General features: G+C 64.1%; 119 protein-coding genes and 1 pseudogene (2 of these 120 running past the window's edge). 50 read left to right on the plus strand and 70 right to left on the minus strand.

Annotated elements, in window-relative coordinates:
* The 4 genes in view from EP379_RS10560 to EP379_RS10575 are tightly spaced (at most 38 nt apart) and all read left to right on the plus strand, a layout consistent with a single transcriptional unit that may run on beyond the window.
* On the plus strand, positions 1–372 hold the 3' portion of the coding sequence (locus EP379_RS10560; protein ID WP_197722773.1) for an HD-GYP domain-containing protein. It extends 768 nt beyond the left edge of the window; the window shows 372 of its 1,140 coding nt (coding positions 769–1,140); its start codon lies beyond the left edge, outside the window; its stop codon occupies positions 370–372.
* A gap of 25 nt (positions 373–397) precedes the next feature.
* Entirely contained in the window at positions 398–1,255 is an 858-nt protein-coding gene (locus EP379_RS10565) for an SDR family oxidoreductase (RefSeq protein WP_127477774.1), read from the plus strand.
* Between the two features lie 6 nt (positions 1,256–1,261).
* Complete coding sequence (locus EP379_RS10570) at positions 1,262–2,026, plus strand: hypothetical protein (RefSeq protein ID WP_127477775.1); 765 nt, start codon at positions 1,262–1,264, stop codon at positions 2,024–2,026.
* Positions 2,027–2,064: 38 nt separating this feature from the next.
* The gene (locus EP379_RS10575) at positions 2,065–3,618 is read left to right on the plus strand and encodes a methyltransferase regulatory domain-containing protein (protein WP_127477776.1); all 1,554 of its coding nucleotides are present in this window, start codon (positions 2,065–2,067) and stop codon (positions 3,616–3,618) included.
* A gap of 177 nt (positions 3,619–3,795) precedes the next feature.
* Here EP379_RS10575 and EP379_RS10580 read toward each other — a convergent pair whose 3' ends face one another.
* The 7 genes from EP379_RS10580 to EP379_RS10605 all read right to left on the minus strand — a co-directional run bounded on the left by EP379_RS10580 (position 3,796) and on the right by EP379_RS10605 (position 7,480).
* Complete coding sequence (locus EP379_RS10580) at positions 3,796–4,569, minus strand: transporter (protein WP_127477777.1); 774 nt, start codon at positions 4,567–4,569, stop codon at positions 3,796–3,798.
* A gap of 39 nt (positions 4,570–4,608) precedes the next feature.
* Positions 4,609–5,139 carry a DUF3106 domain-containing protein gene (locus EP379_RS10585; RefSeq protein ID WP_127477778.1) on the minus strand — a complete coding sequence of 177 codons (531 nt, stop codon included), beginning with the start codon at positions 5,137–5,139 and terminating at the stop codon, positions 4,609–4,611.
* Positions 5,136–5,333 (minus strand): hypothetical protein, encoded by a 198-nt coding sequence (locus tag EP379_RS10590; RefSeq protein WP_127477779.1) that lies wholly within the window; start codon positions 5,331–5,333, stop codon positions 5,136–5,138. Before EP379_RS10590 ends, EP379_RS10585 begins: the two co-directional genes overlap by 4 nt.
* Positions 5,323–5,664 carry a hypothetical protein gene (locus tag EP379_RS10595; RefSeq protein WP_127477780.1) on the minus strand — a complete coding sequence of 114 codons (342 nt, stop codon included), beginning with the start codon at positions 5,662–5,664 and terminating at the stop codon, positions 5,323–5,325. The genes EP379_RS10590 and EP379_RS10595 overlap by 11 nt, the downstream gene beginning before the upstream one ends.
* Positions 5,654–6,178 (minus strand): RNA polymerase sigma factor, encoded by a 525-nt coding sequence (locus EP379_RS10600; RefSeq protein ID WP_127477781.1) that lies wholly within the window; start codon positions 6,176–6,178, stop codon positions 5,654–5,656. Before EP379_RS10600 ends, EP379_RS10595 begins: the two co-directional genes overlap by 11 nt.
* Positions 6,179–6,258: 80 nt before the next feature.
* Positions 6,259–6,621, minus strand: a complete 363-nt coding sequence (locus EP379_RS16395) for a DUF2756 domain-containing protein (protein WP_172600448.1) — start codon at positions 6,619–6,621, stop codon at positions 6,259–6,261.
* Between the two features lie 94 nt (positions 6,622–6,715).
* The gene (locus EP379_RS10605; RefSeq protein ID WP_127477782.1) at positions 6,716–7,480 is read right to left on the minus strand and encodes a TatD family hydrolase; all 765 of its coding nucleotides are present in this window, start codon (positions 7,478–7,480) and stop codon (positions 6,716–6,718) included.
* 127 nt (positions 7,481–7,607) lie between these two features.
* On the opposite strand from EP379_RS10605, the gene EP379_RS10610 reads away from it, so the two are divergent.
* From EP379_RS10610 to EP379_RS10635, 6 genes are all read left to right on the plus strand, one after another.
* Positions 7,608–10,526, plus strand: a complete 2,919-nt coding sequence (locus tag EP379_RS10610) for an insulinase family protein (protein ID WP_127477783.1) — start codon at positions 7,608–7,610, stop codon at positions 10,524–10,526.
* 190 nt (positions 10,527–10,716) lie between these two features.
* Complete coding sequence (locus tag EP379_RS10615; RefSeq protein ID WP_127477784.1) at positions 10,717–11,643, plus strand: ABC transporter ATP-binding protein; 927 nt, start codon at positions 10,717–10,719, stop codon at positions 11,641–11,643.
* The gene (locus EP379_RS10620; RefSeq protein WP_127477785.1) at positions 11,640–12,404 is read left to right on the plus strand and encodes an ABC transporter permease; all 765 of its coding nucleotides are present in this window, start codon (positions 11,640–11,642) and stop codon (positions 12,402–12,404) included. Before EP379_RS10615 ends, EP379_RS10620 begins: the two co-directional genes overlap by 4 nt.
* A 48-nt stretch (positions 12,405–12,452) precedes the next feature.
* Positions 12,453–12,872: a bacteriohemerythrin gene (locus tag EP379_RS10625; RefSeq protein WP_127477786.1), complete on the plus strand. Its 420-nt coding sequence runs from the start codon at positions 12,453–12,455 to the stop codon at positions 12,870–12,872.
* A gap of 22 nt (positions 12,873–12,894) precedes the next feature.
* Complete coding sequence (locus EP379_RS10630) at positions 12,895–13,599, plus strand: DUF4412 domain-containing protein (RefSeq protein WP_127477787.1); 705 nt, start codon at positions 12,895–12,897, stop codon at positions 13,597–13,599.
* A gap of 210 nt (positions 13,600–13,809) precedes the next feature.
* Entirely contained in the window at positions 13,810–15,690 is a 1,881-nt protein-coding gene (locus tag EP379_RS10635; RefSeq protein ID WP_127477788.1) for a putative bifunctional diguanylate cyclase/phosphodiesterase, read from the plus strand.
* 32 nt (positions 15,691–15,722) lie between these two features.
* On the opposite strand, the gene murI is transcribed toward EP379_RS10635, so the two are convergent.
* The 10 genes from murI to EP379_RS10685 form a co-directional block, all read right to left on the minus strand.
* The gene (gene murI / locus EP379_RS10640; protein WP_232023893.1) at positions 15,723–16,511 is read right to left on the minus strand and encodes a glutamate racemase; all 789 of its coding nucleotides are present in this window, start codon (positions 16,509–16,511) and stop codon (positions 15,723–15,725) included.
* Positions 16,512–16,721: 210 nt separating this feature from the next.
* On the minus strand, positions 16,722–18,302 hold the full coding sequence (locus EP379_RS10645) for a peptide chain release factor 3 (RefSeq protein ID WP_127477790.1): 1,581 nt from the start codon (positions 18,300–18,302) through the stop codon (positions 16,722–16,724).
* Positions 18,303–18,523: 221 nt separating this feature from the next.
* A complete protein-coding gene (locus EP379_RS10650; RefSeq protein ID WP_127478893.1) occupies positions 18,524–19,873 on the minus strand; it encodes a M48 family metalloprotease in 1,350 nt (449 codons plus the stop codon).
* Positions 19,874–19,892: 19 nt separating this feature from the next.
* On the minus strand, positions 19,893–20,357 hold the full coding sequence (rimI, locus tag EP379_RS10655) for a ribosomal protein S18-alanine N-acetyltransferase (protein ID WP_127477791.1): 465 nt from the start codon (positions 20,355–20,357) through the stop codon (positions 19,893–19,895).
* A complete protein-coding gene (locus tag EP379_RS10660; protein ID WP_127477792.1) occupies positions 20,354–21,091 on the minus strand; it encodes a uracil-DNA glycosylase in 738 nt (245 codons plus the stop codon). Before EP379_RS10660 ends, rimI begins: the two co-directional genes overlap by 4 nt.
* 5 nt (positions 21,092–21,096) lie before the next feature.
* The gene (locus tag EP379_RS10665) at positions 21,097–22,647 is read right to left on the minus strand and encodes a 2-isopropylmalate synthase (RefSeq protein ID WP_127477793.1); all 1,551 of its coding nucleotides are present in this window, start codon (positions 22,645–22,647) and stop codon (positions 21,097–21,099) included.
* 136 nt (positions 22,648–22,783) lie between these two features.
* The gene (pssA, locus tag EP379_RS10670) at positions 22,784–23,560 is read right to left on the minus strand and encodes a CDP-diacylglycerol--serine O-phosphatidyltransferase (RefSeq protein WP_127477794.1); all 777 of its coding nucleotides are present in this window, start codon (positions 23,558–23,560) and stop codon (positions 22,784–22,786) included.
* A gap of 153 nt (positions 23,561–23,713) precedes the next feature.
* Complete coding sequence (gene ilvC, locus EP379_RS10675) at positions 23,714–24,730, minus strand: ketol-acid reductoisomerase (protein ID WP_127477795.1); 1,017 nt, start codon at positions 24,728–24,730, stop codon at positions 23,714–23,716.
* A gap of 99 nt (positions 24,731–24,829) precedes the next feature.
* Entirely contained in the window at positions 24,830–25,324 is a 495-nt protein-coding gene (ilvN, locus tag EP379_RS10680) for an acetolactate synthase small subunit (protein ID WP_127477796.1), read from the minus strand.
* Between the two features lie 3 nt (positions 25,325–25,327).
* On the minus strand, positions 25,328–27,025 hold the full coding sequence (locus tag EP379_RS10685) for an acetolactate synthase 3 catalytic subunit (protein WP_127477797.1): 1,698 nt from the start codon (positions 27,023–27,025) through the stop codon (positions 25,328–25,330).
* Positions 27,026–27,230: 205 nt separating this feature from the next.
* Between EP379_RS10685 and EP379_RS10690 the strand changes: the two genes are divergently transcribed.
* From EP379_RS10690 to EP379_RS10705, 4 genes are all read left to right on the plus strand, one after another.
* Positions 27,231–27,671 carry a DUF4124 domain-containing protein gene (locus tag EP379_RS10690; RefSeq protein WP_127477798.1) on the plus strand — a complete coding sequence of 147 codons (441 nt, stop codon included), beginning with the start codon at positions 27,231–27,233 and terminating at the stop codon, positions 27,669–27,671.
* Positions 27,671–28,015: a phenylpyruvate tautomerase MIF-related protein gene (locus tag EP379_RS10695; RefSeq protein ID WP_127477799.1), complete on the plus strand. Its 345-nt coding sequence runs from the start codon at positions 27,671–27,673 to the stop codon at positions 28,013–28,015. Before EP379_RS10690 ends, EP379_RS10695 begins: the two co-directional genes overlap by 1 nt.
* A gap of 87 nt (positions 28,016–28,102) precedes the next feature.
* Positions 28,103–29,812: a proline--tRNA ligase gene (locus tag EP379_RS10700; protein WP_127477800.1), complete on the plus strand. Its 1,710-nt coding sequence runs from the start codon at positions 28,103–28,105 to the stop codon at positions 29,810–29,812.
* Entirely contained in the window at positions 29,812–30,375 is a 564-nt protein-coding gene (locus tag EP379_RS10705; protein WP_127477801.1) for a lytic transglycosylase domain-containing protein, read from the plus strand. The genes EP379_RS10700 and EP379_RS10705 overlap by 1 nt, the downstream gene beginning before the upstream one ends.
* 39 nt (positions 30,376–30,414) lie before the next feature.
* Here EP379_RS10705 and EP379_RS10710 read toward each other — a convergent pair whose 3' ends face one another.
* The 6 genes from EP379_RS10710 to EP379_RS16700 all read right to left on the minus strand — a co-directional run bounded on the left by EP379_RS10710 (position 30,415) and on the right by EP379_RS16700 (position 34,636).
* Entirely contained in the window at positions 30,415–30,681 is a 267-nt protein-coding gene (locus EP379_RS10710; RefSeq protein WP_127477802.1) for an acylphosphatase, read from the minus strand.
* Positions 30,681–31,451, minus strand: coding sequence for an efflux RND transporter periplasmic adaptor subunit (locus EP379_RS10715; RefSeq protein WP_127477803.1), 771 nt, complete (start codon positions 31,449–31,451; stop codon positions 30,681–30,683). The genes EP379_RS10710 and EP379_RS10715 overlap by 1 nt, the downstream gene beginning before the upstream one ends.
* A gap of 13 nt (positions 31,452–31,464) precedes the next feature.
* Positions 31,465–32,778, minus strand: a complete 1,314-nt coding sequence (locus EP379_RS10720; protein WP_127477804.1) for a TolC family protein — start codon at positions 32,776–32,778, stop codon at positions 31,465–31,467.
* Between the two features lie 14 nt (positions 32,779–32,792).
* Positions 32,793–33,320: a thioredoxin family protein gene (locus EP379_RS10725; RefSeq protein ID WP_172600449.1), complete on the minus strand. Its 528-nt coding sequence runs from the start codon at positions 33,318–33,320 to the stop codon at positions 32,793–32,795.
* A 41-nt stretch (positions 33,321–33,361) separates the two neighbouring features.
* Complete coding sequence (locus EP379_RS10730) at positions 33,362–33,814, minus strand: TlpA family protein disulfide reductase (RefSeq protein ID WP_127477805.1); 453 nt, start codon at positions 33,812–33,814, stop codon at positions 33,362–33,364.
* Positions 33,815–34,000: 186 nt separating this feature from the next.
* Positions 34,001–34,636: a LysM peptidoglycan-binding domain-containing protein gene (locus tag EP379_RS16700; RefSeq protein WP_232023895.1), complete on the minus strand. Its 636-nt coding sequence runs from the start codon at positions 34,634–34,636 to the stop codon at positions 34,001–34,003.
* Between the two features lie 234 nt (positions 34,637–34,870).
* On the opposite strand from EP379_RS16700, the gene arsC reads away from it, so the two are divergent.
* From arsC to EP379_RS10750, 3 genes are read left to right on the plus strand one after another with little or no spacing between them, the layout of a single operon-like run.
* The gene (gene arsC, locus EP379_RS10740) at positions 34,871–35,218 is read left to right on the plus strand and encodes an arsenate reductase (glutaredoxin) (RefSeq protein WP_127477806.1); all 348 of its coding nucleotides are present in this window, start codon (positions 34,871–34,873) and stop codon (positions 35,216–35,218) included.
* A 3-nt stretch (positions 35,219–35,221) separates the two neighbouring features.
* On the plus strand, positions 35,222–35,842 hold the full coding sequence (gene wrbA, locus EP379_RS10745) for an NAD(P)H:quinone oxidoreductase (protein WP_127477807.1): 621 nt from the start codon (positions 35,222–35,224) through the stop codon (positions 35,840–35,842).
* Entirely contained in the window at positions 35,839–36,213 is a 375-nt protein-coding gene (locus EP379_RS10750) for a DUF2069 domain-containing protein (RefSeq protein WP_127477808.1), read from the plus strand. The genes wrbA and EP379_RS10750 overlap by 4 nt, the downstream gene beginning before the upstream one ends.
* A 28-nt stretch (positions 36,214–36,241) precedes the next feature.
* On the opposite strand, the gene hda is transcribed toward EP379_RS10750, so the two are convergent.
* The 4 genes from hda to EP379_RS10770 are packed head-to-tail and all read right to left on the minus strand — an operon-like array spanning position 36,242 to position 39,601.
* Positions 36,242–36,943 carry a DnaA regulatory inactivator Hda gene (gene hda, locus EP379_RS10755; protein ID WP_420824459.1) on the minus strand — a complete coding sequence of 234 codons (702 nt, stop codon included), beginning with the start codon at positions 36,941–36,943 and terminating at the stop codon, positions 36,242–36,244.
* Positions 36,921–37,982 carry an AI-2E family transporter gene (locus tag EP379_RS10760; protein WP_127477810.1) on the minus strand — a complete coding sequence of 354 codons (1,062 nt, stop codon included), beginning with the start codon at positions 37,980–37,982 and terminating at the stop codon, positions 36,921–36,923. Before EP379_RS10760 ends, hda begins: the two co-directional genes overlap by 23 nt.
* The gene (locus tag EP379_RS10765) at positions 37,979–38,530 is read right to left on the minus strand and encodes a CDP-alcohol phosphatidyltransferase family protein (RefSeq protein ID WP_127477811.1); all 552 of its coding nucleotides are present in this window, start codon (positions 38,528–38,530) and stop codon (positions 37,979–37,981) included. Before EP379_RS10765 ends, EP379_RS10760 begins: the two co-directional genes overlap by 4 nt.
* A 9-nt stretch (positions 38,531–38,539) precedes the next feature.
* The gene (locus EP379_RS10770) at positions 38,540–39,601 is read right to left on the minus strand and encodes a DUF2066 domain-containing protein (RefSeq protein WP_127477812.1); all 1,062 of its coding nucleotides are present in this window, start codon (positions 39,599–39,601) and stop codon (positions 38,540–38,542) included.
* A 133-nt stretch (positions 39,602–39,734) separates the two neighbouring features.
* Here EP379_RS10770 and purM point away from each other — a divergent pair, with 133 nt between their 5' ends.
* From purM to EP379_RS10785, 3 genes are read left to right on the plus strand one after another with little or no spacing between them, the layout of a single operon-like run.
* Positions 39,735–40,790 carry a phosphoribosylformylglycinamidine cyclo-ligase gene (gene purM, locus EP379_RS10775; RefSeq protein ID WP_232023896.1) on the plus strand — a complete coding sequence of 352 codons (1,056 nt, stop codon included), beginning with the start codon at positions 39,735–39,737 and terminating at the stop codon, positions 40,788–40,790.
* A complete protein-coding gene (gene purN / locus EP379_RS10780) occupies positions 40,790–41,428 on the plus strand; it encodes a phosphoribosylglycinamide formyltransferase (RefSeq protein ID WP_127477813.1) in 639 nt (212 codons plus the stop codon). The genes purM and purN overlap by 1 nt, the downstream gene beginning before the upstream one ends.
* A 26-nt stretch (positions 41,429–41,454) precedes the next feature.
* Positions 41,455–41,829: an SEL1-like repeat protein gene (locus EP379_RS10785; protein WP_127477814.1), complete on the plus strand. Its 375-nt coding sequence runs from the start codon at positions 41,455–41,457 to the stop codon at positions 41,827–41,829.
* A 94-nt stretch (positions 41,830–41,923) separates the two neighbouring features.
* Here the strand turns inward: EP379_RS10785 and EP379_RS10790 are convergent, their stop codons facing one another.
* The 9 genes from EP379_RS10790 to EP379_RS10830 form a co-directional block, all read right to left on the minus strand.
* Positions 41,924–42,127, minus strand: coding sequence for a cold-shock protein (locus EP379_RS10790; RefSeq protein ID WP_127478897.1), 204 nt, complete (start codon positions 42,125–42,127; stop codon positions 41,924–41,926).
* Between the two features lie 170 nt (positions 42,128–42,297).
* The gene (locus EP379_RS10795) at positions 42,298–42,552 is read right to left on the minus strand and encodes a hypothetical protein (protein WP_127477815.1); all 255 of its coding nucleotides are present in this window, start codon (positions 42,550–42,552) and stop codon (positions 42,298–42,300) included.
* A 197-nt stretch (positions 42,553–42,749) separates the two neighbouring features.
* Positions 42,750–43,334 (minus strand): HupE/UreJ family protein, encoded by a 585-nt coding sequence (locus EP379_RS10800; protein WP_127477816.1) that lies wholly within the window; start codon positions 43,332–43,334, stop codon positions 42,750–42,752.
* A gap of 228 nt (positions 43,335–43,562) precedes the next feature.
* Entirely contained in the window at positions 43,563–45,329 is a 1,767-nt protein-coding gene (locus EP379_RS10805; protein ID WP_127477817.1) for a nickel-dependent hydrogenase large subunit, read from the minus strand.
* Positions 45,330–45,506: 177 nt separating this feature from the next.
* The gene (locus tag EP379_RS10810; protein ID WP_127477818.1) at positions 45,507–46,778 is read right to left on the minus strand and encodes a (Fe-S)-binding protein; all 1,272 of its coding nucleotides are present in this window, start codon (positions 46,776–46,778) and stop codon (positions 45,507–45,509) included.
* Positions 46,779–47,148: 370 nt separating this feature from the next.
* Complete coding sequence (locus EP379_RS10815; RefSeq protein ID WP_127477819.1) at positions 47,149–47,808, minus strand: hypothetical protein; 660 nt, start codon at positions 47,806–47,808, stop codon at positions 47,149–47,151.
* A gap of 1 nt (position 47,809) precedes the next feature.
* Positions 47,810–48,895, minus strand: coding sequence for a hydrogenase small subunit (locus EP379_RS10820; RefSeq protein ID WP_127477820.1), 1,086 nt, complete (start codon positions 48,893–48,895; stop codon positions 47,810–47,812).
* Entirely contained in the window at positions 48,885–49,313 is a 429-nt protein-coding gene (locus tag EP379_RS10825) for a hydrogenase expression/formation C-terminal domain-containing protein (protein ID WP_172600450.1), read from the minus strand. Before EP379_RS10825 ends, EP379_RS10820 begins: the two co-directional genes overlap by 11 nt.
* On the minus strand, positions 49,310–49,777 hold the full coding sequence (locus EP379_RS10830) for a HyaD/HybD family hydrogenase maturation endopeptidase (RefSeq protein WP_127477822.1): 468 nt from the start codon (positions 49,775–49,777) through the stop codon (positions 49,310–49,312). The genes EP379_RS10825 and EP379_RS10830 overlap by 4 nt, the downstream gene beginning before the upstream one ends.
* A gap of 135 nt (positions 49,778–49,912) precedes the next feature.
* Between EP379_RS10830 and EP379_RS10835 the strand changes: the two genes are divergently transcribed.
* From EP379_RS10835 to EP379_RS10855, 5 genes are all read left to right on the plus strand, one after another.
* Complete coding sequence (locus EP379_RS10835) at positions 49,913–50,143, plus strand: HypC/HybG/HupF family hydrogenase formation chaperone (protein ID WP_127478898.1); 231 nt, start codon at positions 49,913–49,915, stop codon at positions 50,141–50,143.
* A complete protein-coding gene (gene hypA, locus EP379_RS10840) occupies positions 50,136–50,483 on the plus strand; it encodes a hydrogenase maturation nickel metallochaperone HypA (protein ID WP_127477823.1) in 348 nt (115 codons plus the stop codon). Before EP379_RS10835 ends, hypA begins: the two co-directional genes overlap by 8 nt.
* A 46-nt stretch (positions 50,484–50,529) precedes the next feature.
* On the plus strand, positions 50,530–51,330 hold the full coding sequence (gene hypB / locus EP379_RS10845; RefSeq protein ID WP_127477824.1) for a hydrogenase nickel incorporation protein HypB: 801 nt from the start codon (positions 50,530–50,532) through the stop codon (positions 51,328–51,330).
* A 211-nt stretch (positions 51,331–51,541) separates the two neighbouring features.
* Positions 51,542–52,636: a hydrogenase formation protein HypD gene (gene hypD / locus EP379_RS10850; RefSeq protein WP_127477825.1), complete on the plus strand. Its 1,095-nt coding sequence runs from the start codon at positions 51,542–51,544 to the stop codon at positions 52,634–52,636.
* A gap of 74 nt (positions 52,637–52,710) precedes the next feature.
* Positions 52,711–53,226: a hemerythrin domain-containing protein gene (locus tag EP379_RS10855; RefSeq protein ID WP_127477826.1), complete on the plus strand. Its 516-nt coding sequence runs from the start codon at positions 52,711–52,713 to the stop codon at positions 53,224–53,226.
* Between the two features lie 116 nt (positions 53,227–53,342).
* Here EP379_RS10855 and EP379_RS10860 read toward each other — a convergent pair whose 3' ends face one another.
* From EP379_RS10860 to nfi, 3 genes are read right to left on the minus strand one after another with little or no spacing between them, the layout of a single operon-like run.
* Complete coding sequence (locus EP379_RS10860; RefSeq protein WP_127477827.1) at positions 53,343–55,031, minus strand: NAD-binding protein; 1,689 nt, start codon at positions 55,029–55,031, stop codon at positions 53,343–53,345.
* On the minus strand, positions 55,031–55,414 hold the full coding sequence (locus tag EP379_RS10865; protein WP_127477828.1) for a DUF6394 family protein: 384 nt from the start codon (positions 55,412–55,414) through the stop codon (positions 55,031–55,033). The genes EP379_RS10860 and EP379_RS10865 overlap by 1 nt, the downstream gene beginning before the upstream one ends.
* Complete coding sequence (gene nfi, locus EP379_RS10870; RefSeq protein ID WP_127477829.1) at positions 55,411–56,145, minus strand: deoxyribonuclease V; 735 nt, start codon at positions 56,143–56,145, stop codon at positions 55,411–55,413. Before nfi ends, EP379_RS10865 begins: the two co-directional genes overlap by 4 nt.
* 80 nt (positions 56,146–56,225) lie before the next feature.
* Here nfi and EP379_RS10875 point away from each other — a divergent pair, with 80 nt between their 5' ends.
* From EP379_RS10875 to EP379_RS10905, 7 genes are all read left to right on the plus strand, one after another.
* Positions 56,226–56,576 (plus strand): thioredoxin family protein, encoded by a 351-nt coding sequence (locus tag EP379_RS10875; protein WP_127477830.1) that lies wholly within the window; start codon positions 56,226–56,228, stop codon positions 56,574–56,576.
* A gap of 221 nt (positions 56,577–56,797) precedes the next feature.
* Positions 56,798–59,053 (plus strand): carbamoyltransferase HypF, encoded by a 2,256-nt coding sequence (hypF, locus tag EP379_RS10880; RefSeq protein ID WP_127477831.1) that lies wholly within the window; start codon positions 56,798–56,800, stop codon positions 59,051–59,053.
* Positions 59,050–59,520 (plus strand): nucleoside deaminase, encoded by a 471-nt coding sequence (locus EP379_RS10885; protein WP_127477832.1) that lies wholly within the window; start codon positions 59,050–59,052, stop codon positions 59,518–59,520. Before hypF ends, EP379_RS10885 begins: the two co-directional genes overlap by 4 nt.
* Before the next feature lie 95 nt (positions 59,521–59,615).
* A complete protein-coding gene (locus EP379_RS10890) occupies positions 59,616–60,218 on the plus strand; it encodes a TetR/AcrR family transcriptional regulator (RefSeq protein WP_127477833.1) in 603 nt (200 codons plus the stop codon).
* A gap of 3 nt (positions 60,219–60,221) precedes the next feature.
* The gene (locus EP379_RS10895; RefSeq protein WP_197722775.1) at positions 60,222–61,418 is read left to right on the plus strand and encodes an efflux RND transporter periplasmic adaptor subunit; all 1,197 of its coding nucleotides are present in this window, start codon (positions 60,222–60,224) and stop codon (positions 61,416–61,418) included.
* Positions 61,415–62,605, plus strand: coding sequence for an ABC transporter permease (locus EP379_RS10900; RefSeq protein ID WP_127477834.1), 1,191 nt, complete (start codon positions 61,415–61,417; stop codon positions 62,603–62,605). Before EP379_RS10895 ends, EP379_RS10900 begins: the two co-directional genes overlap by 4 nt.
* Position 62,606: 1 nt before the next feature.
* A complete protein-coding gene (locus EP379_RS10905) occupies positions 62,607–63,317 on the plus strand; it encodes an ABC transporter ATP-binding protein (RefSeq protein ID WP_127477835.1) in 711 nt (236 codons plus the stop codon).
* Here the strand turns inward: EP379_RS10905 and EP379_RS10910 are convergent, their stop codons facing one another.
* The 3 genes and pseudogenes from EP379_RS10910 to EP379_RS10920 all read right to left on the minus strand — a co-directional run.
* Positions 63,318–63,854: a CDP-alcohol phosphatidyltransferase family protein gene (locus tag EP379_RS10910; RefSeq protein WP_172600451.1), complete on the minus strand. Its 537-nt coding sequence runs from the start codon at positions 63,852–63,854 to the stop codon at positions 63,318–63,320. It abuts the gene before it with no gap.
* Positions 63,855–64,199: 345 nt separating this feature from the next.
* Positions 64,200–65,225: an IS110 family RNA-guided transposase gene (locus tag EP379_RS10915; protein ID WP_127476133.1), complete on the minus strand. Its 1,026-nt coding sequence runs from the start codon at positions 65,223–65,225 to the stop codon at positions 64,200–64,202.
* Positions 65,226–65,435: 210 nt separating this feature from the next.
* Positions 65,436–65,723: pseudogene (locus EP379_RS10920) on the minus strand (DUF2784 domain-containing protein); the annotation flags it as partial.
* Positions 65,724–65,790: 67 nt separating this feature from the next.
* On the opposite strand from EP379_RS10920, the gene hypE reads away from it, so the two are divergent.
* Positions 65,791–66,792 (plus strand): hydrogenase expression/formation protein HypE, encoded by a 1,002-nt coding sequence (gene hypE / locus EP379_RS10925; RefSeq protein WP_127477838.1) that lies wholly within the window; start codon positions 65,791–65,793, stop codon positions 66,790–66,792.
* A gap of 23 nt (positions 66,793–66,815) precedes the next feature.
* Positions 66,816–68,054 carry an HDOD domain-containing protein gene (locus tag EP379_RS10930; protein ID WP_127477839.1) on the plus strand — a complete coding sequence of 413 codons (1,239 nt, stop codon included), beginning with the start codon at positions 66,816–66,818 and terminating at the stop codon, positions 68,052–68,054.
* Positions 68,055–68,162: 108 nt separating this feature from the next.
* Here EP379_RS10930 and EP379_RS10935 read toward each other — a convergent pair whose 3' ends face one another.
* From EP379_RS10935 to rluD, 9 genes are all read right to left on the minus strand, one after another.
* Positions 68,163–68,966, minus strand: coding sequence for a mechanosensitive ion channel family protein (locus EP379_RS10935; protein WP_127477840.1), 804 nt, complete (start codon positions 68,964–68,966; stop codon positions 68,163–68,165).
* On the minus strand, positions 68,953–69,762 hold the full coding sequence (locus EP379_RS10940) for a hypothetical protein (protein WP_127477841.1): 810 nt from the start codon (positions 69,760–69,762) through the stop codon (positions 68,953–68,955). Before EP379_RS10940 ends, EP379_RS10935 begins: the two co-directional genes overlap by 14 nt.
* Positions 69,763–69,849: 87 nt before the next feature.
* Complete coding sequence (gene clpB, locus EP379_RS10945) at positions 69,850–72,426, minus strand: ATP-dependent chaperone ClpB (protein WP_127477842.1); 2,577 nt, start codon at positions 72,424–72,426, stop codon at positions 69,850–69,852.
* A gap of 67 nt (positions 72,427–72,493) precedes the next feature.
* On the minus strand, positions 72,494–73,198 hold the full coding sequence (locus EP379_RS10950) for a lysophospholipid acyltransferase family protein (protein WP_127477843.1): 705 nt from the start codon (positions 73,196–73,198) through the stop codon (positions 72,494–72,496).
* A 115-nt stretch (positions 73,199–73,313) separates the two neighbouring features.
* Positions 73,314–73,817 carry a peptide deformylase gene (def, locus tag EP379_RS10955; protein ID WP_127477844.1) on the minus strand — a complete coding sequence of 168 codons (504 nt, stop codon included), beginning with the start codon at positions 73,815–73,817 and terminating at the stop codon, positions 73,314–73,316.
* Positions 73,818–73,827: 10 nt separating this feature from the next.
* Positions 73,828–74,349, minus strand: a complete 522-nt coding sequence (locus EP379_RS10960; RefSeq protein ID WP_127477845.1) for a glycine cleavage system transcriptional repressor — start codon at positions 74,347–74,349, stop codon at positions 73,828–73,830.
* A gap of 16 nt (positions 74,350–74,365) precedes the next feature.
* On the minus strand, positions 74,366–75,148 hold the full coding sequence (locus EP379_RS10965; RefSeq protein ID WP_127477846.1) for a ZIP family metal transporter: 783 nt from the start codon (positions 75,146–75,148) through the stop codon (positions 74,366–74,368).
* A 32-nt stretch (positions 75,149–75,180) separates the two neighbouring features.
* The gene (pgeF, locus tag EP379_RS10970) at positions 75,181–75,900 is read right to left on the minus strand and encodes a peptidoglycan editing factor PgeF (protein WP_127477847.1); all 720 of its coding nucleotides are present in this window, start codon (positions 75,898–75,900) and stop codon (positions 75,181–75,183) included.
* A 20-nt stretch (positions 75,901–75,920) separates the two neighbouring features.
* Positions 75,921–76,874, minus strand: a complete 954-nt coding sequence (gene rluD, locus EP379_RS10975) for a 23S rRNA pseudouridine(1911/1915/1917) synthase RluD (protein ID WP_127477848.1) — start codon at positions 76,872–76,874, stop codon at positions 75,921–75,923.
* A 70-nt stretch (positions 76,875–76,944) separates the two neighbouring features.
* Here rluD and EP379_RS10980 point away from each other — a divergent pair, with 70 nt between their 5' ends.
* On the plus strand, positions 76,945–77,706 hold the full coding sequence (locus EP379_RS10980; protein ID WP_127477849.1) for an outer membrane protein assembly factor BamD: 762 nt from the start codon (positions 76,945–76,947) through the stop codon (positions 77,704–77,706).
* A gap of 80 nt (positions 77,707–77,786) precedes the next feature.
* Positions 77,787–78,308: a nitroreductase family protein gene (locus EP379_RS10985; RefSeq protein ID WP_127477850.1), complete on the plus strand. Its 522-nt coding sequence runs from the start codon at positions 77,787–77,789 to the stop codon at positions 78,306–78,308.
* A gap of 103 nt (positions 78,309–78,411) precedes the next feature.
* Here EP379_RS10985 and EP379_RS10990 read toward each other — a convergent pair whose 3' ends face one another.
* The 4 genes from EP379_RS10990 to sucC form a co-directional block, all read right to left on the minus strand.
* Complete coding sequence (locus tag EP379_RS10990) at positions 78,412–78,750, minus strand: P-II family nitrogen regulator (protein WP_127477851.1); 339 nt, start codon at positions 78,748–78,750, stop codon at positions 78,412–78,414.
* A 100-nt stretch (positions 78,751–78,850) separates the two neighbouring features.
* Complete coding sequence (locus EP379_RS10995) at positions 78,851–80,473, minus strand: NAD+ synthase (RefSeq protein ID WP_127477852.1); 1,623 nt, start codon at positions 80,471–80,473, stop codon at positions 78,851–78,853.
* Positions 80,474–80,479: 6 nt separating this feature from the next.
* Positions 80,480–81,349, minus strand: a complete 870-nt coding sequence (gene sucD, locus EP379_RS11000; RefSeq protein ID WP_127477853.1) for a succinate--CoA ligase subunit alpha — start codon at positions 81,347–81,349, stop codon at positions 80,480–80,482.
* A complete protein-coding gene (sucC, locus tag EP379_RS11005) occupies positions 81,349–82,515 on the minus strand; it encodes an ADP-forming succinate--CoA ligase subunit beta (RefSeq protein ID WP_127477854.1) in 1,167 nt (388 codons plus the stop codon). Before sucC ends, sucD begins: the two co-directional genes overlap by 1 nt.
* A 180-nt stretch (positions 82,516–82,695) precedes the next feature.
* Between sucC and EP379_RS11010 the strand changes: the two genes are divergently transcribed.
* The 13 genes from EP379_RS11010 (at position 82,696) to yacG (ending at position 93,612) form a co-directional block, all read left to right on the plus strand.
* Positions 82,696–82,926 (plus strand): PP0621 family protein, encoded by a 231-nt coding sequence (locus EP379_RS11010; RefSeq protein ID WP_127477855.1) that lies wholly within the window; start codon positions 82,696–82,698, stop codon positions 82,924–82,926.
* Between the two features lie 3 nt (positions 82,927–82,929).
* Positions 82,930–84,552 carry a sensor histidine kinase gene (locus tag EP379_RS11015; RefSeq protein ID WP_127477856.1) on the plus strand — a complete coding sequence of 541 codons (1,623 nt, stop codon included), beginning with the start codon at positions 82,930–82,932 and terminating at the stop codon, positions 84,550–84,552.
* Complete coding sequence (locus EP379_RS11020; protein ID WP_127477857.1) at positions 84,549–85,904, plus strand: sigma-54-dependent transcriptional regulator; 1,356 nt, start codon at positions 84,549–84,551, stop codon at positions 85,902–85,904. Before EP379_RS11015 ends, EP379_RS11020 begins: the two co-directional genes overlap by 4 nt.
* Before the next feature lie 79 nt (positions 85,905–85,983).
* Positions 85,984–86,211, plus strand: a complete 228-nt coding sequence (locus tag EP379_RS11025) for a type II toxin-antitoxin system Phd/YefM family antitoxin (RefSeq protein ID WP_127477858.1) — start codon at positions 85,984–85,986, stop codon at positions 86,209–86,211.
* Positions 86,201–86,641, plus strand: a complete 441-nt coding sequence (locus EP379_RS11030) for a type II toxin-antitoxin system VapC family toxin (protein ID WP_127477859.1) — start codon at positions 86,201–86,203, stop codon at positions 86,639–86,641. The genes EP379_RS11025 and EP379_RS11030 overlap by 11 nt, the downstream gene beginning before the upstream one ends.
* A 381-nt stretch (positions 86,642–87,022) precedes the next feature.
* Positions 87,023–87,451: a pilin gene (locus EP379_RS11035; RefSeq protein ID WP_127477860.1), complete on the plus strand. Its 429-nt coding sequence runs from the start codon at positions 87,023–87,025 to the stop codon at positions 87,449–87,451.
* A 129-nt stretch (positions 87,452–87,580) separates the two neighbouring features.
* A complete protein-coding gene (locus EP379_RS11040; RefSeq protein WP_127477861.1) occupies positions 87,581–88,012 on the plus strand; it encodes a pilin in 432 nt (143 codons plus the stop codon).
* Between the two features lie 177 nt (positions 88,013–88,189).
* The gene (pilB, locus tag EP379_RS11045; protein ID WP_172600452.1) at positions 88,190–89,905 is read left to right on the plus strand and encodes a type IV-A pilus assembly ATPase PilB; all 1,716 of its coding nucleotides are present in this window, start codon (positions 88,190–88,192) and stop codon (positions 89,903–89,905) included.
* Positions 89,906–89,907: 2 nt separating this feature from the next.
* A complete protein-coding gene (locus tag EP379_RS11050) occupies positions 89,908–91,128 on the plus strand; it encodes a type II secretion system F family protein (RefSeq protein ID WP_127477862.1) in 1,221 nt (406 codons plus the stop codon).
* 13 nt (positions 91,129–91,141) lie between these two features.
* On the plus strand, positions 91,142–92,014 hold the full coding sequence (locus tag EP379_RS11055; protein ID WP_197722776.1) for a prepilin peptidase: 873 nt from the start codon (positions 91,142–91,144) through the stop codon (positions 92,012–92,014).
* Between the two features lie 3 nt (positions 92,015–92,017).
* On the plus strand, positions 92,018–92,617 hold the full coding sequence (coaE, locus tag EP379_RS11060) for a dephospho-CoA kinase (protein WP_127477863.1): 600 nt from the start codon (positions 92,018–92,020) through the stop codon (positions 92,615–92,617).
* A 30-nt stretch (positions 92,618–92,647) separates the two neighbouring features.
* A complete protein-coding gene (gene zapD / locus EP379_RS11065) occupies positions 92,648–93,415 on the plus strand; it encodes a cell division protein ZapD (RefSeq protein ID WP_127477864.1) in 768 nt (255 codons plus the stop codon).
* On the plus strand, positions 93,412–93,612 hold the full coding sequence (gene yacG, locus EP379_RS11070; RefSeq protein ID WP_127477865.1) for a DNA gyrase inhibitor YacG: 201 nt from the start codon (positions 93,412–93,414) through the stop codon (positions 93,610–93,612). Before zapD ends, yacG begins: the two co-directional genes overlap by 4 nt.
* Positions 93,613–93,623: 11 nt before the next feature.
* Here the strand turns inward: yacG and EP379_RS11075 are convergent, their stop codons facing one another.
* The 4 genes from EP379_RS11075 to EP379_RS11090 form a co-directional block, all read right to left on the minus strand.
* Positions 93,624–94,571, minus strand: coding sequence for a Nudix family hydrolase (locus EP379_RS11075; protein ID WP_127477866.1), 948 nt, complete (start codon positions 94,569–94,571; stop codon positions 93,624–93,626).
* The gene (gene argJ / locus EP379_RS11080) at positions 94,568–95,782 is read right to left on the minus strand and encodes a bifunctional glutamate N-acetyltransferase/amino-acid acetyltransferase ArgJ (protein WP_127477867.1); all 1,215 of its coding nucleotides are present in this window, start codon (positions 95,780–95,782) and stop codon (positions 94,568–94,570) included. Before argJ ends, EP379_RS11075 begins: the two co-directional genes overlap by 4 nt.
* A 15-nt stretch (positions 95,783–95,797) precedes the next feature.
* Positions 95,798–98,494 (minus strand): preprotein translocase subunit SecA, encoded by a 2,697-nt coding sequence (secA, locus tag EP379_RS11085; protein WP_127477868.1) that lies wholly within the window; start codon positions 98,492–98,494, stop codon positions 95,798–95,800.
* Between the two features lie 160 nt (positions 98,495–98,654).
* Entirely contained in the window at positions 98,655–99,632 is a 978-nt protein-coding gene (locus EP379_RS11090) for a M23 family metallopeptidase (protein ID WP_127477869.1), read from the minus strand.
* Positions 99,633–99,650: 18 nt separating this feature from the next.
* Here EP379_RS11090 and EP379_RS17025 point away from each other — a divergent pair, with 18 nt between their 5' ends.
* Complete coding sequence (locus EP379_RS17025; protein ID WP_172600453.1) at positions 99,651–100,019, plus strand: DciA family protein; 369 nt, start codon at positions 99,651–99,653, stop codon at positions 100,017–100,019.
* Between the two features lie 72 nt (positions 100,020–100,091).
* Here the strand turns inward: EP379_RS17025 and lpxC are convergent, their stop codons facing one another.
* From lpxC to mraY, 11 genes are all read right to left on the minus strand, one after another.
* Positions 100,092–101,003, minus strand: a complete 912-nt coding sequence (gene lpxC / locus EP379_RS11100) for a UDP-3-O-acyl-N-acetylglucosamine deacetylase (protein ID WP_127477871.1) — start codon at positions 101,001–101,003, stop codon at positions 100,092–100,094.
* 135 nt (positions 101,004–101,138) lie between these two features.
* Complete coding sequence (ftsZ, locus tag EP379_RS11105) at positions 101,139–102,290, minus strand: cell division protein FtsZ (RefSeq protein WP_127477872.1); 1,152 nt, start codon at positions 102,288–102,290, stop codon at positions 101,139–101,141.
* Positions 102,291–102,335: 45 nt separating this feature from the next.
* Entirely contained in the window at positions 102,336–103,574 is a 1,239-nt protein-coding gene (gene ftsA / locus EP379_RS11110) for a cell division protein FtsA (RefSeq protein ID WP_127477873.1), read from the minus strand.
* Positions 103,575–103,592: 18 nt separating this feature from the next.
* On the minus strand, positions 103,593–104,333 hold the full coding sequence (locus EP379_RS11115) for a cell division protein FtsQ/DivIB (RefSeq protein ID WP_172600454.1): 741 nt from the start codon (positions 104,331–104,333) through the stop codon (positions 103,593–103,595).
* Positions 104,330–105,247 (minus strand): D-alanine--D-alanine ligase, encoded by a 918-nt coding sequence (locus EP379_RS11120; RefSeq protein ID WP_127478902.1) that lies wholly within the window; start codon positions 105,245–105,247, stop codon positions 104,330–104,332. Before EP379_RS11120 ends, EP379_RS11115 begins: the two co-directional genes overlap by 4 nt.
* A gap of 1 nt (position 105,248) precedes the next feature.
* Positions 105,249–106,154 carry a UDP-N-acetylmuramate dehydrogenase gene (gene murB, locus EP379_RS11125; RefSeq protein WP_127477875.1) on the minus strand — a complete coding sequence of 302 codons (906 nt, stop codon included), beginning with the start codon at positions 106,152–106,154 and terminating at the stop codon, positions 105,249–105,251.
* Entirely contained in the window at positions 106,151–107,590 is a 1,440-nt protein-coding gene (gene murC / locus EP379_RS11130) for a UDP-N-acetylmuramate--L-alanine ligase (RefSeq protein WP_172600455.1), read from the minus strand. The genes murB and murC overlap by 4 nt, the downstream gene beginning before the upstream one ends.
* Positions 107,587–108,693, minus strand: a complete 1,107-nt coding sequence (murG, locus tag EP379_RS11135) for an undecaprenyldiphospho-muramoylpentapeptide beta-N-acetylglucosaminyltransferase (RefSeq protein ID WP_127477876.1) — start codon at positions 108,691–108,693, stop codon at positions 107,587–107,589. The genes murC and murG overlap by 4 nt, the downstream gene beginning before the upstream one ends.
* A complete protein-coding gene (gene ftsW / locus EP379_RS11140) occupies positions 108,690–109,802 on the minus strand; it encodes a putative lipid II flippase FtsW (RefSeq protein WP_127478904.1) in 1,113 nt (370 codons plus the stop codon). Before ftsW ends, murG begins: the two co-directional genes overlap by 4 nt.
* Positions 109,803–109,870: 68 nt before the next feature.
* On the minus strand, positions 109,871–111,208 hold the full coding sequence (murD, locus tag EP379_RS11145) for a UDP-N-acetylmuramoyl-L-alanine--D-glutamate ligase (protein ID WP_127477877.1): 1,338 nt from the start codon (positions 111,206–111,208) through the stop codon (positions 109,871–109,873).
* 1 nt (position 111,209) lies between these two features.
* On the minus strand, positions 111,210–111,863 hold the 3' portion of the coding sequence (gene mraY, locus EP379_RS11150) for a phospho-N-acetylmuramoyl-pentapeptide-transferase (protein ID WP_127477878.1). Its footprint extends 429 nt past the window's final position; only the last 654 of its 1,083 coding nucleotides appear in the window; the start codon falls outside the window, past its right edge — the gene reads right to left on this strand; the stop codon is at positions 111,210–111,212.

Here is a 111,863-nt window from a genome sequence, read left to right on the forward strand (position 1 = left end):
CACACCCGCAAGGGACGCGAGGTCATCGACACCATGCTGGGACACTTCCGCCTGCACGACCTGGAACACGGACACATGCTGCGCAACATCGCCGAACTGCACCATGAGGCGCTGGACGGCAGCGGCTATCCCTACGGTCTGAAGAATGAAGACATACCCATCGAGGCCCGCATCGTCGCCGTGGCCGACATCTTCGACGCCCTCACCAGCCGCCGTCCCTACAAGGAGGCCTGGAGCAATGCCGAGGCGCTGGAGGCACTGCGCTGCATGAGCGGCCACATCCTCGACGCCGACTGCGTAGCCGCCCTGACCGACAACATCGAGCAGGTGGAACGCATCCAGGCCGAGTTCAAGGAAGACACCTTCGGCTAGCCGACTGGAGTAGAATGCGGACATCATGTCCACTTCGGCCCCTGCCCGCACCATCCTCATCACCGGCTGCTCCAGCGGCATCGGCCTGTGCGTAGCCCATGGCCTGAAGGCCCGCGGCTGGCGCGTCTTTGCCAGCGCCCGCAAGACCGCGGATGTCACCCGCTTGCAGCAGGACGGACTGGAAGCGCTGCAGCTCGACCTCGCCAATTCGCTGTCCATTCACGCCGCCATGGACGAAGTGCTGCACCGCAGCGGTGGCACGCTGGACGCCCTGTTCAACAACGGTGCCTACGGCCAGCCCGGCGCGGTGGAAGACCTCAGTCGCGCCACCCTGCGCGAGCAGTTCGAAACCAATCTATTCGGCACCCACGAACTCACCTGCCGCGCCATCGCGGTGATGCGTCGTCAGGGTCACGGCCGCATCATCCACAACAGCTCGGTCCTCGGCCTGGTGGCGCTGCCCTTCCGCGGGGCCTACAACGCCAGCAAGTTCGCCCTGGAGGGACTGACCGACACCCTGCGCCTGGAACTGCACGGCAGCAACATTCACGTCAGTCTGGTCGAGCCCGGCCCGATCCTCAGCCGCTTTCGCGCCAACGCCATGATCAAATACCGGCAGAACATCGACGCCGAAGCCAGCCACTTCCGCGCCACCTACAAGCGCATGGAGAACCGCCTCACCAAGGAAGGCCCGGCCGCGCCGTTCACCCTGCCGCCGGAGGCGGTGCTGGCCAGGGTGATCCACGCCCTGGAGTCGCCACGACCGCGGGCACGCTACTACGTCACCTTCCCCACCTATCTTTTCGGCGCGTTGAAGCGCCTGCTACCCACGCGTGGTCTGGACTGGGTACTGCGCCGCGTATCGCGCGGCGAAAACAAATAATCGACCATGTTCCGCAAGATCCGCATCGCCATCCTGCTGTTCATCCTGTTCATGGTAGCCGCCACCACCTGGCTGACACAGTGGCGCAGCACCGATTGGAGCCGCAGCCAGTGGCTGGTCGTCTACCCCATCAACGGCGACGGCCGCGCCAGTACCGCCGCCTACATCGATACACTCGGCGAGGACAGCTACGCTGCCATCGTCGAATTTCTCGCCCGCGAGGCCGAGCACTACGGACTCCCCGTGGCGCACATCGAGGTGCGTCTTGCACCGCAAGTACACAACCTGCCGCCCGCGCCGCCGCCGTCACGGCAACCGCTGGAGGTGGCGCTGTGGAGCCTGCAACTGCGCTGGTGGGCCTGGCGCAACGACAGCTACGACGGTCCCGGCAACCAGCGGATGTTCGTGGTCTACCACGACCCGGCCCATACCGAACGTGTCGAGCATTCCCTCGGCCTGCAGAAAGGCCTGATTGGCGTGGTACATGCCTACGCCAGTACGCAGCAAAGTGAGCAGAACAACCTCATCATCGCCCATGAACTGCTGCACCTGTTTGGTGCCACGGACAAATACGACTACGCCAACAACCAGCCGCTCTACCCCGTTGGCTACGCCGAGCCGGACAGGGAGCCGTTGCACCCGCAGCGGTTTGCCGAGATCATGGGCGGCCGCATCCCCCTGTCGGAACGCGAGGCCGAGATCCCGCGCCACCTGCGCGGCGTGGTAGTGGGTAAGCAGACCGCACGCGAGATCCGCTGGATTAAGGATTGATCGGTCAAAAACCTGCAACGCCTTTTTGAGATATCGAAATGACCGCCGACAGCTACGACGCCATCCCCTACGACAGCACGCCCTTTGCCGAGACCCACCCCGATCACCTGTGCGTGCTGGGCCGTCTGTTCGGCCTCGACGCACCGGCACCGGAAACCGCGCGTATCCTGGAGCTGGGCTGTGCCACCGGCGGCAACATCATCCCGCTGGCCTTCCACCTGCCACAGGCGCAGGTGCTCGGCATCGAACTTTCCGCCGGCCAGGTGGCGGTGGCGCAGGAGCTGATCGGCAAGCTGGGCCTGACCAATATCGAAGTGCGCCAGGGCGACATCATGGAGCTGGGCGCCGAACTGGGGCAGTTCGATTACATCATCGCCCACGGTGTGTACTCCTGGGTGCCGGACTTCGTGCGCGAGAAGATGCTGACGCTGTGCCGCGAACTGCTCAGCGACAACGGCATCGCCTACATCAGCTACAACACCCTGCCCGGCTGGCGCATGCGCGGCATGCTGCGCGACATGCTGCTCTATCACGCCCGCGACGCGAAAACACCACGCGAGCGCCTGGCCAAGGCCTACGAACTGTTCGACCTGATGGACAGCGCCACCCGCGGCCTCGATGCCCTCAGCGCCAAATACCTGCGCAGCGAGATCGCCGCCGTGCGCAAGGCACACCCCAGCTACATCTACCACGAGTACATGGAAGAGATTAACCAGCCCTTCCTGTTCAGCCAGTTCGCCGCCGACGCCGAACGCCACGGCCTGCAATACCTGTGCGACGTGGAACTGGGCACCGCCTTCCCCTCCACCCTGGGCGAGGCGGCCGAGGAGGCACTGGGGTTCGCCGGCGATGTGCTGGAACTGGAGCAGTACATGGACTTCGTGCGCAACCGCAACTTCCGCCGCTCCCTGCTCTGCCGCCAGGAACGTCCCATCACCCGCGACCTGGCCCTGGAGCAGTTCGAAAACTTCGCCTTCAGCGCCCAGCTCACCCCGCCGAAGAAAGTGGAACTGAGCCGGCCGCGCGAACAGAAGTTCACCTCCGCCGACAACCACGACTACACCGTCAGCCATCCGCTCACCAAGGCCGCGCTGCTGCACCTCGCCGCCGTCCACCCCGACGCCGTGCCCTTTGCCGAACTGGTTGCCACCGCGCAGCAGATCACCACCGGCAACGGCGGCCGCCAGCATGCCGATCAGGTCGACCACCTGTTCGGCGAACTCTTCAGCCTCTATGCCCACCAGGCCATCCGCATCAGCCCGCGCCCGCAGCATTTCGAGAAAGTAATCAGCGAACGCCCGCGCCTGCACGCCCTGGCCCAGGCCCAGGCGGCGATGAATCTCGGCCACCTCGCCACCGTGCGCCACACCACGGTGCAGCTGGATGCATTTTCATCCCACCTAGCCCGCCTGCTCGACGGTACGCGCACGGTGGATGAAGTGGTGCAGGAGATGACAGGTGCAATGGAGCGCGCCGAGATACTGGTGGCAGACGACGGCAAGAAGGCCGATGCAAAGAAGCTGGCGGCGACGGTGGCCGCCAATGTGCAGCGCTTACTGGAGGTATTTGCGCGGCAGGGGTTGCTGGTGTGAATTGCACTCCCGTCCCATAGGGACAGCGACAGGGATGGGGTCGGTCACGCCGGGAGCATGTGGCCCACGGATAGGGAGGGGCGGCCGCAGTCAGGACTCGTCCAGGTACCCAGGTAACAGTTGCGGCTTGTGCGCTGCACGCACCTCTTATCCCTCAGCATGTCCATTGGGGCAACACTACAAATCGAACCGCAGCGTCACGCCAGCCCCCCAGTCCGGGCTGGCATCGCTCAACCCCATCATCAGATGACCGGTGATGCGGGTTGCACGCTCCATCTGCTGCCCCAGATAAAAGGTCAGCTCACGCTTGCCATCGATGCCGGACAGTGCCTCCTGTTCGGCATACAACTCGACACCGCCATCGACCTCGCGGCCGACGGGAAAATCGACCCCGACGCCGCCATACCAGATGTTGTCATACTCGATGCCGGCCGGATCGCCCAACACCTTGTAGCCGACGTGGCCGTATACGGCCTGGCGCGCCAGCTCCAGTTGCAGCGCGTAGTCATTCTCGCCGGTGCCGAGACGACTGGCCTCGTCTGCCGTCCCGAACTTGACCTTGGCGGTCAGTGCCGCCCAGGGCCGGCGCGGCCCCTCCTCCCACAGGCGCAGGGTGGCCGAGGCGGTAATGTCGCCGACGCCGCTGTCGGTGCGTGAGGTGGTACGGGTATTGGTCGGGCTGAGCCGCCCCATGCCGCTGCCGCTCACCACCACATCGCCCGGACCGGAAACCCACAGATAGGGCACACCGATCGACCAGGCATAGCGCTCGTCGACATACTCCAGCTTCACCGGCAGCGACAACAGGCTGACGTTGCTGCCGGTACCATAATCGCCGCGCGTATATTCACCACCCACGCTGACACTGTAGCCGGAGTCGGCCTGCGCCAGCGGCGCCATGGCCAGCGCCAACAGCGCCACCAGCGTCTTTTTCCTGTTCAGTCCCGTCATCACTGATCCCTAATCCACGCAAAGATACGGGGCGCCCTGTCAGCGCCGCCCCCCCATACCACCACCAAAATCGCGCCGCTGCTCCATGCGGCTGCGCAGCGGGCGCTGCCGCTCCTGCAGCGTCTCCTCGCGGCGTTGCTGCAGTTCCTGCCGCTGCTCCGGCGTCATCGCCTCCCAACGCTGGCGCAACTCCTGCTGCCGCTCCGGCGGCAGTTCGCGGAACCACTGCTGCCGCTGACGGATGCGCTCCTGCTGCTGCGCCGGCAACTGGCGGAACTGTTCGTAACGTTCGCGCACCTGGGCCTGCTGCTGCGGTGTCAGACGCCGCCACTGCTCAAACCGCTGCTGCACCTGCGCGCGCTGCGTCGGCGTCATCGCCTGCCAGCGTTGCGCCCCTTTCTGCAGGCGGCTGCGCTGCTCGGCATCCAGGCCATCCCAACGGGAGGCGTAGGGTGCCAGCACCTTCTGTTCATCGGCGCTCAATTCATTCCAGGCCGGCGCGGCCTGCGCTGCCGTGACGGCAAGCAGCAGGGCGGCAGCCAGCGCATTGAACCATCGCTTGCTCATCATGTCTCGTCTCCTTCACGTGCGGCGGCATCCTGGTCCGGCACGGGCACATCCAACTGGGTCGGGTCCAGCCATTGCCCGTCGGCACTCTCGAAACTGCCAAGAAACTCCAGCAACTCCGGGCTCGGTGCCTCTTCCTCGGCCGCCAGCGGCGCGGCCAGCAGCAGCGCCAGCAATGCCAGTGGCTCAACCCGCATGGGGTTCCTCCTCTGCCAGCCAGTGATAAAAATCCAGTTCCTGGTACAGCTCCAGATCCTCGCTTGCCGTCAGCAACTCGAAATCCGTTGCACTGTCCACGGCAGTCCCCGGCAACAGCGCCGGCTGTCCCAGCCACAGCATGGCGGCGAACAGCGAGGCCAGCACGGCACCGCCCAGCGGCAGCCACCAGTACCGGCGCTGCCGCTGCGGCCTCTGGGCTCGGGCCCGCGCCTGCGCCAGGCGGGAGCGTGTAACCGCATCGAGATTGGCGACACTCTCGTCCAGGGCGGCACGGACCTGCGCGATCAACCTCCGCTCGTCATCTTGCATGGCCTTGCTCCTCCAGTTCGCCGCGCAACGCCAGCAATGCGCGTGAATAATGCGTCTTCACACTGCCTTCCGCGATGCCCATGGCGGCTGCCGTTTGTGCCGTATCCAGCCCCTCCCAGGCGCGCAGCAGGAAGACCTGCTGCTGACGCAGGGGCAGACGACGCACGGCACGTTCGATGGCATTCAGGGTCTGCTGGCCGACGAGCCGCTGCTCGGGTTCGTCGCGCGCCGCCGCGGGCACAGCCTCCAGCCTCTCTCCCTCCTCATCCCGACTGCCGCCAAACCAGGCAAACAGCCGCGAACGCACCCTGCTACGCCGGTACCAGTCACGGATCCGGCTTTGCAGAATGGTATGGAACAGCGGCGGCCATTCCACCGCCGGGCGCTCCGCGTAGCGCTGCACCAGGGCCAGCATCGCCTCCTGCACCAGCTCCAGCGCATCGTCGCGGCTGCCGGTGGCAAACCAGGCGATACGGAAGGCGCGCCCCTCGATCCCGGCGAGGAACCGGTTCAACTCCGCATTGAATTCCAGGACGCCCTCCTTCCCCGGCAATCCCGGCAACGCAAGTCGCGCTGCCGGTCCAACCGCACAACTCAGTAACGGCCCTTGCCACCACCGGCACCACCACCGCCCATGCGGCTGCCGCCCATGCCGCCACCACCCATCTGGCCACCGCCCTTGCCCATGCCGCCCTGGGCGCCGGCACCATCATCATTCAACTGCTTTTCCAGGCGCTTCTGGTTTTCCGCCCGCTTGGCCTCCTCCACATCCGCCTGATGAACGCGTTCCTGGGCACGGGTACGGGTCTGCTCCTGCACCTGGGTCTGCGTCTGGGTGCGGGTCTGGGATTGAGTCTGGGTTTGCGTCTGGGTGGCGGCCTCCTCGGCCCATGCCGGGGCGCCCAGCAGTGAGACCACCAGGCCGGCGGACAGCAGTGAGTAACGAATGGTATTCATGATGTTCATCTCCTTCGAGGCGTGGAAAACGTTGTCACTACACCAGCCAACAACGCGGCAGCGCGCCCGCGGTTGACACGCAGGAGAAACGGTTTCACAACCGCAGCACGCTACGGGCATTGGCGGTGGTGGCCGCGGCAAGCACAGCGGCCTCCTCGCCACGCACCGCGGCCAGCGCCGCCAGCACCTCCGGCAGGTATTCCGGGCTGTTGCGCTCGCCGCGGTGGGCCGCAGTGACGATATCCGGGGCGTCGGTCTCCAGCACGATGGCTTCCAGCGGCAGATCGGCGGCCAGGGCGCGGATGCGACTGGAACGCTCGTAGGTGAGGGTACCGCCAAAGCCCAGCTTGAAGCCCAGGTCCAGATACTGTTCCGCCTGCTGGGCGCTGCCGGAAAAGGCGTGGGCGATGCCGCCCTGGCTGAACTTCAGCCGGCGCAGGGTGGCGAGCACCTGGTCGTGGGCCTTGCGTACATGCAGCAATACCGGCAGGGCGAACTCCTCGGCGAGGCGCAGCTGCGCCTCGAACAGGGCCTGCTGCGCCGCGCGATCCAGCCCCTCGATGAAATAGTCCAGCCCGATCTCGCCCACGGCCAGCGGCCGTTCCTCGGCCAGCAGCGCGCGCAATTCCACCAGATGCTCCGGCCGGTGAACATCGAGATAGATGGGATGCATCCCGAAGGCCGGCAGCAGGTCCGCCTCCCAGCGGCACAGGGCGCGCAGGAACTCCCAGCCCGGCTGGTGGATGGCCGGCACCACCTGCCGCACCACCCCGGCGGCGCGGGCGCGCGCCAGTACCTGCGCGCGATCGGCGGCAAAGTCCTCAACGTCTATATGGCAATGGGTATCGATGAGTTCCATGGTGTCATTAAAGCAGGATCGCGCGGCGGCGTGTGTGGCGGCCGCCAGGCCGCCCACAGGCTTTCCTTGTATACTGGCGCCCCTGGCCCTACCTAATTAATTCCATTGCTCAGCGTGCAGGAACCCGATGAATCAGCCGACCACCCATTCCGCCTTCGCGTGGCTGCGCAGCAGCCGCATTCCTTCGCTCAATGTGGAGGTGCAGGAGTTCCGCCACAAGGTGACCGGCGCGCCGCACATCCATATCGCCGCCGACGATGACCAGAACGCCTTCCTGGTGGGCTTCCGCACCGTGCCGCAGGACTCCACCGGCGTGGCCCATATCCTGGAGCACACCACCCTGTGCGGCAGCCGCCGCTACCCGGTGCGCGACCCGTTTTTCATGATGACGCGGCGCTCGCTCAACACCTTCATGAACGCCTTCACCGCCAGCGACTGGACCGCCTATCCCTTCGCCAGCTGCAACCGCAAGGATTTCTACAATCTGCTGCAGGTGTACCTGGATGCGGTGTTCTTCCCCACCCTGGACCCGCTGGACTTCGCCCAGGAAGGCCACCGCGTCGAGTTCGCCGAACCGACCAACCCGGACAGCCCGCTGGTATTCAAGGGCGTGGTGTTCAACGAGATGAAGGGCGCCATGAGCGCCCCCACCTCGGCGCTGTACCAATACCTCACCAAACACCTGTTCCCCACCATCACCTATCACCACAACCCGGGGGGTGACCCGGAGCATATCCCGGATCTCACCTACGACCAGCTGAAGAACTTTCACGCGCGCCACTACCACCCGTCCAACGCGCTGTTCATGACCTACGGCGACATACCGGCGCACGAACACCAACTGTACTTCGAGGAATATGCCCTCAAGGAATTCAATCGCCTGGACGTGAATATCCAGGTCCCCGACGAGCGGCGCTACGACGCACCGCGCACGGCCACGGAGCGCTATGCGCTGGATGGCGAGGAAGACACCGCCGACAAGACCCACATCGTGCTCGGCTGGCTGCTCGGCAACGGCACCGACCCGGAAACCCTGCTCACCGCCCACCTGCTGTCCGACGTGCTGCTGGACAACAGCGCCTCGCCGCTGCGCCAGGTGCTGGAGACATCGGACCTCGGCAGCGCGCCGTCGCCGCTGTGCGGCCTGTCCGACTCCACCCGCGAGATGTTCTTCGCCGCCGGCCTGGAGGGCAGCAATCCGGAACACGCCGCCGCCGTGGAGCAATTGATCCTCGACACCCTGCGCCGCGTCGCCGACGAAGGCGTGCCGCAGGAGCAGGTGGAGGCCATGCTGCACCAACTGGAGCTGTCGCAGCGCGAGGTGAGCGGCGACGGTTTCCCCTACGGCCTGCAACTGATGGTGCATGCCCTGGCGCCGGCACTGCACGGCGCCGATCCGGTGGCGGTACTCGACATCGACCCGATCCTCAACCGCCTGCGCGAGCGCATCGCCGACCCGGATTTCATCAAGGCCGAGGTGCGCAAGCTGCTGACCAATCCGCACCGCGTCTGCCTGATCATGCGCCCGGACACCAACCTCTCCGCCGAACGCGCCGCCCGGGAGACGGCCCGCCTCGCCGCCCTGAAGGAAAAGCTCGGCAGCGCGGAGAAACAGCGCATCGTCGAACAGGCAGCGGCCCTGGCCGCACGCCAGGCCCAGCAAGACGATCCGGAAGTGCTGCCCAAGGTCAGCCTGGACGATGTGCCCACCGATCTGCACGTGCCACAGGGCGAGACCGCCCCCGTCGCCGCCATGCCCGCCACCTGGTACACCCGCGGCACCAACGGCCTCGTCTACCAGGAACTGGTGGTGGATCTGCCGGAACTGGAGCCGGACCTGGCCAACCTGCTGCCGATGTTCTGCAACATCGTCACCGAGGTGGGCAGCGGCGGCCGCGACTATCTCGCCACCCAGGAACTGCAGGCGGCGGTCACCGGCGGCCTGTCCGCGCGCGCCACGGTGCGCGGTTCCATCGACGACGCCAACCAGGGCCGCGGCGTGTTCGTGTTGTCCGGCAAGGCGCTGGCGCGCAACCACGCGGCCCTCAGCGATCTGCTGCGCGAGACCTTCGACAGTGCCCGCTTCGATGAACTGGAGCGGCTGCGCGAACTGGTGGCGCAGGAGCGCCTGCAACAGGAGCAGAGCGTCACCGGCAGCGGCCACGGCCTCGCCATGATGGCCGCCGCCGCCGGCCTCTCCCCCAGCGCCGCCCTGAGCCACCGCTGGTATGGCCTCGCCGGCATCAAGGCGCTGAAGCATCTCGACGACGCCCTGGACGACCCCGTCGCCCTGCAGGCCTTCGCCGATCGCCTGCAACGGCTGCGTAATGCCCTCCTCGCCGCACCGCGCCAGTTCCTGCTCATCGGCGAGGAGGAACAGCGCAGCGGCTACACCGCGGCCCTGGCCGCACGCTGGGCCGATGCCGCAGCGGTACAAGACACCACTCGTTTCGCCCTGCCGGCGAGCAACGAAGCGCGCAACCAGGGCTGGACCACCTCCACCCAGGTGAATTTCTGCGCCAAGGCCTACGCGGCGGTGCCGATGGAACACGACGACGGCGCCGCGCTGATGGTGCTGGGCGGCTTCCTGCGCAACAACTACCTGCACCGCGCCATCCGCGAACAGGGCGGCGCCTACGGCGGCGGCGCCGGCTACGACCCGGACAGCGCCGCCTTCCGCTTCTACTCCTACCGCGATCCGCGCCTGGCCGAAACCCTGGCCGACTTCGATGCCTCGATCAGGTGGCTGCTGGACAACGACCATGCATGGCGTCTGGTGGAAGAGGCGATCCTCGGCGTCATCGCCTCCATCGACAAACCGGGTTCACCGGCCGGTGAGGTGAAAAAGACCTTCCACGCCGCCCTGCACGGCCGCACGCCGGAACAGCGCCGCCGTTTCCGCGCCCGTGTGCTGGGCGTGACCCAGGACGACCTCAAGCGCGTCGCCGCCACCTATCTGAAACCGGAGACCGCCAGCACCGCCGTGATCAGCAACCCGGCCACCCTGAAACAGGCCGGCCTGGGACTGGAAGTGATCGCGCTTTGAACTACGGAATGAAAACGGCGTTAAACGCAAAGACGCAAAGGGGATTGACGCGCATGCTGTTTTCTCTGTGGTGGCGGACGCCGGCGTCTTGTCAGGCGCCGCAATCGCCCAATCAATCGGGCTCCCACAAAGGAATACTTTGCGGCCGTGGCATCCTTTGTGTCTTTGTATTTAAGCCTGTGACTTTTGCATGACCCACGCACTGGACATCAGCGGCCTGCGCAAGACCTACCGCGGCGGCCACGAGGCCTTGCAAGGCATCGACCTGCACGTGGCGCAGGGCGATTTCTTCGCCCTGCTCGGCCCCAACGGCGCCGGCAAATCTACCACCATCGGCATCGTCACCGCACTGGTGAAAAAGTCCGCAGGCTCGGTGCAGGTCTTCGGCCACGACATCGACCGTGAGCCGATGATGGCGCGGCGCTGCATCGGCCTGGTGCCGCAGGAATTCAACTTCAACCAGTTCGAGCCGGTGATCGAGATCGTGGTCAACCAGGCGGGCTATTACGGCGTGCCCAAGGCGCAGGCGCTGCAACGGGCGGAAACCTATCTGAAACAGCTCGGCCTGTGGAACAAGCGGCGTGAACTGGCGCGCAATCTGTCCGGCGGCATGAAGCGGCGCCTGATGATCGCCCGCGCCCTGGCCCATGAACCGAAGCTGCTGATCCTCGACGAACCCACCGCCGGTGTCGACATCGAACTGCGCCGCTCGATGTGGAAGTTCCTGCGCGAGGTGAATGCGCGCGGCACCACCATCATCCTCACCACCCACTATCTGGAGGAGGCGGAGAATCTCTGCCGCAATGTAGCCATCATCGATGCCGGTCGCATTGTCGCCAACACCAGTATCAGAACCCTGCTCCACCAACTCAACAGCGAAACCGTGGTGCTGGATCTCAAAGAACCGTTGGCCCACACGCCGCATCTGGACGGCTATGGCAGTTGCCTCGCCGACGCCTGCACCCTGGAAGTGGATATCCCGCGCGCCGAGGGCATCAACCGCCTGTTCCAATTGCTCTCGGCCCAGGGCATCGAGGTGGTGAGCCTGCGCAACAAGACCAACCGCCTGGAAGAACTGTTCCTGCGGCTGGTGGAAAACGGCGGGAGTCAACCATGACCGGTAGCATCGCCTTCCGCACTATTCTGATGAAGGAGATCCGCCGCTTCCTGCGCATCTGGATCCAGACCATCCTGCCGCCGATGATCACCACGGCGCTGTACTTCATCATCTTCGGCCAGCTCATCGGCAGCCAGATCGGTGCCATCGCCGGCCACAGCTACATGGACTACATCGTACCCGGACTGATCCTGATGGCGGTGATCACCAACGCCTACGGCAACGTGGTGTCATCGTTCTACGGCGCCAAGTTCTCCCACTATGTAGAGGAACTGCTCATCGCCCCCGTTCCCAACAGCCTGATCCTGGCCGGTTATGTCGCCGGCGGACTGGCGCGTGGCCTGACGGTGGGCGCGGTGGTGACGCTGGTGGCGCTGCTCTTCACCGACCTGCAGGTGCACAATCTGGCGGTTGCGCTGAGCGTGGTGGTGCTGACTGCAGTGCTGTTCTCTCTCGGCGGTTTCATCAACGCCATCTATGCCAAGAGCTTCGACGACATCTCGCTCATTCCCACCTTCGTGCTCACCCCGCTCACCTATCTGGGCGGTATCTTCTATTCCATCGACATGTTGCCGCCCTTCTGGCGCGAGGTATCGCTGCTCAACCCCATCCTGTACATGATCAACGCCTTCCGCTACGGCCTCCTCGGCGTCACGGACATCCCCCTCGGCACCGCCTTCGGCGTCACACTGCTGTTCATCCTGGCGCTGGCCGCCTATGCCCTGTTCCTGCTGCACCGCGGTGTCGGGCTGAAAAACTAACGTCATACGCGCTATCCTTATCCTTGTATCCTTTTTCAGGCTGCCGCCATGCCCCCCGAACCCGTGCAATGGAATCCCAGCTTTGAAACCGGCCTGCAGTTCATCGACCAGGAACATGCCGCCCTGCTGGAACAATTGAATGTCCTCATCGATCTCCTGGTGCGCGAGGAGCCGACCAGCCAATGGCTGCCAGAACTGGACCGGCTCATTGCGGCGGTCGGCGAACATTTCGCCCACGAAGAGCGCATCATGGACAACATCGGCTATCCCGGCTATCACACCCACCACCAGCAACACCTGCATCTGTTGCAGGAGATAGCCGAGTTCCGTGCCAGCCTTGCCGATGCCGCCCCGGAAGAAACTCTCGCCACGGTGCGCTTTGTCAAGTTCTGGGTGCTCAAGCACATGGTGCAGGAAGACAGCAAGATCGGGCAGCACATCCACCGCGGCCTGAAGGAATTCCCCTAAACCCGACACACGGAGGTCAGCAATGAAAAACCGTCCCCTATCCTGGTTTGCCCTGCTCAGCGTCCTGCTTCTCGCCGGCACGGCGTTCGCCGCAGGCACACAGTTCTCCGCCGACATGGTGCAAAAGGCGGGCGGCCAGACCCAGACCATGCGCTACTACCAGGGCGATCGAAAAGTGCGTACCGAGATGAAAACCCCGGATGGCCAGCAGGCGATCAGCATCCTGGACCTGCAAGCACGCAAGATGTTCACCCTGATGCCGGCGGAAAAGATGTACATGGAGATTCCGCTCGGCGCCGATACCGCCGCCTGGGCCGCCGATGACAAGACGCGCGAGGAGTATTACGAGGTAAAGAAGGTGGGCACGGAAAAGGTAAACGGCTACCTCTGCGACAGGTACGAACTGATCCCGAAGAAACAGGGACTGGAAAAGAGCACCACCTGGATCGCGCAGAAGCTCGGCTATCCGATCAGGACGGTGGGTAGAAACTTCGCCATGGAACTGACCAACATCGAGGAAGGCACCCAACCGGCCTCCCTGTTTGCCGTGCCCAAGGGGTACCAGAAGATGCCCGGCATGGACGCGTATTACCGCGGCATGATGCAGCAGAACGGCGACGCGACTCCACGTTCCGACCAGCGTGCGGCGGAGGAAGAGGATGCCGGCAGCGATGCCATGCCGGAAGCGCTGCGCAAGGGACTGCGTGGCCTGTTCGGCAAGGATTGAGTCAAGACCCCTGCCAGTTGCAGGATTGCCATCGCACCATGCGCCCTTGCATGGTGCGGTGTTGGCAAACGGTTTCCCCGCTGCAACGCCTCTGATGCGCCGTAATGGTGCATGCGGTGCGCATCACCTCCGGGCTCTCCCACCGCCCTGACAGCAAGGACGTAACCCTGTATGCTGATATGCCATGTAAAAAATCAGTTATAACGACTCGTGAAGCTGCTCGACATCATCCATAACATCGCGCTTCTGGTTGCCCTCGCCGCACTGTATCAGGTGGTCATTTCGCGTCTGCTGTTCCGCAGTGTCGGCGGCCAGATCGTCTTTGGTCTGCTGTTCGGTACGGTGGCGATCCTCGGCATGCTGGCGCCGGTCAGCTTCACGCCGGGCATCATCTTCGATGGCCGCTCCATCATCCTCGCCGTCGCCGGCCTCATCGGCGGTCCGTTGGTCGCCCTGGTCAGCGCAGTGGTTGCTGGAAGCTTCCGCCTGTGGCTGGGAGGCGGTGGCGCCGCCGTCGGTGCGAGCGTCATCGCCATGGCCGCCGGCATCGGAACGGCGTTCCACTACTACCGCCGCCGCCTCGGTGGTCATCTTTCTCCCCTGCAGCTGCTCGGCTTCGGTCTGCTGGTGCACGTCATCATGCTGGCGCTGTTCCTGTTGTTGCCGCATGGTCATGGCCTGCGCATCATCGAGGAACTGGGAGCGGTGATTCTGGTTGTTTATCCCTTGGCCACCATGCTGATCAGTATGTTGTTCCAGGACTATGAGGAGCAGGAGACCACCAGGGCCCACCTGCACCAGCTCGCCTATTACGACAGCCTCACCGGCCTGCCCAACCGCGCCCTGCTTATCCAGCGTCTGGAGCGGCTGCTCGCCGACAGGCCGGAGAAGCCGGGCGACGGTGTGCTGATGTTTTTCAACCTCGACCGCTTCAAGACGCTCAACGATGCCCGCGGCCATGCCACCGGCGACAGCCTGCTGCGTGAAGTCGCTGCCCGCACCAAGCCGTTGCTGCACTCCGGCGATACCCTGGCGCGGGTCGGCGCAGACGAATTTGCCCTGCTGCTACACCGTCCCGGCGAACACGCCACCACCTTCCGCCTGACCATTACCGAGCTGGCCGGGCGGCTGCACGAAACGCTGCGCCAACCGTTGCACATAGGCTCCGATGAAATCTCCATCACCTTCAGCCTGGGTATCGTCATCTTCACCCCCGGCAGCGGTGAAAGCGCCAGCGATACCATGCGCTGTGCCGACACCGCCTTGCATCAGGCAAAACAGCGCGGCGGCAACCAGACCGTGTTCTTCGAGCAGACCATGTCCAAGACGGTGGAACACCGTTTCCGCATCGAACGCGAACTGCGTCGCGCCATCCAGAATGGCGAACTGCGGCTGTTCTTGCAGTCACAGGTCGACGCGGCGGGCGAGATCGTCGGCGCCGAATCCCTGATTCGCTGGCAACATCCGGAACGCGGCCTGATCACCCCGGCCGCCTTCATCCCCATCGCCGAGGAAACCGATCTCATCATCGATGTCGATACCTGGGTGTTCACCGAGGCCTGCACCCTGCTGACCCGCGTCGAGCTGGCCGATCGGCCGCTGCGTCTGTCGGTCAACATCAGTCCGCGCCATTTCCGCCAGCCCAGTTTCGTCGCCTGGGTCAAGGAAACCCTGCGTGCGACCGGTGCCAACCCGCGCCAGCTCACCCTGGAGATCACCGAAGGCCTGCTCATCGACAATCTCAACGACATCATCGCCAAGATGAATGAGCTGACCGCCCTTGGCATCCGCTTCTCGGTGGATGACTTTGGTACCGGCTATTCCTCGCTCACCTACCTCAAGCGCCTGCCGATCCACGAGATCAAGATCGACAAGTCCTTCGTGCAGGATGCCCCCAGTGATCCCAACGATGCCACCCTGGTGGATACCATCCTCGCCGTCGCCGAACGCATGGAACTCGATGTCGTTGCCGAGGGTGTGGAAACCAGCGAGCAGGCCGCCTTCCTCAACGCCCGCGGCAGGATCCTGCATCAGGGCTATCTGTACAGCCGGCCGGAACCGGCGGAAATCTGGCTGGAACGCCTGCGCTGAGGTTCCAGGACACGTCAGCCATTAGCGCGGCCTCATTCCTGCCAAGCCTCCAAGGCGACCTCCTCCGGCCACAACCGCAGCAATACCGCTGCCATCCGTTGCGGATCACCACTGGTAAGAAAACGCACCTCGCCCCGTCCGCACTCCTGCAACGTTCCGGCAGCAAGCAGACGACGGCGCAGTTCGGCCGCCACGGCGGGGCCGGTTTCCAGCACCTCCACCGCCGCACCGGCGATCTCTTCGATAAGGCCGCGCAGAAAGGGGTAGTGGGTACAGCCGAGCACAATCTGATCGGCCCCGGCCGCTAGCAGCGGCGCGAGATATCCCTGCAACAGGCGGCGGGTCTCGGCCCCCTCCCAGTCCCCCTGCTCGACCCGCTCCACCAGGCCCGGGCAGGCCTGCGCCACTACCCGGGCGCGATCACCGTAGCGGGCCAACAGCGCGGCATAACGCGGGCTGGCGAGGGTGGCACTGGTGGCGAGTACGCCGACGGTACCGCTGCTGGTGCGATGCACGGCCGGCTTCACCGCCGGTTCGATGGCGACGATGGGCAGGGAATAGAGCGTGCGCAAGTGCTCCACCGCAACGGCGGTGGCGGTGTTGCAGGCCACCACCACCGCCTTGGCGCCGTGCTCCACCAGATACCGGGTGATGCGCTCGGAACGTTCGCGGATACGCTCGGGGGTCAGGTCGCCGTAGGGGGCGTGGGCCGAGTCGGCGATATACAGCAGGTTTTCCGCCGGCAGCAATTCGCGGATGGCGCGCAACACGGATAGGCCGCCCACACCGGAATCGAACACGCCGATGAATCCCGCCTGCACAGTTCCCTCCATTCAGCGAAAACAAACCCGTTAAACGCAAAGACGCCAAGGCCGCCACGCACGCAAGGAGTGGTGATGTCCATTGTGGAAGCCCGATTTATCAGGCACCCGCCCAGCAGAGCTGGGCACCCACAAAAACCGGGCAAGTACCTTAGGCGCTGGAAAACTTTGCGCTCTTGGCGGCCTTGGCGTCTTTGCGTTGAAAGCCTCTTACTTCTCCCGCGTATCGAAGAAGCGCACCTCCGGCCAACGCTCCTGGGTCAGATTCAGATTGACGCGGGTGGGCGCCAGGTAGGTGAGCAGGCCGGAGCCGTCGATGGCGAGGTTGTCGTGGGCCTTCACCTTGAACTCCTCCAGCTTCTTGGCGTCGTCACATTCCACCCAACGTGCCGTATTGATGGTCACCGGCTCGAAGATGCAGTCGACGTTGTACTCGTCCTTCAAACGATAGGCCACCACATCGAACTGCAGCACGCCGACCGCGCCGAGGATCAGGTCGTTGTTCTTGAGCGGACGGAACAACTGGGTGGCGCCCTCCTCCGACAGCTGTTCCAGTCCCTTCTGCAACGCCTTCATGCGCAGCGGATCCTTCAGCACGGCGCGGCGGAACAGCTCCGGTGCGAAATGCGGGATACCGGTGAACTTGAGGTCCTCGCCCTCGGTGAAGGTGTCGCCGATCTGGATGGTGCCGTGGTTGTGCAGGCCAATGATGTCGCCGGGCCAGGCATCCGCCACCTGCTCGCGCTCCTGCGCCATGAAGGTGATGGCCTGCGCGATCTTCACGTCGCGGCCGATGCGCACGTGTTTTACCTTCATGCCCTGACTGTAGCGGCCGGAGCAGACACGCAGGAAAGCGACGCGGTCGCGGTGCGCCGGGTCCATATTGGCCTGAATCTTGAACACAAAGCCGCTGAACTTCTCCTCGGTGGGCTGCACGGTGCGCGTCGTGGTGGCGCGCGGCAGCGGCATCGGCGCATAGTCCACCAAGGCGTCGAGCACCTCGCGCACACCGAAGTTATTGATGCCGGAACCGAAGAACACCGGAGTCATTTCACCCTGGCGGAACGCCGCCAGATCGAACTCGTGGCTGGCGCCGCGCACCAGTTCGATCTCGTCGCGCAGTTCCTGCGCCAGGCTGCCGAACAGTTCGTCCAGGCGCGGATTGTCCAGGCCCTGCACGATCTCCGCCTCGGCGATCCTGCCGCCGTGCTGGGCCGAGAACAGATAGATGGCGTCGTTGTAGAGGTGGAACACACCCTTGAAACCCTTACCCATGCCGATGGGCCAGGTGATGGGGGCGCACTTGATCTTCAGCACCTGCTCCACTTCATCCAGCAGGTCGATGGGCGGCCGGCTCTCGCGGTCCATCTTGTTGACGAAGGTGATGATCGGCGTATCGCGCAGGCGGCAGACGTCCATCAGCTTGATGGTGCGCTCCTCGACGCCCTTGGCACCGTCGATGACCATCAGTGCCGAGTCCACCGCCGTGAGCACGCGGTAGGTGTCCTCGGAGAAGTCCTCGTGGCCCGGGGTATCGAGCAGGTTGATGACATGATCGCGGTAGGGAAACTGCATCACCGAGGAGGTGACCGAGATGCCGCGCTGCTTTTCCAGCTCCATCCAGTCGGAGGTGGCGTGGCGCGCGGCCTTGCGCCCCTTCACCGTGCCGGCCAGCTGGATCGCCCCACCGAACAGCAGCAGTTTTTCCGTCAGCGTGGTCTTGCCGGCGTCCGGGTGGGAGATGATGGCGAAGGTGCGGCGGCGCGCCGCCTCTTTCTCGAAGATGCTCATGGGTATCGTGATAGCCGCAAAAGGTCGTCATTTTACCTGATCCCGGGCCCGCCGTGGGCTAGCAGCCTGTCGGACTTGGGACTGCTCTACTGCACTGGCGGGAGAACGGTCCAAATTTCCCCGCTTTTTCCCTACATGGAACCACCATGCGCGTCAGAATCGTGAAAATTAACCTCGTTCTCCCACCATGCGCGCTACGATCGCCCAACTCCGACAGGCTGCTAGCGCAGATAACCCCAGCTCTTCAGGCGCTGGGCGGAATACTTGGCGGCATCCCCCTGTTGCGTGATCCCCAGGTAGGCGCGGTAGTGCTGTGCCGCCCCCTTCTTGTCGCCCGCACCCTCCAGCGCCACGCCCATAAGGAAGGTGACGCCCGGATCCCCGGGCAACAACTGATCGAAACGCTGCAGGGATTCGTAGGCGGCATCGGGCTGGCGCATGCTCAGCGACAATACGCCGAGCAGTTTGTGCGCCTGCGCCTCCTGCGGGTACACATCCTTGGCCTTACTGGCGTATTCGCGCGCCTCCTTGTTCTTCTTCTGCGCCTGCAGGCATTGCGCCATACGCAGGTTGGCGGCGTAATCGTCCGGTGTCAGCTTGAGTGCGGCCTGGAAATGTTCCTCCGCCTTTTTATATTCCTTGGCGGCCAGTGCGGTCTCGCCGCGTTTGCATTCGTCGATGGTGGACTTGAGCTTGCGCAGGCTGGCGGTGCTGTCCATGAAGCGTTCGCGCTGCGGATCGGCCTTCTTGCTCGCCGCATAGCGCGTATCGGCCAGTTCGCGTGCCGTATTGCGCCGCTCGGTGCTCATCGGGTGGGACGAAAACATGGTTTCCAACAGGCTGGGCTCGTGCTTTTCCTGGTCTACCAGGAGCTGATGCAGACGCACCATGCCGGTAGCGGGATAGCCGCCACGCACCATGTACTCCTGCCCCAGCGCATCGGCCTCGCGCTCGTTGTCACGCGAGTAGCTGGCCAGCAGCGCACTGGCGCCGATGGTGCTGCCGATGCCCGCCACCGTACCCCATTCCGAATCAGCAGTCGCCACGGCGACACTGGCTATCGCCACCTGGGCCAGCAGCGCCTTGCCCTGGCGTTGTGCCGCATGGCGTGCATTGACATGGCCGATCTCGTGCCCCAGCAGTGCCGCCAGTTCCGCCTCGTCATCCAATTCGGTGAGGATGCCGCGCGTCACGCCCATGGCGCCGCCGGGGAAGGTATAGGCGTTGATATAGTTGGCGTTCAGCACGCGAAAGGAATACGGCATCTGCGGACGGTGGCTGCGCTGGGCCAGGCTGCGGCCGACACCGCTGACGTAGTCGTTCACCGCGCCATCCTGAATGGCGCCCAGATCGGCGGAAAACTGGTGCGGCGACACTTGTGCATCGACCGCACGTTCCTGTGCCTCGCTCATGCCGACCAGGATGCTCTTGCCGGTCACCGGCGAGGTGGCGCATCCCTGTAGCGAGATACCGGCCGCACCCAGCGTACCGGCCCCGAGCAGCCATAGCGCCTGGCGCCGGGTAATGCGGTTGAGTTGCAGACTCCTGGCCAGTTCATCACCGAAACTCATCATGCTTCCTCCCTGCAGTTCAAAGTGCCAGCGCCATGATCAGCGCGTCCTCACGGCCACGTGCCGCCGGATAATAATCGCGCCGCAGGCCGGCCTGGTTAAAACCGATGGATTCATAAAGATGCACCGCTACCCGATTGGACGGGCGGACCTCGAGAAACGCGGTGTCGGCACCGTGACCGCGCGCCAGATCGAGCAGATGGTTCAGCAACTTGCGTCCCAGGCCGCGGCCCTGATGATCGGGATGTACCGAGATGTTGAGGATATGCGCCTCGCCGGCGCCGACCGACAGGATGCCATAGCCGATGATACTGTCAGCCGCCTCGTATACCCAGCAACTGTAATTGGCGCGCAGGCAATCGCGCATGATGCCTTCGGTCCAGGGATAAGGGTAATTGAGCAGTTCGATCACCATTACACCGGGCACATCCTCCTCATGCATCGGACGCAGACGCGGCGCTGCATTGTGCAGTGACGCACTCATGACGCACGCTGCTGTTGCATGACAGTCAGCGCCAGACGCAGGTCAGCCCAGGCCTTGCGCTTCTCCCCCGGCGAACGCAGCAGATAGGCCGGATGATAGGTGACCACCAGGGGGATGTCGCCATAGCGGTGAACCTGGCCGCGCAACTTACCGATGGGCGTATCGGTCTTGAGCAGGTGCTGCGCCGCGATGCGCCCGACCACCAGGATCAGGCGCGGTTCGATTAGCGCGATCTGCCGTTGCAGATAAGGTTCACAGTTGGCCGCCTCGTCGGGACGGGGATCACGATTGCCGGGCGGACGGCACTTGAGCACGTTGGCAATGTACACCTGCCCGCGCTGAAGGCCGATGGCATGCAGCATGGCGTTGAGCAGCTGGCCGGCACGGCCGACGAAGGGTTCACCCTGGGCATCTTCCTCGGCCCCCGGTGCCTCGCCGATCACCAGCCACTGGGCCTGGCGATCGCCGACGCCGAACACGGTCTGGGTGCGCGACGCGGTAAGCTCGGCGCACAGGGTGCAGTTCTTCACCCGCTGTTGCAGTGCCTCCCAGTCCAGCGACGCGATGTCATCCTTAGCATCGCCCTGGGACGAGGAACGAGGTACGAGGGGCGAGGGAATGTTTTCCTCGGGACTCGTATCGCTTACCTCATCCCTCCCGGGTGCGCTGCTGTCGCGTCGTACCCAGGTCTGGATGTCCATGGCATCGAGATACTGCAGGCGCCGCGTGTCCATCGCACTCAGACGGTCGGTACCTGCGGATGGGCCCGCTCCGACGGCGCCATGATCTTGTTGAGCGCGTTGAGGTAGGCCTTGGCCGAGGCGATGACGATGTCGGTATCGGCGCCCTGGCCGTTGACGATGCGACCGCCCTTCTCCAGGCGCACGGTGACCTCGCCCTGGGCGTCGGTGCCGCTGGTGATGTTGTTGACCGAATACAGTTGCAGGGTGGTGCCGCTGTCGATCACGCTCTCGATGGCCTTGAAGGTGGCATCCACCGGACCGCCGCCCTGGGCACACAGCTTCTGCTCCTCACCATCCACCGCCAGCGTGACGCAGGCCTCCGGCGTCTCGCCGGTTTCGCAGCAGACATGCAGATACACCAGCTTGATGCGCTCGTTGACGTCGCTCTCGATAGCGGTCTCGGTCACCAGGGCCTGCAGATCCTCGTCGAAGATTTCATGCTTCTTGTCGGCCAGGTCCTTGAAGCGGGCAAAGGCGGCATTGAGGGCCTCGTCCGATTCGAACTCGATACCCAACTCGCTGAGGCGGCTCTTGAAGGCATTGCGGCCGGAGTGCTTGCCCAGCACCATGCGATTGGCGCTCCAGCCCACGTCTTCGGCGCGCATGATTTCGTAGGTCTCACGGTGTTTGAGCACGCCGTCCTGGTGGATGCCCGACTCGTGGGCGAAGGCATTGGCGCCGACGATGGCCTTGTTGGGCTGCACGGCGAAGCCGGTGATGCTGGCGACGAGGCGCGAGGTGGGCACGATCTGGGTGGTGTCGATGTGTTCCACCTGACAGGGGAACACGTCCTGACGCGTGCGCACCGCCATCACGATCTCCTCCAGCGCGGCGTTGCCGGCGCGCTCGCCCAAGCCGTTGATGGTGCACTCCACCTGGCGCGCGCCGCTCATCACCGCGGCCAGCGAATTGGCCACGGCGAGACCGAGGTCGTTGTGACAGTGTACCGAGAACACCGCCTGGTCGGCGTTGGGCGTGCCCTCGATGGCCTTGCGCACCAGTTCGCCGAACTGGTGCGGCACGTTGTAGCCGACGGTGTCCGGGATGTTGATGGTGCGCGCGCCGGCCTTGATCACTGCCTCGAAGATACGGTTCAGAAAGGCGATGTCGGAACGGCCGGCATCTTCGGCGGAAAACTCCACGTCATCGGTGTAGTGGCGCGCACGCTTCACCGCCTGCACCGCCTGCTCCACCACCTGGTCCGGCGTCATGCGCAGCTTGCGCTCCATGTGGATCGGTGAGGTGGCGATGAAGGTGTGGATGCGGCCGGAGGCCGCCTCCTTCAGCGCCTCGCCGGCGCGGTCGATGTCCTTGTCCAGGGCACGCGCCAGGGAACACACCGTGCTGTCCTTCACCGCACGCGCCACCGCCTGCACCGACTCGAAATCGCCCTGGCTGGCGATGGCGAAACCGGCCTCGATGACGTTGACGCCCATGCGCTCCAGCGCCTTGGCGATGCGCACCTTCTCATCGCGCGTCATGGAGGCGCCGGGACTCTGTTCGCCGTCACGCAGGGTGGTGTCGAAAATAATCAGGGAGTCTTTCATCTAAAACCTCAATCGGTCCGCGAATGAACGCCAATGTACGCAAATAAACACCCGCCGGAAACTACCGCCTCATATCCGGTTCACTGGCGCTGTTTGCGTCCATTCGCGTTCATTTGCGGACCCCATTGTTGAAGGGTTAAATGTCGGCGGGCGGCGTACCAGTATCGTCGGAGTCGTGATGACGCTCGCGGCGCTTGCGCTGGCGCAGGTACACGGTCATCACCGGACCGGACAGGGCATAGAGCAGAAACACACCGAACAGCACCTTGGGCGGATCGATGGTGATGGTGACATAGACCAGCACCACGATGAGGATGGCGACGAAAGGCACCTTGCCGCGCAGGTCCAGCCCCTTGAAGCTGTGGTAGCGGATGTTGCTCACCATCAACAGCCCGGCGGCCAGGGTCAGTACGAAGGCCACCCAGCGCATGGTCTCGCCTTCCAGACCAAGGTCATGGCTGACCCATACCAGACCGGCGACGATGGCGGCGGCGGACGGACTGGCCAGCCCCTGGAAGAAACGCTTGTCGGCGACATGCACCTGGGTATTGAAACGGGCCAGGCGCAGGGCAGCGGCGGCGGCATAGATGAAGGCGGCGAGCCAGCCCACCTTGCCCAGGCTCTCCAGTGCCCAGGAATAGACCACCAGGGCCGGCGCCAGGCCGAAGGAGACCATGTCGGACAGGCTGTCGTATTCGGCGCCGAAGGCGCTCTGGGTATTGGTCAGGCGGGCGACGCGGCCATCGATGCCGTCCAGCACCATGGCGATGTAGATGGCCACCGGTGCCGCGACATATTGCCCGTTCATCGCCGCCACGATGGCGTAGAAACCGGCAAACAGGGCAGCGGTGGTAAACAGGTTGGGCAGCAGGTAGATGCCGCGCGGGCGCTTGGGGGTAATGTCGTCGGTCATGATGGTCCTCGCAGGACTGACAGTTTAACCCGAACACCCGGCAAATGCGCGCCGGGTCCCGTCACGAAATCGTCACGCCGGCCATGCCCAGAAATCAAAACGGCCGGCCCCCCTGGGGGAGCCGGCCGTCCGTGCAACGGAAGGTCCGGAACCTTAGTTCTTGGACTTGTCCACCAGCTTGTTGGCGGCGATCCACGGCATCATGGAACGCAGCTTCTCGCCCACCACCTCGATCTGGTGCGCGGCGTTGTTGCGGCGCCAGGCGGTCATCTCGGGATAGTTGCTCATACCTTCCAGGATGAAGCGCTTGGCGTAAGTGCCGTTCTGGATGTTCTCCAGCGCCTCGCGCATGGCCCGGCGCGACTCCTCGTTGATCACCTTGGGACCGGTGACATACTCGCCGTACTCCGCGTTGTTGGAGATGGAGTAGTTCATGTTGGCGATGCCGCCTTCGTACATCAGGTCGACGATCAGCTTGAGCTCGTGCAGACACTCGAAGTAGGCCATCTCCGGCGCGTAGCCGGCCTCGACCAGGGTCTCGAAACCGGCCTTGACCAGCTCGACGGCGCCGCCGCACAGCACGGCCTGCTCGCCGAACAGGTCGGTCTCGGTCTCGTCCTTGAAGGTGGTCTCGATGATGCCGGTGCGGCCGCCGCCGATGGCGGAGGCGTAGGACAGCGCGGTGGCCTTGGCCTTGCCGGAGGCGTCCTGGAACACGGCGATCAGGTCGGGGATGCCGCCGCCCTTGACGAACTCGGAGCGCACGGTGTGGCCCGGTGCCTTGGGGGCGATCATGATCACGTCCAGATCCTTGCGCGGCACGATCTGGTTGTAGTGGATGGAGAAACCGTGGGCGAAGGCCAGGGTGGCGCCCTGCTTCAGGTTCGGCTCCAGGTCTTCGCGGTACAGCTTGGACTGGAACTCGTCCGGGGTCAGGATCATCACCAGGTCGGCTTCCTTCACCGCCTCGGGAACGGACTTCACCTTGAGGCCCGCATTCTCCGCCTTCTTGGCGGAGGAGGAACCGGGGCGCAGGGCGACGGTGACGTCGACGCCGGAGTCCTTCAGGTTGTTGGCGTGGGCGTGGCCCTGGGAGCCGTAGCCGACGATGACCACCTTCTTGCCCTTGATGATGGAGATATCACAGTCTTTGTCGTAGAAAATGTTCACAGCTCTGTTCCTTTCAGATAGTTGCAAGTTACAAGTTTCAAGTTGCAAGTAAAAAGCGGTTCCTCTTGTTACCTGTCACTTGCCACTTGGGACTGGTTGTCAAATCCTCAGCGCCTTTTCGCCACGCGAAATACCCATCACGCCGGAGCGCACGGTTTCCAGGATCAGGCCCTTGTCCAGCGCCTGGATGAAGCCGTCCAGCTTGGCACTGTCGCCGGTCACCTCGATGGTGTAGGTGCTGTCGGTGACGTCGATGATGCGGCCGCGGAAGATGTCGGCCATGCGCTTCACCTCGTCGCGCTGGTCACCGCCCACGGCGCGCACCTTGATCAGCATCATCTCGCGCTCGATGTGCGGCCCCTCGGTGAGGTCCATCAGCTTGACCACGTCGATGAGCTTGTTCAGCTGCTTGGTGATCTGCTCGATGATGTCGTCGGAACCGCGCGTCACCAGGGTCATGCGCGACAGCGAAGGATCCTCGGTGGGTGCCACGGTGAGCGATTCGATATTGTAGCCGCGCGCGGAGAACAGCCCGGCCACGCGCGACAGCGCGCCGGCCTCGTTTTCAATCAGGATGGAGATGATGTGCCGCATCGCTTACACCAGAATCATTTCGTCCAGGCCGGCACCGGCCGGAACCATGGGATAGACATTCTCCGTCTGGTCGGTGAGGAAGTTCATGAACACCAGACGGTTCTTGTACTTGGTGAAGGCCTCCTTCAGCGCCGCCTCCACGTCCGCCGGCTTGTCGATCTGCATGCCGACATGGCCGTAGGCCTCGGCCAGCTTCACGAAGTCGGGCAGCGACTCCATATAGGAATGCGAATAGCGCCGGTCGTAGAAGAACTCCTGCCACTGCCGCACCATGCCGAGGAAGCGATTGTTGAGGCAGATGATCTTGATGGGCAGACCGTACTGCAGGCAGGTGGACAGCTCCTGGATGTTCATCTGAATGGAGCCTTCGCCGGTGACGCACACCACAGTGGCCTTGGGGTGGGCGAACTGCACGCCCATCGCCGCCGGCAGGCCGAAGCCCATGGTGCCGAGGCCGCCGGAGTTGATCCAGCGGCGCGGCTTGTCGAAGCGGTAGAACTGCGCGGTCCACATCTGGTGCTGCCCCACGTCGGAGCAGACGAAGGCATCGCCCTTGGTGATCTTGTGCAGGGTCTCCAGCACGTACTGCGGCTTGATCAGCTCGGAACTCTTGTCGTACTTGAGACAATCCTTGGCGCGCCACTCGTCGATCTGCTTCCACCACTTGGCCAGCGCGTCGCCGTCGGGCGTCTCGCCGGACTCCTTGATCAGCTTGAGCATGTCCTTCAGCACCTGCTCGACGCTGCCGACGATGGGGACGTCCACCTTCACGTTCTTGGAGATGGAAGACGGATCGATGTCGATGTGGATGATCTTGGCGTGCGGGCAGAACTTCTGCACGTTGCCGGTGACGCGGTCGTCGAAACGGGCGCCGATGGCCACCAGCACATCGCAGTGCGACATCGCCATGTTGGCCTCGTAGGTGCCGTGCATGCCCAGCATGCCGACGAACTGCTTGTCGCTGGCCGGATAGCCGCCCAGGCCCATGGAGGTGTTGGTCACCGGATAGCCGAGCAGGCGCGCGAATTCGATCAGCTGTTTGGAGGCATCATTCAGCACCACGCCACCGCCGGTGTACAGCATCGGCCGCTTGGCACCGAGGATCATGCCCACCGCACGCTTGATCTGGCCGGTGTGGCCCTTCACCACCGGATTGTAGGAACGCATGCTCACCGTCTTGGGGAACACGTACTTGGTGCGGTTGGCGGTGACGTCCTTGGGGATGTCCACCACCACCGGACCGGGGCGGCCGGTCTGGGCGATGTAGAAGGCCTTCTTGAGGGTGATGGCCAGATCCTTGACGTCCTTCACCAGGAAGTTGTGCTTGACGCAGGGGCGGGTAATGCCCACGGAGTCCACCTCCTGGAAGGCGTCGTTACCGATCAGGCTGGTAGGCACCTGGCCGGTCAGCACCACCATGGGGATGGAATCCATATAGGCGGTGGCGATGCCGGTGACGGCATTGGTGGCGCCGGGGCCGGAGGTTACCAGGACGACACCGGACTTGCCGGTGGAGCGGGCATAACCGTCGGCGGCGTGGGTCGCGGCCTGCTCGTGCCGCACCAGGATGTGCTTGACGGCATCCTGCTTGTACAGGGCGTCGTAGATATGCAGCACGGCACCACCCGGGTAACCGAACAGATATTCGACGCCCTCGTCTTGCAGAAAACGGACGACGATTTCGGCACCGGTCAGCTCCACCTCAGGAATCCCCCAGAAAAAAAGCCCGCAGAAACGGGCAGGTTACGAAAAGATTGCGGTCAGAAGGTGGGAAGCTACTGAGATTCGCCGCCGAGGTCAAGTGCGTGCGGGCTTTTGCGACGCTTTCCCCTTGTCCGTCGCCGGGAAAAAACCATAATAAGTGCCATGGTGCCGATCCAGGCACCCCCAACAGGACAAGATAGCCATGAACAAGGGAAACTCATTCCGGGGACTCATGCTCGCTGCCGCTCTGCTGGCCGCCTCAGCGGGCAGCCTCGCCACCACCATGTACAAGTGGACCGACAGTGAGGGCAATGTTCAGTACACGCAAACCCCGCCGCCCAAGGGCAGTTTCCAGAAGATGACCCCGCCGCCGGCCCCCGCCTCGGAACCCACGCCGACACAAGCAACAGAACCCGCCGCGGAACAACCCGCCGCAGAGACCGGGCAGGAAGAGGCGGAACGTAAGCGGCTGGAGGCTGCCGTGGCCAAGCACAACTGCGAAACCGCGCGCAAGAACCTGGATATCTACACCGCCTTCCGCCGCGTCATGAACGACAAGGGCGAGATCGTCACCCTGGACGACGATGAACGGGCAGCCAAGATCAAGGAAGCCAACGAGATGATTCAGAAGTACTGCCGCTGATGCCTTACCTGCTTATCAAGACCAATCTGACACCTGCGGCCGACGCCGTCCCGGCGCTGCTGCGCAACGTATCGCAGCAGATGGCCCAGGCCCTCGGAAAACCCGAGGACTATGTCATGGTGGCGCTGGAACACTCCTGCCCCATGCTGTTCGCGGGCAGTGACGCCCCCCTCGCCTACCTGGAATTGAAGAGCATCGGCCTGCCCCAGGCGCGCACGGCCGAACTTTCCGCCCTGCTCGCCGACCTGCTCCACCGGGAACTGGGCATCAGTCCCGCCCGCATCTACATCGAGTTCGCCGATGCCGCCGCCCCGCTGTGGGGCTGGAACGGCGCGACGTTTTAATCTTTTACCCCCGCTCGATTATCATAGGCACCCGGCGCCGCGTTCGCGGCGCATACCGCATTGTCATCCACGGAGAAACAGCTTCCCATGCGCGCATCCCGCACCCTGATCGCCACCGTCAAGGAAACCCCGGCGGACGCCGAAGTCATCAGCCACCAGCTCATGCTGCGCGCCGGCCTGATCCGCAAACTGGCCGCCGGCCTCTACACCTGGCTGCCGCTCGGCCTGCGCGTGCTGCGCAACGTCGAGGCCATCGTGCGCGAGGAGATGAACCGCGCCGGCGCCCAGGAGGTGCTGATGCCGGCAGTGCAGCCGGCCGAGCTGTGGCAGGAGTCCGGGCGCTGGGACCAGATGGGCGAGGAGATGCTGCGCCTGAAGGACCGCCACCAGCGCGACTTCTGTTTCGGCCCGACCCATGAGGAGATCATCACCGACCTGTGCCGCAACGAGCTGCGCTCCTACAAGCAGCTGCCGGCCAACTTCTACCAGATCCAGACCAAGTTCCGCGACGAGCGCCGGCCGCGCTTCGGCGTGATGCGGGCGCGGGAATTCCTGATGAAGGATGCCTACTCCTTCCACATCAATGAGGAGTCGCTGAAGGAAACCTATCAGGTGATGCACGACACCTACTGCCGCATCTTCGACCGCCTCGGCCTGCAATACCGCCCGGTGCTGGCCGACACCGGCGCCATCGGCGGCACCGGCTCGCACGAGTTCCACGTCCTGGCCGACTCCGGCGAGGATGCCATCGCCTTCTCCGACCAGAGCGATTACGCCGCCAACGTGGAGATGGCCGAGGCCCTGGCACCGGCCGGCCCCCGCCCGGCACCGGGCGAGGACCTGCGCCTGGTCGACACCCCCACGGCGAAGACCATCGCCGAGCTGGTGGAACAGTTCCAGCAACCCATCGAACGCACGGTGAAAACCTTGGTGGTGCGCGGCCGTGAGGGCGGACTGGTGGCCCTGCTGGTGCGCGGCGACCACGAGCTGAACGCCATCAAGGCGGCCAAGCTGCCGCAGGTGGCGAGCCCGCTGCAGATGGCCACCGAAGCGGAGATCCGCGCCGTCGTGAATGCCGGTCCCGGCTCACTCGGCCCCATCAAACTGCCGCTCCCCCTCATCGCCGATCGCACGGTGGCGCAGATGGCCGACTTCGCAGCCGGCGCCAACGTCGACGGCAAGCACTACTTCGGCATCAACTGGGAGCGAGACCTGCCGCTGCCCGAAGTCGCCGACATCCGCAACGTGGTGGAAGGCGACCCCAGCCCGGACGGCCAGGGTACGCTGCACATCAAGCGCGGCATCGAGGTCGGCCACATCTTCCAGCTGGGCAAGAAATATTCCGAGGCGATGAAGGCGGCGGTGCTGGACGAGAGCGGCAAGGCGGTCACCCTGACCATGGGCTGCTACGGCATCGGCGTGTCACGCGTGGTGGCCGCCGCCATCGAGCAGAACCACGACGAGCGCGGCATCATCTGGCCGGACGCCATCGCCCCCTTCCACCTGGCCCTGGTGCCCATCGGCATGCACAAGTCCGAGCGCCTGGCGGCGGCGGCCGAACAGCTGTACGCGGAACTGCAGGCCGCCGGCTACAGCGTACTGTTCGACGACCGCAAGGAGCGCCCCGGCGTGATCTTCGCCGACCTCGACCTGCTCGGCATCCCGCACCGTCTGGTGCTTTCCGAGCGTGGTCTCGACGCCGGTAGCATCGAATACAAGGGACGCCGCGACGCCGAGGCTCAGGACGTTGCCCTGGCCGGGCTGACCGGATTCCTCGCCGGCAAGGTCAAACGCTGATGGGAAACCGGCGCACCCTCGCTCTGGGCCTGCTGCTGGCAGCGGCGACAGTCCACGGTGCGCCGCAGCAGCTGGATGAGGATCTGCGTCAGCGGCTGGCGCTGGCCCTGGCGGAAGATGGCAGCGCGCAGGATCGCTTCGAGGCCGAGGTCTGGCTCACCGACATGGCAACCCGGCTTACGCCGCGCCTGCCTGACCCGCAGGAGCGGCTGAACCTGTTGCGCCAGGTCTATCGGGAGGCAAAACGTGCCGACCTGCCGCCGGAACTGGTGCTTGCCGTGATCCAGGTGGAAAGTAATTTCGATCGCTTCGCCATCTCGGTGGCCGGCGCGCAGGGACTGATGCAAATCATGCCGTTCTGGCTCGATGAAATCGGCCACCCCGACGACAACCTGTTCCACATCCACACCAATCTGCGCATGGGCTGCACCATTCTGCGCTACTACCTGGACAAGGAAGGCGGCGATCTCACCCGCGCCCTGGCCCGCTACAACGGCAGTCCCGGCAGCGCCAGATACCCGCAGCGCATCTACACCGCGCTGCGCACACACTGGTACAAATAGAGGGATTGAACTCTGAGGAAGCTCTGCATAAGTTCAGAGCTAGAAAGTAGCAAAACCGTCGGCGGCGGCCTCCGCCGCCGACTCGCACTGCACATCGCTTACCACGGCGGCGGGCGGTCCCTGCCAGAGCCAGTCCTGCAGTTGCCGCAATGCCGCCTCATCGCCACAGGCCAATACCTCGACGCGGCCATCGGGCAGGTTGCGGGCATAACCGGTGAGCCCCAGTGCCAGCGCCTGGCGCTGGGTGGCGGCCCGATACCAGACCCCCTGCACCTTGCCGGCGACCAGGCAACGGCAACAGCTCATCAGGGCAACACGACAACTGCGCTCTGCCCGGCGCGCAGACGCTCGGTGCGGGGATATTCAAACAGGACATCGACTTCGTAGCGGGCCACGCCGCCGGCGGCAATCACCGGCTCCATACCCACCCGCTGCACCTTGCCCTGAAAGACCTTGTTGCCGGCACGCACCTGCACATCCAAGCCTGTGCGCAACGCCGCCAGTTCCTGCTCGCTCACCTCGACCCGTGCCAGCATGCGGCCAGTCTCGGCTAACACCAGCAACGGCACACTCTGCATACGTGTCACCACCGTCTGACCCACCTCGGCACGGCGCTCCAGGATCACACCGTCGAAGGGTGCCGTTACCCGGCTGTACTCCAGTTCCAGTCGCGCCAACGTGCGTTCAGCCTCGGCTGCTTGCAACTCCGCCTCGGCATTGCTCAGCGCTATCTTGGCCAACTGCAATTCGTGATCCGACAGCAAAGTGCGGTCATACATCTCGCTCGTCCGCTCCAGTTCACGCTTGGCTTCGTCCCGCGCCTCCCGCGCACTCAGCACCCGGGACTCCGCCTTCCTCACCAGGGCATTGAAACCGCGCGGATCAAGATTGAGCAGCAGCTGTCCCTGCTGCACCTCGTCGCCATTATTGACCGCTACCTGGCTGATCACCCCGGAGGCTGGCGTGCTCAGCTCCACGCGACGCAGCCATTGCAGGCTCCCGGTCACCTCTCCCGCCGGCAGCGCTGTGGAGGCCAGCAGACCGCACAACACCAATATCCCACGCGTCATCTTCATCGTAGCTTCTACCTTATTGTCGTACTGCGGCTGCCTCCGGCGGCAAGGCACCGCCAGTCAGGGCATCCATACGCTCCCAGGCCAGTGCCATGGCAAAACGCACATTAAGCTCATCCAGCTGGGCCTCGGTGAGGCGTACCATGGCATCCCCCAGATCAGCCTGTACCTCCATTTCGTAGAGTGCACGGCTGCGGTCCAGATACAGATCGCGGAAATTGCGCTGCGCAATGACACGCTCATGCTCAACACGCAGATTTTTCAATTCAGTCCACAGTTCCAGGACAGCTTGGCGCAAGGAACGCTCGCCTTCTGTCAGCTCGGCCTGGACCCGGTACAACTCCGCCTGCTGACGCGCTACCGCTGACTGGGTGGAACCGCCATCATACAGTGGTACTTCCACATAGATGCTGGCGCGCATCTTGTCGTTGGAGCCCATGGAGCGGGAATACTCGGAGGCTTCCAGTTCACCGCTGATACGCGGGCGGCGGCCGGCGTAAGCCCCCTCCAGCCGCTGCCGTGCCGCCTCCACACGTTTGCGCAATGCCTGCAGGCGCGGGTTTTCCGCCATAGCCTTGCCCAGCAACTGTTCATATTCCGGCAAGCTGCGCTGCAGCTGCGGCAGCTCCGGACGTACCAGAGTGGAAGGCAACATGCCGGGGCGATTGAGCACAATGGCCAACTGCGCACGCGCCACACGCATGCGATTCTCGCTGGCGGTACGATTGCGCCGCGTCTGTTCGTACTCGTTTTCCATAGTGAGTATTTCGAGATCGGAAACCTCCCCCAACTCATGGCGGTTGCGCAAGCGATCCAGCGTGACGTAAGCCACCGCCATGGCCTCATCGTCACGGGCAAATTCCATATCGGCGCGCAGCACATCGAAAAACCGGCGCATGACCTCCAGTTTGCGTTGCCGTGCGCTGTCGAGGTAGATCAGCTCACTGCCGTCCAGTTCCGCCACAGCGGCGGCCTGCTGCGCACTGCTGCGCCCGAAGTCGTACAGATTCTTGCGCGCCAGCAGGCTCGCCTTGTGATCATCACGGGAATCGTCTGCCGTGTTGTCTGCCGGCTCTATCCAGCGGGCGCGTCCCTCCAGCCAGACATTGACGCCGTCACGGGCCTCGGCTTCCAGCACGCCGGCACGAGCCAGATCTACCGCCGCCTGAGCCTGTTGCATGGCCGGATCCAGTTCTTCCGCAAGGGTCAAAGCCTGCTCCAGCGTCAGCGGATCCGGCAACGGCTCGCCTGCGTCCTGCGCAACGACGGATTTGCACAGCAACGACAGGCAGAGTGCCGCATACAAAGCGGTACGTTCGAACATCGACATGGAGAGGCGTCTGCTTATTTTTTCATGTATTCGCGCTTGTACACGGTGAACTTCTGGTTCTTGTACATGCCGTCCGCGACAAACCTGCCCATCAGCAGAAATTCATCTACCCCGGAAGTCCGGCCGGTATGCCGAAAGATTTCCTTGCCATCCAGGTCATAAAAGGCGATGACCGGCGTGGCACGTACCCGGGCAACCTTGGCGAAATCTTTCTGCGTGGTGGTTTTACCGGCAAAATCCACAATCTCGATATCGCCTTCGATATCGACGATGAAATTGAGGAAGTGCTCGCGATAATACTCCTGCACATTGGGCTGGTTGAGCACGTTCTGCTTCATGAAGTGGCAGAAGGGGCATTCATCCATTTCGTAGAAGACCAATACACCTTTCTTGCCCTGATCGCGCGCCTGCTCCAACTCTTCGGCGAAATTGCCGAAGGTTTCGTTGAAGAAATGCACCAGCGGGTCACGCCCGGCCGCTGCCGTCGCTGCGCTGAAGGGCAACAAAGACAACAAACAGGCAACCATCAACATACGCCGCATAGCCTTCTCCTCCTCAGCCTCGATGAAACTGTTATTTGCTGTTATTGATTATTGATGAAGCTCTCGATACCTGCAGCAGTAACCCCGCCTACCTGTCGCGCCACCAGGCGGCCGTCAGGTGCTATCAGATAAGTGGTGGGCAAACCTCGCACCGGACCTACGGTAGCCATGTCAGAAGAGCCAGGCAAGATCGGATAGGAAACAAAATTCTCTTCCACAAACTGACGCAGCTTGTCTATCGTCACCTGCTCCATGTTTACCCCGAGTACCACCGCATCATGATCCTTGTGCCGCTCGTGGAACTCCACTAACTCAGGAATTTCCTCCCGGCAGGGCGGGCACCAGGTTGCCCAGTAGTTGACCACCACCCATTTGCCGCGATAATCGGACAGGCGGTGTTGCTTGCCGTCGATATCCTGCAGCGTGAAATCGGGATTGGCCACAGCAACTGCCGCGACCGACAACAAGGCAAACAGCAAACCTGTACGCAACACTTAATCTCTCCTTACTGTATGTAGGTTGCAGCAGCGGGTACGGTTATTCCCGTACACAATACGTAACAGCACCCATGTAGACCACCGGAACAGTGACACCGTTCCCGCTGCGCGGTATGTCAGTTTTCAGTCCACAAATGCAAAGAGCCCCTTGCGGGGCTCTCGGCAATCTGCAACAACACGGGATTACTTGGCGAGATACGCCTTGTCAGACTCTTCGACCACACCCAGTGACCAGGCACCACGGGTCTTGGCATGGTTGACGGCAGCGGCCACATCGGCGCTGGAGGCGGCACGGTCGATGGCAAGCATCTGGCCCGGGTAAATCAGATCGGCGTCCTTGATCTTGTCGCGGTTGGCCTTGTAGATCAGCGGCCACTGGTAGGGGTTACCGTAGATCTCGCTCTTGCCGGAGATGCGCCACAGGCTGTCACCGCGCACGACTTCGTAACTGGAGGAGGCACTGCCGGCAGCACCCATCTTGGCCATTTCAGCCTCATGCTGAGCCAGGGCGGCTTCAGCCTGACGGCGCGCCTCTTCGGCCAGTGCAATGGCCTTGGCATAGTCGCCGGCCTTCATCGCCTCTTCAGCCTGCTTGATCAGGCCATCGGTGTCGCGCCAGGCGGCACCCGCAGCCTGGGCCTTCTCGGCAGCCAGCTTGGCTTCGTTGATGGCATTTTGTGCTTCCATGCTGGAGGCTGCGGTTTCCTGGGTAGCGGTAGACTCAGCGGCCTCTTCCTTCGGGGCACTGGCACAGCCGACCGCGACCGTCAGCACCAGCGCGGCAAGACCGGAATACTTCAGCATGTTCTTGATTTTCATGTTCATGGCTCCATGCGTCGTTGAATTTTGCTTCCCACGGAGGAAAGGCGGCATACTTCGTACAAACTAACACCCTATGAAAAAGAGTGTCAAGTAAAGCGTTCCTGTATTATCAGTCACTTCCGGCGCGTAGATTGTTAGTGGAATCACAGAATCGGCCGCTGCACACACATGGTCGGCCGCGGCAACTGCCGCTAAAATGCCACCCTCCGACGTACAACAGGCTGCCGCGCCATGACCATCACCATCTACCACAACCCCCGCTGCTCCAAATCGCGCCAGGCGCTGCAACTGATCGGCGAGCACGGCCAGCAGGCCCGGGTCATCAACTATCTCGACACGCCGCCCAGCCACGCCGAACTGGAGCATATCCTCCAACTGCTCGGCCTGGAACCGCGTGAACTGATGCGCAGGAAGGAGGCGGAGTACGCGGAACTGGGGCTGGACAATCCGGCACTGAGCCGCGCCGCCCTCATCGATGCGATGGTGCGGCACCCGCGCCTCATCGAGCGCCCCATCGTGATCAGCGGCCAGCGTGCCGTCATCGGCCGGCCGCCGGAAAAGGTATTGGAACTGCTCTAAGCCATGAACGAGATACTGGTGCTCTACTACAGCCGCCACGGTGCCGTGGCGGACATGGCGCGGCATATCGCCCGCGGCATCGAGGAGGTTGCGGGCATGGCAGCGCGCCTGCGTACGGTACCCGCCGTATCCCCGGAGTGCGCGGCGGTGGCCCCCGAAATACCCGCAGAGGGCGCGCCCTACGCCGAACTGTGCGACCTGGAGGAATGTGTCGGCCTCGCCCTGGGCAGTCCGACCCATTTCGGCAACATGGCGGCACCGCTCAAATACTTTCTCGACCGCACCAGCCCGCTCTGGCTTTCGGGCAGCCTCATAGGTAAACCGGCGGCTGTGTTCACCTCCACCGCCAGCCTGCATGGCGGCCAGGAAAGCACCCTGCTCACCATGATGCTGCCCCTGCTGCACCACGGCATGGTGCTGCTCGGCCTCCCCTACAGCGAGACCGAACTGCTGCATACCCGCAGCGGCGGCACGCCCTATGGCCCCTCCCACCACGCCGGGGCCGATGGCGGCCTGCCGCTGAGCGAGGAGGAAAAGCACCTGTGCCAAGCCCTCGGCCGGCGCCTGGCACTCACCGCCCGCGCCCAACTGGAGGCCGGCAACATCCCGGCGCTGCGCCGATGAATCGTTTACTGCTCGCCCGCACCGCCACCCTCGCCGGTTACTTCGGCCTCATCGCCCTGTTGCTGGCCTGGCAGCTCTGGCTGTCGCCATCCACCCTGCCCACCGGACTGGTCCTGCTGGTGCTGGTCGGACCGCTGCTGTTGCCGCTGCGCGGCCTGTTGCAGGCCCGCCCCAAGAGTCACTTCTGGGCCAGCCTGCTGGCCCTGCTGTATCTGCTGCACGGGGCCGGCGAGGCCTTTGCCACGCCCGGGGATCGGCCGCTGGCGGTGGTGGAGATTGCGCTGGCACTGTGCCTGTACATCGGCGCACTGTCCTATGTCCGCCTCATGGGCGGGGTGATCCCGCGGCGGCCACGCGGCGAGCGGGGTTAAGGAAGCTCTGAACTTATTCAGAACTTCCTTAACTGATCAGTTCGCGCACGAAGGGAATGGTGAGGCGGCGCTGCGCCGCCAGGGAGGCCTGATCCAGCCGCTCCAGCAATTCGAACAGGGCCTGCATGTCGCGCGGGCAGCGCCGCAACAGGTAAGTGCCCACTTCCTCGCTCAAATCCATGCCACGGGCCCGGGCCCGCAACTGCAACGCCGCAAGCTTGCCGGCGTCATCCAGGGGCTGAAGTTGGAACACCGGTCCCCAGGCCAACCGTGAACGCAGATCCGCCAACTGAATGCCGAGGGTGACGGGACTGGCATCGGCCGCCGCCAGCAGACGCCCGCCGGCATCGCGCACCCGGTTGTAGAGATGGAACAGCGCCTCCTCCCAAGCCGCGTTGCCAGCCACCGCCTGCAGGTCATCCAGGCACACCAGGGACATTTGCTCCAGGCCATCGAGCATGGCCACCCCGGTATCGGCCAACCCGGCCAAGGGCAGGTAGGCGGGACTGCCTCCGCCGGCAGTCACGGCATGACAGGCGGCCTGGAGCAGATGGCTGCGACCGCTGCCCCCAGCGCCCCACAGATAGATGAAAGGTTCGCCGCCCTGCTGCAGCAGGTGCAGTGCCGCGGCGTTGTCGCCGGGGAGGAAATTGGCAAAGGTGGCGCTGTCGCGCAGCCCGATGCGCAGGGTCAGTTGCCGTTCCACGTCAGCCCCGGTTGGCGGCGGAATAGAGCCGGCTGTCGAGATAACGCCGGTGGGCATAGCGCAACAGCACCAGCACCATCGCCGCCACCGGCAGGGCCAGCAGGATGCCAAGGAAGCCGAACAGCTGGCCGCCGGCCATCACCGCAAAAATCACGGCGACCGGGTGCAGACCGATGCGCTCGCCCAGCAGCCAGGGCGTCAGCACCATACCCTCCAGCAGTTGGGCCACACCGAATACCGCCAGCACGTAGAGCAGGGGCAACAGTTCATGGAACTGCAGCAGGGCGGCGATGCCGGCGGCGAACACGCCGACGATGAGACCGAGGTAGGGAACAAAGCTGACCAGGCCGGCCAGCATGCCGATGAGCAGGGCCAGGTCCAGACCGATCAGCCACAGGCCAAAGGTGTAGATAAGCCCCAATGCCAGCATCACCAGCAGCTGACCACGGAAGAAGGCCCCCAGCACTTCATCCACCGCGCGCACCAGTTTCACCACCTCGGGTTCGACGCGCCGCGGCAACAGTTCCTGCAGCCAGTCCAGCAGCCTTTGCCAGTCGCGCAACAGATAGAAGGCCACTACCGGCACCAGCAGCAGGTTGGCCAGCCAGCCGAGCAGGGCCAGGCCGGAGCGGGACATCGAGGCCAGCATCTTCGCGGCCAACCCGCCGGCCGACTGCCACTGCTCCACCACATACCTTTTGAGGGCGCCGAGGTCAGGGGCTTCTGCCAGGCCAAGACGGGTCTGCAACCAGGGCAGGGCCTGTTGCTGCAGCCAGTCGAGCAACGCCGGCAACTTGCCGGCGAGCAACACCAACTGGCGCTCCAGCATGGGCACCAACACCAGCACCAGCAAAACTCCCAGCAGGGCCAGGGCGAGAAACACCACCGCCACCGCCACGGTGCGCGACAGGCGCCAGCGTGCCAGCGACTCCACCAGGGGATTGCCGATATAGGCCAGGATTGCGGCGGTCGCGAAGGGGGCCAATACCGGGGCCAACAGGTACAGCAGCACTCCGGCCAGAATCAGCACCGCCAGCGCCAGCCATTTCTGTGATTCCGTCATCCTTTGCCTTCCTCTCCCAGGGCGCGCCGGCTCCATATCCATACATAGGCCATGCCGCTGAACAGGGTAAATGCCCCCACCAGCCACACCAATCCATCCAACACTGCCGATGGTACATCCCCCTGCCACAGCGCCAGCAGGACGACGAACACCAGCGTGATCTGCAATACGGTATTGAGCTTGCTGACCCGCAGGGGCTCCATTTCATAGGCGCCGAACAGACGGTAATAGGCCAGCGCCCCGGCAACGATGATGCCATCGCGCAGCAACACCATCCCCACCAGCCACCACGGCAGCGCCCCCAGCCAGCCCAACGCGAGGTAGGCGCACAACATCAACAGCTTGTCCGCCAGCGGGTCCAGCACTGCACCGAGGCGGCTGCGCCAGCCATAGTGTTTGGCCAGAAAACCGTCCAGGCCATCGGAGAGTCCGGCCAGCACGAAAAGTGCCAGGGCGCTGCCATGATTGCCCTGCAACAACTGCCACAGAAACGGAGGGATCAGCAGGATGCGCAGGCCGGTGATGAGATTGGGCAGAAAAGACAACATGTCCCGCCGTCAGGGGAGCAGGCGGTACTGCCGCTCCAGGCTCAGGGGCTCTGCCATTCCGGGCAGCGCTGCCAGGGTCGTCCCCAGCCCGATGGTACGCGCCACGGCATCCGGCCCCACCTCCAGGGTCAACCGACAACTCACCGTCCCGCCCTGCACAGCGGTGACCTGGACTGCGCTGACGCCGCTGAGTGAGCTCAGGTAACGGAGCAGGCGGGCATAGTCGGCCAGTGAATTGACGTCGCTGATGTGCAGGCTGAGCTGCGTGCCGCCACCCACGGCACCCACCTGGGCGAAGCGCGCCGCCAGGGCATCGGCACTGCTCTCCACGCCGGCGGTCAGTACCTCATCCGGCACCGCCCCGGTATTGTCCCAGTGCAGCACTTCCTCGCCGATCCGCAGGGTCCAGCGCGCATGCCAGCCCCCCTGACGATCGTGGTACAGACGGCCAAGCAGGATCGCCTGTGGCTGGTAGCGGGCAGAGGCAGTCACGACCGTTTCCTGAAATCCGCCCCACACATCGGCCGCGGTCACCCGGGCCTGATCCTCCAGATCGAGCAGGGGCAGACGCAGGGGCAGACCACGCCGGCGCGCCGCCGTTTCCAGCGCTGGCCAGGCGACGCTTTCCGCCGCAGACACCAGACGCCGTTCGCTGCCGGTCTCCAGCGCCAACCACACCAGCAGCAGGGGGCGTGCACTGCCCCACACCGGCTGGCCGCGCTCACGCAGGGACTGGTTGATGGCCTTGGCGTCGAAAGACATCCACAGCGCCAGCGTGGCCGGCGTGGTGTCCGTCGCCCGCACCGTGCGGTAACGGTACTGCTGCACATAGCGGGGGGCGTTGTCGAGCAGATCGGCCAGCCCTGGATCCTGTGCCGTGGCGCCATAGCCGGTGGCGCGCACCAGCACCTCGGCCAGCCCGTCACGCATGGCCTGCTGGCGCGCCTCCGCCTGCTGGTCGGCCACCACGACCTCGGCCTCGTAGAGATCGCGCACCTCCGCCGCCGTCGCCGCACCCGCGACCAGCCCGATGAGCAGCAGTATCCAGAGAAGAGAAGGGAGTCGCTTCATGCCCGCGCACGCTATGTCACTGCCTGCCGCAAGTCAAGCCGCGGCAGACGGCGCCGGATGTTCAAGGTACAATAGCGCACTTTCCGTACCGTGGGCCCGGCCCACGCATCACCAGCCTCGACGGGGACTACACGTGAGCAACGACAAGCAGCACAGCGCCGGCCTCAGCTACCGCGACGCCGGGGTCGACATCGACGCAGGCGACGCCCTGGTCGAACGCATCAAACCCTACGCCAAACGCACCCAGCGCCCCGAAGTGATCGGCGGCCTGGGTGGCTTCGGCGCCCTGTTCCAGGTGCCGCTGGATCGCTACAAGGAGCCGGTCCTGGTATCCGGCACCGACGGCGTCGGCACCAAGCTCAAGCTGGCGATGCAGCTGCACAAGCACGACACCATCGGCATCGATCTGGTCGCCATGTGCGTCAACGACCTGGTGGTACAGGGCGCCGAGCCGCTGTTCTTCCTCGACTACTACGCCACCGGCCACCTCGATGTGGACACCGCCGCCGACGTGATCAAGGGCATCGCGGAAGGCTGTGAACAGGCCGGCTGCGCCCTCATCGGCGGCGAGACCGCCGAGATGCCGGGCATGTACCACGGCGGCGACTACGACCTGGCCGGCTTCGCCGTCGGCGTGGTGGAAAAGAGCAAGATCATCGACGGCAGCAAGGTGCGCCCGGGTGACGCCCTGATCGGCCTCGCCTCCTCCGGCCCGCACTCCAACGGCTATTCCCTGGTGCGCAAGGTCATCGAGGTGAGCAACGCCTACCTGGGCGAGGAGTTCCACGGCAAGACCCTGGGCGAGACCCTGCTCGCTCCCACCCGCATCTACATCAAGCCGCTGCTCAAGCTGTTCGCCGCGGTGGACGTGCATGCCCTCGCCCACATCACCGGCGGCGGCCTCATCGAGAACATCCCGCGCGTGCTGCCGGAGAACTGCCGCGCCGTCATCGACGGCAAGAGTTGGCAGCGTCCGCCGGTCTTCGACTGGCTGCAGCAGAAGGGCAACATCGCCGAGCGCGAGATGCACCGCGTGTTCAACTGCGGCGTCGGCATGGTGATCGCGGTAGCCCAGGAAGACCTGGCCCGCAGTCTGGAGCTGCTGCGCGGCGCCGGCGAGAACGCCTGGCACCTGGGTGCCATCGATACGGTGGCCGCGGACGGTGCACAGGTCGTGATCAATAACTGATGAGTGCGACCGGCCCGCGCAAACTGCCCATCGTCGTCCTCATCTCCGGCAGCGGCAGCAACCTGCAGGCCATCATCGACGCCGCGCAGGCCGGTCTGCCGGTGGAGATCCGCGCGGTGATCAGCAACAAGGCCGAGGCCTACGGTCTGGAGCGTGCGCGCCAGGCCGGCATCACCACCCGCGTGCTGAACCACAAGGACTATCCCGATCGGGAAAGCTACGACGCCGCGCTGGCCGCGGTCATCGACGACTGCGGTGCGGAACTGGTGGTGCTGGCCGGCTTCATGCGCATCCTCAGCGACGGTTTCGTGCGCCGCTACGAAGGTCGCATGCTCAACATCCACCCCTCGCTGCTGCCGCGCCACCGCGGTCTCGACACCCATGCCCGCGCCCTCGCCGCCGGTGACGCCGTACACGGCGCCACCGTACACTTCGTCAGCCCGGAACTGGATGCCGGCCCGATCATCCTCCAGGCCCGTGTGCCGGTGCAGCCCAACGACAGCCCCGAGTCCCTCGCCGCCCGCGTGCTGCGCGAGGAGCACCGCATCTATCCCGAGGCCATACGCTGGTTCGCCGAAGGTCGCCTCAAGCTGGACCAGGGACGCGCCCTGCTCGACGGCAAACCGATCAGCCCCTGAAAAACATGCAGCCCAGGAGATACGCCATGCGCCACCGTTTCACCGCCGCCCTGTTCTGTCTCTTCTGCTCCACCTTCGCCCGTGCCGGCTTCGAGGAGGGCATGGCGGCCTATGAACAAGGCAACTACACCGCCGCCTACGCCGAATTCCTGCAGGCGGCCCGGCAGGGCGATATGCGCGCCCAGGGCAAACTGGGCGGGCTGTATCTGTATGGCGTGGGCGTGGAGAAAAACTACATCGAGGCCTATGCCTGGCTCGACCTCGCTGCCGGCCAGGGTGACACCTCGGCAGAAAAATTCCGCGATGCCATCGCCGACCAACTCACCATCAAACAGATGCGCGAGGCGGCCGTGCTGGCAGAGGACTATTACGACAAATACGTCGCGCCGTTCAGGAAATAAAACACCTGTCCTGCACCGTACACTAGCGCATGCCTGAAAAAGGAAACCCGCCGTATGGCGGGTTTCTCAATTCAGCGTTACCGCTGCAAGTTGCTTAGGCGGGAACCACGTTCCGGGCCTGCAGGCCTTTCTGTCCCTTTTCCGTTTCGAAAGTCACAGCCTGACCTTCACGCAGGGTGCGGAAGCCGCTGCCCTGAATGGCGGAGAAGTGCACAAACACATCTTCGCTGCCATCGGACGGTGCAATGAAACCAAAGCCCTTGGATTCGTTAAACCACTTCACGGTACCTGTAGCCATGCAAATCACCTCAAAATGAATTTCTGATGCATCCCAACCACAGCTGTTGAAGATGAGCTGCCTGTTCTCCGGCGGATAAGCAGAAAGACACGTTTCAACCTGCAGCGCGACCAAGTATAGCCCTGTTTTTTGACGCAAGCCATCATCCGCCAGACAGTGTGACGGCGTCGTCAAAACAGTGTTTCACGATAGCGCTCCACACCGTTTATTAGCAAAGCCTGAATTGCTCCATCACCCAAACGAGCCACGGCGACACCGGACATGTCCACTTCATCCGCTGCCGAACGTTCCAGCTTGCGCCCTTTCCCGGCGGGAACAAAATAATCCTCGCTACCGTAACGCACGCCGACGTGGTGCAGCGCCTCGGTCTTCCCGGTATCCGGGTTCCACCACGGCTCACCCGCATACTGAAACCGGCCACCCACCTGCCCGGCGGCAACTCATGGAACACCGCATGCGGCCATCCATAGGGCGCACCGGGTTCCAGCATCACATCGATGGTGTCATGGCGTTGCAACAGCCACCGTCCAGCCCTGTTCCATCCAATGCAGCAGGCGGTGCTCCAGTTGTTTCTTGAACGACACGTCCACTCCCTGACGACAACCGCGCGGTTGTGGTGATATCACCCCGGCAGCAGCAGACCGGCCACCAGCCAGGCACCGGCCCCCGCCACCAGGGCGCCGCCGCCGCGCAGCAGCCGGGGACGCTGCCGGAGCGCATGGCCGATGCCGAAGCCGGTCAGGTGCAGCGCGCCGCTGGCCAGGACCATGCCGGCAACATACAGATAACCCACCGCGGCCACCGGCACCTCGGCGCCGTGGGCATGGCCGTGGAACAGAGCAAACAGTCCGACCAGGGCGATGCCCGCGCCGGCCGGCACGCGCCAGGCCAGGGTCACCGCCAGTCCCAGCACCAGCACCGAGGCGGCGATGAAGGACTCCACCAGAGGCCAATGTGTTCCGCTCAAGCCCAGCACCGCGCCGGTGACCAGCATGACGATAAAGGCCATCGGCACCTTCCAGGCAGCGCTGCCGCCCAGGGTGGCGGCCCACAGGCCGACGGTAAGCATGGCCAGCAGATGATCGACACCGCTGAAGGGATGGAGCAGGCCGGCTCCGAATCCGCCGGTGCCGAGACCGGTGTGGGCGGCGGCGATGCCGGGCAGGGCCATGAGGCCGATGATGCTAACGATATGACGCAATTTCATTGGGCTGTCCTCCTTGATTAACGGCGATACAAGTTTCAAGTGACAAGTGACAAGTGACAAGTGACAAGTGACAAGTGACAAGTGACAAGTGACAAGTGACAAGTGACAAGTGACAAGTGACAAGTTGCGCAGGTGTGCGCTGCGCGCACGGTTGTTTGAATTCAAATACAGTACGAGCGCAGCGAGTTCATTCACTTGTAACTTGTCACTTGCAGCTTGTAACTGGTTTCAACGAACCGTCACCTTCACCAGCTCTTCACCGTCCGGGTCGGTGACGTGCACCGCGCAGGCGATGCAGGGGTCGAAGCTGTGGATGGTACGCAGGATCTCGATGGGCTGCTTGGGGTCGTGCAGCGGCTGGCCCTTGAGGGCGGCCTCGTAGGGACCGTCCTGTCCCTGCGCATCGCGCGGCCCGGCGTTCCAGGTGGACGGCACCACCGCCTGGTAGTTGTCGATGGTACCATTCTTGATGACGATCCAGTGACCCAGCGCGCCGCGCGGCGCCTCCATGTAGCCGACGCCGCGGGCGGTCTGCGGCCAGGTGGCGGGCTCCCACAGGGTTTCGTTGAAGGTGCGCAGGTCGCCGGCCTTGATGTTGGCGATGAGCTGGTTGTACCAGCCGGCCATGGCATCGACGATGATCTTCGTCTCCAGCGTGCGCGCCGCCGTGCGCCCCAGGGTGGAGAACAGCGCCTGCACCGGCACGTCCAGGGTGCGCAGCGTCATGTTCACCAGTTCCTGCGTCTGCGCATGACCACGGGCATGCAGCATCAGCACGCGCGCCAGCGGCCCCACCTCCATCGGCTTGCCCTTCCAGCGCGGCGACTTGAGCCAGGAGTAGCTCTTGTCGACCTCAAGGTGCTCGTAGGGCGGTGTGGGGCCGGTGTAGTTGAGGTTGGTTTCGCCGTCGTAGGGATGCAGTCCCTTTTCCTTGCCCACGCTGTAGTCGTACCAGGAGTGGGATACGTATTCCTGGATGTGATCGGCGGCGTTCATGTCCAGCTCATGCACGGTGGAGAGATCGCGGTTGAGGATCACGCCGGAGGGGATCAGGAAGCTGGACGGGTCGTCCATGCCATTGGCCGGGAAGTCGCCGTAGGTCATGAAGTTGCCCACGCCCTCGCCGTATTGCGCCCAGTCCTTGTAGAACGAGGCGATGGCCAGGGTGTCCGGCACGTACACCTGATCGACGAAGTCGCGCATCTGGCCGATGATGTCCTTCACCTTCTGCAGGCCGGTGAGGTCCACCGCCGTGGCGCCGGCACCGCCACGGAAGTGCGGTCCCTTGCCGCGGCCCGGGTGGTCCGGATGCACGCTGATGGCGCAGGGCACGCCGCCGACCAGGAAGTTGGGGTGCGGATTCTTGCCGCCGAAGATGGCGTGCAGCTTGGCCACCTCGCGCTGCCAGGACAAGGCCTCCAGATAATGCGCCACCGCCATCAGGTTGGCCTCCGGCGGCAGCTTGTAGGCCGGATGGCCCCAGTAGCCGTTGGCGAAGATGCCGAGCTGACCGCCCTCGACGAAATCCTTCAGCTTCTTCTGCATGTCGGCGAAATAGCCGGGCGAGGATTTGGAATAGTGGCTGATCGACTGCGCCAGTTCCGAGGTGGCCTTGGGATCGGCCTTCAGTGCCGATACCACATCCACCCAGTCCAGTGCATGCAGGTGGTAGAAGTGCATCACATGGTCATGCACGTACTGCGCGGCGATCATCAGATTGCGAATCAGCTGGGCGTTGGGCGGAATCGGATAGTTGAGCGCATTCTCCACCGCGCGCACCGAGGCGATGCCGTGCACCAGGGTGCACACACCGCAGATGCGCTGGGCGTAGGCCCAGGCATCACGCGGGTCACGGCCGCGCAGGATGATCTCGATGCCACGCACCATGGTGCCGGAACTGGAGGCCTGGGTGATGACGCCGCCCTCGGTCTCCGCCTCGATGCGCAGATGACCCTCGATGCGGGTAATGGGATCGACTACCACACGCTGGTTCATAAAGAAATCCTCAGTCAGTCCGCCAATGGACGCAAATAAACGCGAATAGCTATTGAGCTAGCCACCATGACATGGCTCATCCGGTGGGCGGCAGCACCGCTATCTCGGGCCCATGAACCTGCTCCTTGATTTGCGTACATTCGCGTTCATTTGCGGACCCGACAAGATATCTGACGTTCATTTACCGGCCTCCTGTTCCACCAGATGCTCGGCCACCAGTTCGGTCAGGCCGACCACCTTGACGTTCATGTTGTAGTGCTCCAAGCCTTCCTCCAAGACGATGCGGCAGTTGGCGCAGGCGGTCACCATGGTGTCCACGCCCAGCGCATCGAGCTGGGCCTTCTTGCGCTTGAAGGCCTGCAGGCGCAACGCCTCGGCACGGTCATTGGCACTGACGCCGCCACCACCGCCGCAACACCAGTTCATCACGCCGTGGTCCGGCATCTCGCGGAAATCGCTCGCCACCTCGCCCAGCAGCACCCGCGGCGGCTGCACCACACCACCGCGGCGCACGATCTGGCAGGGGTCGTGGAAGGTCAGCGCCGCATCCTCCTTGCCGGAGGTCTTGAGACGCCCGCTGCGGCGCAACTCATCGAGCAGTTCGAGGATATGCACCACCTGGAACTGGTAGGGCCGGCCGATGAGATTGGGACCTTCCCAGCGCAACGCGGTGAAGGCATGGCCGCATTCCGGGCTGATCACGTTCTTCACCTGCAATTTTTCCGCCGCGGTGACGATGCGCGCGACAATCTCCCGGGCAATGTCAGAGGCGCCGATTTGGATGCCGCTGTTGGTGGCCTCGAAGGCCTCCGATGAAAGCGTCCAGCTCACGCCGGCCTGATGGAAGATGCGCGCCAGGGCACCGAGGTATTCCGGGAAGTTGATGATCTCCATGGACGACAGCAGCGCCATGTAGTCGGCACCCTGCACGTCAATCGGAATGCTTAGCCCGGTCTCCGCCTCCTGGGCGCGGATCTGCGCCTGCAGGGCCTGCAATTTCACACCCATCGGGCTGCCCAGCTCGATGGTGCGCTTGGTGGCACCGATGACGCCCTCCGGTGCATGGCCGGCGACGGCCATGCCTTCGCGCATCTTGCGCACCATGTAGGTGATGTCGTTGCCCACCGGGCAGACCATGGAGCAGCGGCCGCACAGGGTGCAGCTGTCGTACACCAGCTCGCTCCAGCTTTTCAGTTCCTCGTCGCTCACCGGCTTGCTCAGGCCGAGCAGGCGTCCGACACGCCCGGTCAGGGTGTACTCCTGCTGCCACAGGCGGCGCAACGGCTCCAGCTTGTGGATGGGCGTGTATTTTGGGTCACCGGTCTCGGTATAGAACAGGCAGGCATCGGCGCACATGCCGCAATGCACGCAACTGGAGAAGAAGCTGGCGATGGGGGCATCCATCACCTCGCGGAAGGCATTCAAGCCTTTCTCAAGTGTCGCACTCATGACGCCACCTCCGTTTCAAACTGCGTTTTTAGGGTGTGCAAAGGAGCGTTAGCGATGTGCCCACCCTCGGCGCCCAGGGTGGGCACGCTGCGCTTTGCCCACCCTACACATTTGCGCATCCCCGCTACGCGGGGCCCCTGCTTACTGCTCATGACGCCACCTCCGCGCCAACCTGCCGGCGACTTGCTCCGTGCCTGTCGGTGGCCGGCGTCATTCGCGGACGTGCGCATCCCCGCTACGCGGGGCCCCTGCTTACTGCTCATGACGCCACCTCCGCTCCAACCTGCCGGCGACTTGCTCCGCGCCTGTCGGTGGCCGGCGTCATTCGCGGACGTGCGCATCCCCGCTACGCGGGGCCCCTGCTTACTGCTCATGACGCCACCCCCTTGCGCGCGGCGATGTCGCCGTTGTACCAGCGGGCGATGAACAGGGTGAAGGTGTGGGTGAGCTTGGTGAAGGGGAATACCACCAGCAGCAGTTCGACGGACAGGATGTGCAGCGCCAGCAGCAGGGTGTAGTCGAGCAGCAGGTGATGGTAGGCCATGTACCCGGTGAGCAGCGGCAGGAAGGTCACGGTCCAGGCCAGATAGTCGCCGAAGCCGGACAGAAACCGCTTCACCGGGTCCATCAGCCGGTGCACCAGGGCGACGATGAGGGCGATCAGGGTGATCACCGTCACCAGGTCGACCAGCGGTGTCGGCAGCGCCGGCCAGCTCAGGCCGGTGAGCGAGCGGATCAGCTCGATGTGCGGCAGCAGGAACAGCAGCACGACGAACAGGCCGATGTGGAACACGAAGCCGGCGACGATGGTGAGCCCGGAGCGGCGCCAGGTATCGGCATGGGGCAATGAGCGGGTAACGATGGTACGCCAGCCCGATCCCGGCGTCGGGCTGCGCGGCACAGCCAGATCGCGCTTGCGCCCCAGGCTGTAGACCTCGATGAGGCGCAGCGTCATGCCGAACAGGAAGATGACGGCGGCAATGACCAGCCCCGGCCCGCGCGCCCATAGCAGCAACTCCATGGCACTCATCTCACTTCTCCAGGTCTGCGATGGTGACGGTCTGGTGTCCGGCCCGGGCGCGCGCCTTGCGCTGGCGGTTGGCCAGGCCGATGGCAATGCCGGCCGCCGCGCCTGCGGCCACCGCCGCCGTGGCGGCACCGCTGACGGAGTTCACCGGCGTGGAGAGTGCCTTGTAGAAACCACCGGCATCCCAGAAGTCCGGCTCGGAACAACCGATGCAGCCGTGGCCGGACTGCACCGGCCAGCTGGTGCCGCCGTTCCACTTGGTGGTGGCGCAGGCGTTGTGGGTGGTCGGTCCCTTGCAGCCCAGTTCGAACAGACACCAGCCGTCGCGCGCCCCCGCATCGTCGAAGGTCTTGGCGAACTTGCCCTGGTCGTAGAACGGCCGGCGATAGCAGCGATCGTGGATGGACTCGCCATAGAAGGCGCGCGGCCGCCCCAGATCATCGAGGTCGGGCAGCGTGCCGAAGGTAAGGTAGTGGGCCAGCACCCCCACCATCACCGCTGGCACCGGCGGGCAGCCGGGAACATTGATGATCGGCTTGTCCTTGACGATGTCGGACACCGCCACCGCGCCGGTGGGATTGGGCTGGGCGTGGGGCAGGCCGCCGTAGGCGGCACAGGTGCCGATGGCGACGATGGCGGCGGCGCCGGCCGCCGCCTCCTGCAGCATGGCAAGATTGCTGATGCCGGCGATGGTGGAATACACGCCGCCGTCCTTGAGCGGGATGGAGCCGTCGACGATGAGCAGATAGTTGCCCCAGTCCGCCTTCATGGAGTGCTCGCGCGCCTCCTCCGCGGCATGGCCGGAGGCCGCCTGCAGGGTGTGGTGATAGTCGAGGGAGATGGCATCGAAGATCAGGCTCTCGATACTGGGGGAATGGGCGCGGGTCAGCGACTCGGTGCAACCGGTGCACTCCTGGAACGACAGCCAGATCACCGCCGGACGTCGCACCCTGCCTAGGGATTCGGCCACCGCCGCCGCCATGGACGGCGGCAGGGCGAGCAGCGAGGTGGTCGCCGCACAGAATTTCAGGAAACCGCGCCGGCTGACGCCGCGCCGCTTCAAAATATCGAGCATGGTTTCATCCGCCATGACCACCCTCCTGATTCAATTCGAACAGACGGGCACGCAAGGCCTCCAGCCCGTCCTTCACGTCATCCTCCGGCGCCAGCAGTATCTCGGGGCACCAGGCCACCTCGATGAACTCGGCCAGCACCTCGTCCTCGTCGTTGTAATGGGTCACCCACCACACACCGGGGATGCCGGTTTCGTGGATGCGCGTCGGCCCCAGACTGTGCACCTCGGCCACCACCTCGCCCTCGCCCAGGGTTTCCTCCAGCAGGTCATAATCCTCCGGCGTCAACGGCAGGCCGGACAGATCGATGCTGCTCTCCTCGCCCTCCTCCACCAGCTTCTGCAGCAGGTTTTCCACTTCGCGCAGCACCGCTCTGGCATTGCCGTTGCCGCCCACATGCACCACATGCACGCCGATATTTTTCAGACTGTTCATTGTCGCCATTTCCGGATGAGATCGAGGGCCATGGTGCAGGCCCGGGGGATCGCCGCCGCGACCACCGGGCTGGGCGTATCCCCCCAGCCCAGCTCCTGTGGCTGGATACCGATGAGGGCACGGCGCGCCGGCAGGGAGTCGGTGAGATGGGCGATGGCCAGCAGGTCGAGCAGGCTGACCTCATGCACGCTGCGGCGCTTGCCGCGCCCCAGATAGTCGTCCATCGCAGCCTCCTCAAACAGGGTGACGGTGCCGGGAACCGCCTTCAGTTCGGCGGCATCGATGATGATGAGTTCGTCGGCCTCGGCCATGGGGCCGGCCAGGGTGAAACTGAGGGTGCCGCCATCGAGATATTCGACGGCATCGAGAGCGGGATGATCGCGGCGCAGACGCTCCACCACATGCACCCCTACCCCCTCGTCGGTAAGCAGGGTGTTGCCCACGCCCAGCACGACTGTGGTCATGATCTCCTCGGAATTGTTTTAGTTATTGGTGTTGTCCGCTAACTATAGACACAGTTTGTGACATTTGGCGAGTGTGTTGGGTTGTCCCGGTGATATGGCTATACTCGCGGGGACTTGGCCAGCGGATTTCCCACCATGTGTCTCGGCATTCCCATGCAGATCATCGGCATAAGCGGCTACAACGCACGCGCCAGCGCCAAGGGCGTGGAGCGCGACATCAGCCTGTTCATGCTGCAGGACGAGCTGCCCGCCGTGGGCGATTTCGTCATCGTGCACGTGGGCTACGCCATCCAGAAGATCAGTGAGGAAGACGCGCGCCAGTCCTGGGAACTGTTCGACCAGATCCTGGCGGAAAGCGATGCATGAATTGTCGGTGTGCCAGGCGCTGCTGGCCCAGGTGGAACAGGTGGCAAGGGAGAACGCCGCGCACAGCGTAGAGAAAGTCGTGTTGCGCATCGGTCCGCTATCCGGCGTCGAGCCGCGTCTGTTGCAGGATGCCTTCCCCATCGCCCGCGCCGGCACCGTGGCCGCCAGCGCCGAACTGGTGATCGAGGAACTGCCGCTCACCGTGCGCTGCCAAAATTGCGGTGCCGAGACCGCCGCAGCGCCCAACCGCCTCATCTGCGGTGCCTGCGGCGACTGGCACACACAGCTCATCAGCGGCGATGAACTGTTATTGGCAAGTATTGAGCTGACGAAGTCTTGAAGTTCTTATACTTGTAACTTTCCACTTGTAACTTGTATCTGCCCCTATGTGCGACACCTGCGGCTGCAACATCACTCCCGGCAACAAGCACCTCATCGAGGCCGGCGGCAAACTGTCACACAGCGCTGACGGCAAGGCGGCGGTGGAGGTGCTGCACGGCCTGCTGGGCGAAAACGACCAGCAGGCGGCGCACAACCGCGAGCATCTGGAGAAACACGGCGTGCTCGCCATCAACCTGATGTCGTCCCCCGGCGCGGGCAAGACCGCATTGCTGGAGGCGACCATCGCGGCAATGAAGGATGAACTCCGCATCGCCGTCATCGAGGGCGATCTGGAGACCGAGAACGACGCCGAACGCATTCGCGCCCAGGGCGTGCCGGCGATCCAGATCACCACCGGCAGCGCCTGCCATCTGGACGCCCACATGGTGCACGATGCCCTGCACCACCTCGACCTCGCAAAAATCGACCTGCTGTTCATCGAGAACGTCGGCAACCTGGTCTGCCCCGCCAGCTTCGACCTCGGCCAGCACCGCAACGTGGTGTTGCTCTCCACCACCGAGGGCGACGACAAGCCGGCGAAATACCCGGTGATGTTCCGCGCCGCCGATCTGCTGCTGCTCACCAAGTCCGACCTGCTGGCCGTGCTGGACGACTTCGACCCGGCGCGGGCCGAACAGCATCTGCGCCAGCTGGCCAACGCCGCCCCGGTGCTGCAACTGTCCGCCCGCAAGGGCGCCGGCATGGACGCCTGGTTTGGCTGGCTGCGCGCAGAGACTGCGGCACGCCGCGCGGCCGCGCGCAAGCTGCGGCCAGCGGAAAGATTCAACGGTGTATTCCGTGTATGAACGTCAAAAGACTTCAACGCAAAGACGCAAAGGACGCGAAGAGCGCAAGGGTAATGGGGGCAAAAAGCCCCTGGATGAACATCGCTGGTGCAGTGTGGTCTTGTGCGGACTCAGGTGCAGCGACGCGTAGGGTGCGCGGTGTGCACCCTACGGAAAAATTATTCTTTGCGCCCCTTTGCGTCTTTGCGTTGGATTTTCGCGGTTTCCCGATATGACGCGTAGCGCCCGCGACTGGCTCGACCTGATCCGCGCCCTGCCGCTGACGGAGCCGGTGCGCATCATGAACGTCTGCGGCGGTCATGAACGCTCCATCACCACGGCCGGCCTGCGTGGTGTCCTGCCCCGCAACATCGAACTGATTCCCGGGCCCGGCTGCCCCGTATGCGTATGCCCGGAAGAGGCCATCTACGCGGCCATCCAGCACGGCCTGCGCGAGGAGGCCATCGTAGTGGCTTACGGCGACATGCTGCGCGTGCCGGTGAATGTGCCGAAGGACGAGGCGCGCTCGCTGGAACAGGCGCGCGCCCTCGGCGCCGATATCCGCCCCATCGCCTCGCCGCTCGAGGCGGCACGGATCGCCCACGACAATCCCGCTCGCCAGGTGGTATTTCTTGCCGCCGGCTTCGAAACCACCACCGCACCGCTCGCCGCCCTGCTGCAGGAGGGCGCGCCGGAGAATCTCCTGCTGGTGATGGCCGGCCGCCTCACCTGGCCGGCGGTGGCGATGCTGCTGGATTCCGAACAACCCGGCTTCGATGCCCTCATCGCCCCCGGCCATGTATCGGCGGTGATGGGTTCCGACGAATGGCTGTTCGTGCCGGAAAAACATGGCCTGCCGGCGGCGGTGGCCGGTTTCAGCCCGGAGAGCCTGCTCGCCGCCTTTTACGCCGTAATCCGGCAGAAACTGGACGGCAAGGCCGGCCTGGCCAATTGCTATCCGGAGGTGGTCAGACCACAAGGCAATGTCGCCGCACGGCGCCTGCTGGCGGCCAGCTTCGACATCGGCGCCGCCCCCTGGCGCGGCATCGGCAACATCCCCGCCTCCGGCTACCACCTCAAGGGCGCGCTGCGCCGCCACGACGCCCGCGAACACCTGCCCGATCACGGCGCCGCACTGCGCCGCCGCGCCGGCGAGATGCCGCCCGGCTGCGACTGTGCCCGCGTGGTGCTGGGCAGGATCCCCCCCACCGCCTGCAAGCTGTACGGCCAGCCCTGCACCCCGCGCAGTCCCATCGGCCCCTGCATGGTGTCCGACGAGGGTGCCTGCCGCATCTGGTGGTCCGCGGGAACGGGCTCTGCATCTTGATCCAAATCAAATACACGCACACATCGAACGGCTATTGATCTCCCTCCACACGACACAACTCAGGAGGAGAGACCATGTTCGACTTTTTCAAAAAGAAGGGGGAGAGCAAACAGGACGCGCCTGCGGCGGCGACGCCGCAATACAACACCGCCCCCGGCACCGAGATCCGCTATCACCCCGAGCTGATAGACCAGCTGAAGTCCGACCATCAGGCCCTGCTCGGCCTCTATGGCGAAATCAAGGCCGCCTTCGATGAAGGCGACTACGCCGCGGTGTCGCAGAAACTCGACGCCTTCCGCAGCGGATTGCAGAGCCACCTGCTCACCGAGAACGTGCGCCTGTACATCTATCTGGACCGCTGTCTGGCCAACGACGAAACCAATTCCGAACTGATCCGCGGTTTCCGCCGCGAGATGGACGGCATCGCCAAGGTAGCGATGAACTTCCTGAAGAAATACGAGGCCATCGGTGTGGACAAGGAACTGGCCGGGGCCTTCGCCAAGGACTTCGCCACCATCGGCCAGGTGCTGGGACAACGCATCCAGAAGGAAGAGCAGGTGCTGTATCCGCTGTACATGCCGCAGTACTGAGCAGGTACGGGAGGCGGGATACGCGGGACGAAATACCAAACGGTCTGGTGTCTGAGCGCGAAACAGGGCGCACGAACCAAAACCGTTGTGCCTATCTCGTACCTCGTATCCCGTCCCTAACCCCTCGCCCGCAGGGCCTTCCACACCCAGCCGGCGGGGCGCTCCTCACCGCTGAGGACGTAGCGCAGCACGTTGTCGTTGAGTGTGGTGCGGGCCATGCGCTCCGCCACACCGCTGCGGCCGCAGAACAGCAGGCGATCGCCGCTGCGCAACACGACATCCCCCGTCGGCATCAAGCGTGTCTCCCGCCCGCGCTGCAATAACAGCGCGATGGCGGGCAGCGCTTCGTCGCGCGCACGCGGATCGCGCATGATCTCGCCCAGGCGCACATCGCCGGCCGCCAGTGCCCGCAGCAGGGCAGGCGCCTCATTGCCGTCCAGCGTCAGCGTCCACACCGCGGGAACCACCTCGCCGGTCACCGCGCTGATGCGGCTCACCACCTCGTTGGCCCAGTCGTTGCTCTGCGCGCGCGCCTGCTGCAGGAATACCGGCAACAAGGGGGTGGTGAGCTGGGCCAGGATGTCCTCGGCGATGATCTCGCTGCGGTGCATCACCAGATCGAGCCTGGCGGCCTTGAAGATGGCGTCGTTGTCATGCCGGTTCTGCCGCGCCACCATGAACAACTTGGGATTGAGTTCCGCTGCCGTCATCACGATGGACAGATTGTTGGCATCGTTGTCGGTGCCGGCGACGATGCCCACCGCCTCGTCGATTCCGGCGGCCTGCAGCGTTATCGCCTCCGTGCCGCGGCCGATGATGCAGCGATCGGCGCAGCCGGTGCGCTGCGGGTCGGCCTCGACGATCACGACCTCGACTCCTTCACCCACCAGACTTTCGTGCACCGCCTTGCCGAAGCGGCCGTAACCACACAACACCCACTTGCCGTGCGGCGGATACAGCGGCTCCGACAGCGGCATATTGGGTACCGAGGTCAACCATTCATAGAGCAGATGGGTCCCCGGCGAGTGCAGCGCCAGCCCCAGCCGATCGCCGAAGGTATCGAAGGGGTTGATAATGTAATCGGTGCCGAAGGACGCCATGTTGTTCTGCACATCGCGCGTCTCGGCGCGGCAGATCACCGGCAGCGGCCGGTTGAGCAGTTTGCTGGTGATGGCGATCTTCAGGTTGGCCTCGTCGTCGTCGGTGAGCGCCACCACGCCGCGGCAGTGATGGTGGAGCAGGCCCGCCATGGTGAGGTAGGACGACAGGCTGGCGTCGGCACACAGGCCAGGCACATACATGCCCATATCCTCCAGCTCCAGGTCATCGATGCGGTCAGGATTGCGGTCGATGACCACGGCGCGGATGTTGCGCTGCGCCAGGGCACGCACCAGCAGGCTGCCGGTGTCACCATAACCACAGATGATATAGAACGGCTCGCGCAGGCGGCGGATGCTGCGTGCAAACGCCTGCTCGATCACCGCGCGCTTGAAGGCCGGCTCCTGCAACAGGGTGAGGATCTTGCCGATGGCATACAGCCAGGCGATTACAGACAGATAGATGGAGACGATGGTCCACATGCGCTGCGCATCGGTGAAGGCATGGGGCACTTCACCGAAACCGATGGTCGTCGCCGTATAGCTGATGACATAGAAGGCATGGAAAAAGCCCATATGCCAGGGCCGGCCCTGATCGTCCACACCGGGGATCAGCACCAGGCCCAGCACGGCGATGGTGTAGGCGGCGATCAGCACCAGCAGCGGCGCACGCATGCGCCGCAGGAACAGGAAGATGACCTTGTCCATCAGCGCCGCAGGTTGGTGGTTTCGATGATCAGCAGCACCACCGAAACGATGTTGGCCAGCATGGCGCCGCCGGCGAGGGAAACGATGCTGCCCATCACCATCGAATCCAGGCCGGTGCCGCTGACATGCTGGGCATAGCCCCAGACGACTGCCGCCGCCAACAACTGCAGGTCGGCCACCAGCGACGAGGCCAGCAGCAGCGCGCCCATCTGCGTGCGATCGCCGAACTTGAGCACCGTGGCGATCAGGTTGACCACGATCACCGCAAACAGCTCATAGACGTTATGGTGATCGGGGTTGTCGAATTCGCCGATGAAGAAGCCGAAGTTCAGGGTCAGCGCCAGAATGATGAAGAAACCGAAGACGACCTTTTCCAGGTTCATGAATTATTCTCTCCCGTTGGCAATGGCACTGATTGTAGGCACGAATCCGCGCCGTCGACAAACTGTGCCACCGAGGCCAGATGATGGGCCTGGCGCGTGGTCTCCGGCAAACGATAGCGCCCGGTGCAGGCCAGGGTGTAGTACACGGCGGTGGGCAGGCTGATGCGGTGTCCGGGCGAGACGAACAGCGGCTTCACGCCGCGCCGCGTGCGCAGCACGGCACCGATGATTTCCCCACCGTCACGTAGCGGCACCCAGGCACCGCGCTGATCGGGCAACTGGCCGAAGGTACCCAGCAGCCGGCTCTTCGCCACGCCGATGGCCGGCACGTCGCACAACACGCCGAGATGGGCGGCGATGCCGAAGCGGCGCGGGTGGGCGATACCCTGGCCGTCGCACAGCAGCAGATCTGGCCGCCCGCGCAGTCGCGCCAGCGCCTCCAGCACGGCCGGAATCTCGCGGAAGGACAGCAGGCCCGGTACGTAGGGGAAACCGGTGGGACGGCGCGCGATGGCGTATTCCATGAGTTCCAGCTCGGGATAGGACAACAGCGCCACCGCGGCGCGCGTGATGGTGTTGTCCTGCTCGAAACCGACGTCGACACCGGCCACACAGCGCACCTCGCCCAACCGGTCGCGCAGCACCACCCTGCCGCGCAGCGACTCCTGCAAAGCCCGCGCCGCCGCTGGCGTCACGTCCCAGGCATGATTGAGCAGCGGCGTCAGGCCCATGGCCGGCGCCGGTTGCAAAGCAGGCAGGGGATGCGCAGAATGGCGCGCTGCACGTTTTCACCCCGAACTGGCGAATAATCATGACTGGACATAATCCGTACATCTTCGATGTGATGCAGGAGGACTTCAAGGACAAGGTGCTGGAGGCTTCGCACCGGCAGCCGATCCTGCTCGACATCTGGGCCGAGTGGTGCTCCCCCTGCCTGGCCCTGGCGCCGGTGCTGGACAAGGTGTTGCGTGAATACGCGGGCAAGGTGCTGCTCGCCAAACTGGATGCCGACGAAGGCGAGAACATGAAGATCGCCGGCCACTACAAGGCGCGCGGCTTCCCCACCGTGATCCTGTTCAAGAACGGCGCCGAGGTGGATCGCTTCACCTCCGCGCGGCCGGCACCCTTCGTGCGCGAGTTTCTCGATCGCCACATCGCCTAGGGAAGCTCTGAATAAGTTCAGAGCTTCCGCGGCACAGGGATGTGCCGCCATTTTTCAACGACGATAAGCCGTTGAAAAATGAAGCCGAGCGAAAATCACACTTTTCGCTGGCGTGGTCTGAGAAGTCCAGGATGGACTTATTCAGACCTTCCCTAGTTCCGGGTTTCGCCCGGGACGACGGGAGGCTTGCAACCCGCGGCCCGAAACTCGAAACTCGGCACATGCCTTCCCTGCGCCTGATCATCGGCGGCCACGTCCAGGGCGTCGGCTTCCGCCCCTTCGTCTACCGCCTCGCCCGCAGCCACGGCATCGGCGGCTGGGTGCGCAATCGCAGCGGTGTGGTGGAAATCCTGGCACAGGGCGAACCGGCCGTACTCGATGCCTTCATCGCAGCGCTCATCGATCAGGCGCCGCCGCTGGCACAGCCCGCACTCCTCCACCGTATGGAGGCCGCCGACGCATCGCCACACAGCGGCTTTGCCATCCTGCCCAGCGATGCCGGTGACCCGCCGCAGATCCATGTGCCGCCCGATTACTTCGCCTGCGCCGACTGCCTGGGCGAGATGCGCGACCCGCAGGACCGCCGTTACCGCTACCCCTTCATCAACTGCACCCAGTGCGGCCCGCGTTACACCCTCATCGCGCGCCTGCCCTACGACCGCCCCAACACCTCGATGGCGGGATTCCCGCTCTGCCCGGCCTGTCGCGCCGAATACGAAAACCCCGCCGACCGCCGCTTCCATGCCGAACCGATCGCCTGCCCGCAGTGCGGGCCACAGCTGGAGTTCGTGCACGAGGCGGACACCATTACCGACAACGAAGCCGCCCTGCGCGCCACGGTGAGCGCGCTGCGCGCCGGCGCCATCGTCGCGGTAAAGGGCGTCGGCGGCTATCACCTGCTGTGCGACGCGAGCAGTGATGCGGCGGTGCAGCGCCTGCGTTCGCGCAAGCAGCGGCCGCACAAGCCGCTGGCGGTGATGTTTCCGCAGCAGGGCAGGGACGGCCTCGACCTGCTGCGCACGCAACTGGAGCCAACCGCAGACGAGGCCGCCCTGCTGGGCTCGCCGCAGCGCCCCATCGTGCTGTGCCGCCGCCGCGCCGACAGCACCCTGGCCCCCGCCCTCGCCCCTGGCCTCGACGAAATCGGCGCCCTGCTGCCCTACGCGCCGCTGCATCACCTGCTGCTGGACGATTTCGGCGGCCCGCTGGTGGCCACCTCGGGCAACATCAGCGGCGAGCCGGTGCTGACCGACAATGGCGAGGCCGCCCGCCGTCTGGCCGGGATCGCCGACGCCTTCCTGCACCACGACCGCCCGATCCTGCGTCCCGCCGATGACCCGGTCTGGCGCAGCAGCCGCGGGACACCTCGCCCGCTGCGCCTCGGCCGCGGCAATGCCCCTCTGGAATTGCCGCTGCCATTGCGCCTCGACGCGCCGCTGCTCGCCGTGGGCGGCCACATGAAAAACAGCCTCGCCCTGGCCTGGGAGGATCGCATCGTGATCTCGCCACACATCGGCGACCTGGACGCCCCCCGCGCCCTCGCCGTATTCGCCCAGGTGGCCGCCGATCTGCAACAGCTGTACGGCGTGCAGGCACAGCGCCTCGTCTGCGATACCCATCCGGGCTACGCCAGCAGCCGGTGGGCCCGGCAAAGTGGCCTGCCCGTGCAGGCGGTGCAGCACCACCACGCCCATGCCGGCGCCCTCTACGGCGAACATGCAGGCCGCGGCGACTGGCTGGTGTTCACCTGGGACGGCACCGGCCTGGGCAGCGACGGTACGCTGTGGGGCGGCGAGGCCCTGTGCGGCCGCCCCGGCCACTGGCAGCGCGTCGGCAGCCTGCGCCCCTTTCATCTGCCCGGCGGCGACCGGGCCGGCCGCGAGCCCTGGCGCGCCGCCCTGGCCCTGCTGTGGGAGTGCGGCAAGGAGGCGCCGGACTTTCATCCCGACCAGGCCCTGCTGCAACACGCCTGGCAGCAGCGCCTCAACACACCGCAAAGCTCCGCCGCCGGCCGTCTGTTCGACGCCGCCGCGGCCCTCACCGGCCTGTGCCGCCAGGCCAGCTTCGAGGGCCAGGGACCGATGCTGCTGGAGGCCATCGCGCCGGGGGATGCCACACCCGTCACCCTGCCGCTGTACGACGACAGCGGGGTACTGCGCATCGACTGGACGCCGCTGCTGCCCATGCTGCGCGACGATGCGTTGCCCACCGCTGTGCGTGCCGGCATCTTCCACGCCAGCCTGGCCGCCGCCATCGCCGCCCAGGCGCAGGCCCTGCGCCGGAGCCATGACTTCACCACCGTCGCCCTCGGCGGCGGCGTGTTCCAGAACCGTCTGCTCACCGAGCTGGCCGCCGCCGCCCTGGAGGCCGTCGGCTTCACCGTGCGCCTCGCCACCCGACTCCCCTGCAACGACGGCGGACTGTGCTACGGCCAGGTCATCGAGGCCGCCGCCCACGACCAAGGACTCACAGCATGACCGACACCCTCGACTACGCCGCCCTGCTCGCCCCCGCCCTGGAAGAGGCCCGCCTCGGCTTTGCCGAGGGCGGCGTGCCGGTGGGCGCCGCCCTGTTCGACGCACAGGGCACCCTGCTCGGCCGCGGCCGCAACCGCCGCGTGCAGGACAACGACCCCTCGGTGCATGGCGAGACCGACGCCTTCCGCAAGGCCGGGAGACAAACCAATTACCGCGACAAGATCCTGGTCACCACCCTGGCCCCCTGCTGGTACTGCTCGGGCCTCATCCGCCAGTTCCACATCGGCACCGTGGTGGTGGGCGAGGCGGAGAATTTCAGCGGTCATCTGGACTGGCTGCGCGCGGCCGGGGTGAAGGTGGTGGTACTGCACAACGCCGAATGCATCGACCTGATGCGCCGTTTCATCCGCCAGTCGCCGGAGATCTGGAACGAGGACATCGGCGAGTGCGACTGCGACGGCCACTGACACTCGCCACGACACCCAAATAACCGACCTGACTGCCTTGACATGGCCGCGCCCCTGAAAGATAGTAATCGAATACTATCTTCCCCAGGCGCGCCATGGAAGCCCATCCCAAACACCTGCCGGCGGACGAGCGCCGCGCCGCCACCGTCGAGGCGGTCGTCGAGCTGGCGGCCCGGCAGAACCCCAGCGAGATCACCACCGCCGCCATCGCCAAACACATGCAGCTCACCCAGGGTGCCCTGTTCCGCCACTTCCCCAGCAAGGAGGCCATCTGGCAGGCGGTGATGGAGTGGGTGACCGAGCGCCTGCTGGCGCGGCTGGAGCGGGCGGCACAGTCCGCCGCAACCCCGCTGGCACGCCTGGAGGCCATGTTCATGGCCCACATCGACTTCGTCGCCGAACATCCCGGCGTGCCGCGCATGCTGTTCGGCGAGCTACAGCGCGCCGGCACCTCCCCGGCCAAGCAGATGGCGCAAACGCTGGTGCGCCGCTACGGCGAGCGCCTCGCCGCCGTCCTCGCGGAAGGCAAGGCACAGGGTGAACTGGACCCGGACCTGGACACCGCCGCCGCCGCCACCCTGTTCATCGGCACCATCCAGGGCCTGGTGATGCAGTCGCTGCTCGCCGGCGACGTGGAGCGCATCCACGCCGACGCCCTGGGCGCCTTCGCCATCTACCGCCGCGGCATCGGGAGATAAGCCATGAAAAGACGCCTGTCCATGAATGGCCGCCGCCTGGCGCTGCTGGCGGTGTTGTTGCCCCTGGCGGGACTGTTCGTCTGGGTGGTGACCCGTGCCGGTCCCCTGGCACCGGTGCCGGTAGTGGCAGCCACCGTCGAGGAGCGTGCGCTCACCCCGGCCCTGTTCGGCATCGGCACGGTGGCCGCACGCTACACCTACCGCATCGGTCCCACCGCCGCCGGCCGCGTGCGGCAGGTCAATGTGGAGGTGGGCCAGCATGTGCGTGCCGGCCAGGTGCTGGGCGAAATGGACCCGGTGGACCTGGATGAGCGCATCGCCGCGCAGCGCGCGGCGCAGCTGCGCGCCAAAGCCAACGTCGCCGCCGCCGAGGCGCAGGTGGCGGATGTCAGCGCGCGGCGCGCCTACGCCGCGGCCCAGGCCGAGCGCTATGAGCAACTGCTGCGCGCCAATACCGTCAGCGCCGACGCGGCGGAGGCGAAGCGGCAGGAATTGCAGGTGGCCGAGGCCGGCCTCGCCGCCGCCCGCGCCAACCTGGAGGCAACACGGCAGGAGCTGGGCCGGGTGCAGGCGGAACATGATGCCCTGGTACAGCAGCGCGCCAATCTGCGCCTGCTGGCGCCGGTGGACGGGCTGGTCACCGCCCGTGCCGCCGACCCCGGCACCACGCTCATTGCCGGCCAGCCGGTGGTCGAGCTGGTGGACCCGGCCAGCCTGTGGGTCAACGTGCGCTTCGATCAGCTGCGTGCCGCCGGCCTGCGCGCCGGGCTGCCGGCGCAGGTAGTGCTGCGCTCGCAGGCCATGCAACCGCTGGCCGGCAGGGTACTGCGCATCGAGCCGCTGGCCGATGCGGTCACCGAGGAGTTTCTCGCCAAGGTGGTGTTCGACATCCTGCCGGACTCCCTGCCGCCCATCGGCGAACTGGCCGAAGTGACGGTGGCACAGACGGCCCTGCCGCCGCTGCCGGTGGTGCCGGCGGCCGCCGTGCAGCGCGTCGACGGCCGCCTCGGCGTGTGGCGCATCAGTGACGCGACACTGGTATTCACACCGGTCGAACTGGGCGCCGGCGATCTCGACGGCTGGGTGCAGGTGCGCAGCGGACTGCGTGCCGGCGAGCGCGTGGTGGTCTACAGCCAGCGCGCCCTCGCCGCCCATCACCGCATCGAGCTGGTGGATCGCCTGCCCGGGGTGCGTACGTGATCAGCCTGGCCGGCCGCGACATCCTGCATGCCTGGGGCAAGTTCGTCTTCACCGGCATCGGTCTCGGCCTGCTCATCGGCGTCACCCTCACCATGGCCGGCGTCTACCGCGGCATGGTGGACGACGCCCGGGTGCTGCTCGACAACAGCGGCGCCGATCTGTGGGTGGTGCAGCAGGGCACCCTCGGCCCCTACGCCGAATCCTCCAGCCTGTACGATGACACCTGGCGCGGCATCCTCGGCATGGATGGCGTGGTGCGCGCCGCCAACGTCACCTACCTCACCATGCAGGTGCGCCACGGTGAGCGCGACGTGCGCGCCATGGTGGTGGGCGTGGTGGCCGGCACCGGCCAGCCCGGGCAGCCCGGCTTTCTCGTCGCCGGCCGCCACCTGACCCGCGGCCACTACGAGGCGGTGGCCGACGTGGCCACAGGCCTGCAGCTCGGCGAGCGCATCCAGATCCGCCGCAACCACTACACCGTGGTCGGCCTGACCCGGCGCATGGTGTCGTCCAGCGGCGACCCGATGATCTTCATCCCGCTGAAGGACGCCCAGGCGGCGCAATTCCTCAAGGATAACGACGCCATCGTGCGCAACCGCGCGCGCACCGCCGCCAACCCGGCCTTCGCCGCATCCGGCGTGCTCGATGCCGTACTCGCCGCACAGGGCAGCAACCCCTACGTCAACGCCGTGCTGGTGCAGATCGCGCCGGGCCGCGACCCCGAAGAAGTGGCCGAGCCGATCCGCCGCTGGAAACGCCTCACCGTCTACACCCGCGCGCAGATGGAACAGATCCTCATCGGCAAGCTGATCGCCACCTCGGCAAAACAGATCGGCATGTTCCTGGTGATCCTCGCCATCGTCAGTGCGGCCATCGTCGCCTTCATCATCTACACCCTCACCCTGGGCAAGATCCGCGAGATCGCCGTACTGAAACTCATCGGCACGCGCAACCGCACCATCGCCGGCATGATCATGCAGCAGGCCGTCGGCCTCGGCCTGATCGGCTTCGTGGTGGGCAAGGTAGCCGCCACCTTCTGGGCACCGTTCTTCCCCAAATACGTGCTGCTGGAAAGCGGCGACGCCCTGCGCGGTTTCATCGCCGTGGTGGTGATCTGCATCCTCGCCAGCGTGCTCGCCATCCGTGCCGCACTGAAAGTCGATCCCGCGGAGGCCATCGGTGGCTGAGATGGAAAAAACCGGTATCCGCATCACTGGCCTGCGCAAGCGTTACGGCGAAGGCGACACCGCGGTGGACGCGCTGAAGGGCGTGGACATGCAGGTGGCGCCAGGCGAGGTGGTCGGCCTCATCGGCCCCTCCGGTTCCGGCAAGAGCACCCTGCTCAAATGCCTCGGTGCGGTGATCGAGCCGACCGCCGGGCGCATGACCCTCGGCAGCGAAGTGATCTACGACGACCGCTGGAACATCCCCGACCTGCGCGCCCTGCGCCGCGACAAGATCGGCTTCGTGTTCCAGGCGCCCTATCTGATCCCGTTTCTCGACGTCACCGACAACGTGGCCCTGCTGCCCATGCTGGCCGGTGTGCCCAACGGCGAGGCGCGCAAGCGCGCGCTGGAACTGCTGGCGGCGCTGGACGTGGCGCACCGCGCCCGCGCCATGCCGGCACAACTGTCCGGCGGCGAGCAGCAGCGCGTCGCCATCGCCCGCGCCCTGGTCAACCGCCCGCCGGTGATCCTCGCCGACGAACCCACCGCCCCGCTGGACAGCGAACGCGCCCTCGCCGTGATCCGCATCCTCAACCAGATGGCACGGCAGTTCGACACCGCCATCATCGTCGTCACCCACGACGAGAAGATCATTCCCACCTTCCGGCGCATCTACCACATCCGTGACGGCCGCACCCACGAGGAGGCCGGTGCAGCAGCGCCACTGGAGTGATCAAACCTGCCAATAGCTGCGGATGTTCGAGCGCAGCGTGCGCAACCTGAGGGTGATGGCAATCTCCTCCAGCGCGGCATAGGCACACACCGCTGTCGCCAGGCGCAGTGGCCAACCGAGATCGAACAACAGCAGGCCGATGACGCCCGCCGCAGTCACCACCGCCGCCACCTTCACCGCCCGGGTGTGGTAGCTGGGCAACTGGCGGAATTTGATGAATCCGATCAGCGCAGGGAGCAGATAACTGGTGATGATGGCCACGATGGCGACGCCTTCCCCGCGCAGGCGCTCCGGCCACAACCACCAGGCGCCGAGGCTGAGTGCGGTATAGAAAGCGAGATCGCCCCAGCTGTCCAGGCGCGCGCCCAACGCGGTGCACTGGTTCAGGCGCCGCGCCAGCCAGCCGTCCAGGGCATCGGTGGCCCAGGCGCCGAGCATCAGCAGCAGAAAGGCATCGTGCAGTCCATGCCAGGCGAACCACAACATCAGCGGCGTTGCCAGCAGGCGCAGCAGACTCAACAGGTTGGGAAGATTCATCGCCGTCGCATCCATAACACGCCGTACATCAGCACCGTGATCACTATCACCCCGCCGCCCATGGCGATCTATATGGACGCCTCCCGTTTGCCAAGGGCGATTTTGGTGTGTTGGGACAGATAGGCTGCAGTTCTATATCCGGCCTGTTGTGCAGGAATAGACCTGCTGGCCCTGATGGAATCCGCTGACCCGCGCCTCATTCTCCTGAAGGACTCGAAGTCCTTACCGCCATACAGGTTTGGCGGGTCACGGTCTGACCTGTTTGCCATCACACTTTATCGACCTTGCGCAACCTTTACGGCGGCCACTCCTTTCTTCAAAGTGGTTGATACACTCGTCAGGCACCTATGCCGGCTGACTGACGAATCCCTTTTGGTACGTCCGTTCATGGGCGAGCATCGCCCAGATCGTTCGCGCCATCTTGTTGGCCAGGGCCACGACCGCGACATTCAGCGGCCGGCGCTGGCGTAATTTCGTGACCCACGGGCCGGGGTCTTTGGCGTGGGTCAGCACGGATCGCGCACCGTGAATCAGCAAGGTGCGCAGGTAGGTGTCACCGCGCTTGCTGATGCCGAGCAGTTTGATGCGCCCACCAGTGCCCACCTGTCGCGGCACCAGGCCGGCGAAGGCGGCGAACTCTCGCCCCGACTTGAAGGCTTTGGCGTCGCCCATGATGGCGACCGCCGCCGTGGCGGTCAGCGGCCCGACACCAGGAATTTCAGCGATTCGCTTGCAAGCTTCGTCTTGCTTGAGCCACAGCTGGATGCGCTGCTCGATGGCGGCGATTTCCCCATCCAGCTTCTCGATGCGCGCCCATTGCTCGCGCAACGTATCGATCACCATTGCCGGCAGCCGGTCTTCCAGTCTGGCCAAAGCCGCAGCAATTCCCTTCCTGACCCCCGCTTTGCCCTGCGGCATCACTTCACCGTATTCGGCGAGCAACCCCCGCAGGCCGTTAATCTGCGCGGTGCGGAACTTGACCAACTGGCTCCTCATGCGGTGCAGCGCCAGGATGGCCTGCTGTTCTTCCGTCTTGATCGCCACCGCCTTGACGTGCGGCTGCTGCACCGCTGTCCAGATCGCCCGCGCGTCCTGCCGGTCGTTCTTGTTGCCGGTGACGAACGGCTTCACCGCCTTGCCTGGCAGGAGCTTGACCTGGTGGCCCAGCGCCGTGAGTTTCCTCGCCCAGTGCTGCGCACCGCCGCAGGCTTCCATCCCAATGAGGCATGGTTGCCGGTTAGCGAAGTGTTCGAGGAACTTCTCGCGCTTGAGCTGCAGGCTCACGATCTCTCCGGTCTCCATGTCGATCCAGTGCAACTGAAATACCCGCTTGGCGATATCCACGCCAACGACCGTTTTGCTACCATTCATTTCGGACCCCCGGTTTGCCTGTGAAGACCTTCAGTATCTTCCACCTTGGGCACTTCGATGCCGTCGGCCCGTGAGGGTCCACCTTCATCCCACCCACACCGCAAAGCTATCCACGGCGCCGGGCGCCGCAGGTCCCTCCATACCGAAGACGGCCAGCGCGCCGGATAACTCGTGTTCAGCGCTCACGGGGTGGGAGGCGTCCATTCAATTCTGCATGGTCCGGGTCAGTCCCTCCGGGTAGATGAACGACAACAGATAGTGCTGGATGAAGCCGGTGTCATAGCCCTGCTGACCGGCCAACCGGCGCCAGTGATTTTCCAGCGGCGTCAGCGGGCAGTACCAGCCGAACAGCGCGATCATCGTGCCCCAGGCCGCCGCCGGCAGTTGCACCCACGCCAGCCGTGGCCAGCGCCATACCAGCAGGCCGCCCAGCACCACGAACAGGATGAAGGCGGCGTGCACTAGCAGAACAAGATCGGCCAACAACTCATAGACCATGCGTGGTACTTTCCCGCAACAGGCTTCCGGGTTAGCCTACACCAAACTCCTGCGACGCATAGCCATCATGAGCGAACACATCACCCTGGCCCACGGCAACGGCGGGCGCCACATGCGCGAACTGATCGAGGGCGTGTTCGCCCGCCACCTCGCCGACCCGGCGCTGGATGTCCAGGTCGATGCGGCACACATCGCCGTGCCGCCCGGCGACCTGTTCATCACCACCGACGGCTTCACCGTCAAGCCGCTGGAGTTTCCCGGCGGCGACATCGGCGCCCTGGCGGTGCACGGCACGGTCAATGACCTGGCAGTGGCCGGCGCCATCCCGCTGTATCTCACCGTCAATGCCTTCATCGAGGAAGGCCTGCCTTTCACCACCCTGGAACGGCTGGTGGCCTCGCTGGCCCGGGCCGCGCGCGAGGCCAGGGTGCGCGTGGTGGCGGGCGACACCAAGGTGGTGCCGCGCGGCGAAGGCAGCGGCCTGTATCTCGCCACCAGCGGTGTCGGCGTGCGCCGCCCCGAACTGCAATTGGGCCTGGCACACATCCGCGCCGGTGACGTGCTGCTGGTCAGCGGCCCGGTGGGGGATCACGGCACGGCGGTGATGCTGGCGCGCGAGCAGTTCGGCCTGCGCGGCGACCTGCAATCGGATGCCGCCTGTGTCTACCCGCTCACCGCGGCGCTGCACGATCTGCCCGGCCTGCGCTTCATGCGTGACCCCACCCGCGGCGGCCTCGCCACCGTGGCGCACGAAATCGCCCGCGCCTGCCAGCTCGGTGTGCGTCTGTACGAAGAGGCGATCCCGGTACGCGATCCGGTGCGCGCGGTATGCGACATGCTGGGCTACGACCCCTATTACCTGGCCTGCGAGGGCCGCGTCGTGGCGGTGGTCGAGGCCGCGGCGGCGGAAGTGGCGCTGCAGCGCTGGCGCATGTTGCCGCAGGGCAATGCAGCAGCGATCATCGGTACGCTGGAAACAGGGCACCGTCACGTGGTTCTGCAAACGCTGCTGGGCGGCGAACGCCTGCTGGAAGAGCTGGAGGATGATCCGCTGCCGCGTATCTGCTGAACGCAGCCCATACAGCCGAGACCATGACCGACGCCATCCCCACTATCCGTCGCTATCTGCAAACCCTGCACCCGCTCGATCAATTCGGTGCTGCCGAACTGGACGAGTTGGCCAAGAAAACACAGATCGAGGAATTGCATCCGGGCCGCCGCCTGTTCCTGCGCGGCCACAGCGATCCATGGACCTTCTATCTGCTGGACGGCACCGTGCAACTGGACTGGCCCGACAGCCGTCGTGAACTGCTGCGCGGCGACAGCATTGCCGCGCGACAGCCGCTCAACAACGTGCAGCCGCACACCGCCACCGCCACTGCGGTCGATCACGTACACTACATCCGTTTCAACACCACGCTGCTGGAAGTATTGTCGCGTGCCGCCACGCCCGACAGTTATCGGCTGGAGGAGATCAGCGCCGACTCGGAAGAACCGCGCCAACGCCTGTTTCATACCATTTTCCTTGATTACCTCGCCGACGCCCTGCAGATGCCCCATCTGCCCGATGTCGCGGTGCGCGTGCGCGAGGCGGTGCAGGACCCCGACTGCGATGCCAATGAGGTCGCGCATCTGATTCAGGCCGATCCGGTCCTGGCCGCGCGCCTGGTACAGGCCGCCAACAGTCCGCTGTACGGCGTGCAGACCCCCATCAATACCTGCAAGGGCGCGGTGATGTTCCTCGGCCTCGGCACCACCCGCGATCTGGTGCTGGCCTACACCCTGCGCGAACTGTTCCACACCACCTCATCCCTGCTGCAACAACGCATGCGCTCACTGTGGCAGCACAGCGTACTGGTCGGCGCCATCAGCTATGTGCTGGCCGGCATGACACCGGGGCTGGACAAGGACCGCGCCCTGCTCGCCGGCCTGCTGCACGACATCGGCGCCCTGCCGGTGATCAATTACGCCGCTCATGAGCCGGCCCTGGCACGGGATGCCGGCATGCTGGATGACGCCATTGCCGCCCTGCGCGGCCAGGTCGGCGCGATGGTGCTGCGGCAGTGGAAGTTCGGCAACGAGACCGTTGCCATCGCCCTGGAGGCGGAGGACTGGCAACGCGACCCGGTGCCGCAGGCCGAGTACACCGATGTCATCGTCATCGCCCAGCAACTGCTGCTGGGCGAGGAACACCCGGAGCGGCTGGAGCACACCATGCAGCTGCCGGCCTGGCACAAGCTGGCCCGCGGCAGGCTGGATGGAGAGATCGCAGCGCAGGTGCTGCACGAAGCGCGCAACGACGTTGCCGACGTGTTGCAGCTGCTGGGTTGAACCCGGAAAGGGATTTGTCCGCAGGAGCGCCATACCGAGCCGTATTGCCGACTGAGGAACATTCCTTGTGGATTCGAGGACCGAGCGAGGGCGCGGCGCGCCAGCATCCTACGGCAGCTGTCGCACCGTCACCGGCTCAGCCAGATGCAGCACGCGCTGCGGATAGGGAATGTCGATGCCGTTGGCATCGAAGGCCTGCTTGATCTCCTGCTGAATGGTGTTGCGTAATTCGAGAAAATTTTCCCGCACCGCCCACACCGAGAATTGCAGATTCATCGCCGAGTCACCGAAGCCGGTGAAGATGAACAGCGGCGCCGGTTCCGTCAGGCAAAGCGGGTTGCGTTCCGCCACCTCCTGTAGCACGCGCTGCACCTTGCCCATGTCCTCCTTGTAGTTGACACCGAGCAGCAGGTCGAGACGGCGCACGGGGAACCGTGTGAGATTGGTGATCTCCGCCTTGATCATCGTCTCGTTGGGTACGCGCACAAACAGGTTATCCGGCGTGCGCAGCTTCACCGACAGCAGGTCGATGGACAGCACCTCGCCGGTGGTATTGCCCACCTTGATGGTGTCGCCCACTACGAAGGCGCGCTCGCCGATGAGAAACAATCCACTGATCAGGTTGGAGGCGGAGGTCTGCGAGGCGAAGCCCACGGCCACGGTGAGTATGCCGGCGGCGCCGAGCAGCACACCGAGATTGAAGCCCATCTGCTGCAGTGCGGTAACCACGCTGAGCGCCAGCACGCCATAAAACACGATGCGCTGCACCAGCATGGTCTCCTGGGCTGCGGTATAGCGTCGCGCCGCGCGCCCCGCCGCCAGACTGGCGACCTTGGCCAGCCCCCAGCCCACCAGCAGGATGATGCCGGCGCGCAGCGCCGCCAGCCAGTCGAAGCCTTCAATCCATTCCATCGTCACTCCCTCCGCGACCGAACAGGGTGCCGAAGGCCTTGCTCAGCAGGCCGCGATCGGCACGACGGCGCGGTTCACTCAGCAACACACTGCCCCCGGCCTCCACCGGAGCCTCACTGCCCATGCGCTCCAGTTCCAGCACCTCATCGCCGCTGCGCGTCAGCTCCACCGCCTGGGTCCACAGGGTGCCGTCGACCGCCTGATACAGCGACAGGAACGGCACGGGCAGATAGAGGCGCTCCACCGCCGCCATGTCGGTACCCCGGTTGGTGATGCGCAGTGGTGTCACCGCCCGCCATGCACTGTAGGGAAAGTCGTCCAGGCTGGTGCGCGCCATGGTGGAGGCGGCATAGGCCAGCCCCCCCGGCCGCGTCGTGGGACCGGACCAGGTATCGGAGGGACGCACCACCGCCTGCTCCTGCAACAACTCACCCTGTGCGCGCACCTGCACCCACAGCGGTGTACTGACGTAAAGCTGGATGGACTGCGCCGGCGGGATGAACAGGTTCACATCGGGGCGTGAGATCACCGGTCGATCGGCCAGCAACGGCCGCAACGACAACTGCGCCGCCGGTACCTGGAAACTGTAACGGCTGAGCCGCGCCTGGGCGGGCATTTGCCCCAGGGGAAGTCCCAACTGCACGGCACTGGCCTCTGCCGTCTCATCCAGCAGATAGCCGATACGCCATTCGTGTGGCCGATGTTCGACATACAGCCGGGCCGGTCCGATGGTCCAGCATCCCGCCGTCCCTTCCGCCAGCTCGAAGTCGCCCCACCAGGGTTTTATGTGTTGCATGGTCTATTTCATTCGCAGGAACCCGCTCCGCGGGCGAAGATGTACCAGCGCATTGTGGCACAGCTCCCGCGGAATCGGGCTCCGCCATCAACCCTTGGCAAAACTCATCTGTCCGTCCTGCACGTCGACCCGGATGGTATCGCCGGGCATGAAACGGCCGGACAGAATCGCCTGGGCCAGCGGATTTTCGATCTGCTGCTGGATGGCGCGCTTCAGCGGCCGCGCGCCGTACACCGGGTCGAAACCGGCCTCGCCCAGCTTGTCCAGCGCGGCCTCGGTAAGCTCGAGCCGCATCTCGCGCTCGGCGAGGCGCTTGCGCAGATAGCCGATCTGGATGTTGGCGATGCTGTGGATCTGCTCGCGGGCCAGCGGATGGAACACCACCACCTCGTCGACGCGGTTGATGAACTCGGGACGGAAGTGCTTGCCCACCACCTCCATCACCGCCGCCTTCATCTCCTGATAGTGCTCTTCGCCGGCCATCTCCTGGATCAGTTGCGAACCGAGATTGGAGGTCATCACGATCACCGTGTTGCGGAAGTCCACGGTGCGCCCCTGGCCGTCGGTGAGGCGGCCGTCGTCCAGCACCTGCAACAGCACGTTGAAGACGTCGGGGTGCGCCTTCTCCACCTCGTCCATCAGCACCACGGAATACGGTTTGCGCCGCACGTGCTCGGTGAGATAGCCGCCCTCTTCATAGCCGACATAGCCCGGCGGCGCACCGATGAGCCGCGCCACGGAGTGCTTCTCCATGAACTCGGACATGTCGATGCGCACCATGGCCTCTTCGGTGTCGAACAGGAAGGAGGCCAGCGCCTTGCACAGCTCGGTCTTGCCCACGCCGGTGGGGCCGAGGAACAGGAAGGAACCGTTGGGACGATTGGGATCGGACAGGCCGGCGCGGGAGCGGCGGATGGCATCGGAGACGGCCTTCACCGCCTCGTCCTGACCGACGACGCGCTGGTGCAACGCCTCTTCCATACGCAACAGCTTGTCGCGCTCGCCCTCCAGCATCTTCGAAACCGGGATGCCGGTCCACTTGGACACCACCTCGGCGATCTCCTCGTCGGTGACCTTGTTGCGCAGCAGCTTGGTCTCCTGCAGCTCGGCCTGCTGGGCCATCTGCAGCGATTTCTCCAGATCGGGGATGCGGCCGTACTGCAACTCGGACATGCGGCCGAGGTCGCCGGCGCGGCGTGCCGTCTCCAGCTCCATGCGCGCGCGGTCCAGCTCCTCCTTGATGTGCTGGGCACCCTGCACCGCCAGCTTCTCCGACTTCCAGATTTCTTCCAGGTCGGCGTACTCCTTTTCCAGCTTGCCGATCTCGTGTTCCAGATCGGCCAGGCGCTTGCGCGAGGCCTCGTCGCTTTCCTTCTTCAGCGCCTCGCGTTCGATCTTGAGCTGGATCAGGCGACGGTCCAGGCGGTCCATGGCTTCCGGCTTGGAGTCGATCTCCATGCGGATGCGCGAGGCCGCCTCGTCCACCAGGTCGATGGCCTTGTCCGGCAGCTGGCGATCGGTGATGTAGCGGTGCGACAGGGTGGCGGCGGCGACGATGGCCGGGTCGGTGATCTCCACGCCGTGGTGCACCTCGTATTTTTCCTTCAGGCCGCGCAGGATGGCGATGGTGTCCTCCACCGAAGGCTCGTCCACCAGCACCTTCTGGAAGCGGCGCTCCAGGGCGGCGTCCTTCTCGATGTACTTGCGGTATTCGTCCAGGGTGGTGGCGCCGATGCAGTGCAGCTCGCCGCGTGCCAGCGCCGGCTTCAGCATGTTGCCGGCATCCATGGCGCCCTCCGCCTTGCCGGCGCCGACCATGGTGTGCAGCTCGTCGATGAACAGGATGATCTGCCCTTCCTGCTTGGCGAGGTCGTTGAGTACCGCCTTGAGGCGCTCCTCGAATTCGCCGCGGAACTTGGCGCCGGCGATGAGCGCGCCCATGTCCAGCGACAGCAGGCGCTTGCCCTTGATGCCCTCGGGCACCTCGCCGTTGACGATGCGCAGGGCGAGACCCTCGACGATGGCGGTCTTGCCCACGCCGGGCTCGCCGATGAGCACCGGATTGTTCTTGGTGCGGCGCTGCAGGATCTGCACGGTGCGGCGGATTTCGTCATCGCGGCCGATCACCGGATCGAGCTTGCCCTGCTCGGCGCGCTCGGTGAGATCGATGGTGTACTTCTCCAGCGCCTGGCGCTGCTCCTCGGCATTGGGATCGTCCACCTTCTGGCCGCCGCGCATCTTGTCGATGGCCTGCTCCAGCGCGCCCTTGCTGGCGCCGTGCTTGCGCAGCAGGTTGCCCAGTTCGCCCTGGTCCTCCAGCGCGGCCAGCACGAACAGTTCGGAGGAGATGTAGGCATCCTTGCGCTGTTGCGCCAGCTTGTCGGTGAGGTTGAGCAGCTTCACCAGCGCATTGGACACCTGCACGTCCCCCCCCGCGCCTTCCACCGCGGGCAGGCGGTCCAGCGCCTCACCCAGGGCCGAGCGCAGCGGATTGACGTTGACGCCGGCCTGGCCGAGCAGCTGGCGCACCGTGCCGCCCTGCTGATCGAGCAGCGCGGTCATCAGGTGCAGCGGTTCGATGAACTGGTGGTCGCGGCCCACCGCCAGGCTCTGCGCGTCCTGCAGGGCGGTCTGGAACTTGGTGGTCAGTTTGTCCATGCGCATGGGAAGGAACCTCTATTCGGTTGCAAGTGGCGATTGGCTCCAGAGATGGGGCCGGTACACCTACCCTTCAAGAGGGAATCGGGTGACGATGCGGCTCGATGTAGGCGGAAATGTAACGCAGGCAGTCGTCGTCGCCGAGCTGGTGGCAGTCGATCGGGGCGTGGCTGGTCAGGCGCGGCCGGCCGCGGCGGAAGACGGCCAGCACCACCTGCCCCTCGCCCCGGATGCCCTCCAGCCGCACCGGATAGACCGGGCAATCGGCCAGTTGCGCCAGCCGCGCCACGCCGCGCTTGAGTGGCTTGGGAGGTTCGCTGTCGAGATGGATGGCGCCATGGGGAAACAAGGCCACCACCTCGCCGGCGGCCAGTGCCTTGAGCGCCTCGCGGAAGGCACGCTCGGGCCGGCCGCTGCGATCCACCGGGATGCAGCCGGCGGCGCGGAACAGCCAGTGCAGGCCGAAACGGTGATATTGCTCGGTGGCGATGATGAAACGCAGCGGACGGCGGCTGGCGGCGCACAACAGCAGGGGGTCCAGGCCGGAGACGTGATTGGCCACCACCAGTGCCGGACCGGTGTCGGGCAAGGGAAGGCAGTCGGCGGACAGACGATGGAAGCGGTGACAGAACAGGCGGTTGAAACCGTCGATGCGGTTCACCCAGCGCCCGCCCCAGTCGGCGATGTGCGCGCGATCCAGGGCGCGGAGGGTGCGGTGCCCAAGCCAGGCCAGCAGGAGCGCGGAGAGTGCGAGTACGGCCAGGCCCCAGGGGTTCATGCGCAGGGACGAGATACGGGGGACAAGGGACGAGGGCAGACGGTCGTTTCACAAAGCAACGGTGAGCGCAGCGCACTCATTCCTCGTCCCTCGCCCCTCGCCTCTCGTACCTGTCTCATTGGTAGACCTTGCGCCGGAAAAGATCGTTGCGCCGGCTCACCAGGCGGTCGAGGAACAGCAGGCCGTCGAGGTGATCGATTTCGTGCTGGATGGCGCGCGCCTCGTAACCCTCGGCATCGAGCTGCTGCGGCGTGCCCTGAGGGTCGTAGTAATGCAGCGAGATCTTCTCGGCGCGGATCACGTTGCCGGTGTAGTCCGGCACCGACATGCAGCCCTCACGGCCGCTGGCCATGCCCTCCCAGGCGGTGATCTCCGGATTGATGATGAACAGCCGGCCGTGGTTGGGCACCGGCTTGCGCGTGCGCGAACAGTCGACGATGACGATGCGCTGGAAGCGGCCCACCTGCGGCGCGGCGATGCCGACGCCGCCGGGCCCGGCCAGCATGGTCTGCTCCAGATCGGCGAGGAATGCACGCAGTTCGTCGTCGAAGTTCTCGACCGGCTGCGACTCCTGCTTCAGGCGCGCGTCGGGATAGGTGAGGATTTCAAGTATGGCCATGGAGCACCGTTCAGCCGATCAGTGTGTCGATCGGTTCCAGATGGGCCTCCACGCCGTCCTGGCGGATCACGTCCACCGCCGCCTGCAGGGACTCGATGCCCTCGGCCGCGATCCCCTCGATCTGCATCACGTAAATGGGCTTGTCCTCGCTGCCGCCCACCATCGACTCCAGGTCGGTGATATTGAGGCCGGCCTCGGCCAGGGCGCCGGTCACCCGGGCGACGATGCCGGCACGATCGGCACCATAGACGGTGATGCGCACGTCCGGTTCGACATGCTGGTGCAGCCGGCCCTCGATGCGATCCAGGTGCAGGTGCAGGTCCAGCGACTCGGCCACCGGGCCGATGAGATCGGTGAGCGCCTTGCTGGAGCGCTCGAAGTCCACCATCAGCATGATGGTGAAGTTGCCGCCCAGGCGCATCATCGACGCCTCACCCAGGTTGCAGCCGCCGTCATACAGCGCCGCCGTCACCTTGGCCACGATACCGGGCCGGTCCTTGCCCACCAGGGTCAGCATGTACCAGTGATTCATGGTGTCGCTCCGCGTTTCAGTGCAGGGTGGAATGGGCGATGAAGATCACCGCCACACCGGCGCCGATGAGGGCCAGCTGCTGGGCCGTCGCCTCGATGTGCAGGCGGCGGTGCAGCCCGGGGATCAGATCGGCTACGGCAATGTAGATAAAACTGGCGGCGGCGATGGCCAAAATAAAGGGCACCACATGCTCCATGCCGCTCAGGCTGAAGTAGCCCAGCAGGGCGCCCGCCACGGTGGTCAGACTGGACAGCAAATTGAACGCCAGGGCACGGGCGCGGCTGAAGCCGCTGTGCAGCAGGATGGCGAAGTCGCCCACCTCCTGCGGGATTTCGTGCGCGGCCACCGCCAGGGCGGTGACCACGCCGAGATGGATGTCGGTGAGAAAGGCGGCGGCGATGAGTACGCCGTCGACGAAGTTGTGGATGCCGTCGCCGATGAGGATCAGGTGGCCGGCGGCGGCGTGGCGATCATGGGCGTGTTCGATGCCGTGCGCCTCGCAATGGCCGCTGTGGCAGTGGCGCCACAGCACCATCTTCTCCAACAGGAAGAAACCGAGGATACCGAACAGCACCGTCATGGTGATGTGGTGCACGTCGGTCACGCCCTCGCCCTCGATGGCGTGGGGCAGCAGGGCGAGAAAGGCCGCGCCGAGCAGGGCGCCGATGGCGAAGCTCACCGCATGGGGCAAGAGGCGCGTCCGCTGCTGCTCGGGGATGAGCAGGAACAACCCCGCCGCCGTCACGCTCAGTGCACCGCCGATGAGGGAGAAAACGATGATCCAGACCAATAGCGTCATGCTGCCGCTTCACTCCTGTAAGGGGAGAGGCATCATACCGCAAGCCAGATCAGGCTCGCCATGCGCCCGGTGACACCGTCGCGGCGATAGGAGTAGAAACGCGCGGCATCACTGAAGGTACACAGTTCTCCGCCATAGACGGCAGTTACGCCGCAGCGCGCCAGACGCAGGCGCGCCAAGGCATAGATATCCGCCAGCCAGCGTCCGCCCGGCGAGGGGCGGAACGCCGTTGTTGCCGCCGCATCCTCCGTCATGAATGCCGTGCGCACCTCCTCACCCACCTCGAAGGCATCTGGCCCGATGGCCGGCCCCAGCCACACCAGCAATTCCGCGGCAGGTACGCCCAGACGCGTCACCGCTGCCTCGATCACACCGGCCAGCAGGCCGCGCCAACCGGCATGCACCGCCGCCACCCGCGTACCGGCACGGTCGCACAGCAGCAGCGGCAGACAGTCGGCGGTCATCACCGTGCACACCGTTCCCGGCGCGAAGGCCACGCTGGCATCGGCACAGCCGCCCCGTTCCTCGGCCACGGCGATACCGTGCACCTGGGTCAGCCACAACGGCTCCGCCGGCAGTTGCAGTTCATTGCGCAGACGAGTGCGGTTCTCGGCCACGCAGGCCGGGTCGTCGCCCACATGGTCACCCAGATTGAGGCTGGCATAGGGGCCCGTACTCACCCCGCCCAGACGCGTGGTGGTGCAGGCACGAACCTGGGACGGGGCGGGCCAGTCGGGCAGGATCAGTTGCATGGCCTGGGGTGCCAACACCCTCAGGCGTTGGCGGCATCCTCGCGCAGCACCGCGATCAGTGCCTGCATGTCGTCCGGTGCCGGTACGCTCCATTCCATGTATTCGCCGCTGGACGGATGCGCCAGCCCCAGGCGCATGGCGTGCAGGGCCTGGCGCTTGAAGCCGTGCAGGGCGGTGCGCAGCGCCTCGCTGCAGCCGGCCGGGAAACGCAGGCGACCGCCGTACACCGGGTCGCCGACGATGGGGTGGTGGATGTGAGCCATGTGCACGCGGATCTGGTGGGTACGGCCGGTCTCCAGCCGCACCGCCAGGCGGGTGTGGGCGCGAAAGCGTTCCACCAGGCGGTAATGGGTCACCGCCGGCTTGCCTGCGGTGGTGATGGCCTGGCGCTTGCGGTCCACCGGATGGCGGCCGATGGGGGCGTCCACCGTGCCGCCGCCGGTCATCTCGCCCACCACCACCGTGTCGTATTCGCGGGTGAACTCGCGCGCCTGCAACGCCTGCACCAGGGCGTTCTGCGCCTCCAGGGTGCGCGCCACCACCAACAGTCCCGAGGTGTCCTTGTCGAGGCGGTGCACGATACCGGCACGGGGCACCTGGGCCAGCTCGGGGGCATGATGCAGCAGGGCGTTGAGCAGGGTGCCGGCGGGATTGCCCGCCGCCGGATGCACCACCAGGCCGGCGGGCTTGTTGAGCACGATGAGGACCGCGTCCTCGTAGACGATGTCCAGCGGGATGTCCTCTCCCTGGTGGCGTTCGTCCGCCTCCACCAACGCCTCCAGGGCGATGCGCTCGCCGCCCACCACCTTGTCCTTGGGCTTGCACACCCGGCCGTCCACCAGCGCCTTGCCCTCCTTCACCCACTGGCTGAGACGGGCGCGGGAAAAATCGGGCAACAGCGCCGCCAGGGCCTGATCCAGCCGCTGGCCCGCCATCTCGGGTGGCACTTCCACCACATAATGCTTGCTAGTCATGTCTTGCCTTCGTGCCGGGGCCCATTCGGGATATACTGCGCGGCACATGCCGTTTCAGGAATCGACAGTAATGAGTTTTGCCTGCCGTCTGCTAGTTCTGCTGCTGTTCGTGCTCACCGGCACGGGTTGCTCCATCTTTCAGGAATACGATGAAACCGCCGGCTGGGATGCCAGTCAGTTGTACACTGCCGGCAAGGAGGCCCTCGACGAGGGCGACTACCAGAAGGCCATCCAGCTCTACACCAAGCTGGAGGCGCGCTTCCCCTACGGCCGCTACACCCAGCAGGCCCAGTTGGAAACCGCCTATGTCCACTACAAGGACGGCGAGCCGCAGGCCGCCATCGCCGCGGCGGACCGCTTCATCAAGCTGCACCCGCGCCATCCGAACGTGGATTATGCCTACTACATGCGCGGGCTGGCCAGTTTCGACCCCGGCCGCAGCTTCTTGGATCGCTTTTTTCCCCAGGACAGCGCCCAGCGCGACCCCACCACGGCGCGCGAATCGTTCCGCTATTTCAGCGAACTGGTGCAGCGCTTCCCCACCAGCCGCTACAGCCAGGACGCCATCCAGCGCATGACCTACCTGCGCAACAATCTGGCACGCCACGAAATCCAGGTGGCCGACTACTACCTGCGCCGCGGCGCCCCCCTGGCGGCCGCCAACCGCGGCAAATACGTGCTGGAGCATTACCAACGTACACCCTCGGTGCCCGACGCCCTGGAGATCATGGTGCGCGCCTACCGGGAAATGGGCATGGACGATCTGGCCGCCGACGCCCTGAAGGTGCTGGCGCAGAACCATCCGGAACGAGCGGCACAACTCGTACCCTGAACGGCCGGTTCGAACGTCGGGGCGAGTCTCGCGACCCAAACCACCTGTCTGGGAACAACAACAAAGAGGAGGCAACAGCGATGTGGGACTTCTTCGAAACCGTGCGCCACCGCCATTCGGTGCGCAAATACCGCAGCGACATGGCCGTGGAACCGGAAAAACTGCACGCCATCCTGGAGATGGCCTGCGCGGCGCCCTCCGCCGGCGACCTGCAGTCCTACCACATCGCCGTGGTCACCGACCCGGCCCTGCGCCAGGGACTGGTGGAGGCCGCCGCCGGCCAGAACTTCATCGCCGAGGCACCGGTGACCCTGGTGTTCAGCAGCCACGCCGAACGCGCCGGCGCCAAGTACGGCGAACGTGGCCGCCAGCTCTACGCCCTGCAGGACGCCACCATCGCCGCCACCTACGCCCAGCTCGCCGTGGCCGCCGCCGGCCTCGGCTCCACCTGGGTGGGACAATTCGATGAGGCCGCCGTCTCCCGCCTGCTCAAGCTCGACCCGGGGCTGCAGCCCATCGCCCTGCTCACCGTCGGCTACCCGGCGGAACTGCCGGAGCTGACCCCGCGGCGGCCGCTCACCGAGGTGGTCAGCTATCGCTGACCACCTCGGTGCAGGGACGAGGGATGAGGTGCGGGATACGAGAGGATGTGCGCGCAGCGCACACTTCCCTCGCACCTTTCACCTCGTATCTCGTACCTGAGGTTCACACCGCGTCCGGCCCTTCCTCGCCGGTGCGGATGCGCACCACGCGCTCGACGCTGGTGACGAAGATCTTGCCGTCGCCGATCTTGCCGGTGCGCGCCGCCTTGGTGATGGCCTCGATGCACGGCTCCACCTGATCGTCATTGACCACCAGTTCGATCTTCACCTTGGGCAGGAAATCCACCACGTACTCGGCGCCGCGATACAGTTCGGTATGGCCCTTCTGCCGGCCGAAGCCCTTCACCTCGGTGGCGGTCATGCCGGCCACACCGATGTCGGACAGGGCCTCACGCACGTCGTCCAGCTTGAACGGCTTGATGATCGCTTCAACTTTCTTCATGTCTTCCTCCGGAAGAAGTTCCAAGTTACAAGTGGCAAGTTACAAGCAAACCAGCGGCATTTTTCTTGTAACTTGCCACTTGTAACTTGCAACTTGATCCTCATTTGCCAAACCCCGAGGTGATCGGATAGCGCCGATCGCGCCCGAATGCCCGCCGCGTGATGCGCACCCCCGGCGCCGCCTGACGCCGCTTGTACTCATTGCGATCCACCAGGCGGATGACGCGGCGCACGGTGTCCGCATCGTAACCCGCCGCGACGATCTCCTCCAGACATTGATCCAGTTCGACATAACGCTCCAGGATCGCATCGAGGATGTCATAGGGCGGCAGGGAATCGGTGTCCTTCTGGTCCGGCGCCAGCTCCGCCGAGGGCGGCCGGTCGATGACACGCCGCGGGATCACCGGAGCGAGGGAATTGCGGTACTCCGCCAGACGGAACACCAGCGTCTTGGGCACGTCCTTCAGCACATCGAAACCGCCGGCCATGTCGCCGTACAAGGTGGCATAGCCCACCGCCATTTCGCTCTTGTTGCCGGTGGTGAGCACGATCTTGCGCTTCTTGTTGGAGATCGCCATCAGCAGCACGCCGCGGCAGCGCGCCTGCAGGTTTTCTTCGGTGGTGTCCGGTGTCGTGCCGGCGAACTCTTCGCGCAGACTGTCGAGAAAGGCATTGAACAGTGGCTCGATGGTGATGACGCGATAATCGACGCCGAGAATGCGCGCCTCTTCCGCTGCATCCTCCACGCTCATGCCGGCGGTATAGCGCGAGGGCATCATCACCGCCTCCACCCGCGCGGCACCGATGGCATCCACCGCCACCGCCAGGGTCAGCGCCGAGTCGATGCCGCCGGACAGGCCGAGCACGACGCCGCGGAAACCGTTCTTCTCGATGTAGTCGCGCACACCGCACACCAGCGCATCGTACACGCTCGCCTCCAGCGACTGCAGCGGAGCGACTGCGCCGGGCAGGGCACGCACCGCTTCCTCGCTCACCTCGAATACGGCCAGCCACAGTCCTTCCTGCCAGGCCGGCGCGCGTAGCACCACCTCACCCATCTCGTCCATCACGAAGGACTCGCCGTCGAACACCAGTTCGTCCTGGCCGCCCACCTGATTGACGTAGACCAGCGGCACGCCATTTTCCTTGATGCGCGCGCGCACCACCTCCTCCCGTTCGCGTCCCTTGTTGATGTGGAACGGCGAGGCGTTGAGATTGAGGATCAGCCGCGCCCCGGCAGCCACCGCCTGGGCCACCGGCCCCGGATGCCAGACATCCTCGCAGATGGTGATGCCGACATTCACGCCATTGAGGGCCACCACGCACGGCTCGCTGCCGGCGGCGAAGTAACGCTTCTCGTCGAACACGGAGTAATTGGGCAGGTGCTGCTTGTGATAGCTGCCGAGCAGCTGGCCGTCACGCAGCACCACCGCGGCATTGAACAAACCGCCCGCCGCCTGCTGCGGCAGGCCGATGATCAGGGTGATGCCGGCCACGCGCCGCTTCACCTCCTCCAGCGCGCGCAGCACGCGCACATGCAGGCCGGGGCGCAACAGCAGGTCTTCCGGCGGATAGCCGGTCAGGCACAGCTCGGGAAACAGCACCGCGTCGGCCCTGAACTCATCGCGCGCCCGCTCCGCCGCCGCGATGATGCGCGCGGCGTTGCCGTCGATGTCGCCGACCAGCGGATTGATCTGTGCCAGGGCGATGCGGAGGGTTTGCATACAGCGCTACTTCAGCACCGCCGCCATGCGCGCGCCCATCTCGGCCGGTGAACGCACCACATGCACGCCCGCCGCCTCCAGCGCGGCGAACTTCTCCTCCGCCGTGCCCTTGCCGCCGGCGATGATGGCGCCGGCATGGCCCATGCGCTTGCCCTTGGGCGCGGTGACACCGGCGATGTAGGCCACCACCGGTTTGCTGATGTGCTTCTTGATGAAGGCCGCCGCCTCTTCCTCCGCCGTGCCGCCGATCTCACCCACCATGATGATGCCCTCGGTCTGTGGATCCTGCTCGAACAGGCACAGCACGTCGATGAAGTTCATGCCGTGGATCGGATCGCCGCCGATGCCGACGCAGGTGGACTGGCCGAGGCCGGCATGGGTGGTCTGGTGCACCGCCTCGTAGGTCAGGGTTCCGGAGCGCGACACGATGCCGATCCTGCCCTTCTTGTGAATCGCGCCGGGCATGATGCCGATCTTGCACTCACCCGGAGTGATGAGGCCCGGGCAGTTGGGGCCGATGAGGCGCGCGTCGGTATTCTTCAGCGCCGCTTTTACTTTCAGCATGTCCAGCACCGGAATGCCCTCGGTGATGCAGGCGATCACCTCGATGCCTGCGTCGGCGGCCTCCAGGATGGCGTCGGCGGCGAAGGGCGCCGGCACGTAGATCATGGTGGCGTTGGCGCCGGTCGCGCGCACCGCGTCGTGCACCGTGTTGAACACCGGCCGGTCCAGGTGCTTGCTGCCGCCCTTGCCCGGGGTCACGCCGCCCACCAGGTTGGTGCCGTAGGCGATGGCCTGTTCGGAATGGAAGGTGCCCTGCTTGCCGGTGTAGCCCTGGCAGATCACCCGGGTGTCCTTGTCGATCAGAATGGCCATTACGCACCTCGCACCGCGGCGACGACCTTCTGCGCCGCGCCGGTCAAATCATCGGCCGCCGTGATGGCCAGCCCGCTCTCGGCCAGCATCTTGCGGCCCAGTTCCACGTTGGTCCCTTCCAGGCGCACCACCACCGGGATGTGGATGCCCACCTCGCGCACCGCCTTGATGATGCCCTCGGCAATGAGGTCGCAGCGCACGATGCCGCCGAAGATGTTCACCAGGATCGCCTTCACCTTGGCATCGGACAGGATCAGCTTGAAGGCCTCCGCCACCTTGTCGGCATTGGTGCCGCCGCCCACGTCGAGGAAATTGGCCGGCTCGCCGCCGTGCAGCTTGATCAGGTCCATGGTGGCCATGGCAAGGCCCGCGCCGTTCACCATGCAGCCGATGCTGCCGTCGAGGCGCACATAGTTGAGGCCGTGCTGCTGGGCGCGGTACTCACGCTCGTCCTCCTGCGAAGCGTCGCGCAGCTCGCACAGCGCCGGCTGGCGGTAGAGGGCGTTTTCGTCGAGATTGAGCTTGGCGTCCAGCGCCATCAGGCGGCCGTCGCCGGTCACCACCAGCGGATTGATCTCCAAAAGCGAGGCATCGCATTCAGTAAACAGACGGTACAGGCCGGCCATGATGGCACCGAGCTGCTTGATCTGCTCGCCCTCCAGGCCGAGGCCGAAGGCCACCTGGCGGCACTGATAGGGCTGCAGACCGGCCACCGGCTCCACCGCCACGGTGAGGATATTCTCCGGCGTCCTGGCCGCCACCTCCTCGATGTCCATGCCGCCGGCGCTGGAGGCCATGAACACCACGCGCTGGCGGGCGCGATCGACCACCATGCCGAGATACAGCTCGCGGGCGATGTCGCAGGTGGGTTCGATCAGCACCTGGTTCACCGGCTGGCCGTCCGGCCCGCTCTGGGGGGTCACCAGGCGCGTACCGATCAGGGCATCCACGGCCTGCTGCAGGGCCTCGCTCCCCTCCACCAGCTTGACGCCGCCGGCCTTGCCGCGGCCGCCGGCATGCACCTGGGCCTTCACCACCCAGCGCTTGCCGCCCACCGCCTGCATGGCGCGCTCCGCCTCGCTGACACTGGCCACCACCCGCCCCTGCGGCACCGCGATGCCGTAGCGGGCAAACAATTCTTTTGCCTGGTATTCGTGCAGATTCATTCTCTGGATATCCCGTCAGACTGGGAAAGGTGGCTATTGTGGAGGAATGCGTCCGGCTTGGAAACCGGCCGGCTAGCGATTTGGCGGTGAAATATGCAAAACGGCCGGCGACCAGACCACACCACCCGGGCGGCGTAATCTTGCTAAGATCGCACCACCGTCATTTCCGGTGTCCACGCCATGAACCTGTTCCGCATCCTCGTCATCGCCGCCGTCGTCTGGCTGGCCTATGTGCTGTTCAAGCGCTGGTTGGCGGAAAAGCAGCCGCCGCGCCCGAAAGGTGCACAACGGCAACAGGAACGCATGGTCAAGTGTGCCTATTGCGGCGTACACGTGCCCGAATCGCTGGCGCTCCGCAGCGGCAACCAAAGCTACTGCAGCCCGGAGCACCGCGACGCCCATCATCCCTGACCGATGGCGCAGTCACCCATCACCCCGCCAGCCAGCGGCGACCACGAACCGCCGCGGCTGCACGACAGCGAACACTGGACGCCGCTGGGCTACTTCGCCATCTACCGCCTGCTGCTGACCGGACTCCTGCTGGTCCTGCACCTGTTGGGCCAGACCCCGCCCCCCTTCGGCAGTCTGGCCCCCTCCTTATACGTTGGCGTCATCTACATCTATCTCGCCGCCGCCTTCCTGGCCGGTGTGGCGGTACGCACCCGCATGCTGCCGTTCAACCACCTGGTCGACCTGCACACCTTTACCGACATCGTCTGCATCACCCTGCTGATGCACGCCAGCGGCGGTCTCAGCAGCGGCCTGGGCATGCTGCTGGTGGTGAGCGTCGCCGCCGCGGGCATGCTCAGCGTGGGGCGCACCGCCATCCTGTTCGCCGCCCTCGCCTCCCTCGCCATCCTGGTGGAACAGAGCTTTCTACTGCTCAATGCGCCGGCCCACATCGCACGCGAGGCCATCAACTATCCCCAGGCCGGCATGCTGGGCGCCACCCTGTTCGCCACCGCCGCCCTGGCCCACACCCTGGCACGACGCATCCGCGCCAGCGAGAAACTGGCGCGCCAGCGCGGCGTGGATCTGGCCAACATGGCCCAGCTCACCGACTACGTCATCCAGCACATGCAGACCGGCGTGCTGGTCACCGACGCCGCCGATCAGATCCGCCTCATCAACACCACCGCCCGCCAGTTGCTGGGACTCGGCTCCCAGCCCGTGGTCGGCGAATCGCTGGAACGGGTCGTGCCGGCGCTGCACAAGCAACTGCAATCCTGGCGCCGGGGCGAGCGGCAGAAGGCGGACCTGCTGGAAATCCCGCCCGGCGGCCAGAAAGTGCTACCCCATTTCATGCCCATCGGCAGCGGTGCGGACAGCCTGGTTTTCCTGGAGGACGCCAGCGACGCCAGCCAGCAGGTCCAGCAGCTCAAGCTGGCCGCCCTGGGCCGGCTCACCGCCAGCATCGCCCATGAGATCCGCAATCCGCTGGGGGCCATCAGCCACGCCGGCGAACTGCTGGAGGAGTCGCCGGCACTGGAACCCGCCGACAAGCGCCTGCTGCGCATCATCCTGGAGCAGTCCAAGCGCATCAACGCCATCATCGAAAGCGTGCTGCACCTGGGCCGGCGCGCGCGCGCCCGTCCGGAGCGGATCGAACTGGTGCCGTGGCTGCAACGCTTCGTGGAGGAGTTCCAGCGCCACGCCACCTGCCAGCCGGGGGACATTAGCCTCACCGTCGCGGATGAGAACCTCGCCGTGCAGTTCGACCCCGTGCAACTGCATCAGGTGGTATGGAACCTGTGCCTCAACGGCCTGCGCCACGCCGCCGCCGCCCCGGCGCCGAAGGTGGAACTGCACGCCGGCCGCAGCGGCGGCGACGCCTGGCTCGATGTGCGCGACCACGGCCCCGGCATCCCGCCGGAGGTGGCCGAACACCTGTTCGAACCCTTCTTCACCACCGAGGGCAAGGGTACCGGCCTCGGCCTGTATCTGGCGCGGGAACTGGCCGAGAGCAACCGCGCCCGCCTGCTCTGCCTGCCGCCCCCTGACGGCGGCGCCCGCTTCCGGCTAGTATTTGCCCGATGACCGCCGACACCAAACCCAGCGCCCTCGTCGTCGACGACGAACCGGACATCCGTGAGCTGCTCGACCTGACCCTCGCCCGCATGGGCGTGGAGGCCTGCACCGCCGCCACCCTGGCGGAGGCGAAACGCCTGCTCGGCCAGCGCCCGTTCCAGTTCTGCCTCACCGACATGCGCCTGCCCGACGGCGACGGCATCGACCTGGTACGCCACATCCAGCGCCACCATCCCGCCCTGCCGGTGGCCGTGATCACCGCCCACGGCAGCATGCCCACGGCCATCGAGGCGCTCAAGGCCGGCGCCTTCGACTTCGTCACCAAGCCGGTGGAGCTGCAGGTGCTGCGCGAACTGGTGCACACCGCCCTGCGCGTCTCCGCCCAGGCCACCCCGCAGGACAACGGCTCGGCCCGACTGGAGTTGCTGGGCGACTCACCGCCGATGCAGGCGGTACGCGCCACCATCGCCAAGCTGGCGCGCAGCCAGGCCCCGGTCTATATCAGCGGCGAGTCGGGCACCGGCAAGGAACTCGCGGCACGCCTGATCCACGCCCAGGGACCGCGCGCCGAGGCCCCCTTCGTCCCGGTCAACTGCGGCGCCATCCCCACCGAGCTGATGGAAAGCGAGCTGTTCGGCCACAAAAAGGGCAGCTTCACCGGCGCCGTCAGCGACAAGGAAGGCCTGTTCCAGGCCGCCCATGGCGGCACCCTGTTCCTCGACGAGGTCGCCGACCTGCCACTGCACATGCAGGTCAAGCTGCTGCGCGCCATCCAGGAAAAGTCCGTGCGCCCGGTGGGTGCCCAGCAGGAAACCCACATCGACGTGCGCATCCTCTCGGCCACCCACAAGGACCTCGGCGCCCTGGTGCGCGAAGGACGTTTCCGCGAAGACCTCTACTACCGCATCAATGTCATCGAGCTGCGCCTGCCGGCCCTGCGCGAACGGCCCGAGGACATCCCCCAACTGGTGGAACGCATGCTGCAGCGCCTCGCCGCCACCTGGAACTGCCCCCTGCCCAGCCTGGAGCCGGACGCCCTGCAAGCCCTCCAGCGCTACCCCTTCCCCGGCAACGTGCGCGAGCTGGAAAACATCCTGGAACGGGCCATGACCCTCTGCGAAGGCGACACCATCCGCATCCCGGATCTGCGCCTGCCTGACGCCCGTCCCCCGGGGGCAGTGCCTGGCACCCCCCCCGGCATCTCGCCCCAACCCCTCGACCCGCTGCTGGATGCCATTGAAAAAGAGGCCATCCTCAAGGCCTTGGAACAAACCCGCTACAACAAGACCGCCGCCGCCAAACTGCTCGGCATCTCCTTCCGTGTCCTGCGCTACCGCCTGCAGAAGCTGGGGCTGGATTGACTCCGTTCCTCCACGTGATAACTATCCCTCCTCACTTGTGCTATAAATATAAAAACCGTAGCACATAGAGGAAAATACCATGCATGAACTGAGCATAAGGGAAATGCGTGCCGCGTTAGGGAATCTGGATCGGTTGGCCGATGAGTCCGGCGAACTAATAGTGACACGCCACGGCCAGGCCATCGCCCGTATTCTGCCCATCAAGTCACGCAAACTCCGCCCGAGCCACGCCGACCTGCGCAACCGCACCCCGCGTCTTGCCGCCTCCTCCGCAGACTTGATACGCAGCGAACGCGATGAACGCTGACGGGGTCGTCTACATCGATACCAGTGCGCTGGCAAAGTGGTACCTGAACGAGGAGGGTTCGGATACGTTCAGTGCCTACATCCAGACACTGGACAGCGCCATCATCAGCACGCTGACCCGTACCGAGATACGCTCCCTGCTCGCACGTCGCAGGCGCATGGGTGATTTGGATGTCGGCCTGGAACCCGTTCTCTATGCCGCCTTTCAGGATGACATTTCCTCCGGCCACCTCCAGCTCTACACCGTGGCAAACGAACGTTTCGACGAAGCGGCCAATTTGCTCGCACTCTATCCGGAGCAACCACTACGCACCCTGGATGCCCTGCACCTCGCCGTGGCAAAACACTACGGCATCGGCGCCATCGCCACTGCCGATACCGTGATGGCCAATGCGGCGGCAGCAATGGGATTCGCCGTGCGGACCTTCTAACCCTACCCGCCGGGGCTCCAAACGCCCCACAGCGGCCACGTGCTACCATGCGAGCCCCCACTTACACGCGTCCTGAGCTACCGCCTGCAGAAGCTGGGGCGGGATTGACGGTGCCGAATGCCGCCAAAGCCGGCGGCAGAGACGCTTGTTGAGTGCCCCCCCTCTTATCCCCGGCCGCAATGTGACAATTTTTGTCACATTCTGACAAATAGTGACCGCCAGACACCGGGGCGGTGACGCCAAACAAGGAAAAACCCCGGCCAACTTGCGCATCCGGTCACACTTTCCCGGCTTGTGACCCTGGCACGCCGAATGCTTAAATAACAGCGGAGTTATTCACCCCATCCCATCCGGGACGTTGTTCCACAAAAGGAGAGCATCATGAAGAAGCAAGCCGGCTTTACCCTTATCGAACTGATGATCGTGGTTGCCATCATCGGCATCCTGGCCGCCATCGCCATTCCGCAGTACCAGGACTACATTGCCCGTACCCAGGTCAACCGCGCCTACGGTGAGGTTTCTGCCCTGCGCACTGCGGTGGAAGAGAACCTGATGCGCGGCAACGCCGGCTTCGCTGCCGCTGACCTTGGCTATGTCGCCTCCAACATCACTACCGGTGCACTGACCATCAACTTCGCGGCCACCGGCGCGGGCTCCCTGGCCGTCACGCTGGGCGGCAATGCCGCCGCGGCCGTCGCCGGTACGACCATCACCCTGAACCGCGCCGTTGATGGCACCTGGACCTGTGATGTGGACGAGAGCGGCGCCGGTAGCTGGAAGGCCAGCTACATGCCCGCCGGTTGTTCCTGATCTTAAGGAGCAATGCCGCCTGACGGCGGCACGGCTGCCAGGAGAAAAGGCGCGGATTTCGCGCCTTTTCTTTTTGTGGCGCGGTAAATGCATCGGCTACGCAAGCCGAATGGAAGGGAGAGGGGTTTCATGACGCGCAACCGCGGTTTTACCCTGATCGAGTTGATGATCGTGGTGGCCATCATCGGCATCCTGGCGGCCATCGCCATTCCCCAATATCAGGACTATACCGCCCGCAGTCAGGTCAATCGGGTATATCATGAGCTGTCCCAGCTACGCACCCCGGCGGAAGAAAGCCTGTCGCGCGGCGACATCGCTTTTACCGCCGCCGACATCGGCTATGTCGCCTCCAATCTCAGTACCGGCCCCTTGGCCATCGACTTCATGGCGGGTGATGGCGCCGGCTCCCTCTCGCTCACCCTGGGCGGTAACGCCACCACCGCCGTGGCCGGTGCGGTGATTACCCTGAACCGCGACAGCCTGGGCAACTGGGTCTGTACTATTGATGCCTCCGCCGCCACTGGCTGGAAACCCGGTTATATGCCAGCCGGTTGCAGCTAACCCGTCATATCTGATAAGCCGTTGTTTTCTCATGCACATCGCAATTCCAGCCTACCGCTGGCATAGCGCCGGCATCTGGTAAATAATGTCCCTTGCCTTCCGGTTTCTGCGGTGATTCCGTTTTTCTGCCCGGGCGGCCTGTTATAGTTTGCAAAATCCAAAGGATTCGAACGACCTATGGCGACATCAGGATTGCGTGTACAACTGAGCGGACTGGCTCGCCGCTTAATTCGGGACGGACTCCTGAGCGAGGCCGATGCGGAGAAGGCCACCGAACAGGCCAACAAAAAGCGCACTCCGTTGGTCAGCTATCTGGTGGAGCAAAAGCTGGTCGAAGCCCGTGCCATCGCCATGGCGACGGCCCATGAATTCGGCGTCCCCCTGCTCGACATCACCGTATTCGACCTCGATCCGGAACTCATCAAGCAGGTCGATGAAAAGCTGATTCGCAATCACCACGCCCTGCCCATCTTCAAGCGCGGCAGCCGCCTGTTCGTTGCCCTGTCCGATCCGACCAACATCGCTGCACTCGACGAATTCAAATTTCACGTCGGCGCCAATACCGAAGCCATCCTCGTCGAGGAGGACAAGCTCACCAAGGTCATCGAGAAAGCGCTGGAAAGCAAGGAAAGCGCACTGTCGGATATTGCCGACACCGACCTCGATGACCTGGAGATCAGCGCTGAGGACGAGGAGGGCGGCGGCCCCGAGGTTACCGCCTCCGATGCCGATGACACGCCGGTGGTACGCTTCATCAACAAGGTATTGCTCGATGCCGTCAACAAGGGCGCCTCGGATATCCACTTCGAGCCATACGAAAAGATGTACCGTGTCCGCTTCCGCCAGGATGGCATCCTGCGCGAGGTGGCCAACCCGCCGACCGCGTTGAGCGCCAAGATAGCCGCCCGTATCAAGGTCATGTCGCGCCTGGACATCTCCGAGCGCCGCGTGCCCCAGGACGGCCGTATCAAGATGACACTGTCGAAGAACCGCGCCATCGACTTCCGTGTCAGCACCTGTCCCACCCTGTGGGGCGAAAAGATCGTGTTGCGTATCCTCGATCCCTCCAGCGCCAAGCTGGGCATCGACGTGCTGGGTTACGAGCCGGAACAGAAAGAGCTCTATTTGAGCGCCCTGGCCAAGCCCTACGGCATGATCCTGGTTACCGGCCCGACCGGTTCCGGTAAAACCGTATCGCTGTATACCGGCCTCAACATCCTCAATACACCGGATCGCAATATCTCCACCGCGGAAGACCCGGCGGAAATCAATCTACCCGGCATCAATCAGGTCAATGTCAATCCCAAGGTCGGACTCACCTTCGCCGCCGCCCTGAAGGCCTTCCTGCGTCAGGATCCCGACGTCATCATGGTGGGTGAAATTCGTGACCTGGAAACGGCGGAAATCGCCATCAAGGCCGCCCAGACCGGTCACCTGGTACTGTCCACCCTGCACACCAATGACGCCCCGCAGACGCTGGCGCGACTGATGAACATCGGTGTGGCTCCCTACAACATTGCTGCCGCGGTCAACCTCATCATCGCGCAGCGCCTGGCTCGACGTCTGTGCAACCACTGCAAGAAACCGGAGGATGTACCCAAGGAAGCGCTGATTGCCGAGGGCTTCACCGAGGCGCAGCTCGCCGGCCTCACCATCTACAAACCGGTCGGCTGTGATCAGTGCAATGGCGGCTACAAGGGACGCGTCGGTATCTATCAGGTCATGCCAGTATCGGAAGAAATGGGCCGCATCATCATGAAAGGCGGCACGGCGATGGACCTTGCCGACCAGGCCAAGCGCGAGGGCATCGCCGATCTGCGTGAATCGGCCATCAAGAAACTGCGCGCCGGCGTCATCGGACTGGAAGAACTCAACCGTGTAACCAAGGACTAATCATGGCGGAAAAAGCTCCAGCACAAGCCACATTCCTGTGGGAAGGGACGGACAAGCGCGGCGCCCGCGCCAAGGGCGAGATCCAGTCCAGCAACGCTGCCCAGGCCAAGGCCGAGCTGCGGCGGCAAGGCATCAATCCCCTCAAGGTGAAGGCCAAGCCAAAACCCCTGTTCGGCGGCCGCGGCAAGGCGATCACCCCGAAGGACATCGCCATCTTCACCCGCCAGCTGGCCACCATGCTGTCCTCCGGTGTACCTCTGGTACAGGCCTTCGATATTATCGGCCGCGGCCATGAAAAGGCATCCATGCGCGACCTTGTCCTGGCCATCAAGGCAGATGTCGAAGGCGGTATCGCCCTGGCCGAAGCATTGCGCAAACACCCAGCTTACTTCGATTCCCTCACCTGCAACCTGGTTCATGCCGGTGAACAGGCCGGTATCCTCGACTCGCTGCTGGACAAAATCGCTACGTACAAGGAAAAGACCGAGGCCATCAAAGGCAAGATCAAGAAGGCGATGTTTTATCCCACCGCGGTCATCATCGCGGCGTTTATCATTACCGCCATCCTGCTGATTTTCGTCATCCCGCAGTTCAAGGAAATGTTTACCAGTTTTGGCGCGGAACTCCCCGCCCTGACCCTGATGGTCATGGCGATGTCTGATTATTTCGTGTCGTATTGGTGGGCTATCTTCGGCGGATTGGGCGCCTTCATTTACGGCTTCAGCCAGTTGAAAAAACGTTCCAAGGTATTTTCTGAAGCACTACAGCGGCTGTCACTCACGTTTCCCGTCATTGGCGCCATCCTGACCAAGGCCTCCATTGCCCGTTTCGCGCGCACCCTGTCTACGATGTTTGCGGCCGGTGTGCCGCTCGTCGAGGCCATGGACTCTGTCGCTGGTGCCGTAGGCAATGTGGTGTACAGTACCGCCGTCACCAAAATGCGTGATGAGGTTTCCACTGGCCAATCCCTGCAGGCCGCCATGACCCAGTCCGGCGTGTTTCCCAATATGGTGTGCCAGATGGTGGCGATCGGTGAGGAGGCTGGTTCCATCGACACCATGCTGGCCAAGGTGGCCGACTTTTATGAGGAGGAGGTCGACAATGCCGTGGATGGCCTGAGCAGCCTGCTGGAACCGCTGATCATGGCCTTCCTGGGCGCGGTCATTGGCGGCCTGGTAATTGCGATGTATCTGCCCATCTTCAAGATGGGTCAGGTCGTCTAAACGGCCCAACAACATGAGCGATCCGACGGCACTCATGCTGGCCGATCCGCTGTTCATCACCCTGGTCGCCGCAATATTCGGCCTGGTAATGGGCAGCTTTCTGAATGTGGTCATCTACCGGCTACCCATCATCATGGAGCGGAACTGGCGGCGTGACTGCGCCGAGCTGGCCGGCGAGGCGCCTGCGCCTCAGGAGCGTTTCGATCTGGTGATGCCCCGCTCACGTTGTCCGCATTGCGGGCAGATGGTCACGGCACGCGACAACATTCCTGTGCTCAGTTATCTGTTGCTGCGGGGCCGCTGCCGGGCCTGTGGGGCACGCCTCTCTCTCCGTTATCCGCTGGTCGAGCTGCTGACCGCTGCGCTGACGGTGGTAACGGCCCTGCATTTTGGCCTGAACATGCAGGGGCTATTCGCCGTCCTGCTGACCTGGTCGCTCATCGCCCTCGGCTTCATCGATTTCGACAAGCAGCTGTTGCCCGACAGCATCACCCTGCCCATGCTCTGGCTGGGTTTGCTGCTCAGCCTGTTTGGCATCTATACCGACAGTCAGGCCAGTATCATTGGTGCCGCCGCCGGTTATCTGTCGCTCTGGTCCATCTACCATCTGTTCCGTCTGCTCACCGGCAAGGAGGGCATGGGTTATGGCGACTTCAAGCTGTTCGCCTTGTTCGGTGCCTGGCTCGGCTGGCAAAGCCTGCCACTGATCATCCTGCTATCCTCCGCCGTCGGCGCCGTACTCGGTCTCACCCTGATCGTCTTCCGCGGCCGCAACCGCCACATCCCCCTTCCCTTCGGTCCCTTTCTGGCCATCGCCGGCTGGATTGCCCTGCTCTGGGGTGAACAGTTGAACGCTTGGTACCTGAAAACCGCCCTTCCGGCCTAAGGCATGTTGCGCATCGGCCTCACCGGCGGAATCGGCAGCGGCAAAAGCACGGTAAGTGAATTGTTTGCCGGACTCGGTGTACCAATCATCGATACGGATCGTATTGCCCATGAACTGACCGCCCCCGGCACGACAGTGGTCGAGCGCATAGCTGAATTGTTCGGCACTGAGGTGCTGGCAAGTGATAACTCCCTGGACCGTCCCCGCTTGCGCCAGCTCATCTTTGCAGATGCCTCTAGGCGCGAACAGTTGGAAGGCTTGCTTCATCCCCTCATCCAAGAGCGGGTGTTACAGCAGATGACGCAGCTAACCGGACCATACTGCATCCTTGTGGTACCCCTGCTGCTCGAAAAAGGCTGGCAGTCCCTGGTGGACCGTATCCTGGTGGTGGATGCACCGCCTGAACTCCAGTTCGCCCGGACCCTGCAGCGCGATGACCGTCCCGCCGCGGAGGTCCATGCTATAATTGCAGCGCAGATTTCCCGGGAGCAACGCTTGGCAGCCGCCGATGATGTGGTGATCAATGATGCGGATCGGCTGGAGTTGGCTGCCCAAGTGGAGGCGCTGCACAAAAAATATCTCCAGCTCGCCACGCTGTCGTAAGCGGATACGACGCCAAGCTGACAAACCACCGTGCAGAAATACATCATATACGAACATCCTCTCAACGAGCGAGTACGCACCCTGTTGCGCCTGGAGTTTCTGTTTCGCCAGATAAAACATTTCATGTCCGGCAACACGGTATGGGACTCACGTGCGGTCCTCAGCAATGTAATGGACATTCTGACGGTGTTTAGCCGCGGCGATCTCAAAACTGAACTCATCAAGGAACTGGAACGCAATGCCGTCAATCTTGGACGCCTGACCGAGAAAAGCGGCGTCGATCACACCCAGCTGAAAAATATCCTGCACTGGCTCAACAAACTACGTGGGGTGTTGCACGGCATGGAGGGACAGCTCGGCCAGGAACTGCGCGACAACGAGTTTCTCAATGCCATCCGTCAGCGCAGCAGTATTCCTGGTGGCACCTGTGATTTTGACCTGCCGCTCTACCATCAATGGCTACATTTACCACACGAGCAACGCCAAGCAGATATGGAACGCTGGCTCGCAACGCTGGACACTGTGCGGCAATCGGTCGAGTTGATTCTGAAGCTGATTCGTAACAGTGCCGAGCCCACTACGGCGGTAGCCGAATCCGGTGTCTATCAACATGCTCTCGACCCGGCGATCCCATTTCAACTGGTACGTATCGGCATCGCCGCGGAGCTGCCGTACTACGCGGAGGTCAGCGGCGGTAAACACCGTTTCGCCGTGCGCTTCCTGCGGCCGGTGGCCAATGCCCGTCCCCAGCAGGCTACCGAAGACATCGCCTTTCGCCTCACCTGCTGTGCACTATGAGTCAGGTCACAGTCAAATGCCCAACCTGCGGCAAGCCGGTGCGCTGGTCGGCGACGGAACGCTGGCGGCCATTCTGCAGCGAACGCTGCCGTTTGATCGATCTGGGAGCCTGGGCCGACGGCAGTCATGCCATACCGGGTGAACCCGCCGGGCTGCCTCCGGGCCGCACCGAACAAGATAGTGACATCACGCACTGAACCGCCGCTACTCACCAGAGTCCGTTGATCGCCGCGATCCCCTGCCCCCCATGCTGCCAGGCCGTTGGGATATCCACCACACGCATCCCCCCCAGGGCATAGACCGGAATAGTAGTTGCTGCGACCAGGCGCGCAAAGACATCCCATCCAAGAGCAGGAACACCGGGATGGCTGGCGGTAGGTTGCACGGGCGATAACAGCGCAAAATCCGCGTCCATCTTGCAGGCATGGGCCAGTTCTTCTGCCGTGTGACACGATACGCCCACCAGCCATCTCTTCCCGGCAACGGGCCGCTGCACACAATCCTTGGCACACTCACTGTTGAGATGCACACCGTCCATATCCAACTCTGCAGCCAGACTGGGAGCCGCGTTAAGCAACAGGCGCGCGCGATATCTTCGACACAGAGCCAACACCTGTGGCGCCAGGAGCTGTAGTCCTGCCTGATCAAGCTGCCTGGCGCGCAACTGCACCAGCGAAGTACCCCGCTGTAACGCCTGTTCCAGGTGCGCGAGAAAGATGGGCCAGTCCTTTATCTGTCCGGGCTCCGGGGTGATCAGATAGCGATCCGGCAATTGCAGCGCAGTAATAATCGGCCGGTTCGGTGGCGGGAAACTGAATTCGGCAAGTTGGTCGAGGCCAACCCAACGGATATCCTGCCCCGCTTGTCCGCGGGCATCGCCTGCAAAGGCATCCACGCGCCAGACATCAAGCAATATTCGACGATCGGGATAGCTGTAGGGAATACTGATCAGCGGCCGTGCCCGCAGCACATCGATACCGAGTTCCTCATGCAATTCCCGAGCAAGCGCCGTCAACACATCCTCGCCGTGTTCGAGTTTTCCTCCTGGAAATTCCCACAGCCCCCCTTGATGCGTGTGCAGCGGACGACGGGCTATGAGGACACGGCCGGCCGCGTCAATGATGGCTGCAGCAGCGACATGGATAACGGGAGTCAGGAGCGGTACTCGGCGTTGATGCGGATGTAATCATAGGAAAAATCGCAGGTCCACACCCGCGCTTGCGCGCTGCCGCGCACAAGATCGACACGAATATTGATCTCGGCCTGCGCCATGACAGCAGCACCACGCTCTTCCGTATAGTCTGCCGCGCGCCCACCATCACGGACAATGCACACATCCCCCAGATGAATGGTAATGGCATCCAAATCCAATTGTGGCACTCCGGCGCGACCAACCGCGGCCAGAATACGTCCCCAGTTGGGATCCGAGGCGAAAAATGCTGTTTTTACCAGGGGAGAATGAGCAATGGTAAATGCAACCTGTTCACACTCCCGCTCATCACGCCCATTGATTACATCAATGGTAATCAGCTTGGTAGCACCTTCACCATCGCGCACGATGGCCTGAGCCAGGAATTCACATACCTCAGTCACTGCCGCACTAAAGCGCACAAAGTCCGTTGAATCGGCTGCCACAGAGACGCCCGAATAACCGGTTGCTACCAGCATGCAGGCATCATTGGTCGAGGTGTCACCATCTACAGTGATGCGGTTGAAGGAACGACCTACAGCACCATCCAGCGCCTGCTGCAATAACGCCTGCTCAACCTTGGCATCGGTTGCAATATAGGCAAGCATCGTCGCCATATCGGGACGAATCATACCTGCCCCCTTGGCAATACCTGTGATGATGACTTCACCGCCGGATAGGACTACCCGACGGGAACAGCCCTTAGGCACCGTATCCGTCGTCATGATGCCATACGCAGCATCAGCCCAGTTATCTTCCCCCAGCCCAGTCAGGGCCTGGGGCAATACAGCCGTGATCTTGGCCAAGGGTAACGGCTCACCAATCACACCTGTGGAAAACGGCAACACCTCGTGCTCCTTGCATCCAGCCAACTGTCCCAGCGATATACAGCTTTGACGGGCATCTGCCAGCCCCTGCTTGCCAGTACCGGCATTGGCGTTGCCGGTATTGATCAGAAAATAGCGTGGGGCAGTAACGGACAAATGTTCCTTCGCAACGATCACAGGTGCGGCACAAAATGCGTTGCGGGTGAACATGCCGGCACAGGTCGCCCCAGCAGCAAGCTCCATCACCACCACATCACGCCGCCCCGGCTTCTTGATGCCAGCCGAGGCTATGCCGATACGAAATCCAGGTACAGGTAACAGCTGAGCCAACCCTGCGAAACCTACTGCCATGATTGCGTTTCCTGCCTATTCCATACGCCCGTGACACTGTTTGTACTTCTTTCCCGAACCACAGGGACAAGGTTCATTGCGTCCCACCTTGCGGCCGTCACGCACAAAAGTCTTTGTTGCTTCATTACCGATAGCGGTATCCGCCTCCCCCTGTAATGCAGAGACCTCGGCATGCTGATACTCCATCGGCACCTGAGTACGACGCAGCTGCTCGACCGCTGCCACATCCTCTTCGGCACGCACCTGCACCTTGCATAGCACGGCCACAACTTCGTGCTTGATACGTTCCAGCATTTGATTGAATAGCACGAAAGCTTCCCGCTTGTATTCCTGCTTGGGATTTTTCTGCGCATAGCCACGCAAATGAATGCCTTGGCGCAGATAATCCATTGCGGCCAAATGCTCTTTCCAGTGGCTATCCAGCGTCTGCAACATCACAGCCTTTTCGAAGTGCCGCAATACGCTGGCGCCGACCTGTTCTTCCTTGGCCTTATAAAGTGCTTCCGTTTCGTCGATGATACGCTGGCGCAGAGTCTCTTCATGCAACGAATCATCAGCCTCCAGCCAGCCGGCAATATCGAATGTCAGACCGAATTCATGTGCAAGAGCGGCCTGCAAACCTGGCACATCCCACATTTCATCCAGACTCTGTGGCGGAATATAAGTGCTGATGGTTTCGTTCAATACATCTCTGCGAATCATGCTGATTGTGCCTGAAATATCGTCTGCAGCCATCAGCTCATTGCGCTGTTCGTAGATTACCTTACGCTGGTCATTGGCGACATCGTCATATTCCAGCAACTGCTTGCGGATATCGAAGTTATGACCTTCTACTTTGCGTTGCGCATTCTCGATTGCCTTGCTTACCCAGGGGTGCTCGATGGCCTCTCCCTGCTTCATGCCAAGTCGCTGCATCAGAGCACCAACACGATCCGATGCGAAGATTCGCATCAAATTGTCCTGTAAGGACAAATAGAAGCGGGTTGAGCCCGGGTCTCCCTGCCGCCCGGAGCGGCCACGCAATTGATTATCGATACGACGGGACTCGTGACGCTCAGTACCTATGATATGCAGCCCGCCAGAGGCGATAACCGCATCATGACGCGCCTGCCACTCGGCACGGGCCTGCTGCCGTGCAGCATCATCGGGCAGTGACTCCAGTTCGCTTTGCAGATTGCCACCCAGCACGATATCGGTGCCACGACCTGCCATATTAGTGGCAATTGTCACGGCACCGGGACGACCGGCCTGCGCAACGATTTCCGCTTCACGCTCGTGCTGCTTGGCATTCAGCACCTCGTGTCTGATACCCTCTTTTTTAAGTTGCCGCGACAACAGCTCAGAGGCCTCAATGGAGGTAGTGCCGACCAGGATTGGTTGGCCCGCGGCATGGCGCTCGCGAATGTCCTGAATGATGGCAGCAAATTTTTCCTCGGCGGTGAGAAAAATGAGATCGCCAAAGTCCTGACGAATCATTGGCCGATGGGTAGGTATAACCACAACCTCAAGACCGTAGATCTGCTGGAACTCATAGGCTTCCGTATCGGCCGTACCGGTCATACCGGACAGCTTGTTGTATAGACGAAAGTAGTTCTGGAAGGTGATGGAGGCGAGCGTCTGGTTCTCGTTCTGAATCTGCACCCCCTCCTTGGCTTCAACCGCCTGGTGCAAGCCATCGGACCAACGCCGCCCCGGCATGGTACGGCCGGTGAATTCATCAACGATAATTATTTGGCCATCTTTTACGATGTAGTCGACGTCACGTTGATAGAGTGCATGGGCACGCAGGGCCGCATTGAGGTGATGCATCAGACCTATATTGGCCGCATCGTAAAGACTCTCACCCTCGGCCAACAAGCCGTTGGCAAGCATCAACTCTTCAACATGCTGATGCCCTTCCTCGGTGAGATAAACCTGGCGCGCCTTTTCGTCGACACTGTAATCGCCAGCTCCATCCTCCTCCTGCTGGCGTCGCAGTTTCGGGATAAGAGCATTGATCTGCTTATAGCGTGCAGAGCTGTCCTCTGCCGGCCCCGAGATAATCAGCGGTGTACGAGCCTCGTCAATCAGAATCGAGTCTACCTCGTCGACCACAGCAAAATTCAACTCGCGCTGCACCTTTTCGGCAATGCTAAATGCCATGTTGTCGCGCAGATAGTCAAAGCCAAACTCGTTATTGGTGCCATAGGTAATATCGGCAGCATAAGCGGCTCGCTTTTCTTCATGCGACATGTTGCCGACGATCACGCCGGTAGTCATGCCGAGAAAGCCGTACAGTTTACCCATCCAGGCCGCATCGCGGCTGGCAAGATAGTCATTGACGGTAATCACATGCACTCCTTTGCCGGATAGTGCATTGAGATAGGCCGCCAGGGTCGCCACCAATGTCTTGCCTTCGCCGGTACGCATCTCGGCGATCTTGCCTTGATGAAGTACCATGCCGCCGATGAGCTGGACGTCATAGTGACGCATGCCCAACACACGCTTACCCGCCTCACGGACAACCGCAAAGGCCTCGGGCAACAGATCATCCAGCGTTGCACCCTGCGCCAGACGGGCACGGAATTCGTCGGTTTTGCCGCGCAATGCTTCGTCGGACAATCGCTCGAGTTCGGCCTCCAGAGCATTTATTTGCTCGACCGTTTTGCGCATCCGCTTGACAAGCCGCTCGTTACGGCTGCCGAATATCTTGCTGAGGAATCTGCTGACCATGGGACCGCTTGCTTGTCATCGTGAATGAAATGGGCTTGATGATACCGCATATCGGCAGCATTTCTCACCACAAAGGCAGCGGAAATGCAGTCAAGAATGGAGGTACGACAGCGGCGAGGGATCAACTCCCGACAGCACGGCTGCCGGGAGTTGGAGAGGATTAGCGTACAGCCTGGACGTACCGTGCCGGGTCAACGGCACGACCATTGCGCAGCACTTCAAAGTGGACGTGGGGGCCGGTAGAACGCCCTGTCGACCCCATGGTCGCCAGGGTCTGGCCTTTTTTGACAGTATCGCCCACCTTGACCAAGATGCTCTTGTTATGACCATAACGGGTTACGTAACCCTTACCATGATTGATCTCGACCAGGTTGCCATAGCCGAAACGGGAGCCTGCCCACGTAACCACGCCGGAAGCAACGGCAACAACCTCGGCACCCTCTTTGCCGGCAAAATCTATACCGTTATGGTGCGCAAGACGCCCGCTGAACGGATCGGTACGGATGCCGTAGGGCGATGAAATCCAGCCGCTGCGCACTGGTCGGCCGGCGGGAAGTACCTCTGCCTGAAGATTGCGATTGAGCAGCATCGTTTCCAACACGCTGAGCTGATCGTCGCGGTTCTGCAGTTGCAACGACAGGTTATCCAACAAAGCAATGAAGTCAGGTACCTGCAAGGACTGCTGGGCGGAAACACTCTCTGGACCACCCAAAGCAGGAGGAATGTCAAAATTGAACTCGCCGTCTTCCAGACCAGCCATGCGGGTGAGGCGCTGCCCCATGGCATCCAGTCGCATCACATGGGCTTGCATCTGTCCCATGCGCAGCGCCAAGGCATTAAGATTCTCTTCTGCCGTACGCTTGGCCTCCTCAATGGCACGGCGTTGACTCTCCAGTTCCCCTGCAAGCCGCCTGCCACCAGCACGGAAGTCTCGGCGTCGGCAAACCCCATACGGTAACCACCATACAGCGCCACAGCAGGAATCAGCAGAAAAACCGCCACTGCCGCAGTCACCATACTGCGCCACCCGAGGCTGACGCAACTGGAGCAGCCAAGTTGTCTGGAGATAAACAGTATATTCATCGTTCCCTAGCCAGTCGCCTGAACCCCATACCAAAACCGGGTTGCCAACGCTCAAATGTTATATGCTTGCTGCATGGCCAGACTACGTTCAGTGCAGCTATTGTTAGGTGTCGGCACCACCGCCCCCCTGCTTGAGCATGTGCAGCTGCTGCAATCACTCACCAGCCGACTGCGCCACTGCCTTCCTCATGAGGCTGCAAACCACGTTCAGGTGGCCAACCTGAACAGTGAGCGGCTGGTCATACAGGTTGACTCCACCGCGTGGGCAACGCGCCTGCGCTATCTTGGGCCGCAGTTGTTACGCTGCCTGCGCAAAAACACGGGGCTCCCCCCCTACTGCAACTCGACGTCCGGGTTGTGCCATTGGCACAACCGACCCCCCCCCTGTCCAACCAGCTGCGCTTTCCATGGACAGTGCCTCACTGCTGGAGGCGACGGCTGACGGTATCCGTCACCCCGCCCTGCGCGTCGCGTTGAAACGGCTGGCGCGCCGGGGAAACCGGCCGCCCCCTGGCTAAACGGCCACTACCGGCTGGATATAGGAAATCGGCGCCTCTTGAGGATCGTCGAAGGTAACCTGTTCCCAGGCATCCTCTTCCACCAGCAGCTTGCGCAGCAACTTGTTGTTCAGTTCATGACCCGACTTGTAGCCGCTGAATGCGCCAATCAGGCTGCAGCCCAGCAGGTACAGATCCCCAATGGCATCCAGTACCTTGTGTTTGACGAACTCGTCGTCATAGCGCAGCCCATCTTCGTTCAGGACACGGTAGTCATCCACCACGATGGCATTATCCAGGCTGCCCCCCAGCGCCAGATTGCGGCTGCGCAACATTTCCAGCTGGCTCATGAAGCCAAAGGTACGGGCACGGCTTACCTCCTTGACAAAGGAGGTGGTGGAGAAATCAATGCAGGAAAGCTGACTGCGACCACGGAAAGCCGGGTGATCGAAGTCAATCTCCATGGAAACCTTGAAACCCTCGAACGGATCGAACTGTACCCAGCGATCGCCATCCTCGATGCGGACGGTGCGCTTGATACGGATGAAACGTTTGGGGGCCGCCTGCTCGACGATGCCGGCAGACTGAATGAGGAAAACAAACGGCCCGGCGCTACCGTCCATGATCGGCACTTCCGGTGCGCTCAGATCGATATAGGCATTGTCGATGCCAAGACCGGCGAGTGCCGACAGCATATGTTCCACGGTGGAAATGCGCACATCACCCTTGGTAAGGGTGGTGGACATGGTGGTATCACCGACGTTCTCGGCCTTGGCCTCGATCTCGATCGCGGGATTGAGATCCACGCGCCGGAAAATGATACCGGCATCCACCGGGGCGGGACGCAGCGTGAGATACACCTTTTCGCCCGTATGCAAACCCACGCCGGTGGCGCGAATCACGTTTTTCAGTGTTCTCTGCCGTATCATTTCGCTCTCAATCCGCCCAAACCTCCTGCCCCGACAAGCGGTTATACCGCCAACCTGGGCAAAACTATACCATAGGGCAATGCCCATTCCTAGCGAACGGGTTCACACTACCCCAGCCCCCCGCCGGGGCGGCGGTCAGTCAGCCTGGCGACGCAGGAAAGCCGGGATATCGAGGTAGTCCAGACTGCCATCGCTCTCCTTGCCGAAACGTTCCTGGCTGGGCGGCTGGTTGCGCAGGACGGTCGGCCGCTCCAGGACGCCATAGTCTACCTCACCATTGGCGGCGCGGTTGACCACCAGGCGCACCGGCTGCTCTGCCGGGGCGGTTGCCGCGTTGCCAAGGCCGGTGGCCACCACGGTGACACGCAGTTCCCCCGACATATTGGGGTCGATAACGGTACCGACCACAACGGTCGCATTCTCCGAGGCGAACTCCTTGATGGTATTGCCCACCTCCTCGAACTCACCGATCGACATATCCAGACCGGCGGTGACGTTCACCAGTATGCCACGGGCGCCGGACAGGTTGATGTCCTCCAGCAGGGGACTGGCAATGGCGGCCTGGGCAGCGACACGGGCCCGCTCTTCCCCGGAGGCCACACCGCTTCCCATCATGGCCATGCCCATTTCCGACATAACCGTACGGACATCGGCAAAGTCAACATTAATCAGGCCCGGACGGGTAATCAGTTCGGCAATTCCCTGCACCGCACCGAGCAGCACATCGTTGGCAGCCTTGAAGGCATCCAGCAGGCTGACCTGCTTGCCCAGCACCGACAGCAGTTTCTCGTTGGGAATGGTAATCAGGGAATCGACGTATTGTTTCAGCTCCTTGATACCGTCCTCAGCGATGCTCATGCGCTTCTTGCCCTCGAACGGAAAGGGCTTGGTCACTACCGCAACGGTGAGGATACCCAGCTCCTTGGCCACCTGGGCCACAATGGGGGCACCACCGGTACCGGTTCCGCCGCCCATACCCGCGGTGATGAATACCATATCGGCGCCTTCCAGCACCTCGGCGATGCGGTCGCGATCCTCGATGGCAGCCTGACGCCCAACTTCCGGATTGGCACCGGCCCCCAGCCCTTTAGTGACCGCACCACCCAGCTGCAACACGGTACGGGCACCGGACTTCTTCAGTGCCTGGGCATCGGTGTTGGCACAGATGAAATCGACGCCGTCGATTTCCTGCGACAGCATATGTTCCACGGCATTGCCGCCACCACCACCGACACCCACCACCTTGATAATGGCATTCTGTGCCTGAGTATCCATCAGTTCGAACATGGTGTACCTCCTCTTCCCCTGTTGAGCCCTGCCGCAAAGCAGAAATTAAAAATTCCCCTGGAACCAGCTCTTCATCCGCTGGAACACATTCGACAAACTGCCGGCACCGTGCAGCTCCGACGCCACACCGCCACCGCGGTTATGCAACCCAAACAACAACAAACCGACGCCGGTGGAATAGATGGGATTGCGCACCACATCCACCAGGCCATTGACGCCCTGCGGCACACCGAGCCGCACCGGCATGTGAAAAATCTCCTCTGCCAGATCCACCACACCTTCCATCTTTGCGGTACCACCGGTCAGAACGACGCCTGCCGCACACAGATCTTCAAATCCACTACGGCGCAGTTCAGCCTGGACCAAAGTGAACAGTTCCTCGTAGCGCGGCTCCACCACATCAGCCAGGGTCTGCCGGGCCAATCGCCGTGCTGGACGATCCCCCACACTGGGTACTTCAATGGTCTCATCGGCGCTGGCCAGCTGCGCCAAGGCACAGCCGTACTTGATTTTGATGTCCTCGGCATGCTGTGTCGGCGTACGCAACGCTACGGCGATATCATTGGTTACCTGATCACCGGCAATCGGGATCACGGCAGTATGGCGGATGGCCCCTTCGGTAAACACAGCGATGTCTGTAGTGCCTCCACCAATATCCACCAGGCATACGCCCAGCTCCTTTTCGTCATCTGACAACACTGCATAACTGGAGGCCAGCTGCTCCAGGATGATGTCGTCCACCTCCAGACCACAGCGGCGCACGCATTTGACGATGTTCTGGGCCGCACTCACCGCGCCAGTCACCAGATGTACCTTGGCCTCCAGACGTACACCGGACATACCGATAGGCTCGCGGATCCCCTCCTGGGCATCAATGACAAACTCCTGCGGCAAGACATGCAGAATCTTCTGATCGGCAGGTATCGCTACCGCCCGTGCAGCATCAATCACTCGCTCCATGTCACCCTGCGTCACTTCTTTATCACGGATGGCAACAATGCCATGAGAGTTGAGACTGCGGATATGACTACCGGCAATACCGGCATACACCGAGTGAATCTGGCAGCCAGCCATCAATTCGGCTTCCTCCACCGCACGCTGAATCGACTGCACCGTTGACTCGATATTCACCACCACGCCTTTTTTCAGACCGCGCGACGGGTGTGAGCCGATCCCGATGATGTCGATTTCGTTGGCTGCTGTGATCTCGCCGACGATGGCCACCACTTTGGAGGTGCCGATGTCGAGGGCGACAATCAGATTCTTTTCACCTTTTCTGGACATGCGTTCCTCCCAAAACTCCTACGACTGCCGGAACGAAACGGCAAAACCGTTGGCATGGCGCAAATCAATGCGTGCAATGGTTGTGCTGCGCGGTCTCAGGATACGTGGCCACGCCCGCACAAATCGCTCCATCCGCGCCGGATGCTCATTTCGACCCAACATCAATTCCATGCCATTATCCAACCGCAGTCGCCAGGCCCGGCGCTCATCCATCACCACCTCGGCGATATTGAGTTGCAGGGGCCATAGGACACGCTGCAATTCGATGAACTGTGCCGCGACCATTACCGAGGTACCGTGCGGACCGCGCAACACCGGCAACTCCGTGATGACCGTCTCTGCCGGGTGAAAGACCTTCCCTTCGGGATTAACCAATCCATCATCACCCCAACGCGCCAACACCTGCTGCTCACGCAACTGCACCAACAACATATCGGGCCATTGGCGCCTTACCTGCACGCTGTGTACCCAAGGCAACTGCTCCAGGGCGGTACGCACGGCATCGATGTCGACGTGCAGGAAACCAGCTTGCGCATGGGGCAAGACCGCCGCCTGCACCTCCTGCGGAGAGACATGCTGCAACTCTCCCTGCACTCGCACCGTACGCAGAGGCAAACTCTCCGGCCGAGCCAGCCACCACGCACTACCGCCCCCCAGAGCCAGCAGCCCCAACAGGCTGAGCGCCAGCAACAGCCCACCCTGCCACGGTGAACGTGCCACCTCCGGCCGCGTGCGCCGCGCCTGTACCTTTCTGCTCATGCCAGAGTGCCTGCCAGAATGCGCCATACCAGTTCATCAAACTCGATACCGGCAGCACGTGCCGCCATCGGCACCAGGCTGTGATCGGTCATACCGGGTACAGTGTTCACCTCCAGCACGAAGGGGTTGCCCGCCGCGTCCATCAGGAAGTCCACCCGCCCCCAACCACGGCAACCGAGCACGGCGAAGGCGCGCAGCGCCAACGCCTGCATGTGCTGTTCCTGCTCCGCCGGCAGTCCGCAGGGACAGAGATAACGCGTATCGTCACGGAAATATTTGGCCTCGTAGTCGTAGAACTCCGTCGCCGGTACGATGCGTACCGCGGGCAACGCGCGCGCACCGAGTATCGCCACGGTGTACTCGCCGCCGCCCACGAACCGTTCCGCCAGCACCAGGCTGTCGTACTGCGCCGCCGCCGCATAGGCGGCGCGTGTGCCGCCGGCGCTGCGCACCTTGCTGACACCGATGCTGGAACCTTCGTTGGCCGGTTTGACGAACAGCGGCAAACCGAGGCGCCGCTCCACCGCGGCAAAGTCGCTCTGCGCGTCGAGCAATTCGAACTCGGGCACCGGCAGGCCGGCGGCCTGCCACACCATCTTGCTACGCCACTTGTCCATGCCGAGGGCGGAGGCCAGCACACCACTGCCGGTGTAGGGTAACTGCAGCAAATCGAGGGCCCCCTGCAATTCGCCGTCCTCGCCGCCGCGGCCATGCCAGGCGATGAAGGCGCGGGCAAAGCCGCCGCGCTCGAGCACCTGCACCACGTCGCGCCCGGCATCGACGCCGTGGGCGTCGACGCCGCGCCGCTGCAAGGCCGCCAGCACGGCATTGCCGCTCTTGAGCGAAATCTCGCGCTCGGCGGACCAGCCGCCCATCAGCACCGCCACCTTGCCGAAGGCCTTGGCATCACGCACTTCAGCCACCACTGCGTTCCCCCACGATATGCACCTCGCGCACCAGGCCGATTCCGCACTGGCGCTGCACCGTTGCCGCCACCTCGTCGATCAGTGCCTCGATATCGGCCGCCGTGGCCGCACCGGTGTTGACGATGAAGTTGGCGTGTTTTTCCGACACACAGGCGCCGCCGATGCAGCGTCCTTTGAGTCCACATGACTCGATGAGCCGTGCCGCGTAATCGCCTGGCGGATTGCGGAACACCGAACCGGCATTGGGCTGCTGTGTCGGCTGCGTCGCCGCACGCTTGTCCAAAAGTTCGCGGATGCGCGCACTGGCCGCCTCGGTGTCGCCGTGCTGCAACTGCAGGGTCGCCGCCACGAACCACTCCCCTGCCGGGCCATGGACCTCGCGGTAACCGACGTGATACTCCTGCGCCGCGCGCTCGCGCCGCTGGCCAGTGCGATTCAGCGTCTCCACCGTATGCACCAGCTTCCAGGTCTCGCCGCCGAAGGCGCCGGCATTCATGGCCAATGCGCCGCCCAGCGTGCCCGGTATGCCGGCCAGGAACTCGGCACCGGTCAGACCGAGCCGCGCACAGAAGCGCGCCACCTTGGCGCAGGGCACGCCGGCCTCGACGCGCACGGTGATGTCACCGATCTGCGCGATCCCGCCGAGCAGGCCGGCGGTGGCGATCACCGTGCCGCGGATACCGCCGTCGCGCACCAGCAGGTTGCTGCCCAGACCGACCCAGAACAGCGGCTCGTCGGCGGGTAACTGCGCCAGAAACTGCGCCAGGTCGTCGATGCCCGCCGGCTGGTAATAACGCGCCGCCGGACCGCCCACGCGCCAGGTGGTATGACGCGCCATCGGCTCGTTCTCGAGCAGCACGCCGTGCACCGCCTGATCGCGCCGCGCCGCCATCATGACTTGCCCTCCGCCAACTGCTGCGGCAGGGCAGCCGCAGCGGCGCCGATGTCGCCGGCTCCCAGGGTGAGCAGCACATCGCCCGCCTGCAGCACGCCGCGCAGGGTCGCCGCCAGATCGTCGGGATGGGCTACGAACACCGGGTCCACCTGGCCGCGCGCACGGATGGCGCGGCACAGGGTGCGGCTGTCGGCACCGGGGATCGGTTTCTCACCGGCGGGATACACCTCCAACATCAGCAAGGCATCGGCAGTGGACAGCACCTCGGCGAAATCCTCGAACAAATCGCGCGTACGGCTGTAGCGATGTGGCTGGAAGACCACCACCAGGCGCCGCTCCGGCCAGCTGGCACGCGCCGCCTGTATCGTCGCCGCCACCTCACGCGGGTGATGGCCGTAATCGTCGACCAGGGTGACCGTGCCATCGCCGACGGTGATCTCGCCATTCAGCTGGAAGCGACGCCCGATCCCCTGGAAGGCAGCCAAGGCGCGCAAGATTGCTTCATCACTGACCCCCACTTCATGGGCCACCGTAATGGCAGCCAAGGCATTCAATACATTGTGGCGTCCGGGCAGGGCCAGCATCACATCCAGCCACCTGCCACCTTCACGGCGCATGACACGGAAGTGATTACGCAGCCCATCCTGCCGCACATCGACCGCATAAATATCGGCATCCGGCGTCAAACCATAGGTACGCACCGGCCGCGTCACCTCAGGCAGAATCTCACGCACAACCGGATCATCCAGGCACAGCACTGCCAAGCCGTAGAAAGGCAGGTGGTGCAGAAATTCGACAAAGGTCTGGCGCAATTTCGAGAAATCGCCGCCGTAGGTGGCCATATGATCGGCATCGATATTAGTCACCACTGCCGTCATCGGTTGCAGGTAGAGGAACGAGGCATCGCTCTCATCGGCCTCCGCCACCAGATAGCGGCTGGCGCCGAGGCGGGCATGGGTGCCGGCACTGTTCAGCTTGCCACCGATGACAAAGGTGGGATCGAGCCCGCCCTCCGCCAGCAGGCTGGCGATCAGGCTGGTGGTGGTAGTCTTGCCATGGGTGCCGGCGATGGCGATGCCGTGGCGGAAGCGCATCAGCTCGGCCAGCATCTCGGCGCGCGGCACCACCGGTATCCGCTGCTCACGTGCCGCCAGCACCTCCGGGTTGTCAGCCGGCACGGCGGTGGAAACCACCACCGCGTCGCTGCCCGCCACATGTCCCGCCTCGTGGCCGATGCACACCCTGGCCCCCAGACCGGACAGGCGGCGCGTCACCATATTTTCCTTCAGATCGGAGCCGGACACTTCATAGCCGAGATTGAGCAGCACCTCGGCGATGCCGCTCATGCCGGCACCACCGATGCCGACAAAATGGATGCGACGGATACGCCCCATGGGGTTGGAATCCTGACGCACACCGTTGCTGTTCATCGTCATGCTGCATTCCTCGTTGCCGTGGCGGCGAGACAGGCCTCGGCCACGGTCGCCGTCGCTGCGGGTTGCGCCAGCGCGCGCGCTGCCTGTGCCATGGCGAGCAGCGCCGTGCGCCCGGCGTCCGGATCGGCGGTGAAACGCCGCAGCAGCGCCGCCAGCGTCTCCGCATTCATAGTGTGCTGCGGCAGCAGCAGCGCCGCAGCGGCGTCGACCAGAAAGGCAGCGTTGCGCGTCTGATGGTCATCCACTGCATGGGGATACGGCACCAGCACGGCGGCCACACCGGCGGCGGCCAGTTCACTGACCGTCAGTGCACCGGCCCGGCACAGCACCACATCCGCCCAGTCATAGGCCGCGGCCATATCGTCGATAAACGGCAACAGCTCACCCTCAACACCAGCGGCCTGATAGAGGTGTTGCACCTGTTCGAAATGACTGCGCCCGGTTTGATGGCGCACCAGGGGGCGCTGCCCGACCGGCAGCAGAGCCAATGCGCGCGGCACGGTTTCATTCAGCGCCATGGCCCCGAGACTGCCGCCGACCACCAGCAGGCGCAGCGGCCCCTGATGTGCGGCATAGCGCAGTTCAGGCGCTGCAAGAGCAGCGATCTCCTCACGCACCGGATTGCCACAGGTACTTACCCAGGGCGCCTCGGCAAAGGTGCCGGGGAAGGCCTGCATCACCTCCTTGGCCACTCGACCCAACAGGCGATTGGTCAACCCCGCCACCGCATTTTGTTCGTGAATGAGCAAGGGACGGCCAGTCAGCCAAGCAGCAAGGCCACCCGGACCGGATGCAAAACCACCCAAGCCAAGCACCGCCTGCGGCTCGCGGCGGCGCAGTACGGCAAAGGACTGCCACAGCGCCCGCACGATGCGTAACGGTGCCAACAACCAGCCCAGCGCCCCTTTACCGCGCAGACCAGCAATGCTGATGTAGTCGATAGCGATGCCCGCCTGCGGCACCAGCTCCGCCTCGATGCCGGCACGGGTGCCGAGCCAGCTCACCTGCGCGCCGCGGCGCCGCAGTTCCTGCGCCACGGCCAGGCCCGGAAATACATGGCCGCCGGTACCACCGGCCATGATCAGGATACGCGGCGCACTCATATGCTCCGTCCTCCGCGCCGGTTTTCCCGATCCACCCGCAACAACAGACCCATCGCAGTGCAGGTGATCAGCATGCTGGAACCGCCATAACTCATCAGCGGCAGGGTCAACCCTTTGGTAGGCAGCACGCCCATGTTGACGCCGAGATTAATGAACGCCTGGATACCGATGAGCATGGCGATACCGTAGGCGAGATAGGCACCGAAATGGGCACCCACCTGCGCCGCGGCACGGCCGATGACAAAGGCACGCCACACCACGAACACGAACAGCAGGATCACACCCAGTGCGCCGACCAGGCCCAGTTCCTCGGCCAGCACCGCGAACAGGAAATCTGTGTGCGCCTCGGGCAGATAGAACAGCTTCTGCACGCTGCCACCGAGACCGACACCGAACCAGTCGCCCCGACCGAAGGCGATGAGGGCCTGGGTCAACTGGAAACCGCTGTTGAACGGATCGGCCCAGGGATTCATGAAGGTGGTGAGGCGTTCCATGCGATAGGGTGATGTGACGGCCAGCAGGGCCAGCGCACCGGCAGCCACGGCAACCAGCAGGGCGAACAGCCACAGGCGCACACCGGCAAGGAACAACATGCCGAGCAGTGTCGCACCGAGCACCACCAGGGCGCCGAAATCCGGTTGTGCCAGCAGCAATACGGCAAACACCACCAGCACGCCAAGTGGCTTGAGAAAACCGCGCACCGATGTACGCACCTCTTCACCGCGGCGGACCAGATAACCGGCGGTGTAAATAATCAGGGCCAGCTTGGTCACTTCGGAAACCTGGAGGCTGAATATACCGAGGGAAATCCAGCGCGTGGCACCATTCACGTTACGTCCAATTCCAGGAACCAGCACCAGCAGCAAAAGAACCAAACTGATCAGCAGCAACAGCGGACCAAGCCGCTGCCACACCTGCAGCGGGATCTGCATCATCATGGCGGCAAGCATCACACCGCCCCCAACATAGGCGGCCTGCCGCAACAGGTAGTAAAACGGAGTTCCAACCTGACGATCGGCGATGGAGATCGAGGCAGACCCCACCATCAGCAGACCAAGCGCCAGCAATGCCATCACCGCCAGCAACAAGGAGATGTCGCCCTGTGCCATATCGGTGACACGATTGCGCAGCGGCAACGACGGTTGCCGGTAATTGCGCCAGAGAACGCTGCTGCCGTTCATGTCGTCAATCCCCGTACAGCAGCGGCAAACACTTCTGCACGGTGCACATAGTTGTCGAACATATCGAAGCTGGCACAGGCCGGCGACAGCAGCACGCTGTCGCCCGGCTGCGCCAGACGGGCGCATTCGTTCACCGCCCGCTCCATGCTGTGCCCGGCGTGCACCACCGGCACCACACCGTCCAGCGCCTGCTCGATGAGCGGCGCATCGCGGCCGATGAGCACCACGGCGCGCGCATGCGTGGCCACCGCCTCGCGTAGCGGCGCGAAGTCCTGGCCCTTGCCGTCGCCGCCGGCGATGAGCACTACCTTGTCGCCCGGCATGCCAGACAGCGCCGCCAGGGTGGAACCCACGTTGGTCCCCTTGGAGTCGTCGTACCAATTGACGCCCTGGTGTTCGGCGATCCACTGGCAGCGATGCGGTAGGCCGGCGAACTCACGCAATGCACGCAGCATCGCTGCGCCCGGCAACTGCACCGCATCGCCCAGCGCCAGCGCTGCCAATGCGTTGGCCCAGTTATGGCGTCCGGCGATCTTCAGCTCGTCGACGGCGATGATGGCCTCGTTGCCGCGGCACAGGCAGGTGCGCCCGTCGATCCAGCGCACGCCGTAGGAGGTCGCGGACAGCGGCGCCTCGAGCGTGAACCAGCGCACCTCGCGTCCCGCCTGCGCCATGGCCGCCACACACACATCATCGGCATTGAGCACCATCACGCCGGTGCCGGCGAATATGCGCTGCTTCAGCGCGGCATATTCGTCCATGCCGCCGTGACGATCGAGGTGATCGGCACTGACGTTGAGCACGGTGGCGGCGCGGCAATCGAGGGAACTCACCGTTTCCAGCTGAAAGCTGGACAACTCCAACACGTACAGATCCGGGGCCCCGGCCTCGTCGGATTCCAGCAGCAACTCCAAGGCCGGTGTGCCCAGATTACCGCCCACCCGCGTCTCCAGTCCCGAGGCCCGCGCCATCTCGCCCACCAGCGTGGTCACGGTGCTCTTGCCGTTGGAGCCGGTGATGCCGATGACCGGAGCGTCTACGCTGCGCGCGAACAGTTCGACGTCGCCGATGATTTCGGCGCCTGCGGAGCGGGCCGCGCACAGCGCCGGCTCCTGCAACGACACGCCGGGGCTGACGATGATTTTCTGCTGCGCAGCGAACAGTGCCGTATCGAACGGACCGAGATGCACTTCCACGGCAGGACGCTCGGCACGCAGTTGTTCCAGCCCCGGCGGATTGACGCGGCTGTCGGCCACGGCAAAACGCTCGCCGCGGCGCGCCAGGAAGCGCGCCACGGAAAGTCCGGTCTTGCCCAGTCCGACGATCAGTGTCATATCAGCGTATCTTCAGTGAAGCCAGGCCAATCAGTACCAGGATGACGGTGATGATCCAGAAGCGCACGATCACGCGCGGCTCCGGCCAGCCCTTCAGTTCAAAATGATGATGCAGCGGTGCCATGCGGAAGATGCGCCGGCCGGTGAGTTTGAACGAGGCCACCTGCAGAATCACCGAAACAGTCTCCATCACGAATACGCCACCCATGATGAACAGCACGATCTCCTGGCGCACCACCACGGCGATGGTGCCGAGCGCCGCACCCAGCGCCAGGGCGCCGATGTCACCCATGAACACCTGGGCCGGATAGGTGTTGAACCAGAGGAAGCCGAGGCCGGCGCCCACCAGTGCACCGCAGATCACCACCACCTCGCCGGCGCCGGGGACGTAGGGAACGCCGAGATAGGTGGCGAAATGCACATGGCCGGCGACATACGCGAACACACCGAGGGCACCACCCACCATCACCGTGGGCAGGATGGCGAGGCCGTCGAGGCCGTCGGTGAGGTTCACCGCATTGCTGGCACCGACGATGACCAGATAGGTGAACAGGATGAAGCCCAACCCCAACGGCAGCGCAACGTTTTTGAAGAACGGCACGATGAGCTGGGTTTCCACCGGCACCTGGGCGGTGTAATAAAGGAAGATCGCGGC

The sequence above is a fragment of the Sulfurivermis fontis genome, assembly GCF_004001245.1.
In the GTDB taxonomy this organism is placed as follows: Bacteria; Pseudomonadota; Gammaproteobacteria; order Thiohalomonadales; family Thiohalomonadaceae; genus Sulfurivermis; species Sulfurivermis fontis.

Bases quoted from the DNA above. Each gene is read 5' to 3' on its own strand.
- EP379_RS10815 (WP_127477819.1), bottom strand. From the start codon at position 47,808: ATGAGTGCCATGGAGTTGCTGCTATGGGCGCGCGGGCCGGGGCTGGTC.
- EP379_RS10830 (WP_127477822.1), bottom strand. From the start codon at position 49,777: ATGACCACAGTCGTGCTGGGCGTGGGCAACACCCTGCTTACCGACGAG.
- EP379_RS10665 (WP_127477793.1), bottom strand. From the start codon at position 22,647: ATGAAAGACTCCCTGATTATTTTCGACACCACCCTGCGTGACGGCGAA.
- EP379_RS10690 (WP_127477798.1), top strand. From the start codon at position 27,231: ATGAACAAGGGAAACTCATTCCGGGGACTCATGCTCGCTGCCGCTCTG.
- nfi (WP_127477829.1), bottom strand. From the start codon at position 56,145: ATGGGCCTGACGCCGCTGCTCAATCATGCCTGGGACGTGACGCCAGCG.
- EP379_RS10705 (WP_127477801.1), top strand. From the start codon at position 29,812: ATGGGAAACCGGCGCACCCTCGCTCTGGGCCTGCTGCTGGCAGCGGCG.
- lpxC (WP_127477871.1), bottom strand. From the start codon at position 101,003: ATGATACGGCAGAGAACACTGAAAAACGTGATTCGCGCCACCGGCGTG.
- EP379_RS10990 (WP_127477851.1), bottom strand. From the start codon at position 78,750: ATGAAGAAAGTTGAAGCGATCATCAAGCCGTTCAAGCTGGACGACGTG.
- EP379_RS11050 (WP_127477862.1), top strand. From the start codon at position 89,908: ATGGCGGAAAAAGCTCCAGCACAAGCCACATTCCTGTGGGAAGGGACG.
- EP379_RS17025 (WP_172600453.1), top strand. From the start codon at position 99,651: ATGGCCAGACTACGTTCAGTGCAGCTATTGTTAGGTGTCGGCACCACC.
- EP379_RS10720 (WP_127477804.1), bottom strand. From the start codon at position 32,778: ATGTCGATGTTCGAACGTACCGCTTTGTATGCGGCACTCTGCCTGTCG.
- rluD (WP_127477848.1), bottom strand. From the start codon at position 76,874: ATGACTAGCAAGCATTATGTGGTGGAAGTGCCACCCGAGATGGCGGGC.
- EP379_RS10625 (WP_127477786.1), top strand. From the start codon at position 12,453: ATGCCCCCCGAACCCGTGCAATGGAATCCCAGCTTTGAAACCGGCCTG.
- ilvN (WP_127477796.1), bottom strand. From the start codon at position 25,324: ATGCGGCACATCATCTCCATCCTGATTGAAAACGAGGCCGGCGCGCTG.
- EP379_RS10825 (WP_172600450.1), bottom strand. From the start codon at position 49,313: ATGAACAGTCTGAAAAATATCGGCGTGCATGTGGTGCATGTGGGCGGC.
- EP379_RS10760 (WP_127477810.1), bottom strand. From the start codon at position 37,982: ATGACGGAATCACAGAAATGGCTGGCGCTGGCGGTGCTGATTCTGGCC.
- EP379_RS10610 (WP_127477783.1), top strand. From the start codon at position 7,608: ATGAATCAGCCGACCACCCATTCCGCCTTCGCGTGGCTGCGCAGCAGC.
- EP379_RS16395 (WP_172600448.1), bottom strand. From the start codon at position 6,621: ATGAATACCATTCGTTACTCACTGCTGTCCGCCGGCCTGGTGGTCTCA.
- EP379_RS10575 (WP_127477776.1), top strand. From the start codon at position 2,065: ATGACCGCCGACAGCTACGACGCCATCCCCTACGACAGCACGCCCTTT.
- EP379_RS10995 (WP_127477852.1), bottom strand. From the start codon at position 80,473: ATGCAAACCCTCCGCATCGCCCTGGCACAGATCAATCCGCTGGTCGGC.
- argJ (WP_127477867.1), bottom strand. From the start codon at position 95,782: ATGGCAGTAGGTTTCGCAGGGTTGGCTCAGCTGTTACCTGTACCTGGA.
- EP379_RS11055 (WP_197722776.1), top strand. From the start codon at position 91,142: ATGAGCGATCCGACGGCACTCATGCTGGCCGATCCGCTGTTCATCACC.
- EP379_RS10645 (WP_127477790.1), bottom strand. From the start codon at position 18,302: ATGAGCATCTTCGAGAAAGAGGCGGCGCGCCGCCGCACCTTCGCCATC.
- EP379_RS10875 (WP_127477830.1), top strand. From the start codon at position 56,226: ATGACTGGACATAATCCGTACATCTTCGATGTGATGCAGGAGGACTTC.
- EP379_RS10800 (WP_127477816.1), bottom strand. From the start codon at position 43,334: ATGAAATTGCGTCATATCGTTAGCATCATCGGCCTCATGGCCCTGCCC.
- EP379_RS10930 (WP_127477839.1), top strand. From the start codon at position 66,816: ATGACCGACGCCATCCCCACTATCCGTCGCTATCTGCAAACCCTGCAC.
- EP379_RS10985 (WP_127477850.1), top strand. From the start codon at position 77,787: ATGTGGGACTTCTTCGAAACCGTGCGCCACCGCCATTCGGTGCGCAAA.
- ftsA (WP_127477873.1), bottom strand. From the start codon at position 103,574: ATGTCCAGAAAAGGTGAAAAGAATCTGATTGTCGCCCTCGACATCGGC.
- EP379_RS10855 (WP_127477826.1), top strand. From the start codon at position 52,711: ATGTTCGACTTTTTCAAAAAGAAGGGGGAGAGCAAACAGGACGCGCCT.
- murG (WP_127477876.1), bottom strand. From the start codon at position 108,693: ATGAGTGCGCCGCGTATCCTGATCATGGCCGGTGGTACCGGCGGCCAT.
- EP379_RS10615 (WP_127477784.1), top strand. From the start codon at position 10,717: ATGACCCACGCACTGGACATCAGCGGCCTGCGCAAGACCTACCGCGGC.
- EP379_RS10650 (WP_127478893.1), bottom strand. From the start codon at position 19,873: ATGAGTTTCGGTGATGAACTGGCCAGGAGTCTGCAACTCAACCGCATT.
- EP379_RS11025 (WP_127477858.1), top strand. From the start codon at position 85,984: ATGCATGAACTGAGCATAAGGGAAATGCGTGCCGCGTTAGGGAATCTG.
- arsC (WP_127477806.1), top strand. From the start codon at position 34,871: ATGACCATCACCATCTACCACAACCCCCGCTGCTCCAAATCGCGCCAG.
- EP379_RS10580 (WP_127477777.1), bottom strand. From the start codon at position 4,569: ATGACGGGACTGAACAGGAAAAAGACGCTGGTGGCGCTGTTGGCGCTG.
- EP379_RS10790 (WP_127478897.1), bottom strand. From the start codon at position 42,127: ATGGCTACAGGTACCGTGAAGTGGTTTAACGAATCCAAGGGCTTTGGT.
- EP379_RS10695 (WP_127477799.1), top strand. From the start codon at position 27,671: ATGCCTTACCTGCTTATCAAGACCAATCTGACACCTGCGGCCGACGCC.
- EP379_RS10725 (WP_172600449.1), bottom strand. From the start codon at position 33,320: ATGCGGCGTATGTTGATGGTTGCCTGTTTGTTGTCTTTGTTGCCCTTC.
- EP379_RS10700 (WP_127477800.1), top strand. From the start codon at position 28,103: ATGCGCGCATCCCGCACCCTGATCGCCACCGTCAAGGAAACCCCGGCG.
- EP379_RS10630 (WP_127477787.1), top strand. From the start codon at position 12,895: ATGAAAAACCGTCCCCTATCCTGGTTTGCCCTGCTCAGCGTCCTGCTT.
- EP379_RS10710 (WP_127477802.1), bottom strand. From the start codon at position 30,681: ATGAGCTGTTGCCGTTGCCTGGTCGCCGGCAAGGTGCAGGGGGTCTGG.
- EP379_RS10715 (WP_127477803.1), bottom strand. From the start codon at position 31,451: ATGAAGATGACGCGTGGGATATTGGTGTTGTGCGGTCTGCTGGCCTCC.
- EP379_RS10910 (WP_172600451.1), bottom strand. From the start codon at position 63,854: ATGAATCTTCCCAACCTGTTGAGTCTGCTGCGCCTGCTGGCAACGCCG.
- EP379_RS10885 (WP_127477832.1), top strand. From the start codon at position 59,050: ATGACCGACACCCTCGACTACGCCGCCCTGCTCGCCCCCGCCCTGGAA.
- EP379_RS10865 (WP_127477828.1), bottom strand. From the start codon at position 55,414: ATGAACCTGGAAAAGGTCGTCTTCGGTTTCTTCATCATTCTGGCGCTG.
- EP379_RS11115 (WP_172600454.1), bottom strand. From the start codon at position 104,333: ATGAGCAGAAAGGTACAGGCGCGGCGCACGCGGCCGGAGGTGGCACGT.
- EP379_RS10950 (WP_127477843.1), bottom strand. From the start codon at position 73,198: ATGAACCCCTGGGGCCTGGCCGTACTCGCACTCTCCGCGCTCCTGCTG.
- murD (WP_127477877.1), bottom strand. From the start codon at position 111,208: ATGACACTGATCGTCGGACTGGGCAAGACCGGACTTTCCGTGGCGCGC.
- EP379_RS11035 (WP_127477860.1), top strand. From the start codon at position 87,023: ATGAAGAAGCAAGCCGGCTTTACCCTTATCGAACTGATGATCGTGGTT.
- pssA (WP_127477794.1), bottom strand. From the start codon at position 23,560: ATGACCGACGACATTACCCCCAAGCGCCCGCGCGGCATCTACCTGCTG.
- EP379_RS10980 (WP_127477849.1), top strand. From the start codon at position 76,945: ATGAGTTTTGCCTGCCGTCTGCTAGTTCTGCTGCTGTTCGTGCTCACC.
- EP379_RS11030 (WP_127477859.1), top strand. From the start codon at position 86,201: ATGAACGCTGACGGGGTCGTCTACATCGATACCAGTGCGCTGGCAAAG.
- wrbA (WP_127477807.1), top strand. From the start codon at position 35,222: ATGAACGAGATACTGGTGCTCTACTACAGCCGCCACGGTGCCGTGGCG.
- EP379_RS10750 (WP_127477808.1), top strand. From the start codon at position 35,839: ATGAATCGTTTACTGCTCGCCCGCACCGCCACCCTCGCCGGTTACTTC.
- EP379_RS10965 (WP_127477846.1), bottom strand. From the start codon at position 75,148: ATGACGCTATTGGTCTGGATCATCGTTTTCTCCCTCATCGGCGGTGCA.
- EP379_RS11020 (WP_127477857.1), top strand. From the start codon at position 84,549: ATGACCGCCGACACCAAACCCAGCGCCCTCGTCGTCGACGACGAACCG.
- EP379_RS10905 (WP_127477835.1), top strand. From the start codon at position 62,607: ATGGAAAAAACCGGTATCCGCATCACTGGCCTGCGCAAGCGTTACGGC.
- EP379_RS10895 (WP_197722775.1), top strand. From the start codon at position 60,222: ATGAAAAGACGCCTGTCCATGAATGGCCGCCGCCTGGCGCTGCTGGCG.
- EP379_RS10765 (WP_127477811.1), bottom strand. From the start codon at position 38,530: ATGTTGTCTTTTCTGCCCAATCTCATCACCGGCCTGCGCATCCTGCTG.
- EP379_RS10940 (WP_127477841.1), bottom strand. From the start codon at position 69,762: ATGCAACACATAAAACCCTGGTGGGGCGACTTCGAGCTGGCGGAAGGG.
- pgeF (WP_127477847.1), bottom strand. From the start codon at position 75,900: ATGCAACTGATCCTGCCCGACTGGCCCGCCCCGTCCCAGGTTCGTGCC.
- hypB (WP_127477824.1), top strand. From the start codon at position 50,530: ATGTGCGACACCTGCGGCTGCAACATCACTCCCGGCAACAAGCACCTC.
- EP379_RS10820 (WP_127477820.1), bottom strand. From the start codon at position 48,895: ATGGCGGATGAAACCATGCTCGATATTTTGAAGCGGCGCGGCGTCAGC.
- hypD (WP_127477825.1), top strand. From the start codon at position 51,542: ATGACGCGTAGCGCCCGCGACTGGCTCGACCTGATCCGCGCCCTGCCG.
- EP379_RS10915 (WP_127476133.1), bottom strand. From the start codon at position 65,225: ATGAATGGTAGCAAAACGGTCGTTGGCGTGGATATCGCCAAGCGGGTA.
- murC (WP_172600455.1), bottom strand. From the start codon at position 107,590: ATGACGATGAACAGCAACGGTGTGCGTCAGGATTCCAACCCCATGGGG.
- EP379_RS16700 (WP_232023895.1), bottom strand. From the start codon at position 34,636: ATGAAAATCAAGAACATGCTGAAGTATTCCGGTCTTGCCGCGCTGGTG.
- EP379_RS10620 (WP_127477785.1), top strand. From the start codon at position 11,640: ATGACCGGTAGCATCGCCTTCCGCACTATTCTGATGAAGGAGATCCGC.
- EP379_RS10590 (WP_127477779.1), bottom strand. From the start codon at position 5,333: ATGCGGGTTGAGCCACTGGCATTGCTGGCGCTGCTGCTGGCCGCGCCG.
- EP379_RS10835 (WP_127478898.1), top strand. From the start codon at position 49,913: ATGTGTCTCGGCATTCCCATGCAGATCATCGGCATAAGCGGCTACAAC.
- rimI (WP_127477791.1), bottom strand. From the start codon at position 20,357: ATGAGTGCGTCACTGCACAATGCAGCGCCGCGTCTGCGTCCGATGCAT.
- EP379_RS11015 (WP_127477856.1), top strand. From the start codon at position 82,930: ATGGCGCAGTCACCCATCACCCCGCCAGCCAGCGGCGACCACGAACCG.
- yacG (WP_127477865.1), top strand. From the start codon at position 93,412: ATGAGTCAGGTCACAGTCAAATGCCCAACCTGCGGCAAGCCGGTGCGC.
- EP379_RS10660 (WP_127477792.1), bottom strand. From the start codon at position 21,091: ATGGACACGCGGCGCCTGCAGTATCTCGATGCCATGGACATCCAGACC.
- EP379_RS10805 (WP_127477817.1), bottom strand. From the start codon at position 45,329: ATGAACCAGCGTGTGGTAGTCGATCCCATTACCCGCATCGAGGGTCAT.
- EP379_RS10935 (WP_127477840.1), bottom strand. From the start codon at position 68,966: ATGGAATGGATTGAAGGCTTCGACTGGCTGGCGGCGCTGCGCGCCGGC.
- hypE (WP_127477838.1), top strand. From the start codon at position 65,791: ATGAGCGAACACATCACCCTGGCCCACGGCAACGGCGGGCGCCACATG.
- EP379_RS11010 (WP_127477855.1), top strand. From the start codon at position 82,696: ATGAACCTGTTCCGCATCCTCGTCATCGCCGCCGTCGTCTGGCTGGCC.
- coaE (WP_127477863.1), top strand. From the start codon at position 92,018: ATGTTGCGCATCGGCCTCACCGGCGGAATCGGCAGCGGCAAAAGCACG.
- EP379_RS10585 (WP_127477778.1), bottom strand. From the start codon at position 5,139: ATGATGAGCAAGCGATGGTTCAATGCGCTGGCTGCCGCCCTGCTGCTT.
- clpB (WP_127477842.1), bottom strand. From the start codon at position 72,426: ATGCGCATGGACAAACTGACCACCAAGTTCCAGACCGCCCTGCAGGAC.
- EP379_RS10810 (WP_127477818.1), bottom strand. From the start codon at position 46,778: ATGAGTGCGACACTTGAGAAAGGCTTGAATGCCTTCCGCGAGGTGATG.
- EP379_RS10960 (WP_127477845.1), bottom strand. From the start codon at position 74,349: ATGAATCACTGGTACATGCTGACCCTGGTGGGCAAGGACCGGCCCGGT.
- EP379_RS10890 (WP_127477833.1), top strand. From the start codon at position 59,616: ATGGAAGCCCATCCCAAACACCTGCCGGCGGACGAGCGCCGCGCCGCC.
- EP379_RS10570 (WP_127477775.1), top strand. From the start codon at position 1,262: ATGTTCCGCAAGATCCGCATCGCCATCCTGCTGTTCATCCTGTTCATG.
- EP379_RS10565 (WP_127477774.1), top strand. From the start codon at position 398: ATGTCCACTTCGGCCCCTGCCCGCACCATCCTCATCACCGGCTGCTCC.
- pilB (WP_172600452.1), top strand. From the start codon at position 88,190: ATGGCGACATCAGGATTGCGTGTACAACTGAGCGGACTGGCTCGCCGC.
- EP379_RS10770 (WP_127477812.1), bottom strand. From the start codon at position 39,601: ATGAAGCGACTCCCTTCTCTTCTCTGGATACTGCTGCTCATCGGGCTG.
- sucD (WP_127477853.1), bottom strand. From the start codon at position 81,349: ATGGCCATTCTGATCGACAAGGACACCCGGGTGATCTGCCAGGGCTAC.
- sucC (WP_127477854.1), bottom strand. From the start codon at position 82,515: ATGAATCTGCACGAATACCAGGCAAAAGAATTGTTTGCCCGCTACGGC.
- def (WP_127477844.1), bottom strand. From the start codon at position 73,817: ATGGCCATACTTGAAATCCTCACCTATCCCGACGCGCGCCTGAAGCAG.
- EP379_RS10860 (WP_127477827.1), bottom strand. From the start codon at position 55,031: ATGGACAAGGTCATCTTCCTGTTCCTGCGGCGCATGCGTGCGCCGCTG.
- EP379_RS11040 (WP_127477861.1), top strand. From the start codon at position 87,581: ATGACGCGCAACCGCGGTTTTACCCTGATCGAGTTGATGATCGTGGTG.
- EP379_RS10785 (WP_127477814.1), top strand. From the start codon at position 41,455: ATGCGCCACCGTTTCACCGCCGCCCTGTTCTGTCTCTTCTGCTCCACC.
- murB (WP_127477875.1), bottom strand. From the start codon at position 106,154: ATGATGGCGGCGCGGCGCGATCAGGCGGTGCACGGCGTGCTGCTCGAG.
- ftsZ (WP_127477872.1), bottom strand. From the start codon at position 102,290: ATGTTCGAACTGATGGATACTCAGGCACAGAATGCCATTATCAAGGTG.
- EP379_RS10595 (WP_127477780.1), bottom strand. From the start codon at position 5,664: ATGCAAGATGACGAGCGGAGGTTGATCGCGCAGGTCCGTGCCGCCCTG.
- hypF (WP_127477831.1), top strand. From the start codon at position 56,798: ATGCCTTCCCTGCGCCTGATCATCGGCGGCCACGTCCAGGGCGTCGGC.
- secA (WP_127477868.1), bottom strand. From the start codon at position 98,494: ATGGTCAGCAGATTCCTCAGCAAGATATTCGGCAGCCGTAACGAGCGG.
- EP379_RS10605 (WP_127477782.1), bottom strand. From the start codon at position 7,480: ATGGAACTCATCGATACCCATTGCCATATAGACGTTGAGGACTTTGCC.
- ftsW (WP_127478904.1), bottom strand. From the start codon at position 109,802: ATGGCACAGGGCGACATCTCCTTGTTGCTGGCGGTGATGGCATTGCTG.
- purN (WP_127477813.1), top strand. From the start codon at position 40,790: ATGAGTGCGACCGGCCCGCGCAAACTGCCCATCGTCGTCCTCATCTCC.
- hypA (WP_127477823.1), top strand. From the start codon at position 50,136: ATGCATGAATTGTCGGTGTGCCAGGCGCTGCTGGCCCAGGTGGAACAG.